This is a genomic window from Sphingomonas sp. OTU376 (assembly GCF_038440415.1).
GTDB classification, from domain to species: domain Bacteria; phylum Pseudomonadota; class Alphaproteobacteria; order Sphingomonadales; family Sphingomonadaceae; genus Sphingomonas; species Sphingomonas kyeonggiensis_A.
In genome coordinates this window covers 1-106,245 of sequence record NZ_JASATQ010000010.1, presented here as the reverse complement: position 1 = coordinate 106,245, position 106,245 = coordinate 1, and the positions used below count along the sequence as shown (strand labels likewise).

Annotated in this window: 91 protein-coding genes and 1 tRNA gene; 31 read left to right on the top strand and 61 right to left on the bottom strand. The window is 66.9% G+C overall.

The annotated features are described in order from the left end of the window. Window positions 1-178 precede the first annotated feature (178 nt). Window positions 179-571: a winged helix-turn-helix transcriptional regulator gene (locus AAHM44_RS06870; RefSeq protein WP_269574770.1), complete on the bottom strand. Its 393-nt coding sequence runs from the start codon at window positions 569-571 to the stop codon at window positions 179-181. An 82-nt stretch (window positions 572-653) separates the two neighbouring features. On the opposite strand from AAHM44_RS06870, the gene AAHM44_RS06865 reads away from it, so the two are divergent. The 5 genes from AAHM44_RS06865 (at window position 654) to AAHM44_RS06845 (ending at window position 7,667) form a co-directional block, all read left to right on the top strand. After that, window positions 654-1,496, top strand: coding sequence for an SDR family oxidoreductase (locus tag AAHM44_RS06865; protein WP_342249493.1), 843 nt, complete (start codon window positions 654-656; stop codon window positions 1,494-1,496). A 420-nt stretch (window positions 1,497-1,916) separates the two neighbouring features. Continuing rightward, entirely contained in the window at window positions 1,917-3,647 is a 1,731-nt protein-coding gene (locus AAHM44_RS06860) for a DEAD/DEAH box helicase (RefSeq protein WP_342249492.1), read from the top strand. Then, on the top strand, window positions 3,644-4,093 hold the full coding sequence (locus tag AAHM44_RS06855; RefSeq protein ID WP_342249491.1) for a YaiI/YqxD family protein: 450 nt from the start codon (window positions 3,644-3,646) through the stop codon (window positions 4,091-4,093). Before AAHM44_RS06860 ends, AAHM44_RS06855 begins: the two co-directional genes overlap by 4 nt. 47 nt (window positions 4,094-4,140) lie before the next feature. Further along, window positions 4,141-6,603, top strand: a complete 2,463-nt coding sequence (locus AAHM44_RS06850; protein ID WP_342249490.1) for an aminotransferase class I/II-fold pyridoxal phosphate-dependent enzyme — start codon at window positions 4,141-4,143, stop codon at window positions 6,601-6,603. Continuing rightward, on the top strand, window positions 6,600-7,667 hold the full coding sequence (locus tag AAHM44_RS06845) for a glycosyltransferase family 2 protein (RefSeq protein WP_342249489.1): 1,068 nt from the start codon (window positions 6,600-6,602) through the stop codon (window positions 7,665-7,667). Before AAHM44_RS06850 ends, AAHM44_RS06845 begins: the two co-directional genes overlap by 4 nt. A gap of 82 nt (window positions 7,668-7,749) precedes the next feature. Here AAHM44_RS06845 and AAHM44_RS06840 read toward each other — a convergent pair whose 3' ends face one another. Continuing rightward, window positions 7,750-8,697, bottom strand: a complete 948-nt coding sequence (locus AAHM44_RS06840) for an ROK family protein (RefSeq protein ID WP_342249488.1) — start codon at window positions 8,695-8,697, stop codon at window positions 7,750-7,752. 132 nt (window positions 8,698-8,829) lie between these two features. Between AAHM44_RS06840 and AAHM44_RS06835 the strand changes: the two genes are divergently transcribed. Both AAHM44_RS06835 and AAHM44_RS06830 read left to right on the top strand, forming a co-directional pair. Further along, window positions 8,830-10,155, top strand: coding sequence for a sugar porter family MFS transporter (locus AAHM44_RS06835; protein WP_269574764.1), 1,326 nt, complete (start codon window positions 8,830-8,832; stop codon window positions 10,153-10,155). Between the two features lie 26 nt (window positions 10,156-10,181). After that, a complete protein-coding gene (locus tag AAHM44_RS06830; protein WP_342249487.1) occupies window positions 10,182-11,405 on the top strand; it encodes an ROK family transcriptional regulator in 1,224 nt (407 codons plus the stop codon). Between the two features lie 66 nt (window positions 11,406-11,471). Here the strand turns inward: AAHM44_RS06830 and AAHM44_RS06825 are convergent, their stop codons facing one another. From AAHM44_RS06825 to AAHM44_RS06750, 16 genes are all read right to left on the bottom strand, one after another. Then, the gene (locus AAHM44_RS06825; RefSeq protein ID WP_342249486.1) at window positions 11,472-13,790 is read right to left on the bottom strand and encodes a GH92 family glycosyl hydrolase; all 2,319 of its coding nucleotides are present in this window, start codon (window positions 13,788-13,790) and stop codon (window positions 11,472-11,474) included. 17 nt (window positions 13,791-13,807) lie between these two features. Next, window positions 13,808-15,247 carry a glycoside hydrolase family 125 protein gene (locus AAHM44_RS06820; RefSeq protein WP_342249485.1) on the bottom strand — a complete coding sequence of 480 codons (1,440 nt, stop codon included), beginning with the start codon at window positions 15,245-15,247 and terminating at the stop codon, window positions 13,808-13,810. Window positions 15,248-15,269: 22 nt separating this feature from the next. Continuing rightward, on the bottom strand, window positions 15,270-17,609 hold the full coding sequence (locus tag AAHM44_RS06815; RefSeq protein WP_342249484.1) for a GH92 family glycosyl hydrolase: 2,340 nt from the start codon (window positions 17,607-17,609) through the stop codon (window positions 15,270-15,272). A gap of 44 nt (window positions 17,610-17,653) precedes the next feature. Beyond that, window positions 17,654-18,706, bottom strand: coding sequence for a glycoside hydrolase family 43 protein (locus AAHM44_RS06810; RefSeq protein WP_342249483.1), 1,053 nt, complete (start codon window positions 18,704-18,706; stop codon window positions 17,654-17,656). A 167-nt stretch (window positions 18,707-18,873) separates the two neighbouring features. After that, on the bottom strand, window positions 18,874-21,855 hold the full coding sequence (locus AAHM44_RS06805; RefSeq protein WP_269574759.1) for a TonB-dependent receptor: 2,982 nt from the start codon (window positions 21,853-21,855) through the stop codon (window positions 18,874-18,876). A 162-nt stretch (window positions 21,856-22,017) separates the two neighbouring features. Next, complete coding sequence (locus AAHM44_RS06800; protein WP_342249482.1) at window positions 22,018-24,012, bottom strand: glycoside hydrolase family 2 protein; 1,995 nt, start codon at window positions 24,010-24,012, stop codon at window positions 22,018-22,020. An 11-nt stretch (window positions 24,013-24,023) separates the two neighbouring features. Beyond that, the gene (locus tag AAHM44_RS06795; RefSeq protein ID WP_342249481.1) at window positions 24,024-26,441 is read right to left on the bottom strand and encodes a GH92 family glycosyl hydrolase; all 2,418 of its coding nucleotides are present in this window, start codon (window positions 26,439-26,441) and stop codon (window positions 24,024-24,026) included. Between the two features lie 426 nt (window positions 26,442-26,867). Further along, entirely contained in the window at window positions 26,868-28,544 is a 1,677-nt protein-coding gene (locus tag AAHM44_RS06790) for a GMC family oxidoreductase (protein WP_342249480.1), read from the bottom strand. Window positions 28,545-28,566: 22 nt separating this feature from the next. Further along, the gene (locus tag AAHM44_RS06785; RefSeq protein ID WP_342249479.1) at window positions 28,567-29,412 is read right to left on the bottom strand and encodes a TIM barrel protein; all 846 of its coding nucleotides are present in this window, start codon (window positions 29,410-29,412) and stop codon (window positions 28,567-28,569) included. Continuing rightward, window positions 29,409-29,978 (bottom strand): gluconate 2-dehydrogenase subunit 3 family protein, encoded by a 570-nt coding sequence (locus AAHM44_RS06780; RefSeq protein ID WP_342249478.1) that lies wholly within the window; start codon window positions 29,976-29,978, stop codon window positions 29,409-29,411. Before AAHM44_RS06780 ends, AAHM44_RS06785 begins: the two co-directional genes overlap by 4 nt. Further along, the gene (locus AAHM44_RS06775; RefSeq protein ID WP_269574752.1) at window positions 29,975-30,796 is read right to left on the bottom strand and encodes a 3-keto-disaccharide hydrolase; all 822 of its coding nucleotides are present in this window, start codon (window positions 30,794-30,796) and stop codon (window positions 29,975-29,977) included. Before AAHM44_RS06775 ends, AAHM44_RS06780 begins: the two co-directional genes overlap by 4 nt. Then, entirely contained in the window at window positions 30,793-31,731 is a 939-nt protein-coding gene (locus AAHM44_RS06770; protein ID WP_269574751.1) for a hydroxypyruvate isomerase family protein, read from the bottom strand. The genes AAHM44_RS06775 and AAHM44_RS06770 overlap by 4 nt, the downstream gene beginning before the upstream one ends. After that, a complete protein-coding gene (locus AAHM44_RS06765; protein ID WP_269574750.1) occupies window positions 31,728-32,120 on the bottom strand; it encodes a c-type cytochrome in 393 nt (130 codons plus the stop codon). Before AAHM44_RS06765 ends, AAHM44_RS06770 begins: the two co-directional genes overlap by 4 nt. Then, complete coding sequence (locus AAHM44_RS06760; protein ID WP_342249477.1) at window positions 32,117-33,265, bottom strand: Gfo/Idh/MocA family protein; 1,149 nt, start codon at window positions 33,263-33,265, stop codon at window positions 32,117-32,119. The genes AAHM44_RS06765 and AAHM44_RS06760 overlap by 4 nt, the downstream gene beginning before the upstream one ends. Window positions 33,266-33,299: 34 nt before the next feature. Continuing rightward, window positions 33,300-34,364, bottom strand: coding sequence for a sugar phosphate isomerase/epimerase family protein (locus AAHM44_RS06755; RefSeq protein WP_342249476.1), 1,065 nt, complete (start codon window positions 34,362-34,364; stop codon window positions 33,300-33,302). Next, window positions 34,361-35,614, bottom strand: a complete 1,254-nt coding sequence (locus AAHM44_RS06750) for an MFS transporter (protein ID WP_342249475.1) — start codon at window positions 35,612-35,614, stop codon at window positions 34,361-34,363. The genes AAHM44_RS06755 and AAHM44_RS06750 overlap by 4 nt, the downstream gene beginning before the upstream one ends. A gap of 125 nt (window positions 35,615-35,739) precedes the next feature. Here AAHM44_RS06750 and AAHM44_RS06745 point away from each other — a divergent pair, with 125 nt between their 5' ends. After that, the gene (locus AAHM44_RS06745; RefSeq protein WP_342249474.1) at window positions 35,740-36,738 is read left to right on the top strand and encodes a LacI family DNA-binding transcriptional regulator; all 999 of its coding nucleotides are present in this window, start codon (window positions 35,740-35,742) and stop codon (window positions 36,736-36,738) included. Between the two features lie 9 nt (window positions 36,739-36,747). Here the strand turns inward: AAHM44_RS06745 and AAHM44_RS06740 are convergent, their stop codons facing one another. From AAHM44_RS06740 to AAHM44_RS06715, 6 genes are all read right to left on the bottom strand, one after another. Further along, a complete protein-coding gene (locus AAHM44_RS06740) occupies window positions 36,748-37,695 on the bottom strand; it encodes a DMT family transporter (RefSeq protein ID WP_342249473.1) in 948 nt (315 codons plus the stop codon). A gap of 70 nt (window positions 37,696-37,765) precedes the next feature. Beyond that, entirely contained in the window at window positions 37,766-38,716 is a 951-nt protein-coding gene (locus tag AAHM44_RS06735) for an alpha/beta hydrolase (RefSeq protein WP_269574744.1), read from the bottom strand. Further along, complete coding sequence (locus AAHM44_RS06730) at window positions 38,716-39,837, bottom strand: hypothetical protein (RefSeq protein ID WP_342249472.1); 1,122 nt, start codon at window positions 39,835-39,837, stop codon at window positions 38,716-38,718. The genes AAHM44_RS06735 and AAHM44_RS06730 overlap by 1 nt, the downstream gene beginning before the upstream one ends. Window positions 39,838-39,889: 52 nt before the next feature. After that, complete coding sequence (locus tag AAHM44_RS06725) at window positions 39,890-41,026, bottom strand: hypothetical protein (protein ID WP_342249471.1); 1,137 nt, start codon at window positions 41,024-41,026, stop codon at window positions 39,890-39,892. Then, window positions 41,023-43,941: a glycosyl hydrolase 115 family protein gene (locus AAHM44_RS06720; protein WP_342249470.1), complete on the bottom strand. Its 2,919-nt coding sequence runs from the start codon at window positions 43,939-43,941 to the stop codon at window positions 41,023-41,025. The genes AAHM44_RS06725 and AAHM44_RS06720 overlap by 4 nt, the downstream gene beginning before the upstream one ends. 43 nt (window positions 43,942-43,984) lie before the next feature. Continuing rightward, the gene (locus AAHM44_RS06715) at window positions 43,985-45,046 is read right to left on the bottom strand and encodes a family 43 glycosylhydrolase (protein WP_269574740.1); all 1,062 of its coding nucleotides are present in this window, start codon (window positions 45,044-45,046) and stop codon (window positions 43,985-43,987) included. A gap of 136 nt (window positions 45,047-45,182) precedes the next feature. Here AAHM44_RS06715 and AAHM44_RS06710 point away from each other — a divergent pair, with 136 nt between their 5' ends. The 4 genes from AAHM44_RS06710 to AAHM44_RS06695 all read left to right on the top strand — a co-directional run bounded on the left by AAHM44_RS06710 (window position 45,183) and on the right by AAHM44_RS06695 (window position 50,903). Beyond that, entirely contained in the window at window positions 45,183-45,986 is an 804-nt protein-coding gene (locus AAHM44_RS06710; RefSeq protein ID WP_342249469.1) for a FadR/GntR family transcriptional regulator, read from the top strand. A 135-nt stretch (window positions 45,987-46,121) separates the two neighbouring features. Continuing rightward, window positions 46,122-48,872 carry a TonB-dependent receptor gene (locus AAHM44_RS06705; RefSeq protein WP_342249468.1) on the top strand — a complete coding sequence of 917 codons (2,751 nt, stop codon included), beginning with the start codon at window positions 46,122-46,124 and terminating at the stop codon, window positions 48,870-48,872. Between the two features lie 259 nt (window positions 48,873-49,131). Continuing rightward, window positions 49,132-50,259, top strand: coding sequence for an exo-alpha-sialidase (locus tag AAHM44_RS06700; protein ID WP_342249467.1), 1,128 nt, complete (start codon window positions 49,132-49,134; stop codon window positions 50,257-50,259). An 80-nt stretch (window positions 50,260-50,339) separates the two neighbouring features. Then, complete coding sequence (locus AAHM44_RS06695) at window positions 50,340-50,903, top strand: hypothetical protein (protein WP_342249466.1); 564 nt, start codon at window positions 50,340-50,342, stop codon at window positions 50,901-50,903. Window positions 50,904-50,972: 69 nt separating this feature from the next. Here AAHM44_RS06695 and AAHM44_RS06690 read toward each other — a convergent pair whose 3' ends face one another. The 5 genes from AAHM44_RS06690 to AAHM44_RS06670 all read right to left on the bottom strand — a co-directional run bounded on the left by AAHM44_RS06690 (window position 50,973) and on the right by AAHM44_RS06670 (window position 56,490). After that, window positions 50,973-52,124 carry an SGNH/GDSL hydrolase family protein gene (locus AAHM44_RS06690; RefSeq protein WP_342249465.1) on the bottom strand — a complete coding sequence of 384 codons (1,152 nt, stop codon included), beginning with the start codon at window positions 52,122-52,124 and terminating at the stop codon, window positions 50,973-50,975. 62 nt (window positions 52,125-52,186) lie between these two features. Continuing rightward, complete coding sequence (locus AAHM44_RS06685) at window positions 52,187-53,224, bottom strand: glycoside hydrolase family 43 protein (protein ID WP_260396083.1); 1,038 nt, start codon at window positions 53,222-53,224, stop codon at window positions 52,187-52,189. Between the two features lie 94 nt (window positions 53,225-53,318). Beyond that, on the bottom strand, window positions 53,319-53,948 hold the full coding sequence (locus AAHM44_RS06680) for a 2-dehydro-3-deoxy-6-phosphogalactonate aldolase (RefSeq protein ID WP_342249464.1): 630 nt from the start codon (window positions 53,946-53,948) through the stop codon (window positions 53,319-53,321). Then, window positions 53,945-54,814 carry a 2-dehydro-3-deoxygalactonokinase gene (locus AAHM44_RS06675; protein WP_269576591.1) on the bottom strand — a complete coding sequence of 290 codons (870 nt, stop codon included), beginning with the start codon at window positions 54,812-54,814 and terminating at the stop codon, window positions 53,945-53,947. Before AAHM44_RS06675 ends, AAHM44_RS06680 begins: the two co-directional genes overlap by 4 nt. Next, window positions 54,805-56,490, bottom strand: a complete 1,686-nt coding sequence (locus tag AAHM44_RS06670) for a sodium/sugar symporter (protein ID WP_342249463.1) — start codon at window positions 56,488-56,490, stop codon at window positions 54,805-54,807. The genes AAHM44_RS06675 and AAHM44_RS06670 overlap by 10 nt, the downstream gene beginning before the upstream one ends. A 155-nt stretch (window positions 56,491-56,645) precedes the next feature. Between AAHM44_RS06670 and AAHM44_RS06665 the strand changes: the two genes are divergently transcribed. After that, window positions 56,646-57,383: a FadR/GntR family transcriptional regulator gene (locus AAHM44_RS06665; protein WP_269574732.1), complete on the top strand. Its 738-nt coding sequence runs from the start codon at window positions 56,646-56,648 to the stop codon at window positions 57,381-57,383. A 3-nt stretch (window positions 57,384-57,386) separates the two neighbouring features. Here AAHM44_RS06665 and AAHM44_RS06660 read toward each other — a convergent pair whose 3' ends face one another. The 5 genes from AAHM44_RS06660 to AAHM44_RS06640 form a co-directional block, all read right to left on the bottom strand. Continuing rightward, window positions 57,387-58,313 (bottom strand): family 43 glycosylhydrolase, encoded by a 927-nt coding sequence (locus AAHM44_RS06660; protein WP_342249462.1) that lies wholly within the window; start codon window positions 58,311-58,313, stop codon window positions 57,387-57,389. Next, window positions 58,313-59,452, bottom strand: coding sequence for a cellulase family glycosylhydrolase (locus AAHM44_RS06655; RefSeq protein WP_269574730.1), 1,140 nt, complete (start codon window positions 59,450-59,452; stop codon window positions 58,313-58,315). Before AAHM44_RS06655 ends, AAHM44_RS06660 begins: the two co-directional genes overlap by 1 nt. 143 nt (window positions 59,453-59,595) lie before the next feature. Then, a complete protein-coding gene (locus AAHM44_RS06650; protein WP_269574729.1) occupies window positions 59,596-60,750 on the bottom strand; it encodes an aldose epimerase family protein in 1,155 nt (384 codons plus the stop codon). An 11-nt stretch (window positions 60,751-60,761) separates the two neighbouring features. After that, entirely contained in the window at window positions 60,762-61,616 is an 855-nt protein-coding gene (locus AAHM44_RS06645; protein WP_342249461.1) for an SMP-30/gluconolactonase/LRE family protein, read from the bottom strand. After that, window positions 61,616-63,418, bottom strand: a complete 1,803-nt coding sequence (locus AAHM44_RS06640) for an IlvD/Edd family dehydratase (RefSeq protein ID WP_342249460.1) — start codon at window positions 63,416-63,418, stop codon at window positions 61,616-61,618. The genes AAHM44_RS06645 and AAHM44_RS06640 overlap by 1 nt, the downstream gene beginning before the upstream one ends. A 120-nt stretch (window positions 63,419-63,538) precedes the next feature. On the opposite strand from AAHM44_RS06640, the gene AAHM44_RS06635 reads away from it, so the two are divergent. Next, window positions 63,539-64,459, top strand: coding sequence for a Gfo/Idh/MocA family protein (locus tag AAHM44_RS06635; RefSeq protein WP_342249459.1), 921 nt, complete (start codon window positions 63,539-63,541; stop codon window positions 64,457-64,459). Window positions 64,460-64,557: 98 nt separating this feature from the next. Here AAHM44_RS06635 and AAHM44_RS06630 read toward each other — a convergent pair whose 3' ends face one another. Both AAHM44_RS06630 and AAHM44_RS06625 read right to left on the bottom strand, forming a co-directional pair. Then, window positions 64,558-66,420, bottom strand: a complete 1,863-nt coding sequence (locus AAHM44_RS06630; RefSeq protein ID WP_342249458.1) for a family 43 glycosylhydrolase — start codon at window positions 66,418-66,420, stop codon at window positions 64,558-64,560. A 101-nt stretch (window positions 66,421-66,521) separates the two neighbouring features. Then, window positions 66,522-69,311: a TonB-dependent receptor gene (locus AAHM44_RS06625; RefSeq protein WP_342249457.1), complete on the bottom strand. Its 2,790-nt coding sequence runs from the start codon at window positions 69,309-69,311 to the stop codon at window positions 66,522-66,524. Window positions 69,312-69,709: 398 nt separating this feature from the next. Between AAHM44_RS06625 and AAHM44_RS06620 the strand changes: the two genes are divergently transcribed. Next, on the top strand, window positions 69,710-71,281 hold the full coding sequence (locus tag AAHM44_RS06620) for a sulfatase family protein (protein ID WP_342249456.1): 1,572 nt from the start codon (window positions 69,710-69,712) through the stop codon (window positions 71,279-71,281). A 61-nt stretch (window positions 71,282-71,342) separates the two neighbouring features. Beyond that, a complete protein-coding gene (locus AAHM44_RS06615; protein ID WP_342249455.1) occupies window positions 71,343-72,470 on the top strand; it encodes a hypothetical protein in 1,128 nt (375 codons plus the stop codon). 80 nt (window positions 72,471-72,550) lie between these two features. Here AAHM44_RS06615 and AAHM44_RS06610 read toward each other — a convergent pair whose 3' ends face one another. After that, window positions 72,551-74,308 (bottom strand): arylsulfatase, encoded by a 1,758-nt coding sequence (locus AAHM44_RS06610; protein WP_342249454.1) that lies wholly within the window; start codon window positions 74,306-74,308, stop codon window positions 72,551-72,553. A gap of 150 nt (window positions 74,309-74,458) precedes the next feature. Here AAHM44_RS06610 and AAHM44_RS06605 point away from each other — a divergent pair, with 150 nt between their 5' ends. Then, complete coding sequence (locus tag AAHM44_RS06605) at window positions 74,459-74,734, top strand: HU family DNA-binding protein (RefSeq protein WP_269574720.1); 276 nt, start codon at window positions 74,459-74,461, stop codon at window positions 74,732-74,734. 66 nt (window positions 74,735-74,800) lie between these two features. Here AAHM44_RS06605 and AAHM44_RS06600 read toward each other — a convergent pair whose 3' ends face one another. The 7 genes from AAHM44_RS06600 to AAHM44_RS06570 form a co-directional block, all read right to left on the bottom strand. Beyond that, window positions 74,801-75,406, bottom strand: coding sequence for an NADPH-dependent FMN reductase (locus AAHM44_RS06600; protein WP_342249453.1), 606 nt, complete (start codon window positions 75,404-75,406; stop codon window positions 74,801-74,803). Window positions 75,407-75,536: 130 nt separating this feature from the next. Beyond that, window positions 75,537-75,613, bottom strand: a tRNA-Arg gene (locus tag AAHM44_RS06595). A 43-nt stretch (window positions 75,614-75,656) separates the two neighbouring features. Then, window positions 75,657-77,144, bottom strand: coding sequence for an ABC transporter permease (locus AAHM44_RS06590; RefSeq protein WP_342249452.1), 1,488 nt, complete (start codon window positions 77,142-77,144; stop codon window positions 75,657-75,659). Continuing rightward, complete coding sequence (locus AAHM44_RS06585; RefSeq protein ID WP_342249451.1) at window positions 77,144-78,052, bottom strand: ABC transporter ATP-binding protein; 909 nt, start codon at window positions 78,050-78,052, stop codon at window positions 77,144-77,146. The genes AAHM44_RS06590 and AAHM44_RS06585 overlap by 1 nt, the downstream gene beginning before the upstream one ends. Window positions 78,053-78,233: 181 nt before the next feature. Continuing rightward, complete coding sequence (locus AAHM44_RS06580) at window positions 78,234-78,695, bottom strand: DUF1178 family protein (RefSeq protein ID WP_342249450.1); 462 nt, start codon at window positions 78,693-78,695, stop codon at window positions 78,234-78,236. 11 nt (window positions 78,696-78,706) lie between these two features. Then, window positions 78,707-78,964 carry a glutaredoxin 3 gene (gene grxC / locus AAHM44_RS06575; RefSeq protein ID WP_269574715.1) on the bottom strand — a complete coding sequence of 86 codons (258 nt, stop codon included), beginning with the start codon at window positions 78,962-78,964 and terminating at the stop codon, window positions 78,707-78,709. Window positions 78,965-78,998: 34 nt separating this feature from the next. Next, window positions 78,999-79,745: a ComF family protein gene (locus tag AAHM44_RS06570; protein WP_269576590.1), complete on the bottom strand. Its 747-nt coding sequence runs from the start codon at window positions 79,743-79,745 to the stop codon at window positions 78,999-79,001. A gap of 42 nt (window positions 79,746-79,787) precedes the next feature. Here AAHM44_RS06570 and AAHM44_RS06565 point away from each other — a divergent pair, with 42 nt between their 5' ends. The 4 genes from AAHM44_RS06565 (at window position 79,788) to AAHM44_RS06550 (ending at window position 82,436) form a co-directional block, all read left to right on the top strand. Then, window positions 79,788-80,633 carry a class I SAM-dependent methyltransferase gene (locus AAHM44_RS06565; protein WP_342249449.1) on the top strand — a complete coding sequence of 282 codons (846 nt, stop codon included), beginning with the start codon at window positions 79,788-79,790 and terminating at the stop codon, window positions 80,631-80,633. 389 nt (window positions 80,634-81,022) lie between these two features. Beyond that, window positions 81,023-81,745, top strand: a complete 723-nt coding sequence (locus tag AAHM44_RS06560; protein WP_184168350.1) for a hypothetical protein — start codon at window positions 81,023-81,025, stop codon at window positions 81,743-81,745. Continuing rightward, entirely contained in the window at window positions 81,742-82,140 is a 399-nt protein-coding gene (locus AAHM44_RS06555) for a hypothetical protein (protein ID WP_342249448.1), read from the top strand. The genes AAHM44_RS06560 and AAHM44_RS06555 overlap by 4 nt, the downstream gene beginning before the upstream one ends. A 41-nt stretch (window positions 82,141-82,181) precedes the next feature. Beyond that, a complete protein-coding gene (locus tag AAHM44_RS06550) occupies window positions 82,182-82,436 on the top strand; it encodes a hypothetical protein (RefSeq protein ID WP_342249447.1) in 255 nt (84 codons plus the stop codon). 21 nt (window positions 82,437-82,457) lie between these two features. On the opposite strand, the gene AAHM44_RS06545 is transcribed toward AAHM44_RS06550, so the two are convergent. Next, the gene (locus tag AAHM44_RS06545) at window positions 82,458-82,865 is read right to left on the bottom strand and encodes a (deoxy)nucleoside triphosphate pyrophosphohydrolase (protein WP_342249446.1); all 408 of its coding nucleotides are present in this window, start codon (window positions 82,863-82,865) and stop codon (window positions 82,458-82,460) included. Between the two features lie 61 nt (window positions 82,866-82,926). Between AAHM44_RS06545 and AAHM44_RS06540 the strand changes: the two genes are divergently transcribed. The 4 genes from AAHM44_RS06540 to AAHM44_RS06525 all read left to right on the top strand — a co-directional run bounded on the left by AAHM44_RS06540 (window position 82,927) and on the right by AAHM44_RS06525 (window position 83,898). Continuing rightward, window positions 82,927-83,115, top strand: coding sequence for a Flp family type IVb pilin (locus tag AAHM44_RS06540; protein ID WP_269574710.1), 189 nt, complete (start codon window positions 82,927-82,929; stop codon window positions 83,113-83,115). A gap of 144 nt (window positions 83,116-83,259) precedes the next feature. Continuing rightward, on the top strand, window positions 83,260-83,427 hold the full coding sequence (locus tag AAHM44_RS06535) for a Flp family type IVb pilin (protein ID WP_184167918.1): 168 nt from the start codon (window positions 83,260-83,262) through the stop codon (window positions 83,425-83,427). Window positions 83,428-83,507: 80 nt separating this feature from the next. After that, the gene (locus AAHM44_RS06530; RefSeq protein WP_184167920.1) at window positions 83,508-83,678 is read left to right on the top strand and encodes a Flp family type IVb pilin; all 171 of its coding nucleotides are present in this window, start codon (window positions 83,508-83,510) and stop codon (window positions 83,676-83,678) included. A 67-nt stretch (window positions 83,679-83,745) separates the two neighbouring features. Then, entirely contained in the window at window positions 83,746-83,898 is a 153-nt protein-coding gene (locus tag AAHM44_RS06525; protein WP_184167922.1) for a hypothetical protein, read from the top strand. A 19-nt stretch (window positions 83,899-83,917) separates the two neighbouring features. Here the strand turns inward: AAHM44_RS06525 and AAHM44_RS06520 are convergent, their stop codons facing one another. The 4 genes from AAHM44_RS06520 to AAHM44_RS06505 form a co-directional block, all read right to left on the bottom strand. Further along, a complete protein-coding gene (locus tag AAHM44_RS06520) occupies window positions 83,918-84,865 on the bottom strand; it encodes an acetyl-CoA carboxylase carboxyltransferase subunit alpha (protein WP_184167924.1) in 948 nt (315 codons plus the stop codon). A gap of 188 nt (window positions 84,866-85,053) precedes the next feature. Next, window positions 85,054-85,971: a tyrosine-type recombinase/integrase gene (locus AAHM44_RS06515; protein WP_342249445.1), complete on the bottom strand. Its 918-nt coding sequence runs from the start codon at window positions 85,969-85,971 to the stop codon at window positions 85,054-85,056. Next, entirely contained in the window at window positions 85,968-87,776 is a 1,809-nt protein-coding gene (locus AAHM44_RS06510; RefSeq protein WP_342249444.1) for a hypothetical protein, read from the bottom strand. The genes AAHM44_RS06515 and AAHM44_RS06510 overlap by 4 nt, the downstream gene beginning before the upstream one ends. Beyond that, window positions 87,757-87,894: a hypothetical protein gene (locus AAHM44_RS06505; protein ID WP_165828499.1), complete on the bottom strand. Its 138-nt coding sequence runs from the start codon at window positions 87,892-87,894 to the stop codon at window positions 87,757-87,759. The genes AAHM44_RS06510 and AAHM44_RS06505 overlap by 20 nt, the downstream gene beginning before the upstream one ends. Before the next feature lie 75 nt (window positions 87,895-87,969). On the opposite strand from AAHM44_RS06505, the gene AAHM44_RS06500 reads away from it, so the two are divergent. After that, the gene (locus tag AAHM44_RS06500; RefSeq protein ID WP_184167925.1) at window positions 87,970-88,509 is read left to right on the top strand and encodes a shikimate kinase; all 540 of its coding nucleotides are present in this window, start codon (window positions 87,970-87,972) and stop codon (window positions 88,507-88,509) included. Then, complete coding sequence (gene aroB / locus AAHM44_RS06495) at window positions 88,506-89,594, top strand: 3-dehydroquinate synthase (protein WP_342249443.1); 1,089 nt, start codon at window positions 88,506-88,508, stop codon at window positions 89,592-89,594. The genes AAHM44_RS06500 and aroB overlap by 4 nt, the downstream gene beginning before the upstream one ends. Before the next feature lie 51 nt (window positions 89,595-89,645). Here the strand turns inward: aroB and AAHM44_RS06490 are convergent, their stop codons facing one another. After that, window positions 89,646-91,580: a TonB-dependent siderophore receptor gene (locus AAHM44_RS06490; RefSeq protein WP_342249442.1), complete on the bottom strand. Its 1,935-nt coding sequence runs from the start codon at window positions 91,578-91,580 to the stop codon at window positions 89,646-89,648. A 141-nt stretch (window positions 91,581-91,721) separates the two neighbouring features. Between AAHM44_RS06490 and AAHM44_RS06485 the strand changes: the two genes are divergently transcribed. The 3 genes from AAHM44_RS06485 to AAHM44_RS06475 all read left to right on the top strand — a co-directional run bounded on the left by AAHM44_RS06485 (window position 91,722) and on the right by AAHM44_RS06475 (window position 96,648). Then, the gene (locus AAHM44_RS06485; protein WP_269574706.1) at window positions 91,722-92,567 is read left to right on the top strand and encodes a LytTR family DNA-binding domain-containing protein; all 846 of its coding nucleotides are present in this window, start codon (window positions 91,722-91,724) and stop codon (window positions 92,565-92,567) included. A gap of 96 nt (window positions 92,568-92,663) precedes the next feature. Next, window positions 92,664-94,676: a hybrid sensor histidine kinase/response regulator gene (locus AAHM44_RS06480; RefSeq protein ID WP_342249441.1), complete on the top strand. Its 2,013-nt coding sequence runs from the start codon at window positions 92,664-92,666 to the stop codon at window positions 94,674-94,676. An 88-nt stretch (window positions 94,677-94,764) separates the two neighbouring features. Further along, a complete protein-coding gene (locus AAHM44_RS06475) occupies window positions 94,765-96,648 on the top strand; it encodes a M1 family metallopeptidase (RefSeq protein ID WP_342249440.1) in 1,884 nt (627 codons plus the stop codon). A gap of 120 nt (window positions 96,649-96,768) precedes the next feature. Here AAHM44_RS06475 and AAHM44_RS06470 read toward each other — a convergent pair whose 3' ends face one another. The 9 genes from AAHM44_RS06470 to radA all read right to left on the bottom strand — a co-directional run bounded on the left by AAHM44_RS06470 (window position 96,769) and on the right by radA (window position 103,789). After that, window positions 96,769-97,407, bottom strand: coding sequence for a class I SAM-dependent methyltransferase (locus AAHM44_RS06470; protein WP_342249439.1), 639 nt, complete (start codon window positions 97,405-97,407; stop codon window positions 96,769-96,771). Further along, the gene (locus AAHM44_RS06465) at window positions 97,389-97,727 is read right to left on the bottom strand and encodes a DUF423 domain-containing protein (protein ID WP_342249438.1); all 339 of its coding nucleotides are present in this window, start codon (window positions 97,725-97,727) and stop codon (window positions 97,389-97,391) included. Before AAHM44_RS06465 ends, AAHM44_RS06470 begins: the two co-directional genes overlap by 19 nt. Then, entirely contained in the window at window positions 97,724-98,101 is a 378-nt protein-coding gene (locus tag AAHM44_RS06460; RefSeq protein ID WP_342249437.1) for a diacylglycerol kinase, read from the bottom strand. The genes AAHM44_RS06465 and AAHM44_RS06460 overlap by 4 nt, the downstream gene beginning before the upstream one ends. Next, window positions 98,098-99,879 (bottom strand): cation:proton antiporter domain-containing protein, encoded by a 1,782-nt coding sequence (locus AAHM44_RS06455; RefSeq protein WP_269574702.1) that lies wholly within the window; start codon window positions 99,877-99,879, stop codon window positions 98,098-98,100. Before AAHM44_RS06455 ends, AAHM44_RS06460 begins: the two co-directional genes overlap by 4 nt. Beyond that, window positions 99,879-100,304 (bottom strand): iron-sulfur cluster assembly scaffold protein, encoded by a 426-nt coding sequence (locus AAHM44_RS06450; RefSeq protein ID WP_342249436.1) that lies wholly within the window; start codon window positions 100,302-100,304, stop codon window positions 99,879-99,881. The genes AAHM44_RS06455 and AAHM44_RS06450 overlap by 1 nt, the downstream gene beginning before the upstream one ends. A gap of 42 nt (window positions 100,305-100,346) precedes the next feature. After that, complete coding sequence (locus AAHM44_RS06445) at window positions 100,347-100,919, bottom strand: CvpA family protein (protein ID WP_269574700.1); 573 nt, start codon at window positions 100,917-100,919, stop codon at window positions 100,347-100,349. 213 nt (window positions 100,920-101,132) lie between these two features. Beyond that, window positions 101,133-101,696, bottom strand: coding sequence for a lipocalin family protein (locus AAHM44_RS06440; RefSeq protein ID WP_269574699.1), 564 nt, complete (start codon window positions 101,694-101,696; stop codon window positions 101,133-101,135). Window positions 101,697-101,735: 39 nt separating this feature from the next. Then, a complete protein-coding gene (locus AAHM44_RS06435; RefSeq protein ID WP_269574698.1) occupies window positions 101,736-102,284 on the bottom strand; it encodes a hypothetical protein in 549 nt (182 codons plus the stop codon). A 134-nt stretch (window positions 102,285-102,418) separates the two neighbouring features. Further along, complete coding sequence (gene radA, locus AAHM44_RS06430) at window positions 102,419-103,789, bottom strand: DNA repair protein RadA (protein ID WP_269574697.1); 1,371 nt, start codon at window positions 103,787-103,789, stop codon at window positions 102,419-102,421. 121 nt (window positions 103,790-103,910) lie between these two features. Here radA and AAHM44_RS06425 point away from each other — a divergent pair, with 121 nt between their 5' ends. Further along, complete coding sequence (locus AAHM44_RS06425) at window positions 103,911-105,062, top strand: glycosyltransferase family 4 protein (protein ID WP_269574696.1); 1,152 nt, start codon at window positions 103,911-103,913, stop codon at window positions 105,060-105,062. A gap of 43 nt (window positions 105,063-105,105) precedes the next feature. On the opposite strand, the gene AAHM44_RS06420 is transcribed toward AAHM44_RS06425, so the two are convergent. Together AAHM44_RS06420 and AAHM44_RS06415 are read right to left on the bottom strand one after the other, a co-directional pair. After that, window positions 105,106-105,429: a DUF2218 domain-containing protein gene (locus AAHM44_RS06420; protein ID WP_269574695.1), complete on the bottom strand. Its 324-nt coding sequence runs from the start codon at window positions 105,427-105,429 to the stop codon at window positions 105,106-105,108. A 69-nt stretch (window positions 105,430-105,498) separates the two neighbouring features. Further along, window positions 105,499-106,089 carry a PadR family transcriptional regulator gene (locus tag AAHM44_RS06415; protein ID WP_446745961.1) on the bottom strand — a complete coding sequence of 197 codons (591 nt, stop codon included), beginning with the start codon at window positions 106,087-106,089 and terminating at the stop codon, window positions 105,499-105,501. Window positions 106,090-106,245 lie beyond the last annotated feature (156 nt).

Below are 106,245 nucleotides of genomic sequence, written 5' to 3'. Positions count from 1 at the left end.
CCCCGGGCCCCCCCCGACTTGGGGGCCTGATTTTTTTGCGGGTGGGGGCGGGTAACCGGGCGCCCTTTCTTTGATACAAGCCACGCACTGGCCCGAGCAGCTCCCCGGCGAACGCCGGGGAAGCGAGGAGCCGCAGTCCCTCTTATCCTCCCCCTCCAGGAGGGGATAATGAACACCCCTACTCCGCCGCCACCTTCGCCGCCTGCGCGTCGCAGATGTCCGGCAGCCGCACTTCGATCCAGTCGGCCAGCGCGCGGATATGCCCCGCTGCCTCGCGCCCGATCGGCGTAAGGCTGTATTCCACATGCGGCGGCACCACCGGATAGGCGATCCGCTCGACCAGCCCGTCGCCTTCCAGCCATTGCAGCGTCTGCGCCAGCATCCTCTCGCTCACCCCGTCCACCTTGCGGCGCAGCTCGCTGAAGCGGTGCGTGCCGCCTTCCAGCACGATCAGGATCAGCACGCCCCATTGGCTGGAGATATGCTTCAGCACCTCGCGCGACGGGCAGTTGCGCTCGAGCAATGCGCCACGGCGCACGCGGGTCGAGAAGGGCTCCGGGCTTTTTTCCATACTTACCTGAATGTATGTACTTACGAATAGTAAGCAAGGCCAATATCTGGATGTCCGTCACCCGCCAAGAAGGAACGGACACATGACCATCGCCATCACCGGAGCCACCGGCCAGCTCGGCCGCCTCACTGTCGAGAAGCTCAAGGCAAAACTGCCCGCCGACCAGATCGTCGCACTGGTCCGCAGCCCCGAAAAGGCCGCCGATCTCGGCGTCCCCGCCCGCGCCTTCGACTATAACCAGCCCGAGACCCTCGCCGCCGCCCTTGCCGGCATCGACACGTTGCTGCTGATCTCGTCGAGCGAGGTCGGCAAGCGCGAGGCCCAGCACGCCGCCGTGATCGAAGCCGCGAAGCAGGCCGGCGTCGGCCGCATCGTCTACACCAGCCTGCTGCGTGCCGACACGAGCAGGCTTAGCCTGGCGGGCGAGCATCTCTTCACCGAAAAGGCGATCGCTGCCTCGGGCATCCCCTACACCTTCCTGCGCAACGGCTGGTACACCGAGAATTATGCCGCCGGCGTGCAGGGCGCGGTCGCGCACGGCGCGCTGATCGGCGCCGCCGGCCAGGGCCGCATCGCCGCGGCCGCCCGCGCGGACTATGCCGATGCCGCGGTCGCCGTGCTCACCGGCACCGGCCACGAGAACACGATCTACGAGCTGGCCGGCGACACCGCCTTCACCCTGGCCGACCTCGCCGCCGAGATCTCGCGCCAGACCGGCCGCGACATCCCCTTCCACAACCTCGCCCCGGCCGAGTACGCGGCTGCCCTAACCGGCGCCGGCGTCCCCGCCCCCTTCGCCGAGATGCTCGCAGGCTGGGATGTCGAGATCGCCCAGGGCGCGCTGTTCGACGACGGCCGGGTGCTGTCGAAGCTGACCGGCCACCCCACGACCAGCCTGGCGGATGCGGTGAAGGCGCTGATCTAAACCAGATCCTCCCAATCATTCCCCTCCCTGCAAGGGAGGGGCTAGGGGTGGGTTTGAAAAGGCCGGGCTCGATGCCCGGCCTTTTCTTCTTTCCATACCGTCGCGCCGAGCTCGCTACGCTCGCCACCCACCCCCAACCCCTCCCTTGCAGGGAGGGGAGCAAGAAAACCCGACGCCACCCCCACTTTTCCCCGCGAAGGCGGGGATCCATTCCGGCTGGCCGGAGCGAGTCTCAACCAGCTCAGCGCCAACGGATCGCCGCCTTCGCGGGGATGACGAAATGATAGCGCAACCAAAAACCCCGCAATCCCGCCATTAAGTTGCGCACCCCCGTCACGCGACGACACAAAGCCACGTCGAGACAAATCAACCCTCTTTTCCCTTGCGATACGGCCTTTGCGAGCCCATGTGCGGGGTCTCATGTCATTTGCCGATCTCCCTGCGCTTCTCGCCGAAGCGCTCGCAGCGCGTGGTTATGCCGCGCCCACCGCCGTCCAGGCCGCCGTCATCGAACCGGAAGCCACCGGCCGCGACCTCATCGTCTCCGCCCAGACGGGCTCGGGCAAGACCGTGGCCTTCGGCCTCGCCATGCACCCCGAGCTGCTCGGCGAGGATGGCCGCATCATCCCGACGCGGGAGCCGCACGCGCTGATCATCGCCCCCACCCGTGAGCTGGCGCTCCAGGTGAGCCGCGAGCTGATCTGGCTCTATGGCCCCACCGGCGCGCGCATCGCCACCTGCGTCGGCGGCATGGACGCCGCCAAGGAACGCCGCCAGCTCAGCTACGGCGCGCATATCGTCGTCGGCACCCCGGGGCGTCTGCGCGACCATCTCGAGCGCGGCGCGCTCGACCTGACTGCGCTGCGTGCCGTCGTCCTCGACGAGGCCGACGAGATGCTCGACATGGGCTTCCGCGACGATCTCGAGGCGATCCTCGACGGGGCGCCGGACACCCGCCGCACCCTGCTCTTCTCGGCGACCATGCCCAAGCCGATCGTGGCGCTGGCCAAGCGCTACCAGAAGGACGCGCTGCGCATCTCGACCGTGGGCGAGGATCGCGGCCACGGCGACATCAGCTATCAGGCGGTCACCGTCAGCCCGTCGGACATCGAGCATGCGGTGATCAACCTGCTGCGCTTCCACGAAGCGGAGACGGCGATCCTGTTCTGCGCGACGCGCGACAATGTCCGCCACCTCCACGCCACGCTGGTCGAGCGCGGCTTCTCCGCCGTGGCGCTGTCGGGCGAGCACTCGCAGAACGAGCGCAACCACGCCCTGCAGGCGCTGCGCGACCAGCGCGCCCGGGTCTGCGTCGCCACCGACGTCGCCGCGCGCGGCATCGATCTGCCGACGCTGACGCTGGTGGTCCATGTCGAGCTGCCGCGCGATGCCGAGACGCTCCAGCACCGTTCGGGCCGCACCGGCCGCGCCGGCAAGAAGGGCACTGCGGTGCTCATCGTCCCCTATCAGCGCCGCCGCCGTGTCGAATCGATGCTCAAGGGCGCCCGCATCCCGGTCGAGTGGACCGAGGTGCCGAGCCCCGAGGCGATCCGCGCCCAGGATCGCGAGCGCCTGATCGCCGCGCTGCTCGCTCCCGTCGAGATCGACGAGGAGGATGCCGCCATCGCCGAGCGCCTCCTCGCCGAGCGCACGCCCGCCGAGATCGCCGCCGCGCTCGTCCGCGCGCACCGTGCCGCGATGCCGGCGCCCGAGGAGCTCAGCAGCCAGGGCGATCGCCGCGAGGAGCGCCAGGCCGGGCAGCATCGTCCGGGCTTTGACGACGTCGCCTGGTTCCGCATGGATATCGGTCGCCGCCAGAATGCCGATCCGCGCTGGGTGCTGCCGCTGATCTGCCGTCGCGGGCACATCACCAAGAACGAAGTCGGCGCGATCCGCATCGGGCCGAACGAGACCGCGTTCCAGATCCCGCGCGCGCTGGCGAGCAAGTTCATGGCCGCCGTGGCGCGCACCGCCGAGAGTGACGAGGACGTCCGCATCGAGGCGTCGGATGCGCCGCCGGCACAGGGTGCCCGTCCGCAGCGTAACGGTCCGAACCGTCCTGCCGGGGGTCCGGGTGGCCCGGGCGCGCCGCGGCATCAGCCCCGGCCCTATCGCAAGGCGCCGCCGGCCCGGGGTCCCTCGCACCGGTGAGGATCCTCGTCGATGCCGACGCCTGCCCGGTGAAGGACGAGGTCTACAAGGTCGCCTGGCGCCACGAGGTGCCGGTGGTGATCGTGAGCAATTCGTGGCTGCGCGTGCCCCAGCATCCGCTGGTCAGCCGCCAGGTGGTCAGCGACGGCTTCGACGCCGCCGATGACTGGATCGCGGAAGCCGCGGATGCGCGGTCGGTGGTCATCACCTCCGATATCCTGCTGGCGGATCGCGCTTTGAAGGCAGGCGCGAAGGTGCTTTCCCCGAACGGCAAGCCCTTCACCGCCAACTCGATCGGCGCGGCAATTGCCACCCGCGCGATCATGGCGGACCTGCGTGCGGGCGGCGATCAGGTCGGGGGTTCGAATCCCTTCTCTAGCGCGGACCGCTCGAATTTTTTGCAGGCGCTGGACCGTGAGCTGGTCGCGTTGAAGCGACTTACCTAATCTTAGGAGACGTGCAGGCATAGTTCCGCATCGGGGATGAGGGACCTATGCTGAAACTACCGCTGATCGCTCCACAGCCGCCACGGCTGAGTGAAATGGCCGAAGAGCTGCGCGCGCTTGAGGCAAGCGGCTATTTCAGCAACGGCGGCCCCATCGTCCGCGATTTCGAGCGCCGGGCCGTGGCCCAGCTCTTCGGCGGCGAGGGACTGGCCCTGGCAGTCTCGAATGCGACGCTGGGCCTGTTGCTGGCGATCCGCGAGGCCAAAGCCGGCAGATCCGGCCGTTACGCCCTGGTCCCGGCCTTCACCTTCGCCGCCACGGCGCATGCAGCAATCTGGGCGGGGCTCACCCCGATCCTGGTCGACAGCGACCCGAAGGACTGGGCCGCATCAGCAACCGCCATCGAAGCCGAGCTCGCCCGGCACGGCGAGGGAGTGGCGGTAGTCATACCCTACGACACCTTCGGCACCGGCATCGATCTGGGCTATTACGAGGCCCTGTCCGAACACCACAATGTCGGCGTGGTGGTCGATGCCGCCGCCTCGCTCGGCAGCCTCGACGCCATGGGCCGCGGCTTCGGGACCGGCAGCCGTCTCACCTGCGTCTTCTCGATGCACGCCACCAAGACCTTCGCCACGGCGGAAGGCGGGCTGATCTACAGCGCCGATCCGGACCGCATCCAGATCCTGCGCCGCATGCAGAATTTCGGCTTCGGCGCACCGCGCACCGCGACGCAGGAAGGCATCAACGCCAAGCTTCCCGAGCTGCTCGGCCTGATGGCCCGCGCCAAGCTGGGCGAGATCGATGCCGTGGCCGAGCACCGCGCAGCGCTCGACCGCGCCTATCGCGAGCAACTCGGCGACATCGTCACCTTCCAGCGCAGCCATGCCCGCAGGCAGGTCGCGCAGTTCATGCCGATGCTGCTCCCGGCGGGGACGGACCGCACCGCGGTCATGGCCAGCCTGGCCGAACAGGGTATCGGCTCCGGCCATTATTTCAGCCCGCACATCGGCCAGCAGCCCTATTTCCGCGAAGCCTGCATCACCGGACCGACTCCGGTCGCCGACGATCTCTCCGCTCGCATGCTCTCGCTCCCGGTCACCGACCGGATGAGCGGAAGCGACGTCGCCACCATCTGCGACGCATTGCATGCCGCGCTGCGCAAGCCGCGCATCGTCGTGCCGTCCGCGCCCGAGCCCATCCTCAACACCGTGCTGATCGGCGGTGGTCCAGCAGGCGTGGCCTTCCTCATTTCGGCCAGCAAGAAGGGCAAGCTTCGCGAGCTTGGCGCCGGCCTCGCCCTGGTCGAGCGCGGCGATTGCCTCGGCGCCGGCGAGCTGCCGGGCTATGCCATCACGTCGGACAGCACCGCCGAGACCTTCCTCAGTGCGGTAAAGGACAATCCCGAGCCGAGCATCGCCGCGCTGATGGACCACCCCGCCGCCCGCGAGATCGCCGCTTATATCGGCAAGCTCGGCGTGCCGCTGCACCGCACCGGCCCGTTCCTCGAAGCGATGGGCCAGCGCGTCGGCGCTGTTGTGACGGAAGCCGGCGGCCAAGTGCTGACCGGCCATGAGGTCATCGACAGCCGCCGCTGCGCCATCGGCCTGTGGCGCACCCGCATTCGCAATCGCGCCACCGGCGCCGAACGCGAACTGCTGTCCGAGAACATCGTCATCGCCACTGGCGGCTACCAGTCGGCCAGCGACATCGCCGCCGCACCCGTCGCCGACACGCCGCTCGGCGAACTGGTCAGCGAGCGGCTTATGCTGTGCGACGACATGCTGCGCACCGGCGGCATGGACCGGCTGCGCACCCGCATCGCCGGCAAGCGCGCGCCCAGGATCGCGATCATCGGCGCCTCCACCTCGGCCATCGCCTCCGCCGTCCTGCTGCTCAAGTCCGACATCCCGTTCGGCGCGGAGAGCCTGAGCCTGCTCCACCGCGAGGAGCTCCGCCCCTGGTACCCCTCGGCCGAGGCCGCCCGGGAAGACGGCTTCACCGATTTCGGTCCGGACGACATCTGTTCGCTTTCCGGCTTCGTCTATCGCCTAGCCGGCTTCCGGCTCGAGGCGCGCGAGCTGGTCCTGCGCATGCTCCGCATCGGCGGGCGCACGCCCGATCCGCGCGTCCGGCTGCAGCAGATCGCCCGTCCCGACCCGGAGACCAGCCGCATCCTCGCCGAGGCGGACGTTGTCGTCGCCGCGCTCGGCTATCGCCCGCACGCACTGCCGCTGCTCGATGCCGAGGGCCAGCGCATCGCACTCAGCGCCCACGCCCCGGGCCGCCCGCGCCTCGCCGACCAGCTTTGCCGCGTCACCGATGCCGAGGGCCAGCCGATCCCCGGCGCCTATGGCATCGGCCTCGCCGCCGGCTTCGTCCCCGAAGGGCGCCTCGGCGGCGAGAAGAGCTTCAAGGGCAAGGCCAATGGCCTGTGGCAGTGGCAGAACGATGTCGGCCAACTCATCGTCGACCAGCTGCTCGGGCAGAGCGTGAGCCTCGCCGCGTGAACGGACTGCCTGCTCCCACTGTCTCGGTCGTCATGCCCGCCTATAACGGCGCGGCCTGGATCGGCGCGACGATCGACTCCGTCCTCGCCCAGGACTTCAGCGACTGGGAGCTGGTGATCGTCGACGATTGCTCGACCGACGACACGCGCGCCCTGCTCGCCACGCTGACCGACCCGCGCATCACCGTGCTCCATGCCGAGACCAATGGTGGCCCGGTCGTCGCCCGCAATATCGGCTTCGCCGCGGCGCGCGGACGCTACATCGCGGGGCTCGACCAGGACGATCTCTGCAAGCCCGGCCGCTTCGCTACCCAGGTCGGCTATCTCGACGCCAATCCCGGTACCGTGCTGGTCGGCGCCGCCGCCGAGTTCCTCGAGAACGGCATTGTCAGCCCCTGGCCCGGCGACCGCCCGCTTACCCCGGCGATGATCGACTGGCTGCTGCTCACCCAGAACCCGCTGGTCTGGTCCACCGTCATGTTCCGCGCCGAGGCCGCGCGGCTGCTCGATCCCTTCGAGCGCCCCCAGGTCCGCTATGCCGAGGACTTCGACCTCTATCACCGGCTCGGCCGCTTCGGACAGATCGCCCGGCTGGACGAGGCCCAGCTCCTCTATCGCTGCCACCCCGGCGGCGCTTCCAAGCGCTTTGCCGAGATGATGGCGGCCAGCGCCGGCCGGGTGCTGACAGAGCGCTATCTGCCGGTGTTCGGCGACGAGGCAGCTGCGAACGCCGCGCTCGTCGTGCGCTATTTCATGCAGCGCGACCCGGCCCCCGACCTGGAGACGCTGGGCCGGCTGTCGCGCATCCTGGCGGCGCTCCACGCCGACCATGTCGCCCGCACCCCGCTCACCCCGCAGGAGCGGATCGAAGTGGACGGCGAGCATGCCCGGCTCTGGTGGCTGATCGCCCGACCCGCGCTGCGCCAGGGCGCGGTGACGATGCGCCAGGCGATGGGCGTGTTGCCGGAGAGCGTCCACCTGCCCGCCAGCGACCCGGACCGCCTGATCTCGCCGCTGATCGGCCGCGTCCGGGCGATCGGACGCGGGTTCGGCGTGGCGCTCTGAGATCGAAAGTACACGAAGTACAGGCTCAGAACGGCTATCGACGGGAGCTTGCGGGCGGCCACCGAGGACCGCCCCGGCCCACTCACCTGGCAGCGGCTGCCGTCGCAAGCGCGAGGTCGGCGACGGCGATGGCGCCAAGCGGCCCCGCCTTGTCGCCCAGCGCAGGCGCCACGATGTACGGCCCGTCGTCCGGCAGCGTCATATAGCCGTTGAGGCTGGCACGGAGCGCCGCTTCGATCCGGCCGAGCAAATGCGACTGGCCGGTCACCACGCCGCCGCCGATCGCGATGCGATGCGGCGCGGTGGAAGAGACGATCGCATGGCACATCATGGCCAGCGTGTGGGCGATCGGCGCCCAGACGGGATCATCCTCCGCCACTTCGCCGACCGATCGGCCGCCCAGGCGCAGCTTCAGCGCCGAGCCCGAGGCCAGGCCCTCCACGCAATCATCGTGGAAGCTGCAGAAGCTCGGCAGATCGTCGCCGGGCAGCCGCGGCACCCGGATATGGCCAAGCTCGCTATGCGCGAAGCCGCGCGTCGGCAGGCCGTGCACGACGAGGCCGACCCCCACGCCGGTGCCCACGGTCACATAGGCGAAGTCGTCCATCCCCCGCGCGCAGCCCCAGGCCATCTCGGCGAGCGCCGCACCGTTCACGTCGGTATCGAACCCGACGGGCACATCGAAGGGCGCCGACAGGATGCCGAGCACGTCGGTGCCCGGCCATGCCGCCTTGGTCGTCGCCAGGATCTGGCCATGGGTGGCGGATTGCGGATTGATGTCGATCGGGCCGAAAGAGGCGATCCCGAGCGCGGCAAAGCCGTGCGCCGCATCCCATTCGCGCAGGATCGCGAGGATCGCCGGCAGCGTCTCATCCGGCCGGGTGGTCGGCACGGTGCGCTGGTCGCGAATGTCGTCCGGACCGCTCGCCAGCGTGCAGACGCACTTGGTTCCGCCTAGCTCGATTCCGGCCCGAAGCGTCGACTTTCCATCGGGAATCGTCACGCCGAGAGCGTCCACGCTGCTGCGCACGGACCAGATAGCGACTGCATTCCCCTCTCCCATCAATAACTTGGCACGTATCTATACGAGTCTCTTGTCACGCGCTTCCGCTGCATTAATATTTCAAATTAGATAATTCAATGATCCGGAGAGGGGTCTGCGATGGATAAGGGAGCGAGCACGCTCAATCGATCGGCCGTGGGCGCCGCCAGCCTGGGCGGCCTGTTGTTCGGTTTCGACACGGCGGTGATCGCCGGCGTTACCGACGCCTTGCGGCACAGTTTCCATTTGAGCCCGGCCCAGCTGGGCGCGGCCGTGTCCGCCGCACTGGTCGGCACCCTGGTGGGGGCACTGGGCGCGGGACCACCGGGCGACCGCTTCGGCAGCCGCACGATGCTCTACTGGATCGCCGGCGCCTATATCCTCTCGGCGATCGGGTCGGCGGCGGCGGGCGGCCTGGCGATGCTCGTCGCCTTCCGGTTCATCGGCGGGCTCGCGATCGGCGGCTCTTCGGTGCTGGCGCCGGTCTATATCGCCGAGGTCAGCCCGGCCGAGCGGCGCGGGGCACTGGTCGGCCTGTTCCAGCTCAGCATCGTGATCGGCATCCTCGCCGCCTATGTGAGCAACTTCCTGATCGCCCGCGCGATCGACGGTGAGCTCGCCTGGCGCGTGAAGCTGGCCGTGGCGGCGGCCCCGGCCCTGCTCTTCCTGCTGCTGCTCCTGCGCATCCCGCACAGCCCGCGCTGGCTGGCGCAGCGCGGCCGCCTCACCGAGGCGGGCAACGCGATCCGCACGCTGCGGATGGGCGATCCCGAAACGCTCCTCCCCCAGTTCACCGCGGCGGCCATACCGGGCAGCGCCGCCCGGCTCAGCTGGGCGCTCCACCGCCGCCCGATCCTGCTCGCGTTCGCGCTGGCGCTGTTCAACCAGCTGTCGGGCATCAATGCGATCCTCTATTATCTGGGCGATATCTTCGCCGCCGCCGGGTTCAGCGCGGTGTCGGCGGACCTGCAGGCGGTGGCGATCGGCGTCGCCAACCTGCTCGCCACCCTGCTCGGCCTGGCGGTGATCGACCGGGTCGGCCGCAAGCTTCTCCTGCTGATCGGCGCGATCGGCACGGCGCTGGCGCTCGCCGCCGTCGCGACGATCTACACGCTGGGCCAGGGACAGATGTTCCTGCTGCCGGCACTGATCGCCTTCATCCTGTTCTTCGCGGTCTCGCAGGGCGCGGTGATCTGGGTCTATCTGTCGGAGATCTTCCCCACCGCGGTGCGCGCCCGCGGCCAGGCGATCGGCAGCGCGACCCATTGGGGAATGAACGCGCTTCTCGCTTTCGGCTTCCCGATCGTCGCGCAATATACGCAGGCCTTGCCTTTCTGGCTGTTCGCCGGTGCAATGCTGGTGCAGTTTGTCATAGTATGGCGATACTTCCCTGAAACGCGCGGCATTTCGCTCGAGCGGCTGGAAGGAACGCTCGAAGGGAAATGAGGGCACGTGATGGAGATGAGCTTGGCATGACAAGCAGTGCCCGCCGCGCCAGGCCGCGCCTTTCCGGTACCAATCTCGAACGTGCCGCCGATCACAACCAGCGCGTGACCCTGCACGCGATCCGCGTGCTCGGGCCGCTGACCCGCGTCGAGCTGGCGCGGATCACCGGGCTCACCGGCCCGGCGATCGCCAACATCACCAAGCGCCTGCTCCAGGACGGGCTGATCGAGGAAGCCGGCCAGCGCCGCGGGGGGCGCGGGCAGCCGCCGACCGCTTTGGTGGTGAAGCGCGACGCCTGCTACTCGATCGGCGTCAACATCGACCGCGATCACATCACCATCGTGCTGGTCGACTTCTCCGGCGAGACGCTGACCCGCACCACCGAGGAGGTCGATTTCGCCCTGCCCGGCCAGGTCCGCGCGCTCTATCGCCGTTCGATCAAGAACATGCTGCGCCGGGCGGATGTCGACGTGGCCAAGGTGGTCGGGCTGGGCGTGGCGATGCCTGACGATCTCGGGCTGGTCGACCTGCCGGGGCGCCCGGCCAACTATGCCGATTGGGAACAGACGGACATCGCCGCGCTGTTCGACGAGCCGTTCAATCTGCCGGTGTTCGTCGAGAACGACGCCGCCGCCGCCGCGATGGGCGAGATGCAGCTCGGCCACGGCCAGAGCAACAACAGCTTCTTCTACATCCTGCTGTCCTCGGGCCTGGGCGGCGGCCTGGTGATCGACGGCACCTATATCCGCGGCGCGGACGGGCGCAGCGGCGAGCTGGGCTTCATGCGCGCGCAGGGCGAGACCGGCGAGCAGATCCAGAGCCTGGTGTCGCTCTCCGGCCTGACCCGCAGCCTCGAGGCGGCGGGGCACAGCCTGGCCGACGCCCGCAGCCGGACGCCGGAGGCATCGGTGCAGCATTGCATCGCCGACTGGACCGAGCGCGCGGCACACCAGCTGACGGTGCCGCTCGATGCGGTGAACTGCCTGATCAACCCTGCGGTCGTGCTGCTCGGCGGCCGGCTGCCCACCGCGCAGCTCGATGCGCTGGCGGCCCGCACCGACGCGCTGATGCGTGAGCGGGCGCCGCAACTGCCGGCGGTGGCGCCGGTCGCCCGCGCCGCCTTGTCGGAAGACGCGCCCGCCGTCGGTGCCGCGATCCTGCCGTTCAGCCACTTCCTGCTGCCCAAGCCGGGCGCGCTGTGGAAGGCGCAGGGCAGCGCCGATGCGGAGATGGACGGAATCGACGCCTAGGCTGGCCGACGTCCAGATGCGGCGGTTGGTTTAGCTGCTCGCCGGAAGAGTGAGTGGCGATACGCCCTAACCGGTGCGCCCGAACGAGGGCGGGCGATCGGCCCTGGCGGTGCCGAAGCTGGACGGCTTGTCGCCCATCTCGAACACCAGCTCACCGCCCTTCGCCAGCTCGGCATGGGCGATCCAGTTCTTCGTCCAGGGCTTGCCGTTCCAGCGCACCGACTGGATGTACGGGCGGTCGGCGCCGTTCCCATTGGCGAGCACGCGTAGCGTCCTGCCTCCGCCCAGATCGACCTCGACGCGGTCGAATAGCGGCGAGCCGAACACATAGAGCGCGCTGACCGGATCGACCGGATAGAAGCCCAGCGCCGAGAAGACGAACCACGCGCTCATCTGGCCGCAATCGTCATTGCCGATCTCGCCGTCGGGATCGTTCCTGTACATCTCGAGGCACAGGCGGCGCACCATCGCCTGGGTCTTCGCCGGGGCACCGGCATAGGCGTAGAGATAGGCGACATGGTGGTTGGGCTCGTTGCCGTGCGCATACTGGCCGACCAGACCCGAGATGTCGGGCGGCGCATTCTCCGGCAGCGTCGAGGGCGCGTTGAACAGCGCGTCGAGCTTCTCGACGAACGCGGCATCGCCGCCGAAATGCGCGATCAGGCCGTGCACGTCATGCTGGTTGAGGAAGGTCGCCTGCCAGCCATTCGCCTCGGTATAGTCGCGGTGCAGCTTGGGATCATGGCCGATCTGGATCGGATCATAGGCCGCCCACCACTTCCCGTCCGAGAATTTCGGCCGGGCAAAGCGCGTCGAGGCATCGAGCACGTTGCGATAGTTGAGGCTGCGCTTGCGCAGCGCCGCGGCATCGTCCTTCGCGCCCGCGGCGTCGGCGAGCACCGCCATCGCCCAGTCGTCATAGGCATATTCCTGGGTGCGGCTGACCGACTCCCAGATCTTGTCAGCGGGGATATAGCCGAGGTCGTAATAGTAGCCACGGCCCAGCGAGCCGTCGCTATCCTTGAAGTCGCGATCGAAGGCACGCCGGCGGATGTTCGGCCAGGCGGCGGCGTAATCGGCCTTGATGCCCTTGGCATGCGCCTCGGCGAGCACGGAGACCGAGTGCCAGCCGATCATGCAGCCGGTCTCGATCCCCTGGAGCTGCCACACCGGCGGGCCATAGGGGCTCTGCTGCGTCTGGCGGATCAGGTCGCGGGTGAAGGTGGCAGCGCGATCGGGCTGCACCAAAGTGAGCAGCGGATGCAGCGCGCGATAGGTGTCCCACAGCGAATAGGTGCTGAACGAGGCCTCGCCCGCCGGCACCTTATGCACCTGCTGGTCCATCCCGACATAGCGGCCGTCGCGATCGGTGAAGAGCGTCGGCGCGAGAAAGCAGTGATAGAGCGCGCTCGCCAGGATCGTGCGCTGGTCCGCACTGCCGCCCGCCACGCGGACGCGGTCGAGCTCCTTCGCCCAGAGCCGCCGCGCCTTGCTCGCCGCGCCGTCAAAGTCCCAGCCCGGCGCCTCGCCCGCCAGCGCCGCCTTCGCGCCGGCGACATCGACCGCGGAGATGCCCGTCTTGATCTGGATCGGCTCGCCGCCCGCCTCGTCGAAGAACAGGGCGACCTTGAGCCGGTTGCCGGCGATCGACCGGGCGCCCTTGGCCGCCGGCTTGTTGTCGTCGCCGAAGAACTCGACGCGGTCGGGCTTGCGCGACAGCTGCATCGCGAAGTGGATCATCCGCCCCTTCGCCCAGCGGTGCACGCGGCGGCTGCCGGTGAGCATGCCGTTCGCGTCAAGCTGGAGCGAGGCATTGTCGAGCGTCACGCCCTTGTCCCAGACGTCGCGGATCATGTGCGCGAAGTCGACCAGGATGTGCCCGGCGCCTGAAGGGAAATGATAGCGGTGCAGGCCGGTGCGTTCGGTCACCGTCAGCTCGGCGAGCACCCCGCTCTCCAGCTTCACCCGGTAATAGCCGGGCTCGGCCGCTTCCTCCGAGAAGCGCTGGCGATAGCCGAGGTCCGGGTTCTCGAGCGTGCCGGGATCGAGCTGCAGCGGCCCGCGCGTCGGCACCACCAGCACGTCAAGCATGTCGCCGATGCCGGTGCCCGATAGATGGGTGTGCGAGAAGCCCATGATCGAGGTGTCGCTGCGGTGATAGCCCGAACAGGCATCCCAGCGGGCATTGTCGGTATCCGGGCTCAACTGCGCCATGGCGAAGGGCAGCGAGGCACCCGGGAAGGTGTGGCCATGCCCACCGGTGCCGACGAACAGATTGGGTTTGCCGGGCGCGGCGCCCTGGGCGACGGCGGCACGCGGAAGCGCGGAGCCAAGCGCGATGGTGCCGGCTCCGGCGAGCAGCTGGCGGCGATTTGCGGTGATCATGCGGTTCCTGCCCTTCCCTAGAGCTTCTGCGCGAGCAGCGCCGGCTTGCGCCGGGCGATGTCGAGGATGAGGTCGCCGAACAGGCCATTGGCCCAGGCGAACCAGCTCCGCGTGAAGTTGGCGGGATCATCCTTGTGGAAGCTCTCGTGCATGAAGCCGGTGCCGCCATGCGAGGCCTTGAGCCATTTGAGGCACTGGGCCACCGTCGCGTCATCGTCGTGGATCAGCGCGCGGGTGATCAGCGACATCGGCCAGATCATGTCCATGCCGATATGCGGCCCGCCGATCCCTTCGCCGAACTTGCCCTTGAAGAAATAGGGATTGCGTTCGCTCCAGGCGAGCGCAGCGGTACGAACGTAGAGCGGGTCGCGCTTGTCGGCGGCGCCGAGCAGCGGCAGGCCCGACAGGCTGGGGACGTTGGCGTCGTCCATGAAGATGGCATTGCCATAGCCATCGACTTCGAAGGCCCAGACCTGGCCGCCCTTCCCGTCCGGCATCTTGCCATGCGCGTCGAGTGCCGCCTGGACTTCCGCGGCGAGCGCCAGCGCGTCCTGCGCCGCCGCGGTGTCGCCGCGCGCCTCGTTGTGCACCTGGGCGAGCATCCTGAGCGCGGAGACCGCGAACAGGTTCGACGGGATCAGGAAAGGGAAGACACAGGCATCATCCGAGGGGCGGAAGCCCGAATGGATCAGCCCGACCTTGCGGGTCGGCGCGCCGAAGCCGCCGAACATCAGCGTTTCGGTCGGCGAGGGATCGACGCGCTGGAAATGGTACGGGCCGGGTCCATCCTTGCGCTGCTGCTCGCGGAAGGTCGCCACCGCCCGCGCCGCGCCCTGCGCCCAGAGCGCGTCGAACGGCGTCTTGTCGCGCGTCGCGGTCCAGTAGCTGTGGGCGAGGCGCATCGTATAGGCGAGCGAGTCGATCTCCCATTTCCGCTCGGCGACGCCCGGCTTCATGTCGGTCCTGTCGTTCACCGCCGACAGGTTCGACTTGGCGGTCGGGTCCGGGGTGAAGGCGTTGGCGTAGGAATCGATCAGGATGCAGCGCGCCTGGCGCTGGATCGCGCCCTGGAAGACACGGCGCAGATCGGCGTCCCTGGGCGTCAGATGGACATAGGTCTGGAGCTGGGCCGAGCTGTCGCGCAGCCACATCGCGTCGATGTCGCCGGTGATGACGAAGGTATCGGGCTTGCCGTCCACCGTGCCGAGCCGCACCGTGGTGTCCAGCGTGTTCGGGTAGCAATTCTCGAACAGCCAGGCGAGTTCGGGATCGGCGATCTTCGCCTTCACCGCCTTGATCTCGGCCTCCACCGCTTTGCTGACGAACCCGCGTTGAGCGACCGGCGGCCGCTTCGATACGAATCCCTCCGCCTGCCCGGCCGCCGCCAGCGCCCGCACGGACAGGGCCGCCGACATCGCCAGCGCGCCTGCCCCCATCATCACCTCACGACGCTTCATCACCCTCTCCCGTTCTTGTTGTTCAGCGCGCCGCCGGTGCGCTCATCGAGAAGGGCGCATTCGACTTGGCCGTGCCCCATTTGGTGTTCGGGTTCGGCCCCATCACGAAGCGCAGCGTGCCGCCGCCCTGCAACTCCTCGCGGGAGAACCAGGGCTTGTCGTGCGCCTTGCCATTCAGAGTGACCGACTGGATGTAGACATTCTTGTCGCCGTTGTTGGCGGACTCGATGTTGAGCAGCTTGCCGCCCGGCATGGTCAGGCGGACATTGCGGAACAGCGGGCTGCCGATCGCATATTGCCCCACCGTCGGCGTCACCGGATAGAAGCCCAGCGCCGAGAAGACGTACCAGGCCGAGGTCTGGCCATTGTCCTCGTCGCCCGGATAGCCGTCGGGCGCGGCCGAATAGAGCTTCTTCATCACGTCGCGGACATGCGCCTGCGCCTTCCACGGCTGGCCGGCCCAGTCATAGAGGTAGATCATATGCTGGATCGGCTGGTTGCCATGGGCGTACTGGCCCATGTTGACGATCTGCATCTCGCGGATCTCGTGGATCACCTGGCCATAATAGCTGTCGTCGAAGATCGGGCGGGTCGAGAAGATCGAGTCCAGTCGGTCGGTGAACTTCCGGTCGCCGCCCATCAGGTCGATCAGGCCCTGCACGTCCTGCATCACCGACCAGCTGTAATGGAGCGAATTGCCCTCGGTGAAGGCATCGCCCCATTTGTAGGGATTGAACGGCTTGGACCAGCTGCCGTCCTGGTTGCGACCGCGCATCCAGCCGCTCTCCTGGTCGAACAGCTTGCGATAGTTCTGCGCCTGCGCCGCGTATTGCTTCGCGTCCTCGGTCTTGCCCAGCGCGGCGGCGAGCCGGGAGAGCGAGAAGTCGGCGGTGGCATATTCGAGCGTGCGCGCGGCATTCTCGTTGATGCCCACGTCATAGGGGACGTAGCCGAGCTTGTTGTAATATTCGACGCCCTCGCGGCCGACCGCGCCGACGACGTTGCCGCGCTTGTCGCGGGGACGCCCTTCCGAGGTGGTCGCGTTCTTGACCATCGCCTCGTACAGCGTCTCGACGTCGAAGCCGCGCACGCCGTTGAGATAGGCATCGGCGATCAGATTGGCCGAGTTGGAGCCGATCATCACGTCGCGGTGCCCCGGGCTCGCCCATTCGGGCAGCCAGCCGGATTCCTTGTAGGTGTTGACCAGCCCCTGCATGATCTCGCTGTCGCGCTCCGGGTTCATCAGCGCGAACCAGGGGAAGACCGCGCGCCACGTGTCCCAGAAGCCATTGTCGGTGTAGAGGAAGCCGTCGTGCACCTTGCCGTCATAGGGGCTGTAGTGGACGGTCTTTCCGGCGGCATTCACCTCGTGGAACATGCGCGGGAACTGCAGCATGCGGTACATCGCCGAGTAGAAGGTGCGGCGATTGTCGAGGTTCGGATCGCTCACCTGGACCTTGGAGAGTTCCTTCTCCCATTCCGCCCGCGCCTTGGCCTGGGTCTGGTCGAAGCTGTCCTTGCCCAGCTCGCGATCGAGGTTGAGCGCGGCCTGTTCGGGGCTGATGAAGGACGAGGCGACCTTGACGTTGACCTGCTCGCCGGCACGCGTCTTGAAGCTCACCACCGCGCCGACATGATCGCCTTCGCTGGCATTGGCGCCCGAGACCTGGCCGTTGTCGTCCCAGGTGCGGGTGACTTCGAAATCCTTGTCGAACTGGGCGACGAAGTAATTGTGGAAGTTGCTCGGCACGCCGCCGTGATTGTTGCGGACATAGCCGATGATGCGGCGGTTGGCGGCGTCGATCTTCACCATCGAGCCGCCGGCATAGCCGTCGATCAGGATGTGCGCGTCATCCGTCTTGGGGAAGGTGAAGCGGAAACTGGCGGCGCGATTGGTTGGCGTGACCTCCGCGGTCACGTCATAGTCGGCGAGATAGACCTTGTAGCCATAGGCCCGCGCTTCCTCTGCCTTGTGGCTGTACCAGGAGGCACGCTCGTCTTCCTTGACCTTGAGCGGGCCGGTCTCGGCGAAGAGGCCGAACGCGGCATAGTCGTTCATCCAGGGGCTGGGCTGGTGGGTCTGCTTGATCGCGTTGATCTTGTGCGCGCTGTAGGTGTAGCCCCAGCCGTTGCCCATCTTGCCGGTGACCGGCGTCCAGAAGTTCATGCCCCAGGGCACGGCCACCGCCGGATAGGTGTTGCCATAGGACAGCTCATAGCTGCTGTCGGTGCCCATCAGCGGGTTGATCAGGTCGACCAGCGCAGGCTCCGCCGTCTGCGCCATTGCCGGCGCCATGGTCGTGCCGAGCGCACTGGTGAGCAGCATTGCCGAGATGCAGCACGCGCCGATGAACTTCCTCACAATCCCAATACTCCCCTGCTCGATTTCGTACGTGCTCGTGTCCGTTACCGCGCCTTGAACGGCCGCGGCTTCACGCCTTCATTGGTCATCACCACCGGCTTGATCGAGCCGTCCGCGGTGAATTCCATCCGGTCGATCGCCATCTCGCGATGCTCGCCCTTGTCGTCGCCCAGCGGGCGGCGGTGATAGACGATGTACCAGTCGTCGGTGCCGGGCACGTTGACCACCGAGTGATGGCCCGCGCCCCGCGCGATCTTGAAGTCCTGTTCGAGGATCTTGCCCCTGGGGGTGAACGGCCCGAGCGCGGTCGGCCCGGTGGCATAGGCGACGCTATAGTCGGGGCCGGTCCAGCCGCCTTCCGACCACATCAGGTAATAGACGCCCTTGCGCTTGATGAGGAACGAACCCTCGACATAGCCGGGCGGCGTGATTTCCCTGTAGGTGCTGCCGTCCGCGAAGGGGACGACCGAGCGGAGGTCGTCGCTCAGCTGCACCACATTGCAGTGCTTCCAGCCGCCGTAGAAGAGGTACACCTTCCCGTCGTCGTCGCGGTAGACGAACGGATCGATCGGCTGCGCGCCATTGTGGAACTTGCCGATCAGCGGCTTGCCCAGCGCATCCTTGAACGGTCCGCCCGGCTTGTCCGAAACCGCCAGGCCGATGCCGCCGACCTCCGCATCGCTCTGGATGTCGTTGGCGCTGAAGAACATGTAGTAGCGCCCCTTGTGCTCGAGCACGGAGGGCGCCCAGATCGCATAGCCCGCCCAGGCGATGTTCTCGACGTCGAGGACGTGGCTGTGCTTGGTCCAGTGGACCAGGTCGGGCGACGAGAAGGCGTTGAAGAAGGTCTGCTGCACATAGGACGGACGCACCGTCTTCTGCTTGCGCAGCTCCGTCTGGTGCGGCGTGAAGCGCCTGGTCACGTCCGGCGCGCCATAGTCGTCGGAATAGGTCGGGTAGATCCAGTATTTGCCGCCGAACACACGGATCTCGGGATCGGCGTACCAGCCCTTCACGATCGGATTCGCCGCCCAGGCGATCCCCGCGGTCATCATGGTGGCAGCGGCGGCGATGATGCCTGCCCGGATCTTGTTCATGCGACCGTCCCCTTATTCCTCCACCCCGAAGTCATGGGCCGCCGGGCCTCAGGGGACCCGGCGGCTGCATGATTGTCGTCCTCTCCCCTGCCCCGCCGGAACGGGGGTGGAGGTGGCCCGGGGGGAAAGGGCCACCTCCTGAGTCAGGGGGCTGACTCATTCGATGATCAGAACTTGTATGCCATGCCCAGATAGAAGCGACGGCCCGAATAGACGTTCGAAATGAACCGGTCCTTCGTGTCGTTGCCCAGGTGCTGGCGCTGCTCCGACTTGGTCAGGTTGATGACCGAGCCGGTGATCTGGAAGTTCTTGAAGACGTCGACCGCGGCGTTGAGGTCGACCTGCTCATAGGGATCGTCATAGACGTTCAGGCCGGACGACAGCCCGCGCACCACCTCGCCGCGGCGATTGTACGAAGCGCGCACCAGGATCGGGCCGTGCTCGTAGAAGATCGACGCATTGAGCTGGGTCTTGGCGCTGCCCACCAGGGGCGATTCACCAAGCTTCTTCCCGTTCAGCGCGACGTCCGCCATCGAGGTGTCGTTGTAGGTGAAGTTCACCTGCGCGCCGAGGCCGAAGTCCAGCGTGTGCTGGGCATAGACTTCGACACCCTGCGACACGGCGCTCGAGCCATTGGCCTGGGTCGCATATTGCTGGACCGTGACCGTCTGGCCGGCGACTTCCTGCGGCAGGTCGATCACGACCGGCACGATGAAGTCCTTCACGTCCTTGCGGAACAGGGTCGCGCCCAGCACCGAGCCACGGTGGAAATACCATTCCACGCCGAAGTCATACTGCCAGGCGTTGAACGGCTTCAGGTCGAAATTGCCGCCATCGCCGAACCAGCCCGGTCGCGCGCCGAACTGGGCACGGTCGAACACGAATGCATCCGAGTTGAAGGTCAGGCCGCGCGAGCCCGCCAGGTCGCCATAGCCCGGCCGTGCGATCACCTTCGACGCCGCCGCACGCAGCAGCAGGTTCGGCGTCACGTCCCACGAGATGTTGAAGCTCGGCAGGAAGTCCGTGTAGGTCTTGCTCTCCGAGTTCGGGCTGAACACGCGGAGCTGGCGCTGCGATTCCGGGATCACCGAGCAGTTGCCGTCCGCGCCCACGGGCTTGTTCGGGTCGAACGCGCCACCCGGTCCGTTGACGCAATACTCGTTCTCGTAGGTGATGCGGTCGGTCGAGGTGCCGTCCTGCTTGGTATTCACCACGCGCAGGCCGATATTGCCGCGAACCGTGCTCGTCTTGAAGTTCAGCTGGCCATAGCCGGCCCAGATGCGCTCGCCGATGTTGTAGACGTTCTGCGGCTCGGGAACGCGGACCGGGCCGCTATAGGTCTTGTTCAGATAGTCGATATAGTTGCGGATGTTGATCGCCGGGAAGGCGCTCGTCTGGAACCCGCCGGCGATGTTGCCGAGCGAGCTCGGGTAGAAGATCTCCGGCAGCGCCAGCGCGCCACCCGGCGTATCCTGGAAGCGCAGGGTGTTGGCGGCGTCCGAATACCATTCGAAGCGACCGGTCTCGCGGTGGATGGCGGCATCGCGCCACTTCGCGCCGACCTGGATCGAGTCGAAGAAGGGCGAGTCGAACTTCCGGGTCAGGTCGACCTGGGCATAACGCTGGGAGAGCGAGCTGTTGGTGAATCCCGAACCCGTCGAACCCAGGTCGATCTGCGCCACGCCGTTCAGCATGTTCTGGATCACGTTGGGCGAGAAGTTCATCGCGATCGACTGATCGGTGAAGTTCCAGGCGCTGAGCGAGTTGCCGTTGACCGAGCCGTTGCGCGGCTTGGCCTGGGCATAGAACTGGAACGACGGGCCACCGGTCGCCTTGGTCTTGCCGAAGACGAAGTCAACGTTCAGGTGGCCGAGTTCCCAGTTGCCGCGCACTTCATAGGTGTTGGAGACGCTCTTCTCGCGGACATAGGTGTCCTGCGGTGCCGGGGTTTCCATCGTGCACATGTTGCCGGGAACGCGGCAGCCGGTGCCTTCGGGCGGAACCTCGAAGGTCGCGCCGGTCAGGACCGTGCCGCTCTTGTCGAACGTCGCGCCGGTGAAGAAATTGCCATAGCCCCATTCGGGGATCTTGATGCTGCTGCGGGTGTAGTCACCGTTCAGCTGGAAGCGAAAATAGTTCGCCGTGATCTCGAGATTGTCGAACGGCTTCATCTGCGCCGTCGCCTGGATGCCCAGGCGCTTGCGCTTCTGCTCCATAATCGTTTCGCTGACCGACTGGGGCGCCCAATAGCCGCTGTAATGCTTGCCGTCGCGCGTGGTGGTGCCGGCGTTGTTGCCGCTGTTCCAATAGTCGATGGCGGAATCATTGGCGAAGGTCTTGCCGTTGACGTCGGTCGCCGGATCGGTGGCCTTGTCGTCGGTCCACCAGTGCCAGCTGTCGCCCGAGGCGCTGAGCGAGCGGTTCGTGCGCACCTGGTAGGTGGCGCCGACCAGGAAGCCCAGCGTCTTGTCCTCATTGTGCCAGGAGAGCAGGCCGGAGACGTTCGGCTCGACCTTCTTGGTCACGTCCGAATAGGTGCCTTCGGCGGAGACGGTGCCCGACCAGGGCTTCAGGTCGAACGGCTTGCGCGTGCGGTTGATGATGACGCCGCCAACACCGCCTTCATCGAGGCGCGCTTCAGGCGACTTGTACACTTCCACGCTGCCGATCAGCGTCGAGGGCAGCAGCAGATAGTTGAACGAGCGCGAGGGGTCCCCGCTGTCGGCCGACGCGATGAAGTTGCCGTTGAGCTCGGTCAGCGTCAGGTCGGAACTGAGGCCGCGGATGCTGACCCGGCTGCCTTCGCCGCCGTCACGATCGATGATGACGCCCGGCACGCGCTGCAGCGAGTCTGCCACGTTCTTGTCCGGGAACTTGCCGATGTCCTCGGCCGTGATCACGTCGACAAAGGCGTTGGCCTCGCGCTTCTGGTTGAGGCTCTTCTCGATCGAGCCGCGATAGCCGGTGACGATGATGTCGCCACCCTGGGCACCCGCATCCTGCTGTGCCTGCCCTGCGTCCTGTGCGGACTGGGCGGCATCCTGGGCATGGGCCACACCGCTCATCGTGATCGCGATGCTGGCCGATGCAAGCAGTTGGCATATCAGCCGGTTGCGACCGGCCAATGGCGTGCGTGCACGAAAAGTCATCCCCTATTCCCTCTCCAAGTTCGGGCCAGGCGCTGGCCCGATGTTATGCGCCCTGGGTATTCCCTTGAGGCGCTTCAAAATCAGAATACTAAAATCAATTTGTCAATTGTATCCGGTTGCGGTCGTGGCGTTATCCCGACCAGCTGTTGCGCGTTTGCGCCCTTATGAGCCGCGCTTGCGCTTCCTGGGCGGCGGCACATCCTTCGCCGCCGGCTCCGGCTTGTCCCACAGCGGCGCGGCCATCCGGGCGAACGCCTCCGCCGGAGCCTTGGCCACCGCGCGATCATAGGTGAGCAAGCCGTTGATCTCGCCCTCCACATCGGTCGTCTGGGTGTAGACCGACGCGCTCAGGCCATTCTCCTTCGCCTGCCGCACCACCTCGTCGAACTTGCGGCGATAGCGGGCGAGATAGTCGTTGGAATCGGTAGTGACCTGGTAGCTCCAACGCTTGTCGTCGCGCCACAGATGCCCCTCGATCGGCCAGCCCACCCCGCCATATTCGCCGAGCACGATGGCGCGGTCGCTATGGCGTGCCGGCGTGTGCGGCACGTCCTCATAGGTGTGGATGTCGAACACGTCGGAATCGCGGCCCGCCACGTCCAGCCAGCCGCTGTCCGAATTGACCAGCCGGCTCGGGTCCATCCCGCGCACGAACCTGGTGAGCGTGGCGGAGTCATATTGCCCCCACCCCTCGTTGTTGACGACCCACAGGACGATCGAGGGGAAGGCACGCAGGTCGCCGATCATGTGCGACAGCTCGAACTGCTGCTGCGCCATCACTTCGGACGACAATACCGCCTGGCTCTGGCTGGTGCCGGCGAGGAACTGATCCTCGCCGCCGCCCGAGGGCATGTCCTGCCAGATCAGCATGCCCATGCGATCGGCGTCGTAATAATAGCGGTCCGGCTCGACCTTGATGTGCTTGCGGACCATGTTGAAGCCCGCCTTCTTCAGAAACTCCAGGTCGTAGCGCATCGCGGTTTCGGAAGGCGGGGTCAGCAGCCCGTCCGGCCACCAGCCCTGGTCGAGCACGCCATTGTGGAAATAGGGCCTGTTGTTGAGCAGCAGCGCCGGCTGGCCATGTACCTTGCCCGGCCCGACCGAGACCTTGCGCATCGCGAAATAGGCCTTGGCGATGTCGCGCGCGGCGCCTTCCACCTGCGCGGCGGCATAGGCCTGCCTCTCGCCCACGGTGAAGCGCGAGTCATAGGCAGCGCGGTCGCGCTCCTTCCGGTCGGCATAGGGATCGCGCACCGTCACCAGCTCGGCAACCAGGTCGTAGAGGAACGGGTCCTCGGGCGACCACAGATGCGCGTCGGGGATGGCGATGCTGGCATGGCGATTGGCGCGGATGATCGTCGAGCCGATCGTCTTGCCCTGCGAGCGCACGCTCAGGCGCACCGCGTCGGTGTCGCTCGCCCAGGCCGAAAGCGCGACATCGACTTCCACCGTGCCGCGATCGATGTCCGGCGTCGCGCGCACATCGGCGATGTGCAGCGCGGGCACCGGCTCGAGCCATACGGTCTGCCATATGCCGCTGACCGGCGTGTACCAGATGCCGTCCGGGTTCAGCAGCTGCTTGCCACGCGGCTGGCTGCCGGCGCTGGTCGGGTCGGCGACCTGCACGACCAGCTCGTTCGCCCCGGGCTTCAGATACGGAGTGATGTCGAAGCCGAAGCGGCTCGACCCGCCCTTGTGCGCACCGACGACCGCGCCGTTCACCCAGACATGCGCCTCGAAATCGACCGCGCCGAAATTGAGCATCACATTCTGCCCGGCCCAGTCGGCGGGCACGGTGAAGCTGCGGCGATACCAGACCCGGTCCTCGGGCTGCACCTTGCGCGCCACGCCCGACAGGCGGGATTCGACGGCGAAGGGCACCAGGATCTTGCCGTCCATCTGGGTCGGCTGCGGCATCGGCGCCGCCGCCCCGGTGATGGCATAGTCCCACTGGCCATTGAGGTTCAGCCACTTCTCGCGCTCGAGCTGCGGGCGCGGATAGCTGCGCCAGGCATTCTCCGGCGTCACATCGCGGCCCCAGCGGGTAATCATCGCACCGCCGGTATAGGTCGCATCCGCGTGGGCAGCTGGCGCCTGCTGGGCCAGTGCCTCGGTCGCGGCACCCGACAGCAACAGGGCGAGCATCATGGTACGCATCGTCAAACTCCTCAGTGCCGGCTCAGCGAAGGCGGCGCATCGGCCGGGCTGCTGCCCCAGGCCGGGTTGGGCTTCGCGCCCATGGTCAGTTCCAGCACGGCGCCGTTCGCGATGTCGGCGTGGCGGAACCACGGCTTGGTCCAGCTTTTGCCGTTCAGCGTGGCGGACTGGATGTAGAGGTTCGTCGCCGAATTGTTCTTCGCGACGATCTCGAGCGTCTTGCCATTGCCCATCCTGAGCGTGGCGCGATCGAAGATCGGGCTGCCGAGCACATAGACGTCGCTCGCCGGATCGACCGTGTAGAAGCCCAGCGCGCTCAGCACATACCAGGACGAAGTCGCACCCTGGTCGTCCATCCCCGGATAGCCATAGCCGGCGGCGTCGCTGCCATAGAGGTCGCGCAGGATGCGGCGCGACAGCGCCTGGGTCTTCCAGGGCTGGCCGCTCCAGGCATAGAGATAGGGGGCCTGCTGGTCCGGCTGGTTGCCCTGCACATATTGGCCGATCACGCCGGTGCAGTCGCGGCAGATGCCCGTGGGGTTGTAGGGCCTGGTGAAGAATTCATCGAGCTTGGCGTTGAACGCGGCCCGGCCACCCAGCGCGGTGATCAACCCCTGCACGTCCTGCGGCACCAGCCACAGGGTCGACCAGCCCGACGCCTCCTTCATCATGTGGTTGTAATAGGGCTCGGCCGGATCGAAGGGTGTGAACCACTTGCCGTCCTCGGTCCGCCCGCGGACAAAGCCGATCGAGCGGTCGAACACGTTGCGCCAGTTGCCCGCGCGCTTGCGGAACAGCGTGGCATCCTGCGGCTTGCCCAGTCGCTCGGCCATATCGGCGAGCGCGGCGTCGTCCCAGGCATATTCGAGCGTCTTGGCAGCACCCGCCTTGCCGTCCGCATGGGGCGGACTCGGGTTGCGGTCCGGCACCACGTCCGAGATCCAGCCGCGCGCCATATATTCGTCGAGGAAGTGGCGCGGCCCCTTGGGATCCAGCGCATTCTTGCGGAGATACTCGTACGCTGCCGCATAGTCGAACGCGATGCCACGCCGCATCGCGCCGAGATAGAGGAACACCGCATTGTCGCCGTGGAACGAGGTGTTCATGAACCCGCGCTCGCGGGCCATGTCGAGCTCGGACTGCATCACGTCGCGGGTCAGTTCGGGCTCGAGCAGCTCGAGCAGCACGATCTGGTTGCGGCCGGTATCCCAGAAGGGCACCGGGCCGTAGCGGTCATAGCTGGCGACCTGAGTCTTGCCGTTCGTATCGGTGAAATGCTCGCCCTTTCGCGCCACCAGCCGCGGGCTGGCGAAGGACTGGAACAGCGTCGAATAGAACAGCATCCGCTGCTTCTCGGTGCCGCCGCTCACCCGGACGCGGTCGAGGAGCTTCGCCCATTCGGCGCGCGCGGCACCACGGATGCGGTCGAAATTCCAGTCCGGGCTTTCCTGCCGCAGCCGCCGCGTCGCCGCCTCGTAGCTCGGGCCGTACGCGATGCGGACCAGCACCCGCTCGCCGTCGCGCGTGGTGAAATCGGCATAACTGCCGGCGAACGCCCCCTCGATCTGCCGGGCATCGGGCTGCACGTCCTTGTCGCCGATGCCATAGCCGCGGGCATTGCCCGGAGCCTTGCGAAAAGTGCCGAAACGCTTGAAGGGCTTGGAGAATTCCGCGACGAAATAGCGTCCATCGCGCGCATCGTTGTCGTTGCGGTCGCCAATGATGCCGCGCACCGTACGGTCGCCGACCACTTCGACCTGGCCGCCCCGCCCCTGCAGGTTCAGGATCACATGCGCCCGCTCGGTCGCCGGGAAGGTGAACCGCATCAGCGAGGTCGCCTGCGTCGCGGTCAGCTCGACCTTCGTCTTGAAGCTATCGAGGAACACCGAATAATAGCCCGGCGCCGCGACTTCATGCGCCTTGTCGTACCAGGCCTCGGTATAGACCGGCGGCACCGTCCAGTCGCCGACGATCGGCATCAGCATCGGCGTGGCGCGCGCACCATAGGTAGGGCCGCCGCCACCGGTGAAACCGATCATCGTGGGATTGGTGTAATAGTATGGGGTCGCTACGCCCCAGGGATAGCTCAGCTCGACATTCGAATTGACCGGTGCGGCCTCGACTGCACTGTGCGGCAGGCGCGCACCGGGTGAAGTCAGGCCGGAATAGAGTGGTTCGCCTGCGGGCGGCGCGTTGCCGATGAACTCGGGATTGTCCAGCGGCGCCGTACCCACCAGCGGGTTGGCGATGTCCACGGGGGCCTGCCCCGCATCCGCACGTCCGGAATCCTGCGCCATCCCCGATGACCCGATGGCCAGCAGCGATGCCGCTCCGGCCAATGCGGCGAAACGCGTGACACGGCGATGTACGAGATTGCCGATCGCGCGGCGACGTGCGCGATCCCCGGCCCGCAGAACGGAAGGCCCCATCTATCCTCTCCAAGAGAACGGCATCTCCACCGTTCATTGCGTTCCGCCTTTGCGGCGGTAACGAGTCGGAACTTCGATTAAATAAATCATTTTGTCAAATGAACTCGCGCACTCGAGGCGCAGGCCGACGCGCCCCGGTTATCCGCCTGCGCCAATTCTCCTGATAAATCAGATCGATGCCCCGCAGTGCCTCGACGGACATTTTGCCGCTGGTTTCGGCTCCGCGAAAATCGGATCTCGACCGCTTCTTGCAGGATCGAATAGCGCGAAGCACTCGTCGCGGAAGGACACGCGCGAGATTCGGCGCGGCCGGCCTGGCCGCAAGCCAAAACGATCCGTGCCGGCACGCTCCATGGAAGCGCACCGGCACGGATCAACTAGATTGGCAGACCTCTCCCGGCCCTCAACGTGAGCCGGAAAGCAGCCTCACCCGCTCGCGAGTTGCTTGACGGCGTAATCCGCCGCCCGCGCCGTAAGCGCCATGAAGGTCAGCGAGGGGTTCACGCAAGATACGGATGCCATCTGAGCGCCGTCGGTGACGTAGAGATTCTCGGCGTCGTGCGCCTGGCTCCACTTGTTCAGGACCGAGGAACGCGGATCGGCGCCCATGCGCGCGCCACCCATCTCGTGGATGGCGTCGCCGGGGACGTGCTCGTCCTCATAGCTCTTGACGTTGGTCAGCCCCGCGGCCTTGAGCATCGCCTCGCCCTGTGTCCGCGCGTCTGCCATCATTCGCAGCTCATTCTCGCGGAAGCGCACGTCGAAGCGCATCAGCGGCACCCCGAAGCGATCGACCTTGTCGGGATGCAGCGAGACGTGATTGTCCTCATAGGGCAGGCATTCGCCGAACGCGCCCATGCCGAACTTCCACCCGCCATATTTGCGCATCCCGTGCTTCATCGACGCGCCAAAGCCCACCGGCGGCGACGGCTCGCGCCGCGCGCTGCCCTGATAGCCATAGCCGCGCTTGAAGCCGACGCCCTCGTCCCCGCCATTGTTGCGGAAGCGGGGAATATAGACCCCGCCGGGCCGCCGGCCATATTCGATGAACTCTTCCATCCCCGGGATGTCGCCATCGATCGACACCCGGAAGATGTGGTCCATCACATATTTGCCGAGCGTCCCGCTGCTGTCGAAATGACTACGCCCGCTGCCCGCTGGCCGCGAGTTGAGCAGGATCTGGTTCGATGCCATCGCCGAGGCGCAGAGGAAGACCAGCCCGGCATTGACCACTTCCGCCTGCCCGGTCTTCGCGTCGATGAACCGGACCCCGGTGACGCGCTTCTTCGCGGCGTCATATTCGAGGTTGGTCACCACCGCGTCGGCACGCAGCGTCAGCCGCCCGGTCGCCCGCGCCGCCGGCAGCGTCACCGCCTGGGTCGAGAAATAGGCGCCGAACGAGCAGCCATTGCCGCATTGGTTGCGGAACTGGCACTTGGTCCGGTTCTGATCGGGCTTGTCCTCGGTCATGTTGGACAGGCGCGTGTTGATCAGCTTGCGTCCCGGAAACTCGGTTTCCAGCCGCTGCTTGAGCCACTTCTCCGCGATGTTCATCGGCATCGGCGGCTGGAATTCGCTGTCCGGCAGATAGGGCAGGTTCTCGCGCGATCCGGACACGCCGATATATTTCTCGACATAGCTGTACCAGGGCGCGAGGTCGTCATAGCGGATCGGCCAGTCGCCATCGATCCCGTCACGCTTGTTCGCCTCGAAATCGGCCGGACTCCAGCGGAAGCTCCACCGCCCCCAGATCAGCGATTTGCCGCCGACCGCACCGGGCCGGATCCAGTAGAATTTGCTGCCTTCGTCAAAGGCATAGGGGTTCAGCCGGTCGTCATTGTAGAAGGCCCGGTTGCTCGGCTGCACATAGCCGTGCTTGGCGATGAAATAGTCGCTGTCGCGCAGGCCCGGCGGCATCATGTTGCGCGCCGGCACCTCGAACGCCGGCTTGCCGTCATAGGTATAGCCTTCCCCGTGCTCCACCATCACGCCCCGGTCGAGCATGAGGACGCGCAGTCCCTTTTCGGTAAGCTCCTTGGCAGCGAACCCGCCGCTTACGCCGGAGCCGATGACGATCGCATCGAACCTGTTGGTCGAAGCCATGTTCTTCCCTCCCGAACCCTGATCAGAAACGCAGCGCGCGCAGCGTCTGGAAGCTGGTGGTGATGTCGGGCAGATAGGGCGCCGGCGCCTGATCATTCTCGACATAGAAATGCTGGACGCCGGCGCTGCCCTTCCGCTTGAAGAGCGCGGCGAAATCGATCGTCCCCTGCCCCACTGCGGTCATGCTGCGATCGGCACGCATGTCCTTCACATGATAGGCGTAGAGCCGCTTCGACAGGCGATCGATCAGCGCGCCGGGATCCTCGCCGGCATGCGCCGCCCAGTAGAGATCGAGTTCGACCTTTACGAGCGCCGGGTCAGTCTCCTTGAGGAACCGCTCGTACAGGCTGATGCCGCCCGGCTTCGTGGTGAACTCGAAATCATGGTTGTGATAGGCGAAGCCGAGCCCGGCTTTCTTCAGGCCCCTTGCGAAGCGATTGAAGTTCGGCAGCGCCGCACTCCAGCCCTGCTCGGTGCGGTGCTCGTCGGTCATGTAGGGCAGCACCACCGTGCCGGCGCCGAGCGTCTTCGCCATCGCCATCGACTTGTCGAACTGCCCGAGCAGCGCGTCATAGCCGATGTGCAGCGACGGCGACTTTAGGCCGAGCCGGTCCATCGTCCTGCGCAGCAGCGCATGATCCATGACATCATAGCCGCCACCGCCGAACTCGACCTCGCGATAGCCGATCCGCGCGACCTGCTCGAGCGTGCCGACCGGGTCCTTCTGGAAGATCTCGCGGACCGTATAGAGCTGGAGGCCGATCGCCTTCAATTGCGCGGCGGATGCCGGTGCGATCGCGAAGTCGGCAAGCGAAAGTGCTGCGACGCCGCCCGCGCCGGCGAGCAGATTCCTGCGGCTGATCATCATGCGGAATACACCTTGTTGACCTGAGAATAGGGAAACTCGCCGTTATACTCGCCCGGCACCGGCAGATATTCGCGCTCCTGCGTGATGCCGATCTCGGACGTGTAGTAGCCGGCCAGAACGAGCTGCCGGAACGCTTCGAAGAACACGCCGCCCGAGGGCAGCTGGCCGTTCATCGCGAGGGTGAGCAGCGCGTCCTGCTGCTCCGCCGTCGCCTGCGCGCCGGACACCTTGTAATCCTGCTGGCTGCGCGCCTCGATCGCGTCGAGCCCGGCGAGGATCGGCACCCGGTCGGTCGGCCGCGCCCAGTCGGCCAGCATCTTCTCGATGAACGCCGGAACGCCTGCCGCGATCGCGCCCGGCGTATCCGTGGTCGGCAGGATGCGCTCGCTGAGCGCGGTCATCAGCGCGCGCTGCGCGGGCGTGAACACCGCCACGCTCGGCGGCCCCTCGCTGATCACCGGGATGTTCGAAGCCTTGCCCGCACCGGCGGCGCGGGCGAGCGGCGCGAAGGTCGCCGCGCCGAACATGGCGACGACCCCGGCAAGCGCGGTTCTCCGGTCGATCACTTCGCGCCTCCCGGCAGGTCCTGAGCGATCGCCGCCTCGGGCAGCGGGCGCACCCAGATGTTGCGGTACGAGACCGGCGAACCGTGATCCTGCAGCTGCAGCGGCGCCGCATCACCATGCGCCTGGTAGCTGGCGACCTTGCGCCAGATCGTCGTGCCGAGTAGCGCCTGGTGGTTCTGCACCACCACGCCGTTCAGGAGCGCAGTGACATAGGCCGGGCGCACCAGCTTGCCGTCCGCCGCGAAGCGCGGCCGCTCGAAGATGATGTCGTAGCTCTGCCACTCGCCGGCCTTGCGCGCGGCATTCACCAGCGGTGGCTTCCAGCCATAGACCGCGCCGACCGTGCCATCGGCATAGGTCGGGTTCTGATAGCCATCGAGGATCTGCACCTCGTAGCGCTGCATGAACCAGACGCCACTGTTGCCGCGATCCTGCGAATTGCCCTTGGGCGGATTGGGCGAGCGAAACTCGAGATGGAGCTGGACGTCGCCGAAGCTCTGCTTCGAGACGAGGTTGCTCTCCTTCGCACCCTCCGCGCGCGCCGGCACCGTCATCACGCCGCCCGCGACCTGCCAGGGCGCCGTCTCGGCCTGCCAGGCATCAGGTGCCAGCACGATCGCGTCGGAAGGCGCGCCGCCCGGTGCCGCCGCCGGCGTGGTCACCGTCGGCGCGGGCCGGTCGGCATCATGGACGAGCCATTTGCCGTCCGGCAGCTGCGGCGTGTCCTTGAAGCCGGGCTTCTCCTGCGCGAAGGCGAATGCGCCCGTGATCGCGATCAAGCCGGCGGCAACGCATCCCGCCATGCGCATGCGCGTCATAGTCCCTCTCCCTGTGTATCGATCTTGCGATAGGCCGCGATCAGCCGGTCCTCGCCGGCCCGGCCCTTCACCGAATTGCCATGCTCCATGCCGATCACGCCGTCATAGCGCCGCGCGCGGAGCCAACGGACGATCGAGGCATAGTTGATCTCGCCCGAGCCCGGCTCGTTGCGGCCCGGATTGTCGCCGAACTGCAGATAACCGATCTCGCTCCAGCACATCTCCAGCGCCGGGATCAGGTTCCCCGACTGGATCTGCTCGTGATAGAGGTCCGCCAGGATCTTCACCGCCGGACTGTTCACCCCGCGCGCGACGGCGAAGCCCTGCGCGATCGTCTGCATGTAGACGCCCGGATGGTTGGTCCGCGTATTCAGCGGCTCCATCACCATCGCGATCCCGTGCGGCGCGACGATGTCGCCGGCCTTGCGCATCACGTCGATGACCCGCGCGGTCTGGATGTCGAGCGGCACCTTCTGATCGAGGAAGCCGGTGACCACCGTCATGCGCGTGGCGTTGAGCCGCTTGGCGACGTCGATCGAGGTGCGGATATCGGCAAGGAACGCCTCGCGCTCGGCATCGTCACTGCCGCCGAGCAGCGGCCGCGACTGCGCCCATTTCGGCATGCTGGCGACGAAGACGCCCATCTTCATGCCGCGCTGGGCGAAGACCTTGGCCATCTTCTCCTGCTCGGCCACCGGGCGACTGCGCGCCTCATTGTCCTCCCAGGCCCTGAAGCCCTGGTCGGCGGCATAGGCGATCTGCTCGAACAGACCGCCGCGGCTGGCGAAGCTGCCCTCGTGCGGCGCATAGCCGAGCGAGAAATAGGCGGCGTTCGAGCCTTGCCCGCCCGTACTTCCGCCCATCGCCATCGCCGAGGATGCAGCACCCACGGCCCCGGCCGCGAGCACCGTCCGGCGGGTGACCGCGCCGGTCACTTGCCGCTCCCGGCCTTCAGGAAGGCGATGATCGCGGCACGCTTGGCCGGATCGGGCATGCCGATCGGCATCCGCGAGCCGGGGACCTTCTTGCCCGGCCCGGCGAGATACTCATCGAGCGTCTTCTCGTCCCAGCGCAGCTTCGAGTTCTTCATCGCCGGCGAATAGTTGAAGCCCGGCGTCGCACCCGCCGTCCGCCCGACCACGCCGTAGAGATTGGGCCCGACGCCGTTCCTGCCGCCCTTCTCCACGGTATGGCAGGCGCGGCAGGCATTGAATGCCGGCGGCGGCGCGGTGGGGGCCGCGGTCTGCGCGACAGTGGGTACGCTGACGAAGAACTGAGCCGCCCCAGCGGCACTCAACGCTCCCAGGCACACGAGAAGCTTCATTCTTTCTCTCCCGGATCAACCATTGTCCATTTCGCGTCCGACGCCGCATTGGCGACGACCGCCTCGATGAAACGCATTGTTCGAAGTCCATCGGCGACGCCGGGAAACCAGCGGTCGCCATCGCCTCGGATCGCAGCGGCAAAGGCACGATAGAGGTTGGCAAAGGCCTCGACATAACCCTCGGGATGACCCGAGGGCGTGCGCAGCAGCGCTGCCGTGCTGTCCTGCAGGCCCGGCCCGCCGGCGCGCACGATCTCCGCCGGCCGGTCGAGCCAGCGCAGGGTCAGCGTGTTCGGCTCCATCTGCGCCCATTCCAGCCCGCCCTGCTCGCCATGGATGCGCAGCTTGAGCCCATTCTCCTCGCCGGCCGCGACCTGGCTCGCCTTGAGCGTGCCGCGCGCACCGTCCGTGAAGCGCAGCAGCGCGCTGACATCGTCGTCGAGCCGGCGGCCCGGCACATGGGTAGTCAGCTCGGCGGACACGGAGTCCACCCGCAGCCCCGAGACATGCTCGGCGAGCTGGAAGGCATGCGTGCCGATATCGCCCAGGCAGCCGCCGAGCCCGGCGCGCGCCGGATCGGTGCGCCACTCCGCCTGCTTGTTGCCCTGCTCGTCGATCGGCCGGCTGAGCCAGCCCTGGAGATACTCGACCTGGACCAGCCGGATCGCGCCAAGATCGCCCCGCGCGATCCGCGCCCGCGCCTCCTCGACCAGCGGATAGCCGCTATAGGTGAAGGCGAGCGCGAAATGGCGTCCGCTGGCCTTGGCCGCCGCGCCGATCGCCTCGGCCTCCGCGACGCTCATCGCCATCGGCTTCTCGCAGAAGACGTGAAAGCCCGCCTCCAGCGCCGCGATCGCCATCGGGGCATGGAGATGGTTGGGCGTCACGACGGCAACCGCGTCGATCCGCTCGCCCTCGGGCAGCGCCCGTTCGCCCGCCAGCATCGCATCGAACGAGGCATAGACGCGCTGCGGCACCAGGCCGAGCGCGTCGCCGGTCCGCTGGTTGCGCCCCGCATCGGTGCTGAACGCACCCGCGACGAGCTGCCAGCCGCCGTCGAGCGCCGCCGCCATGCGATGGACCGCGCCGATAAAGGCACCCTCCCCGCCGCCAACCATGCCGAGCCGAAGCGCGTGTCGAACCATGGAACGCCTATTCCCTCAACCGACGAGTTCGAGTTCAGTCCCGCTGCGGAGAAAGCCCCAGCAGCGCACGGATCGCCGCCCGATCGACTCCGCTCGCGGCGAAGTCGTCAAAGGGCCGGTCGGTCACGTGGATGATATGATCGCGGATGAACGGGGCGCCTTCGCGCGCGCCGTCCTCGGATCGCTTGAGCGCGCATTCCCATTCGAGCACCGCCCAGCCGCGATAGCCATACTGCGCCAGCTTGCTGAAGATGCCGACGAAATCGACCTGGCCGTCGCCCAGCGAGCGGAAGCGGCCGGCGCGGTTCACCCAGCTCTCATAGCCGCCATAGACGCCGGTCCGCCCGGTCGGGTTGAACTCGGCGTCCTTGACGTGGAAGCACGAGATCCGGTCGTGATAGCGGTCGATGAAGTCGAGATAGTCGAGCTGCTGCAGCACATAGTGCGACGGATCGAACAGGATCCGCGCGCGCGGATGATTGTCCACCGCCTCCAGGAACCGCTCCCAGGTCGCGCCGTCATGGATGTCCTCGCCGGGATGGATCTCATAGGCGCAGTCGACGCCCGCTTCCTCGAACACGTCGAGGATCGGGGTCCAGCGCCGGGCGAGCTCGGCAAACGCTTCCTCGACCAGCCCCGCGGGCCGCTGCGGCCAGGGATAGACATAGGGCCAGGCGAGCGCGCCCGAGAAGGTCGCATGCGCATTCAGCCCGAGATTGGCGCTCGCCCTGGCAGCAAGCTTGACCTGCTCGACCGCCCAGGCCTGGCGCTCGGCCGGCTTGCCGTGCAGCTCGGCCGGCGCGAAGCCGTCGAACAGCTGGTCATAGGCCGGATGCACCGCGACGAGCTGGCCCTGCAGGTGCGTCGAAAGCTCGGTCGGCTCGACGCCGAACCTGGCGAGCCTGCCGCGCAGGTCGTCGCAATAGGCCTTGCTCTCGGCGGCGAGCTTCAGGTCGATCAGCCGCGGATCGCAGGGGATCTGGACGCCGACATAGCCGAGCCCGCCGGCCCATTCCGCGAGACCATCGAGCGTGTCGAACGGTGCGCTGTCCCCCAGAAACTGGGCGAGGAAGATCGCGGGGCCCTTCATCGCGTTCATGCCGAGGTCTCCGTCCGGCTGTCGTCGCGGAAGAAGAGCTGGAACAGCACCGCGATGACCGCGGCGGCGATCGCCGGATACCACCACATCTGGTGCCAGTCGGCGATGGTCGAAGCCTCGGGCAGCTGCGCGTAGAGCAGCCCGCCGATCTGCGAGCCGAGCAGCATGCCGACGCCGTAGGTGAACAGGGTCAGCATGCCCTGCGCCTGCGCGTTGACGCCCTTGGGCGAGGCGATGGTGCCGGTATAGATCGCACCGGCGACGAAGAAGAAGTCGTAACACACGCCGTGCAGCGCCACGCCAAGATAGATCGCCCAGAGCGAGCTGCCGCCGTCACCGATCGCGAACAGCGCATAGCGCAGCGCCCAGGCGATCATGCCGACCAGCAGCAGTGGCTTCACGCCGAAGCGGCGATACAGCCAGGGCATGGAGAACATGAACACCAGCTCGGACATCTGCCCGATCGCCATGGTGCCGCCGACATTCTCGATCCCCGCCACGCCGAGATAGGCCGAGGCATAGGCATAGTACATCGCGAGCGGGACCGAGATCAGCGTCGCCGCCAGGATGAAGATCAGATAGGAGCGCTGCCGCATCAGGCCGAACGCCTCGACGCACAGCACCTGGCGAACCAGGCTCTCGTCACGCGGCGCATCGGGCGCGACATTGGGAAGCGTCAGGCTGTACAGGCCGAGCGCGATCGATACGACCGCCGCGACGCGGAAGATCTCGGGGCTGGCCGACAGGCCGACCCAGCCGATGATCAGACCCGCGACGATCCAGCCGAGCGTGCCGAAGGCGCGGACGAAGGGGAAGCGGTCCGCGCGCTCGCCGAAGCTCTTCAGCGCGATCGTGTTCGCAAGGCCGACGGTCGGCATGTAGAGGATCATGTAGCCGAGCAGCACCCAGACGAAGGTGGTGCCATTCTCCGGCGTCACCAGCGCGGGCATCACCAGCAGGATCGCGCCGCCGACCAGATGCAGGATCACCATCAGCGCCCTGGGGCTCAGATAGCGCGTCGCCGCCATGCCGAGCAGGAAGGAACCGGCGATCGAGGCGATCGGACCTACCGAGAAGGCGTTGGCGATGAGGCTGCCGATGCCGACGGTCTGCATGACCAGGCCGAGCGTGACGTTCCACGCCCCCCAGACGAAAAACTGCATGAACATGAGCGCGCTAAGACGCCCCATGAGCAGCCCCGATACCGGGCGCTGCGATGCCGCAAGCGCGTCATTGCCCAAAGTGGCCACGAAGCCCCTCTCCCATTTTTTGCTGCAGTTTTCCTGCTTGTCGGGACTCAGGCTACGCAGGTCAAAAGCCGATGTAAAGGATTACATTACTCGACATGTCGCTGTAACGAGTTACATCAATGTCAATGCCGACCATCATCCAGGTCGCCGCGATGGCGGGCGTCTCCACGGCCACCGTGTCGCGCGTCCTGAGCCACCCGGACCGCGTCGCCGAGCCGACCCGCCTGCGCGTGCTCGAGGTGGTCGAGTCGCTCGGCTACAAGCCGAACGTCGCCGCCCGGACGCTGCGCACGCTCCGCGCCGCCAAGATCCTCGTCACCGTTCCCGACATCTCCAACCCCTTCTTCGCCAGCGTGATCCGCGGCGCGGAGGAAGCGGCGCGCGATGCCGGCTATGCGGTCGTCGTCGGCGACACGCGGCACGATCCTTCGATCGAGGATCAATATGCCGCCATGCTCTCCAGCCGCGAGGTCGACGGCCTGATCTTCCTCGGACACCGCCTGCCGGACAATCTGCGCCCGCTGATGTCGAAGCAGGGCGCCCGCGCACCCGTGGTCAATGGCTGCGAGTACAGCCCCGATATCGGCGTGCCGAGCGTGCATATCGACAATGCCGCCGCCGGCTGCGACGCGCTCGAGCATCTCATCGCGCTCGGGCATCGCGACATCGGCGTCATTACCGGTCCGCATGTCAGCCCGATCAGCCGCGATCGCCTCGCCGGCGCGATGCAGGCGGCGAAGCGCCATGGCCTTGCCGACCGGCTGCGGGTCCGTGTCGGCGACTATTCCGCCCAGTCCGCCGCCGACCATGTGCCGGACCTGATCGCACAGGGCGTGACCGGGCTGTTCTGCTTCAGCGACGAAATGGCGATGGGTGCGATCAGCGCGATCCGCCAGGCCGGCCGCATCTGCCCCGACGACATCTCGGTCGTCGGCTTCGACGATCTGCCGCTCGCCCGCTTCTTCCAGCCCGGCCTCACCACCATCGCCCAGCCGAAGGGGGATATCGGGCAGCAGGCGGTCGAGCTGCTCGTCGACATATTGCGCGGCGACGACAGTCCGGTGAGCCAGATCACCCTGCCCCACGAACTCATCATCCGATCCAGCACCAAGCGGCTCGGCTAGCGGCGCGGGCTATGGGCTTGCGGTCGCCTGCCGGCTGCGCCGCCGCCCCGCCATCGCCGGGATCAGGATCCCCGCCAGGATGATAGCCATCCCGGCAAGGTGATATCCGTGCAGCGCCTCGCCCAGCAGCGGCACCGCCAGCAGCGCGCCGAACAGCGGCTGCAGGCTGATCACCTGCCCCGCCGCGCCCGCACCAAGCTCGCCCACCGCCTTGTTGTACAGGAAATAGGCCACCACCGAGGGCAGCAACGCGACATAGGCATAGGCCCCCAGCACGCGCGGCGTGAAGTGCAGCGGGAAGCTCCGCAGTTCCGCGATCGCGAACGGCAGCATCGCCAGCACGCCGATCGCGAAGGTCAGCGCGAGGAAGCTCAGCGGATCGATCGGAGGCCGCAGGCGCAACAGGGCGGTGTAGAGCGACCAGGCGAGGACGGCGCACAGCACCAGGACATCACCGATGTTGAAGCTGAGCGACAGCAGCGCAGCGGGGTCGGCCTTGAGGATGATCGTCAGCACCCCGATCGCGGCGATCGAGACGCCGGCGATCTGCGCGGCGCGCGGCCGTGCCTTGAACAACAGCCCGTCGAAACAGAGCACCAGCGCCGGTATCGCCGCCTGGATCAGCAGTCCGTTGGTGGCGGTCGTGTAGCGCAGGCCCGAATAGAGCAGCGCGTTGAACGCGCCGATGCCGATCAGCCCGAGCAGGAGAATCTTCCCCCAGTGCTGCCGCACCACCGGCCAGTCGGCGATCACGCGCCGCCAGGCGAATGGCGCGACCACCAGCAGGGCGCCGGACCAGCGCCCGAGCGCCAGGGCAAAGGGCGGGATCTCGGCATGGACGGCACGGGCGACCATCGAATTGCCCGCCCAGAGCAGCATCACGAGCGTCAGCATCGCATACAGGGCGCGGACTCGGGCGGGGCTCGGGCGATCCGGAGCGGTACTGGACGGGCGCATGGCCCATCCTCCTATTTCCAGATCCCCGCCCAGGCCACCGCCTTCTCACGCACGCTCCGTGCCCGGCGGCTCACATCCCGTGGTTGCGGGCAAAGCGCTCGAACAATGCCGGCCAGGGATGGTCCCTGCCCGCTTCCTTGAGCGGCAGGCCGTGGCCACCCTTCTCGAAGATGTGCAGTTCGGACGGGATCCTGGCGGCTTGCAGCGCCGCGAACATCGCCAGGCTGTTGCCCGGGCTGACCACCGGATCGTCTGCGGCATGCGCGACCAGGGTCGGCGGCATGTCCGCCGGCAGGCCGTTCTCCGCCGAGAAGCGTGCGATCCGCGCCGGGCTGGCGTCGCTCCCCAGCAGCTCGCGCTTCGAGGCGGCATGCGCCACGGGGTCGGCCATGGTGATCACCGGGAAGAACAGCCCGGCGACGATGGGGCGCGCCGATTGCGCATCGGCATCGTCGACCGGGTCATAGGTCCTGAGCGCCGCGCGGCTGGCGAGCCGGGCAGTGAGATGGCCGCCCGCCGAGAAACCCATCGCCGCGACCCGGGCCGGGTCGATCCGCCACTTGCCCGCCCGCGCCCGGATCAGCCGCATCGCGCGCTGCGCGTCCTGCAGCGACACGTCCGGCCCCGCCGCCCAGCCGTCGCGCGGCAGGCGGTAGAGCAGCTCGAACACGGTGAAGCCCCGCGCGGCGAAGGCACGGGCGATCCCCGATCCCTCGCGTCCCACCGCCACCCGGGCATAGCCACCGCCGGGGACATAGAGGATCGCGCCGCCATTGGGCTGGGCCGCGGGCACGACATTGAGCATCGGCGTCGCGACATGCGGCCAGGCGATGTCGTCGGCCGGCCCATTGACCGAGCGCCGGACCGTCTCGTCGCGCACCGTGAGCCCCTCCCCGCCCGGCGGCGATCCCGGCCAGATCGGAAAGCGCTCGATCGGTGCCGCCGCCACCGCGCCAAGCGGCAATGTCGCGACCAGCGCCGATCCGGCGATCAGGGTTCGGCGAGTGAGATCCACGTCCATTACTTCTGCAGCGCCTTGAAGTCGTCGATCCACGCATAGTTGAACGCCGCGCTGCCGTCCGGATTGCGCTTGGCGGAGCGCCGGACGACGACGCTGTTCAGCTGCCAGGCAGCCGCGCCCGGGCTGAGCTTGTCCGCCGGCGCGGCGCCCTGCGTGAACGCGATGGTCGCAACCGCGAGCCGGCCGGTATCGCGGAAGACCTGCATCTGGTTCGCCACGAAATGCTTGCGGCTCTCCAGCCAGGGGCTCTGCGACAGGAACTCGTCCCACTGCGCCTTGGAGAAGGGCGTCTCCAGCGACGCCTTGACGATCTGCCAGTTCTGCGCGGTCCGCGGCGCGCCATATTTCTCGGCGAACGCCTTGGGGATCGCGCCCTGCATGTTCTCCGTCCAGGTCTTCACCAGCGAGAAGTCGGTGACGACGAACTTCTGCTCGGGGCGCATGCGCGGCAGGATGTATTTCAGATAGGCCTTCGAGTCCTCGACTTCGGCGACATGCGTCCGGATCGCCACCCCCTCGATCTCCGGGGTCGCCTTCACGAAGCTCATCCAGCGCTCGACCACCTTGCTCCGTTCGGCCGGCATCTCCAGCCGGACCAGCGCGCCCATGTAGAGGCGCGTCCGGCAGTTCGCGGCGCAGGTCTTCGCACGGTGTGCGATCACCTGCCGCGCGACCGCCTCGTAATAGGCGTTGAAGCTCTCGTCCCGGTTCTTCTCGGGAACCTCGAGGAAGGGATCGTTGCCGATCACCAGCACATCGACCTTGCCCGTCACCAGCCCCAGCACCGCATCCAGCCGCGCCACGTCCTTCAGATACGCATCGCTCCCCACCTGCGGCGGGATGGTGCCGACATAGCCGAACTTGAGCGACAGCACGGTGCTGTATCCCCGCTCCGAAGCCTCGAGGATCTTGTTGAGCACGCCATTGCTGCCGACGCCGCGGTCGAGCTGCGGCAAGGGCAGCGACATCCGCACCCATTTCGCGCCGGACTTCTCCAGGTCGCGATAGTCGAGCTCGCCGAACTGGTCGTTGTAGCTGGCGCCGAGCGCGCCCTGGGCATGCGCCGCATCGGCGGTGGCGGCGCCCAGCAGCGCGGCGCCGATCATCAGGACCTTCAACATGTTGCCTCCCCCTTTTGCGATGATGTCGATAAGCCGCGCGATCCGCGGTCGGTTATTGCAGCGCCCTGAAATCCTCGATCCAGGCATAGTTGAACGCGGCGCTGCCATCCGGATTGGGCCGGACGGTGCGCGCGGCGAAGACGCTGTTGAGCAGCCAGGGCGTGGTGGCCGGGCCGAAATTGCGGCTCATCGAGCTGCCCTGCCTGAACCCGTAATTGGCGACCGCCAGCCGGCCGGAATTGCGGAAGATCGCCATCTGGTTGCGCAGATAATGCTTCCGGCTCTCGAACCACGGGCTCTGTGCCAGGAACGCATCCCATTCCGCCTTGGGGAACGGACTCTCAAGCGCCGCCTTGATCACCTGCCAGTTCTTCGTCTCGCGTGGCAGGTGCCGGGCATCGGCGAAGCCCTGCGGGATCGCCGCCTGCATGTTCTGCTCCCACCAGCGGACGATCGAGAATTCCGTGGCGAGGAACTTCTGGTCGGGGCGCATCCGCGCGACGACATAGTCGACAAAGACCTGCGAGCCCTCGATCGCCGGCAGATGCGGATGGATGTCGACCCCGTCGATCTCCGGCGTCGCCTTGACGAACGCCATCCAGCGCTCGGTCGAGGGCGTCCGGTTGATCTCCAGGTCGAGCCGGTTGAGCGCCCCCATGTACAGCCGCGTCCTGCACGCCCTGGCGCAATGCGCCTTCCGGTACGCGATCGCCCGGTTCGCCATCGCCTCGTAATAGGCGTTGAGGTCGAGGTCGCGGTCCTCGCGACGGCTCTCGATATAGGGCTCGTTGCCGATCACCAGGATATCGACCTTGCCCATCACCAGCGGCAGCACCTGGTCGAGCCACGCCATTTCCCGCGCCATCCCGGCGCTGCCCGGCTTCGGGAAGTCCTGCCGGTTGCGCGGGAACTTCAGCGAGAGGATCGTGCCATAGCCGTGCCTGGCCACGTCGAGGATCGTCCGGACCGCGCCATGCTCTGCGGCCGGGCTCCGCTCCAACTCGGGCATGGTGAGGAACAGCCGGACCCAGTGCGCGCCGGCCTTGTCGAGGTCGCGATAGTCCACGTCCTCGAAATGCTCGTTGTAGTTCGCGCCCAGCGCACCCTGCGCCTGCGCCTGCGCCTGCGCCGCACCGGTGCTGAGCAGCACCGCGCCGAGCGCAAGCAGCCCCTTGGTCCGGCGGCTCATTTCGCAATGGTCTCCGGCGGCGCGAGATAGGCGGTGGCAAGGCCGCCCAGGTCGAGGATCAGCGAATCGAGCACCACGCCCGGATCGAGCGCATAGATGCGCAGGCGATGCTCGCCCGCCCCCAGCGCCGGCCAGCTGGTGACCGACGTGATCGCATTGCGCTCCACCCCGTCACTCCAGTCGCGCTTGGCATCGGCATCGACCAGCTGGGTCGGGCCGCCATCGATCGACACCGCGTAGCGCAGCTTGTTCTCGGCATTGAGCGCGAAGCTCGGCATCAGCGTGGCGCGCAGCTTCGCGTCGCCGGCATGCGTCACCCGGAAGCGATATTCGGCATAGGGCGCCCCGGCCGGATCCGCCGCGCTGGCCAGCGCGACGCTGCTCTGCAGCGCCTGTCCCGATCGCCCAAGCCCCGGCACCGCCTGCCAGCCGAGTCCGCCGACCGGCTGGAGCTTCGCATAACGCTGCGCCGAGAAGGCGATGATGCCATTGTCCTCGACCAGCATGCCCCTGGGCGCCGCGACATTGCGGGCCGAGACCGCGATGCTGCGGCTGGCGCCGGCGGCGGAAATTGTCACGCTGCCGCTAGCGGTCTCGCCGGCCTTGAGCTTGCGCCAGTCGATCGACACCCACAGCCGCTGGTCGCCGCCCGGCTGGTCCTCGCGCTCGATCCGGATCCACGGCGCCGAGGCCGTGGCGGACATTTCGAGCGTACCGGTGCCGGTGTTGAACGCATCGATGAAGTGGCGCGCATCGGTCGCCCGCTCGAACACCGGGAGCCGGTCGGCAGGAGCCGAGGCGGTGCGCCAGCGCTGCACGCGCAGGCTGGCATCCGCGGCATCGGCGGCCCTGGCGGGATGCTCCGCCCAGGCATCGATCGATCCCTCGACCGCAACGCCCAGCCCCGGCGTGGCGGACGGCGTCACCCGGCCGAGCGGCGGCATGTTGAACACCGCCTGCATGCGCGGCTCGTCGCTCATGAAGTGCGACCATTGGCCGCCACCCACGGCGTTGTACGCCTCGGTCGCCTGCTTGATCCGCTTATAGGCATCGACCGCGGCATCGGCGTGGAGATTGGCGCTGGCCCGGCCCTGATGCGCGTAGAGGAAGCTGCGATCGGCGTTCAGCATCTTCACGTTCATCATCGCGCTGCCGCGCACCGGATAGAGGACGAGATGGTAGAAGCCGTCGCGCTTCTCCGCCGGCAGCTTCGCGGCGATCGCCTCGGCGCGCTTGTCGAGATCGCGGAACTCGGCGGTGCGCCTGCCCGCCTCGTCGCCATACGCGACCGGCGAGAACTCGGTCGGCCGCGGCGCGGTCTCGGCGTCGTTCCAGCCCATATGCTCGGGCTTGCGGTCATAGTTGAGCCGGTAGAAATCGCCGAGCAGCGCGGCGATCGCATCGGCCTGTTCGGGCCCGAAATTCCCGGTCGCCCAGCGCTTCAGCCAGCCCTGCTGGCCCAGCTTCGCGGTGCCGTCATAGTCATAGGCCAGGTCGAGGAAATAGTTCAGGCCCTTCTCGCCCGGCTTGATGTCGCCGACATTGAGCACCCAGAGGCGGCGGGAATTGGTGGCATAGGCCTTGCCCATCTCCTCGCCGATCAGCGCGGGCGGCGTGGTGTCGAGCCACAGATAGTCGTTGGGCACCCCCCAATAGGAGATGTGGTAATAGACGCCGCCGCCGCCGGGGCGCTGCTGCTCCGCCTTGGTCGAGAGCTGGCGGATATAGCCGTAATTGTCGTCCACCCAGGCGAGGGTGACGTCGTCGGGCACCTTCATGCCCTTGCGGTAGATGTCGAGCACTTCCTTGTAGGGCACGAAGATCTGGGGGACCTTTGTGGGGTCCTGCCCCACTTCGCTGAGCAGGCCGCGCTGGTCGCTCACCACCTTCTCGAGCAGCCGGACGCCGTCGAAGCCCTTATTCATCTCCGCCGGGCTGTCGTGGATGCCGCGCATGCCGACGGTGTAGACATTCTCATACTGGTGGTTGGCCTTCACCCGGTCACGCCAGTAGTCGAGGATGTTCCTTCCGTTCTTGGCGTAGTTGAATTCGCCGCGCTGCTCGAAATTCCACTCGGCGACATTGTCGCGCAGCATCGGCTCGGCATGGCTGGCGCCCATCACGATCGCATAGCGGTCCGCCATCTCGGCATTGCCCGCGACCTGGTTGAACGCCGAACTGACCTTGTGCATCGCCGGCCACAGGAAATTGGCGCGCAACCGCAACAGCAGTTCGAATACATGCGCATAGGTCGTCGGCCCCATGTCGCCCGTCGGGTCGATCCGGGTCGCCCAGGGGCGGATCGACCAGTCCTCGTCATTGATGAACAGGCCGCGATAGCGGACCGAGGGCGAGCCCTGGACGACCGTGCCGGCATTCAGTCGCACGCTGCTGCGCCGGGCCGGGGTCACATTGGCCCACCACACCCAGGGCGAGACGCCGATCTGCTCGGACAGGCGGAAGATGCCATAGGCGGTGCCGCGCCGGTCCGCCCCGATCACGACCAGCGCGCGATCGACCCCGGGCACCGGCTTGTCGACCAGCGCGATCGTATAGGCCTCGCTCTGGCCCGCCACCTTGTCGACCGCGATGCGCTTGTCGGCGATCAGCCTGTCGATCACCGGCGAGCCGCCGATCGTCCCCGCCAGGATCGCCAGGCGCCCGCTCGGCGCCGCTTCGGAAACCTGCGGCTTCACGCCCGACACACGCTCGACATCGCCGGCAAAGGCACGCGCCGCGATCCCGACCACCGGGGCGTCGCCAGCGCTCACGAAGATCGTCGGCGCCGCGCCCTCCGCGACCAGGTCGAACGATGCGGATGCGGCGGGCGCCTGCTGCGCCAGCGCCTCGGCCGGGGCCAGGCCGGGGACCGTGGCGGCAAGGCTCAGCGCGGCCAGGATGCGGACAAGGGCCAATTCTACTCTCCTGTTCTTATAGTTGTGCGCGGCGTGGCCGGGGTTACTTCAGATACGGACCCTTGGCGTTCCAGCCGATCTCGGTGGCGGCCAGCGTCCAGCTCTTCCCGCGATCGTTGTTGCCCTGGAAGAACAGGAAGGTACGGTTGCCGAACTGGAAGATGCCGGGATGGCCCGATTCCGAAGCGTTCCAGCTGCCCTTCGGGCCGTTGGCGAGGAACGGCTTGTCGGAAAGCCGCTTCCACTTCACGCCGTCGGTGCTCACCGCGACGCCGATCTGCTGGGGCTCGTTGTTGTAGCCGCCGGCGTAGAACATGTAGAGCTTGCCGCCGCGGCGGATGACGCTCGGCGCCTCGATGCAGTTGCGCTCCCAGGCGAGCTCGGGCTCCAGGATCGACTTGTCGTTGTTGAGGTTGGTGAAGTCGCCCCTTGTGAACTTCGAGCCGATCGGCGCGCTCGCCACCCCGACCTTCTGCACTTTGAATTCGGGATCGCGCGTGGCGTAATAGAGCATCAGCCTGTTGCCCTGGACGAATGCCTCGGCATCGATCGCCCGGCCGACGCTCCACTTGGCGGTGGCGGGATCGGGATGGAAGACCGGGTTGCCGGGATCGCGCTCGAACACGATGCCGTCCGACGACCAGGCATGGTTGATCGCGTCCTTCTCGCGATTGCCATAGGTCTGGTAGAACAGGTGGACCTTCCCGCCGATCACCACGGCGCCCGGCGCCGCGATGCCGTTCGCCTCGACCTGCTGCTTCGGCAGGATCTCGCCCACCTTGGTCCAGGTCTTGAGGTCGCGGCTCTCGGCGATGCCGATCGCCAGCCCCTTGGGGAAGTCCTTCACCCCCACCGGATTCTCGCGCGGCGCGGGCACCGTATAATACATCAGGAAGCGCCCGCCGAAGCGGATGACCGAGGGGTCCTTGGCCCAGGGCGTGCCCAGCCTGCTGGTGTCCGAATAGGTCGCGACGAGCTTCGCCTCCCGAACCGCCGGATCCTGCTTCGGCGCCTGCTGTGAAAGCGCGGCAAATGGCGCCGCCAGCATCGCCGCGAACCCCGCGCCCGCCAGGAAAACATGCACTCGGCGCTTTTCGGTACCCATTCGGTCCCCTCCTTGTTTTGGTCAGGCCAATATAGTAACATTTATCTGACCAATCTACCGAAATCGTGCACCGATCGGATGTCGGGAAAAAGGGGGAGTGCTGGATGCCGCGAAATTTCACCCGGGCGACCAAGCCGTGAACGCCCGCGCGAGCTTCGCGGTCGCCCCGCCGGGCCCTGGCTTCGCGGGGCTGCCAAGGGGAGGCGCGCCCGATCGCCCGCAGCTGGGACACAGCCTCACTTTCGGGCTGCTCCACGCGATCGGCGGGGCGATCGCCGCCGGCGATTATGACGACAAGCCCTTCCCGCCCGAGGCTGAGCTGGCCAGGCATTACGGCACCAGCCTCTCGGTGACGCGCGAAGCGGTGAAGATGCTCACCGCCAAGGGCCTGCTGGCGAGTCGCCCGCGCCTGGGCACGAACGTACAGCCCCTCTCCTGCTGGAGCCTGCTCGACACCGACGTGCTGCGCTGGCTCCTCCAGCGGCGCCATGCGGCGGACGCGCTGGGCCAGTTCAACCAGCTGCGCGTGGCGATCGAGCCGGCGGCGGCGGAGTTCGCGGCGCGCTTTGCCTGGCCGCGCGGCGTGCAGCGCATCTCCGACGCGCTCGAGCACATGCTGCTCTGCGAACGGCGCGACGAGGATCCGATCGACGCCCGGATCGCCTTTCACGGCGCGGTCCTCCAGGCCGCGCGCAATCCCTTCTACGCCCAGTTCCAGGACGCCGTGGAAGCCGCGCTGCGCATCGCGAACCGGATGCGGCGCAGGGCCGGCGATCCGGCCGACGAACTGGCCGCCTATGCGGCGGTCCGCGGCGCCATCGCCAGCGGCGACTGGGAGCGGGCGCGCGCGGCGATGCACGGCATCGTCACGGGCATTTCCGCCCCCGGCGACATGATCGACCAATTCGAGTCGACGGGCCCCGCGGCGGGGAGATTCTGAATCTACGCCCGACATGAAGGACTTGCGCCAATTCAGGTCAGGCCTCCGGCTGGATATTGTCAGGCCAATTCTTATATGATAATTCGGATAGATAAGCCCCGAGTAAGAAACTCGGACGATATGGGAGGGGAAAGAATGAATCGTCGCAATAATCGGTTGCTGATCGGCGCGTCCGCGCTCGCGCTTACCGCGCTGCCGGGCATCGCCGTCGCGCAGACCGCGGAGCAGCCCGCGGCCAGCGTCCCGGAAGCCGGGCAGGATACCGAGATCGATCCCAACGAGATCATCGTGAGCGGCTTCCGCCGCAGCCTCGAGACCGCGCAGGCTATCAAGAAGGACTCGGACGACATCGTCGATTCGCTCGTGGCCGAGGACATCGGCAAGCTGCCCGATTCCACCGGCGCGGAATCGCTCGCGCGCATCACCGGCGTGCAGGTCGACCGGCTGAACGGCGAGGCCGGCGGCGTCCGCCTGCGCGGCCTGCCCGACATCACCACCACCTATAACGGCCGCGAGATCTTCACCGCCGAGGGCCGCAACGTCGCGCTGCAGGACTTCCCGGCCGCCTCGGTCTCGCGCTTCGACGTGTTCAAGACCGCGGGCGCCAACCTGGTTGAGGCGGGCATCGCCGGCGAGATCGACGTCAAGTCGAACAAGCCGTTCAACTTCAAGGGCAGCCGCATCGTCGGCGGCATCACCGGACTGCACTGGCGCCAGTCGCAGGAGTTCGGCATCGACGCCAACCTGCTGATCAGCAACCGCTGGGAGACCGGCATCGGCGAGATCGGCCTGCTGGTCGAGGGCAGCTACACCGACAACAAGTTCGTCGATTCCTATCGCGACAACAACACCCAGATCCTGCGCCACGCGGCGAACGTCGTGGTCGGCGGCGTCGCGAACTATCCCAATGTCCGTTACCCGACCCGCGTCTCCTTCCAGTATCCGAGCTCGAACCGCTTCCGCCCCTCGGCCTCGGCGGCGCTCCAGTGGCGCCCGAGCCAGAGCCTGGAATTCTACGCCGACTTCCTCTTCCAGGGCTTCCGCGCCGCCGGCGAGTCGAGCGCGCTGCACTTCGACACGGGCAGCAACGCGCCGCTCTACGACGTGACCATGTGCGAGGGCAGCACCGACCTGGTCTGCCAGATGACCATGCGCGGCGCCGGCAACGGCATCACCGGCTACCAGGTCGCCCAGTGGAACAAGACCGACACCTATCAGGGCGGCACCGGCTTCATCTGGAAGGTGCCCGGCGGCGGCCGCATCACCGGCGACGTCGCGCTCACCGATTCGCGAAACTGGAACCGCAACATGCAGTTCAACATCTTCACGAATTCGCTGGGCACCCGCGTCTTCAACTTCGACGACCAGTCGGGCGGCGGCGGCGCCTCGGCCTATGTGACCGACATCAACCTGGCCGATCCCGCCTCGTGGCGCATGCTGAACTTCGCGGAGAACGGCGCGGACAACCATGGCCGCAGCTTCCAGGGGCGGCTCGACGCCGACCTGCCGATCGACTTCGCGATCTTCGACCGGCTCCAGGCCGGCGTCCGCTACAGCAACCGCGACGCCGATTCCTACAATGACCCGGCCGAGAACCGCACGCCGACCCTGGGCGCGACCGATCCGCGCATCCAGTATGTCAACCTGCCGCTCGACTTCGAGATGTCGATGATCGGCTTCCGCGGCGATCCGACCACCCATCCCCGCACCTGGATCACGCCGACCCGGCAGAGCATCATCCACAATGCGGACTATCTCCGCATGCTGGTCGGCCAGCCGGCCGGCTATCCGAAGCTGGACTGGGTCTACAGCGCCAACGAGAAGGCCTATGCCGCCTATCTCCAGACGCACTACAAGTTCCCGATCGGATCGATGGAGCTCGACGGCCAGCTCGGCCTGCGCGTCGTCCGCACCACCAACGACATCAGCGGCACGCTCAAGATCGGTTCCGGCGCCGGCACGCCCTATGCAAAGACCAACGAGTATCTCGACTATCTGCCCAATGTCAGCGCCCGGCTGAAGCTGTCGCGCACGCTGCAGGCACGCATGTCCTTCACCAAGACGCGCACCCGCCCCGGCTTCGGCTCGCTGAACCCGACGCTGACCGTCAACGCCACCCTGGCCTGCGACAACAGCGTCACCCCGCCGGTGTGCAACTATCGCACCGCGAGCGGCGGCAACCCCGACCTGCAACCGGTCGAATCCACCAATTACGACGCCTCGCTCGAATATTATTTCTCGCGCTCGGGCTCGGCTACCGTCCAGGTGTTCCGCCGCGACATCATCGGCTTCATCAACAACGCCACCGTCTTCCTCAACGACCCCGAGCTCGGCCCGCTGCGCGTCGACCGGCCGGAGAACGGGCAGAAGGGCTATATCCAGGGCATCGAGGCGGGCTTCCGCACCTTCTTCAAGATCCCGTCGCTGCCGCAATGGATGCAGAATTTCGGCGTGCTGGCGAACTACACCTATCTCGACCACGGCTCGGAACTGTCGCCCAGCGCCGCCGCCACGCTTCCCGGCATCCAGCCGCTCAGCGGCGTGTCGTCGCACCTCGCCAACGCGCAGTTCTTCTATGACAGCAAGCCGCTGTCGCTGCGCCTCTCGTACAATTACCGTTCGAGCTTCCAGACCTATGGCGTGGTGACCGATCCGGCGGTGACCACCCAGCTCACCCTGCCCACGGTCGAGAAGGGCCGCGGCACGCTCGACTTCTCGGGCTCGCTCAACCCGACGGACAATGTCTCGCTGAACTTCTCCATCGCGAACCTGCTCGGCTCGCAGCAGCGTACCTACCGTGCGTTCAACGCGAAGGGCGACACCTACGCCGCGCAGGTCCGCTATCTCGAGACCGTCTATCGCATGGGGGTCCGCTTCCGCTTCTGAGAACCGACTCCCCGTCGGTAACTTTGGCGCCGCATGGGGCCTCCTCCATGCGGCGTCCTTTCCAGAAACCCGAACCCCGCCGGAGCCCCGCGCTTCCGGCGCAGGGGGCCCGCGCGCCCGGCACGAGAATGAGGTGACCAGACCCAGGTGATTTCAAGGACAGGCGCCAGGCCCCCGCTCCTGCCGCCCCGATGTGAACAGCGGGAAACAGGAGAGCGATATGATTAGGCGATCACAGAATCAGCACATCCATAAGCGCATGCTCGGCCGCACCACGCGGCTCCTCGCCGGCCTGGCCCTGGTCGGCATGACCACCGTCGTCGCCCAGGCCCAGACCCTGCTCGCCGCGAACTCGCGCTATCCCCGCATCCGCCTGCTCCCCAGCGGAGAGCTCGTCGCGTCGGTCCTCTCGTTCACCGGCGACGATCACATCAAGATCTTCTCGAGCACCGACAGCGGCGCCAGCTTCACCCAGGTCGGCATGATCAACGATCCGGAATTCCAGACGCTGAAGGCAAGCAGCCCCAGCCTGTTCCGCGTGCCGCAGACGATCGGCTCGCTCACTGCCGGCACGCTGATCCTCGGCGTCGTGGTCGATACCCAGAAGACCGCGACCAGCCTCGCCAAGATCAACATCTACAAGAGCACCGACAACGGCCGGAACTGGAGCTTCGTGTCGATCGCCGTCCAGTCGGCCAACAGCCAGGGCCTGTGGGAGCCCGATTTCTCGATGGCCACCGACGGTGCGATCGTGATGCACTATGCGGACGAGAGCAGCCCCTGCTGCAGCCAGAAGATCGCCCGCCGCCGCACCTATGACGGCGTCCACTGGATCGACCAGACCAACGACGTCCAGCTGTCCAACAGCAATGCCGACGCCACCTGGCCGCTGCGCCCCGGCATGCCGGTCGTGTCGAACCTGGCCGACGGCACGCGGCTGATGACCTATGAGATCTGCGGCCAGGCCGCGCCGCTCAACTGCGCGAGCTATTACCGCACCTCCACCGATGGCTGGAACTATGGCCCGGTCAACGTGATGGGCACGCGGATGAAGGACTCGCTCGACCGGTTCTTCTCGAACACCCCGGTCAACAAGGTGCTGCCCGACGGCTCGATCCTGTGGATCGGCCAGTATATGCGCGTCGCCGACGGTTCGCCCTCGGGCCTGAACGGCACCGTGATGTTCAAGAGCGCGAGCGGCAATCCGAACGGCCCCTGGACCACGCTGGCCGCACCGGTCACGCTGCCGGCGCCGGTCACCAATGGCTGCGAGGGCTTCTCGCCCGGCCTGCAATGGGTGGGCACCGGCGCGACCTTTGTCGAGCTGCAGACCCGCAACGTGAACGGCGTGTGCAACGTCTATTTCGCGAGCGGCCCGAGCAACTGAGGCTCGCAAATCGGGACCGGCCACCGCCCGCCGGCGGCCGGTCCCCTGTCGCATCCCGATCCATCGCGGGAGGAGCAATCATGCCTGGCCTGACGAACGAGACGCGCGGCCGCTGGCTAGGGGGTGCGGCACTCGCACTGCCCGCCGGGCTCGCGCTTGCCTGGATGGCGTGGCCGTCCGAACCCGCATCCAGCGACGCCGGCGTGGTGACGATCGCGGCCGGCGCCGCGCAGCCGGCGGCCGCGCCCCTTCCGGCGCCACCCGCCACGAAACGCCCGCCGCTCACCCCACAGCGCAATTCGGAGCTGGCCGACGCGAACCAGTATCTGGTCACCCGCGAGGCCCGGGATCGCGCCTGGGCGAGCCGCAGCGAGACCCGGCTTCTCGCCTTCATGCGCGGCCTCGCCCATGTCGACACCCGCTCGCTCACTGCCCGGTGCACGACCAGCCTGTGCGAAGTCTCGGGCCTGGCGGAGGAGGATTCCGGCGGGTCGATGAACCCGGCCTGGGAAACGCTGGAGCGCGACACCGCCAGCGCCAGCCTCGAGGCCGAGGGGCTGGCGCGCGACGCCACGACCTTCGGCACCGGGCGCGTGCGCGAAGCCTTTGTGGTCTATTTCCGCCGCGTGGTCTCGCCAACATGATTGCGGCCGCCGGCCCGGGGATCTCCCGGTGCCGGCGGCCGCGTGCCTCCCCTTGCGGGAACGCGAAGCCTATTTGAACAGCTTGAGCGGGATCGCCTCGCCCATCTTCGTCTCGCCCGCACCATTCGGGTGGAGATTGTCCCCGCCCTGCAGCGCCGCGGCGAGCCGCTTCGGATTGGCCGGGTCGGCGACGACCTTCTCCATGTCGACCACCGCGTCGAACGTTCCCGAGGTGCGGATCCAGTCATTGACCTCGCTCCGCAGCGCCTCGCCCGCCGGGGTCTGGTAGCCCGCGCCCTCGAACGGCAGGATCGTCATGCCGATCACCTTGATGCCATGCGCATGCGCGCGCTGGACGAGCTGGCGGAAGCCAGACTTCAGGTCGTCGGCGCTGACCACCGGGCCATTGTTGCGGCCCGATCCGCCGATGTCGTTGATCCCCTCGAGCACCACGACATGCGTCACGCCCGGCAGCGCCAGCACGTCGCGATCGAAGCGGGCGAGCGCATTGGGCCCCGCGCCGCTCGACAGGATGCGGTTGCCCGAGATCGCCTGGGTCACCACGACATGCGGCATCCCGGCCGCGGCGATCCGCCGGCCGAGCACATCGCCCCAGCGGCACGCCGGCACCGCGTCGTTCGCGCAGCCGGTATTGTCGGTGATCGAGTCGCCATAGGCGACGATCACCGGGCGCTGCTTCGCACCCAGCACATCCACCTCGGCGAGCAGCGGGCGCGGGCCCGACTGGAGGAGCGGCGTGAAGTCCTTGTCGGTGAAGTCGCCCGACGGCGAGATCGCGGTCTTCGCCCCGCCCGCGCCGTGCACCGTGTCGATATCGACCTTGTCGGGCGTGTAGAGCGACACTTCGATCAGGTCGAACGCCTTGACCGGCAGTGCCACCGGATCGCTCACCAGCGGCGCGCCGTTGCGCAGCTGGCCCTGGCCCTGCCCGTCAAAGGTGACGCGCACCGGCTTGCCGCCGGCGATCCGCACGCTCGCCGCGCCGATCCGCATCGCCGGGCCATAGTCGTTCGCCAGCCGGATGCGGACCTTGCTGCCCGCCGCGCCGACGCGCACCTGCATGCGCAGCGTGGCATTCTCCACCGAAACGCGCTGGGCGGGCTGGTTCGCCTGCCACATGCTGGCCGTCCAGGCCGGCGTCCAGCCGTCCGGTCCCGGCTGCGCCCCTGCGGGGGCCGCGATCAGGAAAGCGGCAATCAAGGCTCCACGTGACATCCAGTGCATAGGTCCCCTCCAGGCTATTGACGGTTATCGTATCCTAATCAGCGTGTTCCCGACGGCACCTTTTGCGGCGCGCCCTCGGGCACCGGCAGGCCGAAATCGGGACGGCCATCCGCCGTCCAGCCGAACTTCTGGATGTGCGGTGCACGCTTCAGCGTGCACTTCATCCCCGCCGCCGCATTGGCGTGGTAGATGATCCAATTCTCCTTGCCGTCGGGCGACTTGAAGAAGCCGTTATGGCCGGTTGCGAACACACCATTCCCCTTGTGCAGCACCGGCGTCGGCGACTTGCTCCAGGCCTTGGGATCGAGCGGGTTGGCGCCGGGCGCCGCGCGCAGCAGGCCGAGCGCGTAATCGTCGGACCAGCAGGGGCTCGCCGAATAGGTCAGGAACAGGTCGCCCTTGGGCCCCAGCAGGAACTCCGGCCCTTCCAGGATCTGGCGCCCGTCGAGCCGCTCCCAGGGCTGGTCGGGCATGGCGATCACCTGCTCCTTGCCCTTGAGCGTCCAGGGGTTCGCCATCTCGGCGATCGCCAGGCCGCTGTCCGGGCCCAGATAGGGCGAATAGACGAAGTAGCGCTTGCCGCGATATTCGAAGCTGGTGCCGTCGATCCCGGCATGGGCGGTGTTGATCCGCCCGCGGTCGATCCAGGTGCCGCTGAGCGGATCGGACGCTTTGTTCTCCAATGCGAACACGGCCCGGTGGGCGTCGTCGCCGAAGCCGCTCGCGGTGGCGGTATAGTAGAGGAACCAGCTCTTGCCGATGCGGTGCAGCTCGGGCGCCCAGATCAGATGGGCGTTCGGCCCCTCCTTGGGCGGCGTCCAGACCTGCTTCTGCTCCGCATGGGCCAGGTCCGCGATGTTCCGCGTCCGGTACAGCGTGATGCCCGTCCGCTGGGTGTGCATGTAATAATAGGTGCCGTCGACCTGGGTGATCCAGGGATCGGGACCCGAAGGGAGCAGCGGATTGGTATAGGTGCCAGCTTCCGCGGCCGGAGCCGTCTGCGCGGATACACTTCCGGAGCCGAGGCACAGGGCAGCGGCGATCACTGCCCCGCTCCAGAGGTCACGCTTCTTCAAGGCTTCTCTCCCATTTATATGAGATGACTTATCATATAATTTAGGGCGCAAAACAAGCCTCAGCGCGCAACCTTTGCCACGGTTCGCATCTGGTTCAGTCCGCGAGCGCGGCGATGAAGGCGCGGGCATTGGCGCCCACCTGCTCGGCGGTCATGCCGGGCTTGTACAGCGCCGAGCCGAGCCCGAAGCCGGGGGCTCCGGCGGCCCGCCACGGGGCCATGGTGTCGGGCGCGATGCCGCCCACCGGCAGCACCCGCGCGTCCTTGGGCAGCACCGCCCGCATCGCCTTGAGAACATTGGGGCTTGCCGCCTCGGCGGGGAACAGCTTGAGCGCCGTGGCGCCGGTCTCCAGCGCGGCAAAGGCCTCGCTCATCGTGAAGATTCCGGGCAGCGAGACCAGCCCGCGGGCGGCGCTGGCGGCGATGACCTTGAGGTTGGCGTTGGGCGAGATGATCATCGTGCCCCCGGCCGCCTCGACCGCGGCCACCTGCGCCTCGGTCAGCACCGTGCCGGCGCCGATCTGGGCACGGCCCGCGAAGCGCCTGGCCAGCCGCGCGATGCTGTCGAGCGGCTCGGGCGAGTTCATCGGCACTTCGATCAGGGTAAAGCCAGCCGAAACAAGCACTTCGCCGATCTCCTCGACCTCGTCGGGCTTCACGCCGCGCAGGATGGCGACCAGCGGGCAACGGCTGAAGGCGGCGTCGAAGGCGGCGATATGGCTCACATGATACTCCCGATTGCGATGATGCCGGCCACGAAGGCGGCGTGACTGTCGACCCGCACGGCGCGGCGCCCATGCACCTCGATCGCGGCGGCATAGAGCCCTCCCAGCACGGGGTCGGCGAGGATGTGGACCGTGTCATGCCCCACCCGCTCCAGCCTTGCCGCGACGTCGCTGCCGATCAGCAGCCCGCTGGCGAAGCTCGCCGCGTCGGTGTCCTCGCGCTCGCCCAGCAGCTTGGCCGCGCGGATGCCGAACAGCGAGGCGGCAAGGTCGCGCTTGCGCCCCTCCTCCACCCCGTCGAGGAACGCCTGGCCCAGCGTCACTTCCTCGGTAAGTTGCGAGGAAAGCAGGCCATATTTGCGCAGCATGGCGAACAGCTCGCCGGTCATCGCGGTGGTGAATCCGGCGATCCGCCCGCCTTCCATCAGCGCCCATTTGCAGTGCGTACCCGGCTGGGCGAGCAGCGCGTCGTGCGGCACCAGCCCGGCCGCGACCGCGCCCAGCAGCTGGACTTCCTCGCCCCGCATCACGTCCGCCGGCCCCGTCACCGAGACGCCGGGGACGATCGCCGTACGGGCGTCGATCCGCAGCAGGTTTGCCGCCAGATCCTCGACCCCGGCCGGCGCCGGCACATAGGGCGCCGCCTGCCAGCCGATGTTCGACCCGACCATGCCGGCCATCAGCATCGGCAGGTCACCGAACCGCTCCCGGATGCCCGCAGCCTCGGCCGCGAAGTCGCTGACCGAGGTGACGCCGCGGTCGTCGCGCTCGGTGCGCACGACCTGGCCGCCCTCGACCAGGAAGACGCGCCGGTTGGTCGTCCCCCAGTCGATGGCGAGGAAGGTGCCGGAGAAGCTCACCACCAGACCGAGTACAGCGCGATGAGGATCAGGATCACGCCGATGCCGGCGATGTTGAACACGTTCGGCGTCTTGAAGCTGACGCCCTCCATGGTCACGCGATTGGCATCGCCGCTACCCTTGAACACCAGGCTGACGACCACTGCCAGCCCCAGGCTGACGAAGAAGACCACCATCATCCGGTTCATGAACGGCATGCCCGTCAGCCCCAGGACATCCTGGAAAGCCGCGACACTGGTACCCACCACGTTCACCGGGATTTGCATGCCAAGGAAGTCATGCGGCGCGGCCCAGTTGACCCACATGAACCAGGACATGAACACCGACATGATCGCCGCGGTAATCGCGCCATTCTCGGTCGCCGGCTTCCAGAACAGGCCGAGCAGGAAGATCACGGTGATGCCCGGGGTAAAGAAGCCCGAGAATTCCTGGATGAACTGGAAGGCCTGGTCCGACTGGCCGATTAGCGGCCGGGCGGCGAGGATCGCGATCACCACCGCGACGGCGGCAACGATGCGGCCGACCAGGACGAGGTGCTTTTCCTGCCCGGTCTGGCCCTCGCCATTCTCGCCGCGCGTGTTGATCCCCCGCGCCTTGGCGTAAAGATCCAGCGTGAAGATGGTGCCGATCGAATTGATCTTGGAGGCGGTCGACGCGATGATCGCCGCGACCAGCGCCGCGAAGACCAGGCCGAGCAGGCCCGGCGGCAGCAGCTTGAGCATCGTCGGATAGGCCTCGTCACCCACCGCGAGGTTCGGCGCCAGCATCACCGCGGCGATGCCCGGCAGCACGATGATCACCGGCATCAGCAGCTTGAGGTACGCGGCGAGCGTGATGCCCTTCTGTGCCTCACCCAGGTTCTTCGCGGCCAGTGCGCGCTGGATGATGTACTGGTTGAAGCCCCAATAGCTCAGGTTCGCGATCCACATGCCGCCGACGAGCACGGCGATGCCGGGCAGATCCTTGTAATAGGGGTTGTCGGGCGAGAGGATCATGTCGAACTTCTCGGGATGCGCGTTCATCAGCGTGCTGAAGCCGGCGACAATGCCCTGCCCGCCACCGATCTGGTCGAGCGTCAGGTACGAGACGATCAGGCCGCCCATCACCAGCAGCGTCACCTGGACGATGTCGGTCAGCGCCACCGCCTTGAGGCCGCCATAGAGCTGGTAGAGCAGCGCGAACAGGCCCAGCGCGATCAGCGCCGCGTTCTGGTCGATCCCCGCCACCTTGTGCACCGCGATCGAGCCCAGCCAGATGATCGAGGTCAGGTTCACGAACACATAGAGCGCGAGCCAGAACACCGCCATCAGCACCGGCAGCACCTTGCCGTAACGCTGCTCGAGGAACTGCGGCATCGTGTAGATCTGGTTCTTGAGGAAGATCGGCAGGAAATACTTGCCGACGATCAGCAGCGTGAGCGCCGCCATCCACTCATAGGAAGCGATCGCCAGGCCGATCTTGTAGCCCGAGCCCGCCATGCCGACGATCTGCTCGGCCGAGATGTTCGCCGCGATCAGCGACGCGCCGATCGCCCACCAGGGCAGCGATTTGGAGGCGAGGAAATAGTCGGACGTGTCCTTGGCGTGGCCCGCCTTTTCACGGCTGACCCACTGCGCCAGGCCGAATATGCCGATGGCGTATATGATGACCACGATCAGGTCGATCTGCGACAGGCTCGTCACGCTATCCCTCCCTTAGGTACCGCGCGCTCAAACGGGGCGGTCGAATGGTTCATTTATCTTATTAATTGGGCTTGTCTAGCCACGCGTTTGGGATACAGCTAGAAATCAGAGGGCAAGCGACGACCGTCGCCTCGACAGAAAAGGAATACCCGCGCGTGGCAACGTCTCTATCCAAGTCGTCAGACGAACTCCGTCCGCAGCTTGGCCGCAACCTCACCTATGGCCTGCTCGACCGGCTGGGCCGCGCGATTGTTACCGGCCATTATGAGAACAAGCCCTTCCCGACCGAGGCCGAGCTGACCACCCAGCACGGTGTCAGCCGTTCGGTGACGCGCGAAGCGGTCAAGATGCTCACGGCCAAGGGCCTGCTGAGCGCCCGTCCGCGCCAGGGCACGGTGGTCGAGCCGACCTCGTCCTGGAACCTGTTCGACACCGACGTGCTGCGCTGGCTGCTCGAGCGGCAATTCTCGGTCGAGCTGCTCAAGCAGTTCAACCAGCTGCGCGTCGCGATCGAGCCCGAAGCCGCCGCGCTCGCCGCGCGTTTCGCCAGCAATGCCGATATCGAAGCGATCGGCGAAGGCCTTGCCCGCATGGAAGCCGCCGAGAAGGGCATGGACGACACGCTGGAGGCCGACATCGCCTTCCACGTCTCGATCCTGCGCGCCTCGGGCAACCCCTTCTACGTCCAGTTCCGCGACGTGGTGGGCACGGCGCTGCGCACCTCGATCCGCTTCACCAACCGCGTGAAGGGGCGCACCGCCAATGTCGCGGATCACGGCCGCGTGCTCGAGGCGATCCAGGCACGCGACCCCAATTCCGCGCGCACCGCGATGCGGGCGCTGATCTCCGACGTGCTCGAGCTGATCGACGCCCACGAGAACACGCCGGCCTGATCCTCAGTCCATCCGGATCGGCAGGATCGATCCGTCCTTGCCGAACGTCACCGACGTGATCGCCACCCGGCGCGAGCCGGTATAGGGGCCGTCATGCGGCTGCCCTTCCCAGCGGTGATAGGCGATGTACCAGCGCCCGTCTTTGGGATCGCGCAGGAAGGCGTGGTGGCCCGGGCCCTTGTACCTGGCGTCGCTCGCCAGGATCGCCCCGCGATATTTCCACGGCCCCACCGGCGACCTCGCCGTGGCGTAATGGACCGAATAGGTCGTGTCGCGGAAATTGCCCGAGGAATAGGACAGGTAATAGGTGCCCTTGCGCTCGAACATGAACGCGCCTTCGGTGAAGTGCGCGGGCGTCTGCACCTTCACCTCATGGTCGATGCCGACCATGTCGGGCCTGAGCTGCCAGACGCGCAAGGTCGCCCCGGCGCTGCCGCCGGCATAGAGGTAGCTCCGGCCCGTCCGCGGATCGGTGAACACCGCCGGATCGATCGCCTCGAAGCCGTGCCCGCCATCGTTCACCAGCGGCTTGCCGCTGTCCTTGCAGGGACCCGCCGGACCTTCGCACACCGCCACGCCGATGCGGCTCGGCGTCGGGTTCTGCGGGCCGATCGAGTAGTAGAGATAATAGCGGCCGTTCGCGCGGACCATGTCCGGCGCCCACAGGCGATGCTCGGGCGCCTTGTCGTCGTTGATCCACGGGATCATCGAATGGTCGAGAAGGACCGGGCCCTTTTCCCACTTCTGCATGTCGAGCGAATGCCAGGCGACCAGCGTCTTCCCGCCAAAGGTCGGGTAGAGCCAATATTGCCCCTCCGCGACTTCGAAGTCCGGATCGGCGCCGTCGAAGAAGGACGGCGCGTCCTGGGCATGCGCGGGCAGCGCGGCGAGGACGAGCCCCGCCAGCGCCCCGGCAATCCCCCGCCGCATCACTTGGCGATCGGCGTGGCCGGAACCACGCCCTTCGGTGCCGTCGCCATGCGCTTGATCAGGTCGACCTCGGCCTGGCGATAGGGCCTGCCGTCGAGATAGAGGATGTCGTGGAACCAGATGGTCGGCTCCTCATAGGTATAGGGCTTCTTCCAGCTGTCCCAGGGCAGCCGCGTCTGCATCTTCCCGTCGACGAAACCCCAATTGTACATCGCGATGTTGAGCCGCTTGGCGATCGGCAGCGAGCCTTCGAAGGTCGAGCCGTTGCCGCGCGCCATATATTCGGTGCACCAGACCGGGCGGCCATAGCTGAGCATCTGCCTCGCCCGCTCCTCGAACTTCTCCGGCCAGCTATAGTCGTGGAAGCTCAGCACGTCGGATTCGGCGATCTGGATCTTCTCGACCGCATCGAGCTTGCTCTGGTCGTCCCAGTGGTTGCCGATCCACACGCCCGAGGTGAGCGGCTGGATCGGATCGGCCGAGCGCGCCGCCGCGAACATCCGCGGCAGCAAGGTCGCGACATATTTCTTCTTGTCGACCGTCGGCTTGTAGTTGCCGCCGCCGCCATTGTTCGGCTCGTTCCAGATGTCCCAGCCGATCACCCGCTCGTCCCTGGCGAAGGTCGTCACCAGGTCCTTCACATAGGCTTCGAGCTTGCCGTACTGCGACACGTCCTTCAGCCGCGCCTCGCCCGGCGACTGGACCGAGCCCGAATTGTGCACGCCGGGGATCGGCGGATGCTGCGGCCCGGCGACCGGGTTCGGATCCCAGCAGCTGTCGAAGAAGATCCACAGGGTCTTGATCTTGTGCTTCGCCGCGATCGTCATGAACTCGTCCATCCGGCGCTTCAGCCCGGCGGCATCGGTTTCCCACAGCAGGTGGTGCAGGTTCACCCGCATCACGTTCATCCCCATCGCCTCGGCCCAGCCGAGCTCCAGGTCGATGCGCTTGGGATCCCAGGTCTCGGCCTGGAACATCTCGAGCTGGTTGATCGCAGTCGCCGGCGTGTAGTTGGCGCCGACCTGCCAGGGCTGCCTGGCGTGCCAGGCATTCGCCTGCGCCGCGGTCCACTGATCGCGGGCAAGCGCCGGCGTCGCCGCCAGCATCGTGCTGGCGACCAGGAAAAGGATAGGCTTCATTGCAGCTCCCCTTGGTTCTGTAGTTTCTTCCGGATTACTTCGTCATCCCCGCGCAGGCGGGGATCCATTGCCGCTGAAGGCAGTGAGACTCACATTGGCGAGCCCGAATGGATCCCCGCCTACGCGGGGATGACGATGAAAATTCAGCGCTTCGCCGCCTGCCCCGTGGTCAGGCGATAGGTCATCACGTTGTGATAGGTCTGGCCCGGCTCCAGCCGGGCACTGGTGAAGCCCTTCTGGTTGGGCGAGTCCGGGAAGAGCTGCGGCTCCATCACGAAGCCGTCACCCTCGCGGTACACCTTCTTGGCCTTGCCGTGCGAAGTGCCGTCCAGGAAGTTGCCCGAATAGAATTGCAGGCCCGGCTGGTTCGACCACAGCTCGAAGCCGCGGCCCGATGCCGGATCCTGGACCCTGGCCATCAGATGCTGGTCCTTGGTCACTTCGCGGCCGATCACCCAGTTATGGTCGTAGCCGCGCGCCCAGATGATCTGCTGGTCGCTGGCGTCGCGCACCCGGTCGCCGATCGCGCGCGGAGTGCGGAAGTCGAACACCGTGCCGGCCACCGAGCGGAACTCGCCGGTCGGGATCGCGCCGTCGTCCGTCGGCAGATAGGTCTGCGCCGGGATCGTCACGACATGCCCCATCGCGCCGTTCGACGAGCCTTCGCCCGACAGGTTCCAGCAGCCATGGTTGGTCAGGTTGACGATCGTCGTCTTATCGGTGGTCGCCCGATAGTCGATCGTCAGCTGGTTCTGCTCGTCGAGCGAATAGGTCGCGTCGACGGTCAGCGTGCCGGGATAGCCCATGTCGCCGTCCGGGCTGACATAGCGCAGCGTGACCGAGGCGGTCGGGCCGTCCTTCACCGAAGTGATGGTCCACAACACCTTGTCGAAGCCGGTGGTGCCGCCGTGCAGCGCGTTCTTCCCGTTGTTGATCGGGGTCTGGTAGGTCTGGCCGTCGAGCGTGAACTTGCCCGCCGCCAGGCGGTTGCCGAAGCGGCCGACGATCGGGCCGAAATATTGCGGCTTGGCCAGATACTGTTCGAGATTGTCATAGCCGAGCGCGATATCGGCCTTCTTGCCGTTGCGATCGGGCATGATGAGCGACTGGATCGTCGCGCCCCAGCCGATGATGTTCGCCGAAACGCCCTTGCCGTTGGTCAGCGTCACCGATTCAACCGTGCGCCCGTCGGGCAGCTTGCCGAAGGTGCCGCGCTTGGCGGTCGCCGCCTCGGCATTCGAAACCAACGCACAGGCAAAGGCAGCGCCCAGCAGCAACGCGCTCTTGTTCAGCGTCATCCCTCTTCTCCTCAACCGCGATAGAGTTGGGTCGCCAGGCCGCGGCAGCCGGGATCGACCTCGAACAATGCGCCGCCATGGGGCTCGTCCACCCCATCGCCCGCTGATGTAACGAACATGCGGTCGAGCGCCTCGCCCGCAAAGGTGCAACTGGTGATCTGGCTCGCCGGCAGCGCGATGCTGCGCATCCGCTCGCCTTCGGGCGAGAAGCGCGTGACGCAGCCTGCGCCCCAGCAGCCGACCCACAAACAGCCCTCGGCATCGAAGGTCATGCCGTCGGGATTGCCCCATTCGGGCTGGAACGCGATGAACGGCGTACGCGGCCCCAGCGACCCGTCGTCGTTGATGTCGAAGCGGAAGATCGTCGCCAGCGCGGTGTCGGTGTGCAGCAGGAAGCTGCCATCGGTGGCGATCGCCGGGCCGTTGGCGATCGTATAGGGCCCGTCAACGCGCGTCACTGTGCCGTCGGTATCGAGCCGGTAGAAGCTTCCGGTCGGATCGCTGCAGTTGATCGACATGGTGCCGGCCCAGATGCGGCCCTGCGCATCGGCCTTGGCATCGTTGATCCGGTTCTCGACCCGGTCCGGCTCGGGATTGACGAGCAGGCGTGTGGCGCCGGTTTCGGGATTGAAGCGAAGCACGCGGCGCCCCAGCCCGATGACGAACCCGCCCCGCTCGCGCTCGATTGCCCAACCGAGATAGTCGTCGAACACCCAGGCACTGATCGTACCGGTTCCAAGCGACAGCCGGTTGAGCCGGCGAGAAAGGATGTCCGTCCAGTAGAGCGCGTTCTCGCGCGCCGACCAGAGCGGCCCCTCGCCCAGCACATCGCGGCGGTCACGCTCGACGATGCGGACCAGGCTCATCAGTGGCTGTCCCGCGGCACGCCGTATTTCTGGGCGATGCGCTGATACTTCACCGCATTCTCGAACACCGCGCCGCCATCGAACTGGCCGACCAGGCTGCGATGGATTTCCTGCCAAGGGGTCTGCGCTTCGGGCACATAATCGATGCCGAGCGCAGCGCGGCGCGCGGCGAGTTCGGCCTCGTCCACCAGCATGTCGGCAGTGCGGTTCTTCAGGTCGATACGGATACGGTCGCCGGTCTTCACCAGTGCCAGGCCACCGCCGACGGCCGCTTCCGGCGCGGCGTTGAGGATCGAAGGCGAGCCGCTGGTGCCCGACTGGCGGCCATCGCCCAGGCAGGGCAGCGCATGCACCCCGGCGCGGATCAGCGCGACCGGCGGGCGCATGTTCACCACTTCGGCGCCGCCCGGATAGCCGACCGGCCCTGCCCCGCGCATGATCAGGATCGAATGGTCATCGGCTCCCAGCGCCGGATCGTCGATCCGCCTGTGGTAGTCCTCGGGCCCGTCGAACACGATCGCCGTGCCTTCGAACGCATCGGGATTTTCGGGATCGGAAAGATAGCGGTTGCGGAACTCCTCGGAGAGCACCGAGAGTTTCATCACCGCATTGTCGAACAGATTGCCCGAAAGCACGGTCAGGCCCGCGGCCTGCTTCAGCGGCGCATCGAGCGGGAAGATCACATCGGCATCTTCCACCGTCGCGGCCCCGACATTCTCCCCGATCGTCTTGCCGTTGACGGTCAGCGCGCTGCCGTCGATCAGCCCGGCGCGGAGCAGCTGCCCCATCACCGCGGGCACGCCACCGGCGCGGTAGAAGTCCTCGCCCAGATACTTGCCCGCCGGCTGCAGGTTCACCAGCAGCGGGATATCGGCGCCATGCTCTTCCCAATCGGCCAGGCTCAGCTCGACGCCGATATGGCGGGCGATCGCGTTGAGGTGGATCGGCGCGTTGGTCGAGCCGCCGATCGCCGAGTTCACCCGGATCGCGTTGAGGAAGGCCTGGCGGGTCAGCACATCCGAAGGCTTGCGATCGGCATGCACCATTTCGACGATCTGCACGCCGGTATGATAGGCGCATTCGGCGCGGTCGCGGTATGGCGCCGGGATCGCCGCCGAGCCGGGCAGCGACATGCCCAGCGCCTCGGTCAGCGAGTTCATCGTCGTCGCGGTGCCCATGGTGTTGCACCAGCCGGTCGACGGCGCCGAGCTGGCGACCAGCTCGATGAAGCCCTTGTAATCGATCTCTCCGGCCGCGAGCATCTCGCGCGCCTTCCACACGATCGTGCCCGAGCCGGTGCGCTCGCCCTTGAACCAGCCGTTGAGCATCGGGCCGACCGACAGCGCGATTGCCGGGATGTTCACCGTGGCGGCGGCCATCAGGCAGGCCGGGGTGGTCTTGTCGCAGCCGATCGTCATGACGACGCCGTCCATCGGATAGCCGAAGATCGCCTCGACCAGGCTGAGATACTGGAGATTGCGGTCGAGCCCCGCAGTCGGGCGCTTGCCGGTTTCCTGGATCGGGTGGGTCGGGAATTCGAGTGCGATGCCGCCGGCGTCGCGGATGCCCTCGCGCACGCGCTTGGCGAGCTCGAGATGGTGGCGGTTGCACGGGGTCAGGTCGCTGCCGGTCTGGGCGATGCCGATGATCGGCCGGCCCGATTGCAGCTCCTCCAGGCTGATGCCGAAGTTCAGGTAACGCTCGACATAGAGCGCGGTCATGTCGGGGTTGGAGGGATCGTCGAACCAGGCGCGCGACCGCAGATTCGGGCGCTCACCCTCGACTTTACCACCGCCGGACATACAAAACCCTCTTCCTGAAAACCGCAGCCGTTCACTGGCGCGTTCGCACGCAACGGCGCACTTGATAGAGCGGATCACGGCGGATAGGAAGCATATATATCGTATAAAAGGGAGTTAGGGGTGGATCGCTTTAGGCTCGGCCTGGTTGGCATTGGGAAAATCGCGCGGGATCAGCATCTTCCGGCCGTCGCCAGGAACGACCGCTTTATACTGGCGGCAATCGCCAGCCGTCATGGCCAGGTCGATGGCGTGCCGAATTATCCCGATACCGCGGCGATGATCGCGGGGACCGAACTCGATGCGGTCTCCTTCTGCACCCCGCCCGAGGGGCGCTACGAGCTGGCGCGGATCGCGATCGAGGCCGGCAAGCATGTGATGCTCGAGAAGCCGCCGGCAGCAACGCTTTCGGAGATCGAGGCGCTGGCCGATTTCGCCCGCTCGCGGAACGTGACGCTGTTCACCAGCTGGCATTCGCGTGAAGCCGCCGGCGTCGGCCCCGCCCGCAACTGGCTGTCGCGCCGCGAGATCAAGGCCGTGCGTATCCACTGGCGCGAGGATATCCGCCGCTGGCACCCGGGCCAGGAATGGATCCTTGCCGCCGGCGGCTTCGGCGTGTTCGATCCGGGCATCAACGCCCTGTCGATTGCCACGGCGATCCTCCCCGCCCCGCTGTTCGTCGAGGCTGCGACGATGGACGTGCCCGCCGGCCGCGCCGGGCCGCTCGCCGCCGAGCTGCAGCTGCGCTGCGGCGGTGCTAAGGGCTATGCCTCGTTCGACTTCCTCCAGACCGGTCCGCAGACCTGGGATATCGAAGTCGATACCGATGCCGGCACGCTCCGCCTGTCGCTGGGCGGCAGCGTGCTCCAGCTGCCGGGCGAGGCCGAGTGCACCGAGCCGGACCAGGAATATCCGCGCCTCTACGCCCGTTTTGCCGAGCTGCTCGCGACCGGCGGCAGCGATGTCGACCTCCGCCCGATGCGCCTCGTGGCGGACGCCTTCCTGCTGGCCGAGCGTCGCGAGACCGAGGCGTTCGCGTTCTAGGCCCTTATCGTCATCCCGGCGAAAGCCGGGATCTCCTGCGGCGCTTTCCCCGCACCGCGCCTCCGCTTGCAATGTAGGAATCCCCACCTCAGAAAAGATCAGCGCTCGATCGGGGGCACGCGGATGCTGTCCTCGCCGATCAGGATCGGCACCAGTCCGAAATGGCGGCGCCAGGGCGCGGTCGTGTCGTTGCCGAACATGGTGTACCAGAAATGGCCCCCGGCATCGCGGAAGGCGGTGCCGTGGCCGCCATGCGGTACGGCGAGGCGGCGCTTGGTGTACGGGCCGAACAGCGACTTGGAGGTGCCGTACATCATGTCATAGGTGCCGTCGGTGCGCAGCGGTCCGTTCCATTCGGCGCCGGTCAGGAAATAGGTATCGCCGACTTTTATGAGCCCGTTGCCCTCGTAACCGACATTTTCCCCGTCGGTATCGACCAGCCGCCTCACCGGCCCTTCGAATCCCTCCCGTGTCGCGCCGAGCTTGCCGATTTTGCCACCACCCCAAAGCAGGTAGAAGCCACTCTCGTCCTCGAACGGAAAGGCATCGATACCCTCGACGAAGTAGCTCGAGCGGGTGTTGACGTAAGGACCGATGGCCTTGCCGCTGGTCGATTTGAACAGCCAGGACTTGCCCCCTACCCCGCGCTCCATCACCGAGAAGGCGAGGTAATAGGTCTTGTCCCGGGCCGACCAGTGGATCTCCGGCGCCCAGAGCTCGGCAACGTTCTTGAACTTGTAGCCCAGCCCCTTCCAGTCGAAGATCATCTTGGAAGGAGACCAACTCTTCAGGTCGGTGGAGCGATACAGGGTAACCCCACCTTCGGGATACTGGAAGCCGAAGCCCTTCTGGGTCCCGACCAGATAATAGGCCCCATCCCCACCCATCATCACGGAAGGGTCCCGCATCATCTCGGTTGTCACCAACGGCCGCCGATCCGCCACGGCACTATTCTCGGTCAGCACCGAAGCAGCCTGACGGATGCGGCCATCCTCGGCGCGCTCCAGGGGAACAAGGCCGACCTGCTCGCAGAACATCGCGAAATCATCCTCGCAGCGCGGATTGTAGCTGGCGACGAGCCTGCCGTCCCTGGTGCGCACGACATTGCCCTGCCCCGCATGCGGTACGGCGAGCATGCGCTTGCTGAACGGGCCATAGGGCGACGGACCGGTCGCCATGTAGAGATCGTCGGTGGCGGTGCGCATCCGGCCCGTCACTTCGCTGGCGGTGATCACATATTGGTCACCGTCCTTGAACATCGAGGCGCCGGCCTTGCCGACCCGCAACCTTACCGGCCAGTCCTTGCCCGCCGGCGGATCGACCTTGAACAGCGCGGGATCGGGCTTGAGGAAGCGCGGCGCGTCGGCGAGCTTCGAGACGTCGGCGGCCACCTTGGCGATCATGCCGCCGTTCCACAGCAGATAGCTGGTGCCATCGGTGTCGATGAAGGACGACACGTCGGCCACGTCACTCACCAGGCACGGGCTCTCGGTGAACCCACCCTTGAGATTGGCGAGAGAACCGCGGGCGATATGCGCGCAGCCATTGTCGTCGGCGAAGGCAAGCTGGACCAGGTCACCACGGATCTGGATGTCCGGCGCGACATAGCGATGCCCGGCACCGTGGACGACCCCGAGCGCGGTCCAGTTCTTGCCATCATCGGCCGAGGACCAGAGCTGGATACCATCGCGGCGACCGTCGCGGATCACCGTGCCGGTGACGAACCAGCGCCCGTCCGCGGCCTGGGCCACCGAGGCATCGGTGATCGCATGCGCGGCGAAGAAGGACTTCACCGGCATCGCGTCCGCCGCCGGCATCACCGTGGCGTTCCGGTCCTGCGAGGGGTGGTCAATGAAGATGTCGTCCGCCGGTGGACGGTTGGCCGGTACCGCCTGCTGGGCAAGCACCTGTACCGGGATCAGCGAAGTCGCGGCGAGCGCCGCGGCCAGGAAATGCTTCACGATGTCATCCTCGTGTCCGTCAAAACAAAGGGCGGCGGCGCTCGGGAAAATCCTTCCGTCGCGACGCCGCCCATTAGGTCAGGCTTACGGCGCCCCGGCGATCAGAACCGGAAGCGGATGCCCGCACGATAGACGCTCTCCAGGAAGCGCGTCTGCCATGCATAGGCCTGGCCCGCCGCATTGAACGTGCGGTAGTTGCGGTAGGCGCCGCCGGCCAGGTTGTTGACGTTGAAGCTCAAGGTGATGTTGTCGGTCGGCTGGAGCGTCGCGGCAAAGTCCATCGTGCCGCGGGCATCGACCGTGATCGGCAGCGTCGGGCCCAGCGGCGCCGGGTTGCCCAGCGCCGGATCGGCGACCTGGCCATAGCTGTCGATGAAGTCGCTGCGCCAATTATACGACAGACGGAGCGAGAGGACCTTGTTCTCGTACCAGGCCGAGGTGTTGATGGTGTGCTTCGACGTACCGGCGATGCGCTGCAGGCCCGGCAGCGTCGCCGCAAGGCTCGGCGCCAGCACCGACTTCGCGTCGAGATAGGTGTAATTCACCATCCCGCCGAAGTTGCTCATCCAGTCCGGCAGCCACGGCGCGCGCAGGAAGCTGCGGACGCCCGCCTCGATGCCCTTGATCCGGCCCGCACCGCCATTTTGCGGCTGACTCATGCGCAGGCGGCCGAACTCGGCATCCGCCACGTCGGTGGTGAACGTGTTGATGAAGCCGTTCACGTCCTTGTAGAACCCGCCGATAGTAAGCGCGCCGCTGCGGCTGAAGTAATATTCGACCGACGCGTCATAGTTCTTCGAGGTGGTCGGCTTCAGGTCGGGATTGCCCGAGCTGGCCGAGCGGATGCAGTCAGCCCCGTTCGGATCGGCGCAGGTGTTGCCGGTCGGCAGCGCACCGATCGTGATCGTCGGGTTGAGCTGGCCAAAGCCGGGGCGCGTCCGCGTCTCGGTGTACGCGATGCGCATCTGCAGCTTCGGGTCGAGCTTGATCCGCATGCTGACGTTCGGAAGGAAGTCGCTGTTGCTCGACGAAGTCGAGATCGGCGTAACCGTGGTCACCGCCGTGGCACCGGTACCGGTGGTCGAGCGGCGCAGTCCGTTGATCGCGACATCCGCCTGGGTGGCGCGCACGCCGATCAGGCCGTCGAACGGCACGCCCGCAATCTCGAACGCATACCGCGCCTGGACATAGCCGGTGTAGAGCTTCTCGTTGCTCGTATAGACCGGCGAACCCCAGGTCGGATCCCCCTTGGCCAGCGTGGTGGTCACGCCGTTGACGGTGAGCGTAGTCATCGAACGCAGCGTATCGAGATTGGCGATCAGGCTCTCCCGCGTCGGCGAGAGCCAGGTGCGGATCGACGCCGCGCTGTCGTTGCGGAAGCCGCCCGCCGCCGGCTGGATGTTCAGCATCGACGCCAGCACCGAATAGGTCTGGCCCGCGGGCGCCGCATAGGTCGACTGGGCATAGCTGTACGAATCCGCGTCGCGGTTCGAGAAGCGCAGGCCCGCCTGCAGGTTGGTCAGGATGAAGTTGTCGAGCTTGTAGTCGAGGTCCAGGCGCCCCTGCCAGCTCTGGCCATGGCCGCGGTTGCCGCTCTGAGTCAGGCCGGTCCAGCGATAATTGCCGAGATTGTAGAGGTCGTAGTTGATCAGGTTGACGGTGCCGCCGCCCACGCCCTCGGACGTGTCGAACTCGAAGTGGCGCGCCGGCGACGAGGTCAGCGTGTAGTTGAACGCGACGTTGCGGTTGATGAACGTCGACTCGGTATAAGCAACGTCACCGGTCAGCTTGAGCCGGCCATTTTTCCAGATGAAGCCGCCGCCGGCCTGATAGGTGTCGGTCGACTGGTCGTTGATCTGCTGCGCGCCGGTCGGCGCCGCACCGGTGCCCACCGCTGCGTCGAAGCTCGCGGCCTGGTTGGTGCCCGGGATCAACGTGATGTTGGTCAGCGTGGCGAGATCCCCCGACACGACCTGGAGGTTGTGGCCGTCGCCGCGTCCGCGATAGCCCTGGTACAGGCCGTCGAGATAGATTTCGAGCGTGCTGCTCGGCCGCCACTGGAACGCCGCATCGACATTCGGGCGCCAGCGCGTCGCCGAGGCATAGTCGGTGTTGACGAAGTTCGGGTAGCGCAGCTGCGGATAGCCGGTGATGTTCGTGCGGTTGCGGATGTCCTGCGCGACCGCGCGCGAGGAATCGATGTATTTGGTGTCGGCGTAGGACCCCTCGATCAGGAAGCCCATCTCGCCAATGCCGGTCTTCCAGCGCGTGCTGGCCAGCCCATTGGCCTCGATGCCCAGGCGCTGCGACTGATACCAGTGCACGCCACCGAGATAACCGGTGACGCGGGTACCCTTGAAATCGAACGGCTTGCGCGACTTCACGTCGACCAGGCCGGCCAGCCCCGCCTCGAGCAGATCGGCGCTGGCCGACTTGTAGACGTCGATGCGGGCAATGCTGTTCGAGGGGAAGTCCTGCAGCTGGACGAAGCGGCCTTCCGCGGTGAACACTTCGCGACCGTTATAGGTGGTGGCGAGATCCGGCAGGCCGCGGATGCGCACGCCCTGCGCCACGCCGGCATCGCGGGTCACGGTGACGCCGGGAATGCGCGCCAGCGATTCCGAGGCCGTGACGTCAGGCAGCTTGCCGATATCCTCGGCGACGACCGAATCGATGATCTGGTCGGAGTCCTGCTTCACCGACTGGGCGGACTCGAGGCTGCGGCGGATACCGCTGACGACGATCTGGTTCGTGGCCGGATCTTCCTGCTCTTGCACGCCGATCTCGGCGGTGTCCGGCGTGCTGTCCTGCGCCATCGCGGTGACCGGCATCGCCGACAGGGCCACGGCGGAGCTGGTTGCGAACAGGAAATAACGATTTAGATTAATCACTTATGCCTCCCCATTATCATTCTTTTTCAAACTTATCTATCTGAATTATCATACCAGAATCTATATGACAAGCCGACCCATTTCGGACTGAAACTTCCGCATGATCTCAGCAGGTTGCATTGGCTGGCCGCGTCGCCCTGGCTAAGACGACTCCCCAAGGCTATCGGGTTCGTACGCCGAAAGACACGCAAACACCGGCCCGCGCGATTGACGCGCGCCCTTGGCTCGGTGCCCGCGAGCACGAGTTCGCGCTTCGCTTACGCCAGCGTGGAGAGACCAATCTGCCGGCCCCGCTCCGCTCGCCCAAGCAAGCTTTCCTTCCGATGCGACAATTTGCTTGTGATCTGATAAATCCTATCCATAGATAGGCGACAGAACGGATATTGGGAGGATAGAAGATGAAGGCAGCAATGACGCGTCGCGGCATGTTGCTGGCCGGTGCTGCGGCACTGGCCATGCCGGGGGCCGCCCTCGCAGGCCCGAGCCGGCCGAACATCATCATCCTCTATGCCGACGACCTCGGCTATGGCGACCTGAGCTGCTACGGATCGAAGACGATCCACACACCGAACATCGATAGGCTGGCTGCGGGGGGCACGCGCTTTCTCAACGGCCATTCGCCCTCCGCCACCTGCACGCCGTCGCGCTACGCGCTGCTGACCGGTGACTATGCGTGGCGCGCCTCGGGCGTGCAGATCCTGCCGGGCGACGCGCCGGCGCTGATCCGGCCGGGCAAGTTCACCTTGCCGACGATGTTGCGGAACGCCGGCTACACCACCGGGCTGGTCGGCAAGTGGCACCTCGGCCTGGGCGACGGCAAGGTCGACTGGAACGGCGCCATCGCCCCCAGCCCGCTCGACATCGGCTTCGACTATGGCTTCTACATGCCGGCAACGCTTGATCGGGTGCCGACCGTGCTGATCGAGAACCGGCACGTGGTGAACCTCGACCCCGCCGACCCGATCGAAGTGAATTATCACGACAAGATCGGCGACGAGCCCACCGGCTTCGACCATCCCGAGATGCTCAAGTTCGGCGCCGATCCCGAGCATTCGAACACCATCGTCAACGGCATCAGCCGCATCGGCTACATGACCGGCGGCAAGAAGGCGCGCTGGAAGGACGAGGAGCTGAGCGACGTGCTGCTCGGCAAGGCCGTGGAGTTCATGCGCGCGCGGAAGGACAAGCCCTTCTTCCTCTATTACGCCGTCAACGAACCGCATGTGCCGCGCGCGCCGCATCCGCGCTTCGTCGGCAAGTCGGGCATGGGCCCGCGCGGGGACTCGATCCTCCAGCTCGACTGGACCGTGGGCGAGCTGATGCGCCAGCTCGAGACGCTCGGCATCGCCGACAACACGCTGGTGGTGTTCAGCAGCGACAATGGCCCGATCCTGTTCGACGGCTATCAGGACAAGGCCGTCGAACTGGCAGGCAAGCACCGGCCGGCCGGCCCGTTCACCAGCGGCAAGTACAGCATCTACGAAGGCGGCACGCGCGTACCGATGATCTGCTGGTGGCCGGGACATGTCCGCGCCGGCAAGGTCTCGGCCGCAATCGTCGATCATGTCGACCTGCTCGCCTCGCTGGCCAGGCTCGTCGGCGGCGCCTTCCCCCGGGATGCCGCGGTGGACAGCTTCGACATGCTAGCTCCCCTGCTCGGCCAGACCGATCGCGGGCGCGATCATGTGGTCGAGGACACCAAGCTGATGGTCACCACCGGTACCAAGGTGGCGGGCAGCGGCGCGCGCATCTTCGCGATCCGCGCCGGCGGCTGGAAGCTGATCCGCGCCAGCGTGGAACCACACGAGTTCCACGGCAACCCGATCGGCACCCTGCCCGTCCACCAGCTCTACAACGTCGCCAACGACCCCGCCGAAAAGGTCAATCTCGCCGGGAAGGAGCCGCAGCGCACCGCGCGCATGGCCGCCTGGCTCGACAAGATCGAACGCGACGGCCGCAGCCGCCCCTGAGCGGACGACAATTACCAGCCAACTGCCCCATGCGAGGGCGAAGACAGGGAAGAGGGAAATCATGCGTAAGCTTCTGGCAATCGGCGCCGCGGCGCTGCTCGGCCTGCCCGGCGCGGCACTGGCCCAAGGCGCGCTCGGCGCGAACTACAATGAGCATTTCGAGGACGTCGATTATCGCGACCTCCAGAAGAGCGACACGCAGTGGGTCCGCATCTTCCTGCCGATGTTCCAGCTCGATCGCGGGCCCGCCGCCGATCACGGCGCGGTCAAGACGATCCTCGACGTCTCCAGTCACGGCTACAAGACCGTGCTGACGCTCAAATTCCCCTATAACCGCGTCGCCTTCCCCAAGGCCGACAGCGAGACCTTCAAGAAGGACCTTGCCCGACTGGAGGCGGTGCTGCCGCTGGTGATGGGCAAGGTCGACATCCTGGTGATCGGCAACGAGCCCTTCATCGAGAGCCGCCAGCAGGACTGGAACCCCAATTTCAACGCCTATTACGAGGCGCTGGCGAAGGCCGCGATCCAGTATCGGACGGAACATTGCGGCGGCAGCGCCTGCAAGACCCATCTCTACATGGGCGCGCTCAACCAGACCCAGAACCCGGTGTGGCGCAACAAGACCACCGATCGCTGGCTCGAGTTCATCAAGCAGACGCCCGAGCTCGAAGGGCTCGACATCCATCCGCACATCACGATGATCGAGGAGTCCAAGGCGTTCCTCGACTATATCCTGCCGCGGATGCGCTCCGACCAGAAGTTCCTGGTGCTGGAATTCTCGCTGGTCTGGTGGTGGAAGCAGCACCTCAAGGACCCCGTCCCCGCGGCTTTCGCCGCAAAATATGGCGCCCCCGCAAACGCCCAGACCTGGCAGGTCATCAAGGCCGCGCTGGAGACGCCCTTCTCCAAGCCGCAATGGGACGAGTTCCTGTCGCAGAGTCCCTGGTTCGAAAGCCGGAAGCATTATCTCCGGAACCAGATGAAGCTCTTCCGGGACACCGGTCGTCTCGCGGTCGCCACCTATGGCTTCAAGCAAGGCAGCTCGATGGTGAACAATTTCGGGCCGGATTCGACACCCTGGCTGCTCAACAGTGTGTTTGCCGGCCGCACCGTGAAGCCCAATGCGGACGGCAGCTCGGCGTTCAACTATGCCTGGATCGACGACTACAAGGCGCTCCAGAAGAAGTAGCCGCCGACACGAAGGGCGCCGGGACGGATGTCCGGGCGCCCTGGATCTTCGCCATGCGCGGCGGGCGATAACTGCCCGGACTAGTCCGAAAAATTGTCCACCTTATCTGGGGCACCGCCACCGGCACTACCCTCTGCACGCAGCTTCAGATCCACCGACATCGCCCAGTCGCGCCACGCTTTCGCAAGGCGACCGACGATCTCGGGATGCCGGGCGGCCAAATCCTTGGTCTCGGTACGGTCGCTGGCGAGATCGTACAGCGCCCATTGGCGATAGCTTTGATCCGCGCCATGCGGCGCCGGCGAGACGATCTTCCACTGTCCGTCGATCACCGCGCGCGCGCCGTAATGCTCGAAGAAGAAAGGTCTCGGCTTCGGCAGCGCCTTCCCGCTCAGCGCGCCGGCGAAGGACTTGCCGTCCATCGGCGCGCCCTTTTGCGACGGTGCGATGCCCGCCAGTTCGAGCAGGGTCGGCGTGACGTCGACGATATGGGTGCCCTGCGCAACCACCCTGCTCTCGCGCCGCTTCATCCCGGCAGGCCAGCTGATGAAGAAGGGCGTATGGATGCCGCCCTGATAGCTTTCGGCTTTCCACCAGTGGAACGGCGTGTTGGCGGCGCTCGCCCAATGCGCGCCGATTCCGGTCTGGTTGAGCTCGGTGCCGATGCCGCCGGGATATTCGCCATAGCCGACCTTGCGGCCGTCGCGCGTTTCGCTGGGGCGGTCATAGCCCGGACGCACCATGATCTCGGGCGAGGCGCCATTGTCCACCAGGAACATGATGACGGTATTCTCATAGGCGCCGCTGTCCTTGAGCGCCTGGACCACCCGGCCGATGCCCTGGTCCATGACGTCGATCATCGCGGCATGGGTCGCCATCTTGCGGACCTGCTCGGCGCGATGCTCGGGCGTGAGCGCCTCCCACGCGGTCTTTGCGTTCTCGGCATAGTCGTTGTCTAGCGGCGGCAAGGGATCGATCCTGGGATCGACCAGACCCAGCTTCACCTGGCGCGCATAGCGGCGCCTGCGCATCGCATCCCAGCCATCCTCGAAGCGCGGCAGGTATTTCTGGATGACATGCTCGGGCGCCATCAGCGGCCAGTGCGCGGCGGTATAGGCCAGGTACATCATGAAGGGCTTGTCGCCCTTGCCGAGCTTGGTCACCTGCTCGACCGCGTGATCGCTGATCGCATCGGTCAGGTAGAAGTCCTTGGGCACCTCGCGAACCGGTGTGTAGTTCTCGACCAGCGAAAACGGGTCGTAATAATCGCAGACGCCCCAGATGATGCCCCAGTGATAGTCGAATCCCCGCGATACCGGATAGGTGCGCCTGTCCCCGAAATCGCGGTCGAAATGGCCCTGGTGGTTGAGCCATTTGAGATGCTCGGCGGGCAGGGGGAGCGGCTCGGCGGCGGTCAGATGCCATTTGCCGATCATGGTCGTCGCATAGCCCCCGGCGCGCAGTTGCTCCGCCACCGTCGGCGTGTCTAGCGACAGGCTCGTGCCGTTACCCGTCATGTTCACGCGGTGCGGATAGCGCCCGGTGAGCAGGCTCGCCCGCGACGGGCAGCAGCGCGACATGTTGTAGAAATTGTCGAACCGCACCGCTCTGCCGGCCAGCGCGTCGAGGTGCGGGGTGTCGGTGTCACCGCCATAGGCGCCAAGGTCCGAATAGCCGATATCGTCGCCCATGATGACGATCATGTTGGGCCGGGTATCGCGGCGCTTCGACCAGGCGAGCCCCTTGCCCGCGCCAAACGCCGCGGCCGCCATCGCGCCGAGCGACAAGCCGCCCTTCAACGCCTGGCGGCGGTTCATCCCTTTCGCTTCGTCAGCCACCGGCCACTCTCCCCCAAGACACCTAATCTTATTAAATCACTTATATAATATAATTTAACCCGGTCAACGCGCCCACAGCCGGGACATTGACCACGCGGCACCCTCTGCTAAGCGCGCCGCCCTTCTTTCCAAGAGACGAGGAATGTTGAAATGAACCACTCCGACCTGATCGACGCGGTTGCGACCGCAACCGGCCTTACCAAGGCCGAGGCAAAGCAGGCCGTCGACGCGACCGTCAGCGCGATCATCGAAGCGGCCGCCAAGGGCGAAGAGATCTCGCTGAACGGCCTGGGCAAGTTCAAGGTCAAGGACAGCCCCGCACGCGAGGGCCGCAACCCCGCGACCGGCGCGACCATCCAGATCGCCGCGTCGAAGAAGCTGGGCTTCTCGGCCGCCAAGGCGGTGAAGGACAAGCTCAACGGCTAAAATCGACAGGGCCGCCGGCAGCCCCCCTGCCGGCGGCCCCGCACTCACGGTCGAGCGGCCCCGGCCTCAGTTGTTGCCGCCATGCGCGGCGTCCTCCGCGATCAGCTGCCGGCCACGCAGGATCAGGTCAACCCAATCGGCAAACGCGTCCGACAGGCTCGTCACGAGATCCTTGAGCGGCCCGTCCTTCAGCCGGCCGTCTGCATCGAAGCTGTCCGGCTTCACCTGGCCGAGATAGGCCTCGGGCTGTTGCATCATCGGCATGTTGAGGAACACGCAATATTGGCGCAGATGATGGTTCGCGCCGAACCCGCCGATCGCTCCGGGCGACACGGTGATCACCGCCGCCGGCTTCTTGTCCCAGACGCTCTTGCCATAGGGCCGCGAGCCCACATCGATAGCGTTCTTGAGCAGCCCCGGCACGCCCCGATTATATTCGGGTGTCACGAACAGAATCCCGTCCACGCGCCCCGCGCGTTCGCGGAACGCAGTCACCGCCGCTGACGGGTTCGCCTCGTCGTCCTCATTGTAGAGCGGCAGGTCGCCAATCTCGATGAACTCGCATTCAAGCGCGTCGGCGGAGAATGCCGCGATCGACCGGGCCACCTTCCGGTTGATGCTGTCCTTGCGCAAGCTTCCGACGATGATCCCAATTCTGTGCCTGCTCGCCATGCTGCGGTCCTTCCCACCAAAGGCCAGCAGGTTGCTGGGCAGACGCCCCGCCGACAATCGATGCGTGAACGCCAACGATCGGGATTCGGTCCGCAGAATCGCGAAACCCGCGGAAGTCCGCGGGTTTCGGTGGTGCCCCCGGCGAGATTCGAACTCACGACCTGCGGTTTAGGAAACCGTCGCTCTATCCTGCTGAGCTACGGAGGCACGGGCGCGGTTGGTATCGGGGCCGCGCCCGAGGGTCAACCGGCTAGGCCTCCCGCCGCATCAGGCCGATGATCTCCCCGACACTGCGTCGCCCGCCGCTGAGTAGGCTGGCGCGGAACACGCGGCCGAGCAACCAGATCTCCAGCGCGATGAACAGCGCCAGGGTGACGCCCGACCCGATCATCTCCCAGAAAGGGATGCCGCTGCCCAGCCGCGCCATCACAGTGAACGGAGTATAGAGCGGCACCCAGGTGAGCACCTGAACGCCGATCCCACCCGCACCGTTCACCACCGCCTGCACCAGCAGGGTGAAGGGCATCATGATCAGCAGGATCACCGGCGTCAGATAGCCTTGGGCATCGCGCATCGAATCACTCATCGCGCCGATCACCAGGAACAGCATCGACACCATGAGATAGCCGGCAACGAAGAAATAGAGGATCGCCGCGACGCTGCCGACCGTGGAGACCGGTTCCAGCGCCGGACGGATGATGTCCGCGATCGCGCCATGCGTGGCATAGGCGGCGAAGATGCCGCAGGCCGCCCAAGTGAGGATCATCGACAGACCGATCGCCACAGTCCCGACCAGCTTGCCGTACATCAGCTCGTTGGGCGAAACGCAGGCGAGCACGGTCTCGAGAAGCTTGTTGCCGCGCTCCTCCACCGTGCCCTGCAGCATCCAGCTGCCCGACAGCATCAGCGACATCATCAGGATATAGGCGCAGGCGAGCGGCAGGATCGAACGCACCAGAACGCGCTCGCGGCCGCTGCCCTCGGGCGGGGTGGTCACCTGAATCGCCGGAGTGATCGCACCCACGGTCGCGGCGGCGGCCGGCGCGACGCCATTGGCCTGGAGATAGCGGGTGCGCAGGTCCTGGGTCAGCACCGTCTGCAACGTCCCCACGAAGGAAGCGCGCGGACGGCCGTTGGCCCAGAGCCGCACGGCCGGCGAGGCACCGAATTCGCGCGGGATCAGCACGACATAATCGATCGGCTTGGCGCTGGACTTGTCGTCCGGATGGAGGAGCGGCTGGAGCGTCTTGTCGATCTGGCCCGGCGCGGCAGTGGCGATATTGGCCGGGGTCTCGACGATCCGGTAATTGGCCTCGGGTGCCTTGAAGCCCGTGGCGTCTTCCTTCGACACCATGGCGATCTGCTTGCGCGCGCCATCCACGCCGCCCTCGGCGAGGAAGCGGGCGACATCGGCGTCACTGTACCAGCGACCCTGCTGCGCCCAGAGCGCGTTGGGGTTCGCCTTTTGCAGCTCATGCCGGCGGACATAGCGGGCAAGCGCATCGAGAGACGCCCGCTGCTCGTCGAGCATCAGCCGATGGCGGATCGCCGCCGAGGGCGCGCCGCCGGCCTGGTCGACCAGCATCACCGTCTCGGTGTCGGACTTGTCGATGAAGCGCGATGCGAGCGGCCCCAGCGCAAAGGCGAGCGGCAGGATCAACAGCGTGATCCAGAAGCTCTTGGTCATCGCAATCTGGCGATATTCGCGACCGGCGACGAGGAGGATGTGCTGGAGCATTAGCGTGCCTCCCCGCCGACGATGTGAAGGAAGACCTCGTGCAGGCTCGCCCGGCGCTGCTCGAAGCGGCGCAGCGCGAAGCCGTGCACGGTGCAATGCTCGAGCAGGTCACCCGGATCACCGCCCGGCGCGAGCCGTACCGACCAGTCGCGCCATGCGCCCGCCTCGCCCAGCACCTGCGCATCGATCACGCCCGGCAGCCCCTCGGGCGACAGCTTCGCGGAAAGACGCAGCTCGACAGGAAGCGTGGCACGCGCCTCGTCCTGCGTGCCCTCGAAAAGCTTCCTGCCGCGCGCGAGCAGCAGCAGCCGATCGCAGAGCCGCTCGGCATGCTGCATGACATGAGTGGAGAAGACCACCGCCGCCCCGCCCTTCGCCGCGCGGACGATCTCGTCCTCTAGCAGGCCCTGGTTGACCGGATCGAGGCCCGAGAAGGGCTCGTCGAGGATCAGCAATTGCGGGCGGTTGACCACCGCGGTCGCCAGCTGGACCTTCTGCGCCATGCCCTTGGAGAGCTTGTCGACCGTGGTCTTGGCGAAATCCTGCAGGCCGAAGCGCTCGAGCAGCGCCTTGCCCTCGCCCCGCGCATCCGAGGGCGTCATTCCCTTCAGCCGGCCGAAATAGACGATCGTGTCGAGCGCGGTCATCGAGCGATAAAGGCCGCGCTCCTCGGGCAGGAAGCCCAGCATCGCGCTGTTCGCGCGGCCCGGCGCGCGGCCGAGCACCGAGATGTTCCCCGCGTCGGGGCGCAGGATGTCCAGCACCATGCGCAGCGAGGTCGTCTTGCCCGCGCCATTGCCGCCGAGAAAGCCGAACACCTCCCCGGGCGCCACTGCAAAACTCAGATTGTCGACTGCCGTGAAGTCGCCGAAGCGCTTGATCACGCCCTCCAGGCGCAAAGCATCCATTGCAAGATTCCCCCGATTCCGGGGGAGCTTAGCCAGTGTACCACTGGGCTACAACGGTGAAGGCGGAAAGAGACCGAAGTCCCTCCCCCGTCATCCCCGCGCAGGCGGGAATCCAGAGTCATGAAGGACGTCGCTCTGCCACCCTGGATCCCCGCCTGCGCGGGGATGACGATGCAGCGGATCAGTTGCACGCCTCGGGCGGCACCACCGGCAGTGGCAGCGGCGCGACAGGCACGCCCTCCTCGATCAGCGCCTGCGCCTCGGCAAGGCTGGTCTGGCCGTGGATCGGCGCATGCGGGGCCTCCCCCAGATGCATGGCGCGCGCCTTGTCGGCGAAGGCCGAGCCGACCCATTTCGAGCCCTCCAGCACCTTGGCCTGCATATCGGCGAGCACCGCCATCGCTGCCTTCACTGCCTCGGCCGGAATCCCCGCTTCGCCCGCAGGCACAGGCAGCGACGGCACCGCGACCTGGTTGCCCTTGGCGCCGACATTGGGCGCCATGACGGCCTTCCCAACCTCCGCGCTGCCGCACATCGGGCAGGCGACAAGCCCGGCGGCGCGCTGCTCCTCCCAGGCGCCGCTCGATCCGAACCACGCCTCGAAGACATGGCCGACTTCGCATTTGAGGTCGAAGACGATCATCGCCCGAAGGCTCAGGCGGCGAGCAGCGGATCGAGCCCGCCGCGCGCATCAAGCGCCGCGAGATCATCGGACCCGCCGATATGCTTGCCGTCGATGAACACCTGGGGGACGGTCATCCGGCCGTTCGAGCGTTCGATCATCTCGTTGCGGCGCGGGCCGCCCATCGAGATGTCGATCTCCTCATATTCGGCCTGCTTGCTGTCGAGCAGGGCCTTGGCCCGGGTGCAATAAGGGCAGAACGCCTTGGTGAAGATTTCGATCTTAGCCATTTCACGTCACACCTGTGATCGCGCCCGGCGCTTGTCAATCCGGGCCTTCTCCTGCCTCCAGAACGCGGGCCCAGCACAAAAGGATCACGCGCGCCGCGCCGCCGCGCTTGAGCACTCGTGCACAGGCGTCAGCGGTGGCGCCGCTGGTATGCACGTCGTCGATCAGCACCACCGTCCTGCCCACCAGCCTTTCCCGCGCGCCCGGTGCCAATGAAAAGGCACCCGCGACCGCCCTGGCCCGCGCCCTCGCCCCTAGCCCGCGCAGCACCGGCGTCGCCTTCACCCGACGCAGCAGGTCGGGCGCAAGCGGCACGCCGTGCGCGCGCGAGAGCGACGCGGCGATCAGCCCGGCCTGGTTGTAGCCGCGCGACCAGAGGCGCCAGCGGTGCAGTGGCACCGGCACCAGCAGCGCCGCCTCCTCGGGCATCAGCCGGGCCATCGCCCGCGCCATGGTCGCGGCGCAGGCGAGCCGCCCCGAATATTTGAGCTTGAGCGCGATGGCCCGCGCCACCTCGCCATAGGCGACCGCGGCGCGCACCCCGTCATGCGGCGGCGGATCGGCGAGGCACGGGCCGCACAGCGCGCCCTCCCCCCGATCATGCTCGAACGGCAGGTGACAGGCCGCGCACCAGGGCGGCCCGAGGAAGCGCAGGCTCCCCCAGCAGGCGGCGCAGAAGCGGTGATCCGCCGGGGTGATCGCGCCGCAGCCCGGGCAGCGCGGCGGCAGCGCGAGATCGGCTATCCGGGCGAGTGGACGCAGGAGGATCGCGGGGCCGGCCACACCCGTCTTGTCCCCGGCGACGCACCGGCGCACAAGCGCGCCATGCCCCAGAATGGACCGACTGATTCCGCCGAGATCTTCGACCGCGCCCTGCGCCGCAAGCGCCGTGACCGCGCCGCCCGCCGCTACGAAGGCTTTATCCGCGAGCATATGCTGGAGGGCATCGGCGAGCGCCTGGCCGGGGTGACCCGCGAATTCCACGACGTGCTCGACATGGGCAGCTTTGCCGGCGGCTTCGAGCTGCCCGGTGCCCACATCACCCGGATCGACGCCGGCGCCGCCTTCGCCGTCCAGGCCGGCGGCGTCCAGGCCGATGAGGACCGCACCCCGTTCCCCGAGAACAGCTTCGACCTGGTGGTGAGCATCGGCGTGCTCGACCAGATCAACGACGTGCCGGGCGCGCTCTCGATCGCGCGCCGCGCGCTGCGCCCCGACGGGCTGTTCCTCGGCGCCTTCCTCGGCGCGGGCACGCTGGCGACGCTGCGATCGGTGTTCCTCCATGCCGAGAGCGAGCGCCCGGTCGCGCGCTTCCACCCCCAGATCGACGTGCGCGCCGCCGGCGACCTGCTCACCCGCGCCGGCTTCGCGCTGCCGGTGGCCGACGTCGAGACGCTGACCGTGCGCTATTCGAGCATCTTCTCGCTGCTCGGCGACCTGCGCGGCATGGCGGCGACCAACCTGCTGCCGGGCACCCCGCCCCTTACCCGCGGCACCCTGGCCCGCGCCGCAGCGACATTCGCCGACCGCGCCGACCCGGACGGCAAGACCCCCGAGCGCTTCGAGATCGTCTACCTGACCGGCTGGGCCCCGGACGAATCCCAGCCCAAGCCGGCCCGGCGCGGCAGCGCGGTGGCGTCGCTGGCGGAGGCGTTGAAGGGGAAGAATTGAGGCTGCGTTTCAGCAGAACCGCTTCGGCCGGATTGGTCCGGTTCGGAGGGAGTTACGCTTGTATTGTTGGAATATGTTCTTGAAATGTTCTCACCGCAATTGGGAAAGGCGGTGGCATGGGCATTTCAGGAAAGAGGCAGCCGACAGCGTTCTCGACATGGATGCGGACGGGACGATGGTCTCAGCCTGAGGCAGCGCGCGACGTCGAGGTAAAGTTCAATCCGTGGCATGATCCACGGAATGGGCGGTTCACGTTCGGGCCGGGTGGGCCGCGGTCAACGGCGCTGGATGGAACACAGCCAAGCTGGACCGTAAACGCCAACCAACCGGGCGGCGGCTCCCGAGGCGGCGGCGGACGCGGAAGCAATATCCGCGCATTCCACGATCCCATGACGCTTGAGCAGACATTCCCCGGACTGCGAAATTCACCCCTTGGAACACCGGTAGCCGTTGCCGACAACATCCTGGGGTTCAGATCTGCGGCACGCCAAATGACCACTGAAATGGCGGATCGCTGGGTAAAAACCTATCTACAGCAGATAAAATCCATCGATCCCACGTATCAATACGCCTCCCTGGGACCACCGTCCACTTTCGAGGGGCAGATGAGGCAATTGAATGATTTGAGATTCCGACGCGCTGAAGCCCATATGCGCGTAAAGGGCGACCTGCGTCCTCTACAGGTTGAGACATTGCGCTTCCTTCAAGATGCGACGAATCGAGCATACGAAAACGGCCTAAAGCTGCAACGCGCTGGCCGCCTGGAACCTCGCCTGTCGCCCAACGAAGCGCTCGGCAATTACATCGATCGAGCTGTTCGAAGTGAGTTGCGAGAGCGCTATGGCGCACTAGGCATCGCTTCATCCGGCAATGGGCTTGTCCGGGTTAACAGACGGGAGAATAACACCTCCGAGCGCACCTATCGTATTCCTGACGCGAGAGTTGGAAGTGTAGCTTTTGACGTGACATTGACCAACAAAACCATCTTAACCGCGCAAATAAGAGGATTCTTCAACACGGATTTTCGTCCGGAGATGGTCGTCATCATCCGACCAACCCAGCTCGGGGGTATATATACCTACGCCATACGCCGACCGGAGAACGTAAAATGAACGATCCAACCCCACCCTACATCCCTCCTCGCCCCTATATTCCTGCTTCGTTGAGCGAGATCTATGACCTTCTCGGATCGATGGTGCTAGATGCCCCCACCTTCATCGATCAGTCGGGTTCCTTCCCGGATCGAAACGTAGAAAGCCGCTTCCATCAATTGGCTGGAGGCTTTGAGCTCGTAAAAGCCAAGCTCGGCGAAACGCGTTACGCATCACTCGTCGAACTTGCAGCGCAAGCAAAGGCGTTGTTCGCCGACGATCCCGAAGACACCAACGGAAAAACGGATCAGGGACGTGCCCTGCTGTTCGAAATCGAGGACATAATCCAGGCAACCCGGGCCGAGCGGACCAAAGAGCGGCTACCGGACGAAGAAGGAAACGTGACCGGAGATTGAACAGACGACCCCAACCGCAAGATGAGGATGCCCAAGTCATGATGATACATCAGATCGCGCGAGCCTTGGCCAATCTCAACATCGCGCTGGAATTTTCCGGAGAGTCCATAGACGAGGACGATGTCATCCAAATCTTGGAGCGACTTGGATACGATCTACAAAATCTTGACACCGAATCCCGAAAAATATTGAGCGATTCTTTCCGTCACATTGCGCCTGAATATGAGGGCGAGCTCCGCGATTTCGTGGCGACCCTGCCCGACACGATAGGCCTCGAAGACGAAGATCTAGACTAGTCCCAGTCAGCACAATTCGGCTCAAACCATTCCCACCAGCGCCGCCACCAGCGGCACGTCCGCCGGCGGCATCGGCATCCCGCGCATCTCCGCCGGGGTCACCCAGCGCAGCTCGGTGGCGTGATGCGCCACCGGCTCGCCTTGCCAGGTCCTCGCAGTGTAGAGCAGCAGCAGCAGGTGCCGGCCGGCCAGGGGTTCGCTGGCGAAGGCGATCGGGCTCAGGTCTTTCACGCTAAGGGTTAGTCCCAGCTCCTCGTGCAACTCGCGGGCGAGCGCCGATTCGGGGCTTTCGCCGGGCTCGATCTTGCCGCCGGGGAACTCCCACAGCCCCGCCATCGGCTTGCCCGGCGGGCGCTGCTGGAGCAGCACGCGGCCGCAATCGTCGATCAGTGCCGCCGCCACGACGAGCAACATGTCAGAAGCATCCATCAGCTTTTCGTTAAGCCTCTTTGGCTAGTTTGGGGCCACCTTTGGAGAAGAAGTGCCCCCGATGCGAGCCCTTGTACGCGCGATCCGCCTGGTGATTGATGACCGCCGTGCCGCGACCGCCGTGGAATATGGCTTCATCCTCGCGCTCATCGTCCTCGCGATGATGGCCAGCCTGACGAGCGTGGCCAACCAGACCAAGAACATGTGGGGCAACGTCACCAACAAGGTCCAGACGGCCACCCAGTCCTGAACCGCCCACGGCAAACTGGTTACGCCTTCGTAACGCTCGACCTTAGGCGTTTCTTTACTTCCGGATTGTAGCTTGATCGTGCCGAACCGGAGCCTTCCGGGGAGGCCGGGTGAATGAAGCTATTTTGAACTCTGGAGACCGGTTATGATGAAGATCCGCAACTTCCTGAAGAATTCCAAGGGCGCGACCGCCATTGAGTACGGCCTGATCGCCGCTCTGATCGCCGTCGCCGCGATTGCCGCCATGCAGGGCCTGGGCAACTCGCTGAAGTCGACCTTCACCAACGTTTCGTCGAACATGAAGGCTTCGTAAGCCTCGATCCGACAAACGGAACGAAATCGGGCGGCGGGACTTACAGTTCAGCCGCCCTTTTCATTGCTTTAGAGGGGTTTATGATTAACAGTTTGATGACTTTCCTGCGCGAGACGCGCGCCGCCACCGCGATCGAATATGGCCTTATCGCCGCGCTGATCGCGGTCGCCGCCATCGCCGCGATGCAGGGACTCGGCAATTCGCTCAAGAAGACGTTCACCAACGTCTCCTCGAACATGAAGGCCTCGTAGTTTTCCTGAACCCGGACGAACCGCGCGCTTCACCCGGTGTACATGCCGACTCTCCTATAAGGAGAGGATGAAGCAGATTATCCCCCACAAGGCCGTACGGCCGATGGAGCTGGCGCTGGTCGCGTTCCTCGCGATCTGCGCCATTCTTGCGGTCGTTCAGGGCCTGGGCATGCTCGGCGCGAGCATGGCCGCCTCGGAGCACAGCGCGCCGGTTCGCTAGCCGACGCGCTTCGCCTTTCTCAGATCCGCCCCATCGCCAGGAACTTGGCGCGGCGGGCCTGGCGCAGGCTCTCGGGCGACATGCCGTCGAGCTTGGCCAGCGATTCCTCGATCGCATCGCCCAGTGCGTGGATCGCGGCACCCTGATCCCGGTGCGCGCCGCCCAGCGGCTCGCTGACGATCCGGTCGATCACCTTCAGTTCCTTGAGATGCTGTGCGGTGACCTTCATCGCCTCCGCCGCGTCGGCCGCCTTGTCGGCGGTGCGCCACAGGATCGAGGCGCAGCCCTCGGGCGAGATCACGGAATAGACCGCGTGCTCCATCATCAGCACGGTATTGCCCGCGGCGAGCGCGATCGCGCCGCCCGAGCCACCCTCGCCCAGGATCGAGGCGACCAGCGGCACGCCCAGGTTGAGGCACGCCTCGGTCGAGCGCGCAATCGCCTCGGCCTGGCCGCGCTCCTCGGCTTGCACGCCCGGGAACGCGCCCGAGGTGTCGACCAGGGTGATCACCGGCAGGTTGAACTTGTTGGCCAGCGCCATCAGGCGGATCGCCTTGCGATAGCCCTCCGGTTTGCCCATGCCGAAATTATGCTTGAGCCGGCTGGCGGTGTCGTCGCCCTTCTCATGGCCGATCACCATCACCCGGCGTCCGCGGAACCGGCCCAGGCCGCCCTGGATCGCATTGTCGTCGGCAAAGGCGCGGTCGCCGCCCAGCGGCATGAACTCTTCGATCAGCCCGGCGACATAATGCTTGAAGTGCGGCCGCTCCGGATGGCGGGCAACCTGCGTCTTCTGCCAGGGCGTGAGCTTGGCATAGGTGTCCTTCAGGAGCTTTTCGGCCTTGGCCTGAAGCGGGCCGATCTCCGCGTCGATATCGACGGCGCCGCCCTGGGCGGTCTGGCGCAACTCGTCGATGCGGGTCTGAAGCTCGGCGATCGGCTTCTCGAAGTCGAGGAAAGTGGTCATCGAGCGGGGGCTAACCTTGGCGTGAAGCTACGTCAACGCGCAGCTGTGTCCCGGAGGTGCGCAGGACCTTCATGAAAGCTGCTCCCCGGCGAAGCCCGGGGCCCAGTTGCAACGCCTTCCGAGAGGTTCCCGCCCCTGACCAAATGCGCCGAGACTGGCCCCCGGCCTCCGCCGGGGAAGGGCTGTTTCTACGCCTTGCGCTGCTCCGGCTTCCCCAACGCTTCCCCCAGCGGATGCCGCTGGTTGACCAGCTCGACCAACCGACGACTGTCGACATGGGTGTAGATCTCGGTCGTCGCGATATCGGCATGGCCGAGCATCGCCTGCAAGGCGCGCAGATCGGCGCCGCCCTCCAGTAGATGCGTCGCAAAGGCATGCCGCAGCACGTGCGGGCTCACCCGGTCGGGCGGGATTCCCGCCTCCCCCGCCAGCGCGCGCACGAGCTGGTAGAGCCGCACCCGAGACAGGTGCCCCTTGCCCGAAGGGAAGAGGAACGGCCGGTCCGAGGTCACGTGTTCGCGCCACGCCGCCACCGCGGCGCGGGCGCGATCCGAGATCGGCACCAGCCGCTCGCGGCCGCCCTTGCCCTTGAGGATCAAATAGGGCCGGTCGGGCGACACGGCGTTGCGAGGAAGGGAGACCAACTCGGTGGCGCGCAGGCCGGAGCCGTAGAGCAGCTCGATCAACGCCTGGAGCCGCAGGTCGTTGGGATCAGGCGGTACGCGGGCGATGCGATCGGCGATCGTCGCGAACATCCTGTCCACATCCTCGACGCTCAGCACCTTGGGCAGCGCGCGGGCAGTGCCGGGGCGCGGCAAGGCGGCGGAGGGATCGTCGCCCCGCAGCCCCTCATCGGCGAGGAAGGCGTAGAAACGGCGCAGCGCCGCCGATTTGCGGGCAACGGTGGCGCGGGACAGCGCCTGCCACTCGTCACCGAGCTTCTCCAGCTCCGGCCGCCCCGCGCCGCCCAGCCCGCCGCCGAGGAACTCGGAGGCAAGGCGCAGGTCGGTCTGGTAGGCGGCGATGGTATTGGCGGCGGCGCCCGCCTCCGCCCGCATCATCTCGAGGAAGCGCTCGATCAGCGCGCGGTCGTCCGAGAAGGTCAAACCGACCGCGTGACCGCCTCCACGGCGATCATCCGCGCATAGCTGGTCATTCCCGCCGCGCGCATCGCGGCGACGATGTGGAACAGCGCCTCGGGCGTGACATTGTCCCAGACGCGCGACTGCATGCCGACCGCCGCGAGCAGCGCGACCATGCCCGAATCGCCGCGCCGGCCGGCCGCGTCGATCGCGCGGGTCCAGTCGTTCTGCGCGCCGATCGCCACGTTGAGCGCCTGGGCGCCGCGCTGGGCATCGCTGGTCTCGAACCGGCCGAGCCCGGCAAGCCCGGCAAAGGCGAGCTGGGCGCGGCGCTGGCCCGCAGCATCCTTGAACGCATCGAAATCGCCATAGGCAACCGGCCCTTGCGCGCCGGGATCGCCGAGCGCGAGGAGGCCCCAGGCGATGCTGCCGCGCGGCACAACCGTGCGCCATTCCATCGCCTTGGTCTCGTAGCCGGCCGAAAGCATCGAGGCGATCAGCTTCTCGGGCTCCTCCACCTTGGCATCCGCCGGGATCCACGACGCCGCGCGCGCGGTGAGGATCAGCCGCGCATATTGGGTGCGCGGCGTGCTCGCCTCGGCCCAGAGCGTGCGGATCGCCTTGACCCGCTCTGCGACATTGCCGTCGGTATAGGCGGTGCGCAGGTCGCGCGCGACTGCTCCCTCGGTGCTGTTCGCATCGTCGCCCTCGGCGATCTCGCTGTACAGATCGACCAGCCCGGCATTGGAGAAGACGCCGGCGGTAGCGGCCAACTCGGCCGCGGCGGCGCGGGCGCGCGGGCTCAGCTGCGGTGCGAGCGCCTGCCAGTAACGCACCTGCGGGCCGGCGGTGTTGTAGAGCGAAAGCGGCACTTCCTCGCCGGTCGCGGTGGCAAGGCCCCAGCGCCAGGCATTGAGCCGGGTGATCCCGCCCCATTCGAGCGTGACCGCGCGGCGGCCCTGCGCGCCGGTGCCCAGAACCTTTTCCGCGAGGAGGTTGTCGATGTCGCTGGCCGGCGTGCCGCCGCGCGCCTGATCGAGCAGCTGCCCCGCCTCGTTCGGCTTTCCGGCAAGCCCGGCGCACATCGCCTTGGCGAGCGCCCAGCCGCGCTGGTGGATATATTGGTTGCCGCGATCGGCGATGCCGCACAGCCCGCCCGGATCGGCAGTGGCGAGCGAGACCTGCATCGCCACCTGCAGCATGCGGGTGGTGTAATTGTCGGTGTCGACGTCGTTGATCACCGCGCGGGCGGCATTGGCCTCGCCCATGCGCAGCAGCAGCCAGGCGCGCTCGGCGGCGAAATCGGCGCCGTTGATGTGCCTGGGCGTGTTGAGTGGCGACATCAGCGCGCGGCGCAACGCGATCGATGCCCAGCGCGAGGCGACCGGGGCGCTCAACCGCTGCATCAGCACGGCAAGCGTGCGGCCATCGGTGGCGCCGAACGCCTTGGCCGGAAACGGCGTGTTGCCGGCGGCGAGCGCGCCGGTACGGTTCAGCGAGTGCTTGGCGTAATCGGGCAATTCGTAGCGCGAGAGATCGACCGGGCCGGTCGGCACCTCCGCGACATCGGTGGTGTTCGACAGCGCGGCGCTGTCGTTACCCAGCGTCGGCACGCTGGAAATCGGCGCAGCGGAGGGCGCGGTCGAAGCAGGAGCACTCGCGGTCGGCGCAGGCGCCGGGCGCGGCGCGGGAGCCGGTGCCGGATCGTCGAATCCCGGCGGCAGCAGCGATTCGGGCTTGTCCTGCTGCCCCAGCGCGGGCACCGCCGCGCCAGCCAGCAACAGCGCCCCAAGCGCGAGTTGGCGGCCCTTAATTCGCGAGATTTTCAAGCGGGACCACCTTCTCCATGCGCACCGGCTCCTTCTTCGTCTCGCGGCCGGCGAGGAAGAAGAGGCCGCCAACCAGGACGACGAGAATGACGATCAACGCAACAATCAAGCGGGACATGAAGGGGTCCGGTACAATGAGACTTTCGCGGGCCTTTTGCCCGACGACCGCCCTCGCTGTATAGCCCTTCCGAACATGTTACAAACACAGGCAGTGAATACCGGGTGGACGGGCAAGGCGATCGTGCTGATCGGCCTGATGGGTGCGGGCAAGACCACGGTCGGCCGGCGCCTGGCGCAGCGCATGCGCCTGCCCTTTGTCGACGCCGACCATGAGATCGAAGCGGCGGCGGGGATGACCGTTGCCGATATCTTCGAGCGTTTCGGCGAGGCGCATTTCCGCGACGGGGAACGGCGGGTGATCGCCCGGCTGGTCGATGGCGCGCCCAAGATCATCGCGACCGGCGGCGGCGCCTTCATGAACGAGCATACCCGCGCGCTGATCCTCGATCAGGCGATCGCGGTATGGCTCGATGCCGAACCGGCGGTGCTGGCCGACCGGGTGCGCCGCCGCGACACCCGCCCGCTGCTGCGCGGCCGCGATCCCGAAGTGGTGCTCACCGAGCTCGCCGCGCTGCGCAATCCCTATTACGCGCTTGCGCCGATCCGGGTGCCCAGCATAGCAGCGCCGCACGACACCACCGTCGACGCGATCCTGAAGGCCCTGAATCCGTGACAATCGTTCCCGTCGCGCTTGGCGACCGCAGCTATGACGTCCGCATCGAGGCGGGGCTCCTCGCCCGCGCCGGCGAAGCACTCGCGCCCTTCTACAAGGGCCGGCGCTGGGTGATCGTCACCGACGAGAATGTCCGCCCGCACCTCGCTACGCTGCAGGCAAGCCTGGGTCCGAGCGAAGCAATTATCCTGCCCCCCGGCGAAGGCACCAAGAGCTGGGGCCAGCTCGAAGCGCTGCTCGACCGGTTGCTCGAGCTCGGCATCGAGCGCAGCGACCATGTGATCGCGCTCGGCGGCGGCGTGATCGGCGACCTGGTCGGCTTCGCGACTTCGGTGCTCAAGCGCGGCTGCAACTTCGTCCAGATCCCCACCACTTTGCTCGCCCAGGTCGACAGCTCGGTCGGCGGCAAGACCGCGATCAACACGCGTGCCGGCAAGAACCTGGTCGGTGCCTTCCACCAGCCGAGCGTGGTACTGATCGATCCGCAGGTGCTCGACACGCTGCCCGCCCGCGATCTCCGCGCCGGCTATGCAGAAGTCGTGAAATACGGGCTGATCGACGATTTCGCCTTTTTCGAATGGTGCGAGGCCAATGCCACCGCGCTGATGGCCGGTGATCCGGCCGCACGCGAATATGCCATCGCCCATTCGGTCGGCGCCAAGGCCCGCATCGTCGCGGCCGACGAGCGCGAGACCACCGGCACCCGCGCGCTGCTCAACCTCGGCCACACCTTTGGCCACGCGCTCGAGGCCGAGACCGGCTTCTCCGACAAGCTGCTCCACGGCGAGGGCGTCGCCGCCGGCATGGCGCTGGCCTTCGGCTTCTCGGCCGCGCAGGGCATCTGCCCCGGCCAGGACGCCGAGAGAGTTGCCGCGCACCTGGCCGCGGTGGGCCTGCCGGGTGGGCTGAAGGCGGCGGGGATCACCGCCTCCGGTGCGCGGCTCGTGGAGCACATGCTCCACGACAAGAAGATGAGCGCGGGCACTCTGCCCTTCCTGCTCGCCCGGGGCATCGGCCAGACGTACCTCGACAAGAATGTGGATCTCGCCGAGGTCGCGGCATTCCTCGACGCGCAGCCGAGGTAAGCCCCAACTCCAGCTTCCATGGCTTTCGCCGGGCAGCAGTAGGCCCCAGCGCTAAATCTCCCCCGTAAGCGTCAACGTCAGCGTCCGCGGGACGATCGGCGTGATCAGCCCCGAGTTGGTCGGGTTCCAGGCGAACTTGTCGGCGAGGTTGGTCACCCGCGCCCGCAGTGTCACCGGATGACCTCCCAGCTCGAACGCCTGGCGCAGGCCCAGGTTGAAGGTCGCATAGCCCGGCAGCTCCACCCGATTCTCACGATCGGCATAGCGCGCGCCGCGCACATTCACCCCGCCATCCACCGTCAGCCCTTCCATGCCCGGCACCCGCCAGGTCAGGTTAGCGAGCGCGGTCACCTCGGGTCGCCCGATCGGCCGGGTGCCGATCACGCCCCGATCGACTAGTTCGCCCTCGATCCTCGCATCGAGATAGGTCGCCCCCAGTACGGCGCTTAGCCGCGCGGTGAGCGGCCCGGCCAGTGACAGCTCGACGCCGCGGTGTCGCACCTTCCCGACAAAGTCGAACGCGCCCGCCGCATCGATGCCGGGGGTCGGCTTGGACAGGTCGAACAACCCGGCGATCAGCGTCGGGCCGCCCGTGAAGCCATATTTCACTCCCAGCTCGGCTTGGCGCGAGATGGCGGCGGGCAGCACCGCACCGCGATTGCTGGCATTGGCCGGCGCGACGCCCGCTTCCTCCAGCCCGCGCGCGTAGCTGGCGAAGCCGGTTAGCCGATCGCTGATCGCCACCGACAGCGATCCGCCATAGAGCCAGGGCCGCGTCACCTGTTCGGTAACCCGGCCGTCGACGGCGCGCACGCGCTTGGCATAGTCGACCCTTTGCGCATCGAGCCGCAATTCGGCGAACGACCCGATCGACAGCCGATAGCCAAGCCCGCCGGTCCATTGCCCGACATCGTCCCGCATCCGCGCCGCGCCGCGCGAAACCGCCGGTGCGGCAACCGCGGGAATATCGTTCACATCGGCATAGGTGCCGAGCGTGTAGGCCACACCGGGATCGCTCTCCACCAGCGAATCCCGGCGGCGAGCCATGGCGATGATCCGGTGCGTGAGATTGCCCGTCCGGAACTGCTTGGCCGCGGTCACCTCGCCGGAAATCGACCGGCGATTCTCGGCGCCGAACACCAGCCCGCTCTGGGTCGCCTCGCGGTCATTGCCGGTGAAACGCAGCAGATTGAACACGCTGCGGGTGTAGGGAAGCGCGTTGCGAAACAGCGAGGCCCCGAAGGTCCAGCCTTCGCCGGCATCCACATCGGCAAAGGCACCGAGCAAGTCGGACTCGTTATAACCGCGCATCCAGCTTTGCGTGCGGTTGGTCCAGCGCTTCACCTGGTCCGGCGCACCGGCCGGATTGGCGAAGAAGGTATCGCCCTCGCGCGGGAACCAGTTGTGGCTCCACAGGCCGGTGATCTGCACGCCCGGCGCCGGCGACCAGCGCGGTACAAGCCCCGCTGCCGTGAAGTCCCCGGCGGTGCCGTCGGTATATTGCTGGCCTAGACTGAGCTGCAGGCCGCCCGCCACCGACAGCTCGCCTTCCGCCGTCCCCGCCGCTCCGCGCAGCATTGCCACCGGCCCCGAACCGCCCCACCACCCGGCCTCGAGCGAGGCCCGGGCGCCCGCGCCGCCCGCCGGCAGCGTATATTGCACCACGCCCGAAGGGGCGGCGAAATCGGTGCGCAGGCCATTGGCGCCGACCCGGATCGCGGTGCCGCCGTTCAACGGCTGGAGCATGCCGGCGACGCGAACATAATAATGGTCCTCGATCCGGTAGTTCCCCGCCGCCTGCAGGTCGAAGCCGCGCACCTCGCCTTCCGAATAGAGCCCGACTTCCTCGATCCCCACGCGCCTGCCGAACGCATCGTCGGCGGCGCGCACAACATCGCCATTGGCCGGCGACTGCGGCGCCCGCGCGGTCTGGGCATGGGCTGTCGGTATGGCGAGTACCGACAGGCAGAACAACGAATGACGCATGACTTACCCTCTTCCCTGACACCCCCTGTCGGCGCCGATCTGCCGCCGATCGAAGGAGCGGGAGAGCGTGCTGGGACGAATGCATTGCCGGTGTGACGAACGGCAGTTCGCGCGCGCGCGTTCGCGGGTTATCCTGCGTGTATGGAGAGGGCGGCCGGCGAGTCGATCTGGGACATTCGGGTCCCGCTCAGTGTAGCGGCGGCGCTGGCGCTGTTCGCCTTCCTGCTGGGCTTCGGCATGGGCGGACTGGAAACGGGTGCCGATCGCTTCTCCACCGAGCATCCCGATGAGGCGCGGCTGGCGCGAATCCTTGTCTGGGGTGCGATGCTCAGCATCGCCTGGGCCTGCCGCAAGCCGGTGCAGGAGCTGCTCCAATCGCCCCGCCATTCGCCGTTGCTGCTCGGCGCACTGGCCTTTGTCCCGGTCACCCTGGCCGAGCTTGCCGCCTCGCGCTTCGCCTTCGCCATCTCGCCCTATCAGCTGTGCGGCCCCGGCGGCCCGGCCCTGCCCGCGCCGCTGGTCACGTGCCTGCCGCGCTCGGCGATCCTCGGCTCGACCGCGCTGCTCACGCTGATGGCCTGGGGTCGCCACCTCGCCAATCGCCGCATGCTCGACAATGAGGACGAGCAGCCGATCGAACCGATCCTGCTAGCGCCACCCAGCGCGGAGGACTGGCTCGACCTGCCCGAGGCGCCGTTCCTGCGCGTGCGTGCCTGCGATGTCGCCCAGATCCGTTCGGCCGGCAATTACAGCGAGATCATCGCGCATGGGCGCGTCCATCTCGTTCGCGCGCCGCTCTCCGAACTCGCCGAGCGCTTCGCGGCGCTCGGCTTTGTCCGCGTACATCGCCAGGTCGTCGTCAACCGTGGCCATGTCTCGCAAGTCTATCGCGAGGCCGGTGGCCGTCCGGCGGTGCAGCTGCGCTGCGGCGAGATCGTGCCGCTTGGCCGCAGCTACCGCACCGCGCTTTCCACGCTCTGCCACTGATCCCCAGCTTTCCCGGGACCTGATCGCCCTCTGCCGCGTTGAGTTGGCAAGCGGGCAGATTTCGCCTGCGCAACGAGACCAACCCTCGGGACGCGGATGGCCACGGCGATCTTCCAGACGAACAGTTTCGAAAAGCTCGGGGAGCTGGGCCGACTGACTGCCGCCATCGGCACCGAATCGCCGCTCGGCCCGGTCTCCACCTGGTCGAACGCGCTTACTTCCGCCGTACGCATGATGCTGCCCGCCCGTGCCGAGATCGTCATGTTCTGGGGTCCGGATTTCTGCGCGCTGTACAATGATGCCTATGCCCCGACGATCGGCGACAAGCACCCCCATGCGCTGGGCCAGTCGGCGCGGATCTGGTGGGGCGAGCTGTGGGACGATCTCGGCCCCCTGCTCCAGGGCGTTCGCGATACCGGCGAGACTTTCTGGGCGAAGGACCGCCCCTTCTACATCGAGCGCGACCAGGGGCGCGGCGAGACCGTCTATTTCGACGTCAGCTATTCCCCGGTGTTCGACGATGACGGATCGGTCGGCGGCGTGCTCTGCATCGTCAGCGAGACGACCGGCCGGGTACTTTCCGAGCGCGAGGCGCTGGCCGACCGCGCACGGCTCTGGACGCTCGCCCGTGACCCGTTCCTGATCGCGGACAGCCAGGGCATCTGGCGCAACGCCAGCCCGGCCTGGACCGAGATACTGGGCTGGAGCGAGGCGGAACTGACCGGCCGCACCTCCGAATGGATCGAGCACCCCGACGATCTGGAGCGCACCCGCGCCGAGCTTGCCAAACTCCAGCAGGGCGAGCCGACCTGGCGCTTCGAGAACCGCCTGCGCGGCAAGGACGGCGAGTATCGCTGGTTCAGCTGGACGAGCGCGCCCGAAGGCAACCTGCTCTACTGCGTCGCGCGCGACATCACCGCCGAACGCGAAGCGGCAGAAGCGCTCGAGACCGCGGAGGCGGCGTTGCGCCAGGCCCAGAAGATGGAGACGGTCGGGCAGCTAACGGGCGGCGTGGCGCATGATTTCAACAACCTGCTCCAGGTCGTCACGGGCAATCTCGATATCCTCCAGCGCAACCTGTCGCCCGAGCAGCCCCGCCTCGCGCGCGCGGCCGACGCGGCGATGCAGGGCGCGCAGCGCGCGGCCATGCTGACCCAGCGCCTGCTCGCCTTCTCCCGCCGCCAGCCGCTCGCGCCCGAGCGCGTCGATCCCAACCGGCTGATCTCCGGCATGTCCGACATGCTCCATCGCAGTCTGGGCGAGACGATCGAGGTGGCGTTCGCGCCCGATGTCCGGGCCTGGCCGGTCGAGATCGACGCCAACCAGCTCGAGAACGCGCTGCTCAACCTGGCGATCAACGCGCGCGACGCGATGCCCGAGGGCGGCAAGCTCACCATCGAGACCGCCAATACCCATCTCGACGCCCATTATGCCGCCCGCGACAGCGAAGTGGCGCCCGGCCAATATGTCGTGATCTGCGTGTCCGACACCGGCACCGGCATGGATGCGGACACGCTCGCCCACGCCTTCGAGCCCTTCTTCACCACCAAGGAAGTCGGCCGCGGCACCGGGCTGGGCCTGTCGATGGTCTATGGCTTCATCCGCCAGTCCGGCGGCCATGTCCGCATCTATTCGGAGCCAGGCCACGGCACCACGGTGAAGATCTATCTGCCCCGCTATTACGGCCAGGCCCATGCGCCCGAAGCCCCCGCCGCAGAGATCGCGCCCCAGGGCAAGGTCCATGAGACGATCCTCGTGTGCGAGGACAATGACGATGTCCGCGCCTACACGGTCGAGGTGCTGCGCGAGCTGGGGTACCGGGTAATCGAAGCCGGTGACGGCCCTGCCACGCTTGCCGCGCTCGATGCGGAGCAGGGCCCGATCGACCTGCTCTTCACCGATGTCGTCCTGCCGCGCGGGATGACCGGCGCGATGCTGGCCGCCGAAGCGCAGGAAAAGCGCCCCGCGCTCAAGGTCCTCTTCACCACCGGCTATGCCCGCAACACGATCGTCCATCACGGCCGGCTCGATCCGGGCGTGCAGCTCCTCCCCAAGCCCTTCACCTATACCGACCTCGCCGCCAAGGTGCGGGAGATGCTCGATCAGTGACCTTGGCGAAGGTCGCCTTCGTCTATGGCCGGGCCGGCATCGTCTCCACTCAGTTGCCGTTCAGCCGCGATCCGCTTAGCACGCGGCCATGCGCATCCTTGCTCCCGTTGCCGCCGCGATGCTGATCGCCGCCCCCGCCGCCGCCCAGACCGGCAAGCCCGCCCCGATCCTGACCACGCCCGAGGCGAAGGACGTATGGACCCACGCCCAGCCCGAAGTGGCGCGCGTCACCCATGTCGACCTCAACCTCGACGTCGACTTCGCCAGCAAGACATTGTCGGGCGTCGCGACGCTCAACGTGCTGGCGGCCAAGGGCGCGAAGGAGATCGTGCTCGACGTCGACGACCTGATGATCGAGAGCGTCACCTGCCCCAAGGGCAAGGTTCTGCCCTTCACCATCGGCCCGCGCGAAACCGAGACGGGCCTCGGCTCGGCGCTCACCGTACAGCTCGAGGGCAACAAGCAGATCCTGATCCGCTACAGGACCAAGCCCGGCGCCAGCGCGCTCGGCTGGCTCCCGCCCGAGCTGACCGCAGGCAAGAAGGTGCCGTACCTGTTCAGCCAGGGCCAGCCGATCAACAATCGCAGCTGGATTCCCACCCAGGACAGCCCCGGCATCCGCCAGACTTGGTCCGCCACGCTCACCGTGCCCGACGGCTTCGTCGCGGTGATGAGCGGCGATCGGCTCGACGGCGCCACCGGCACGCTGGTCCCGCACCAGAAGCGCCAGTTCCGCTTCAAGATGGACCGGCCGGTGCCACCCTATCTGATCGCCTTCGCCGTGGGCGACCTCGCCTTCAAGGCGACGGGTCCGCGCTCCGGTGTCTGGGCCGAGCCGAGTCAGCTTGATGCCGCCGCGCACGAAGTCGCCGATGTCGAGAAGATGATCGATGCCGCCCAGGCACTCTACGGCCCCTATCGCTGGGGTCGCTACGACATGCTCGTGCTGCCGCCGAGCTTCCCGTACGGCGGCATGGAGAACCCCACCCTAACCTTCCTGACGCCGACGATCATCACCGGCGATCGCTCGAACACCGACGTCGTCGCGCATGAGCTGGCGCATAGCTGGTCGGGCAATCTCGTCACCAACGCGACCTGGTCGGACTCCTGGCTCAACGAGGGCTTCACGACCTATTTCGAGAACCGGATCATGGAGGCGGTCTACGGCAAGGAGCGCGCCGCCATGTACTCGGACCTCGACTGGGACGGGCTGGTGCGCGACATCAAGAACGCCGGCGGCCAGGATGCACCGACCACCCGCCTGCACGGCGAGCCCGGCGCGACCTTCGGCCAGCTCGATTATTTCAAGGGCTCGACCTTCCTGCGCACGATCGAGGCGGCGGTGGGCCGGGCGAAGTGGGACGCCTATCTGCGCTCCTATTTCGATCGTCACGCCTTCCAGCCACAGACCACCGCCGGCTTCCTGGCGGACCTGCGCGCCAACCTGATCAAGGGCGACAAGGCGCTTGAGGCGAAGCTCGAGCTCGATCGCTGGGCCTATCAGGCCGGCCTGCCCGACAATGCCGTGCACGTCACGTCGGCGACGCTGGCGGCGGTCGACGCCAAGCTCGCCGCGTTCAACGCCGGCGGCCCGGCGAGTGCGGTCCAGCCGACCGGCTGGGCGACCCAGCAATGGCTGCGCTTCCTCAACGGCCTGCCCCGCCAGCAGACGCCCGCGCGCCTCAAGGAACTGGACGAGACGCTCGGCCTGTCGGCATCGAACAACGCCTATGTCCGCTCGGCCTGGGCCGAACTGGCGATCGCCAACCGCTACGAACCGGCGCTGCCCAGCATCGAGGCATTCGTGAAGCGCGTCGGCCGCGGCCTGCTGATCTACCCGATCTACAAGGACCTGATGGCGCAGGGCGACTGGGGCAAGCCGATCGCGCTGCGCTTCTACGAGGGCGCGAAGGCCGGGTATCACCCGAACGCAGCCGCCGGCGTGGCGAAGATCGTGGGGGCGAACGACTGACGCCAGCGGCCTACCCAAACCAAACCGTCACCCTGAACTTGTTTCAGGGTCCAACGCGCCTCAGGCAATATCGCCGATGGAGAGTTGGATGCTGAAACAAGTTCAGCATGACGGTTTGGCTCAATCGAACGCAAAAACCTCGCTGGCCCGCATAACCCCGCTATCCGTCTCGGCGAACGCATACTCCGCCAGCACCCGCAACCGTTCCACCGGCAACGGTGCCCGCCGCGGATCGCCGACCAGCACCTCGACTCCCGCCGCCCGGCACCGCGCCAGGAACGGCATGACCCGAGCGGCGGGCGCGGGATCGTAGAACACATCCCCTGCCAGGATCAGGTCAACATCGGGCACCGGCCCATCGGTAAGGTCGCCCAGCGCCACCTCGACCACCACGCCGTTCGCAGCCGCATTCACCTGCGTCGCCGCCACGGCATAGGAGTCCACATCCGCCGCCAGAACGCCTGCCGCCCCGGCCTTTGCCGCCGCGATCGCCACCAGCCCCGATCCGCAGCCCAGATCGAGCACCCGCCGCCCGGCCACGGTCTCCGGCCGGTTCAGCACGAACCGCGCCAGCGCCAGCCCGCCGAGCCAGTAATAGGCCCAATAGGGCGATCCGAACGCGTCGTCCCGCGCAGCCAGCCGCCCCAGCCCGCTGGCCGGGACCGCCTTGTGCAGCATGATCTCGGGGATGCCGGGCACGGGCAGCAGCGGCAGCCGCTCCCGGATGAAATCGGCGACGCTCAGGCCGCCCGCTTCCACGCGCCTAGCGCCAGGCACAGCCAGCCGGCGATCAGCGCCACCCCGCCGATCGGCGTGATCGCCCCGAACCAGCGCGGGGCGCCGAAGGCCATGGCGTAGAGCGTCGCGGCGAACAACGCGCCGCCGCTCACGAACAGCCAGGGCGAGATCCGCTCGCCCATCCGCACCGCGACCAGCGCCACGACGGCGTGGATCAGCTGGTAATGCGCACCGGTCTTGAGCCATTCCGCCGCCTGCCCGCTCGCGCCATGCGCGGCGAACGCGCCTGCCGCCACCGCAACCGCGCCCGAAAGCGCCGCCAGCACCGCCACGATCCTCAAAGCCCCATCTCCCTCAGAAATCCGGGTCCACTCGCCACCACCATCGCTATCCCCACCGCCAGCGCCGCAAAGCTCATCACCAGCACCGCGCCGGCGAGCATGTCCTTAGCCACCTTGATCGACGGATGGATGCCGGGATGGAGCAGGTCGATCACTGCTTCCATCGCCGAATTGACCAGCTCGAGCGCCAGCACGATCGCGCAGCATATGGCGACCAGCCCCCACCAGACCGGTGCCGGCCGCAGCACCAGCAGCGCGACAACCGACGCCGCCGCGAGCCGCGCCTGGCTGCGGAAGCTCGCTTCGCGCGCCCAGCCGGTGCGAATGCCCGCAAGCGCAAAGCCCATCCGCTCGCGGAAGGGCCGCCCCTTCACCCCGAGCTCTCCAGGTCCACTTCGATCGCCGCCGCCCGGCTGGCATGGGTAATCATCCCGTCGATCCCGGCACGCAGGTCGCCGGTCTCGCGCTGCACGTCGAGCCGGGCATTGTCGCGCTTGCGATACTCCGCCTCGGTCTTGTCGATCTCACGCTGATCGACGCCGACCGCCTGCATCGCCTGGCGCGCCATCATCACCGCGCTCTCCAGCACTTCGCGCACCACGCCGCCCACCGGCGCCCCCTTCATCTTGATGACGCTGCGCCGGTCATAGGCACGGACGAACACCGTCGCCTTGGGGAAGGCATAGTGCACCGCTTCCAGGAACTCGGTGTCGATCTTGTCGCCGTCGTTGCAGAACATCACCAGCTCGGCCTCGGCCGCGCCCGCCTGGCGCAGCATGTCGATACGCAGGCCGTCGCCATAATAGACCTTCATGCCAAAGTCGTTGGCGGTCTGGATCATCTCGACATCGGTATCGATGATGGTGACGGGGATGTCCTGCGACAGCAACATCTGCGCCACCGTCTGCCCGAACCGGCCATAGCCGACCACCACCGCGTTCGATCCCTCGTGCCGCGGCAGGTCGAGCCCCGCCGCGCTCGGCGCCGGCTCGGTGCGCAGCCGCTTGGTCGCCATCATCAGGAATGGCGTGGTCGCCATCGACAGGGTGACGATCGCGCCGAAGATGCTCGCCGCCTGCCCCTCGATCAGCATCGCCGACTGCGCCTGGGCGAACAGCACGAAGCCGAATTCGCCGCCCTGGCTGAGCAGCACGCCCAAGGCAAAGGCCTGGCGCCGCGGCATGCCGAACAGCATCCCCAGCCCCATGATGATCGCGGCCTTGGCGGCGATCAGTGCCAGCGCCATGCCGATCACGAAGAAGGGCCGCTCGGCGATCGCGTGCAGGTTGAGCGTCATGCCCACGGCAAGGAAGAACAGGCCGAGCAGGATCGATCGGAACGGCTCGACATCGGCCTCCAGCTCGTGCCGATAGGGCGAGTCCGCCAGCATCACGCCGGCGATGAACGCGCCCAGCGCCGGCGACAGTCCCAGCCGCTGCATGATCGCGGCCACCGCGATCACCGTGAACAGCCCGGCGAAGATGAACATCTCGCGCTCGCCGAGATTGCCGATCAGCCGGAACAGCGGACGCAGCAGATAGCGGCCGGCCAGGACGAGCCCGACGATCGCCGCCACCGTGAACAGGCCGAGCATCCAGCCCGGCGCGCCATGCTGGTCCGCCGGATTGCGCGAGAGCGCGGCGATGATCGTGATCAGCGGCACGATCGACAGGTCCTGGAACAGCAGGATCGCAAAGGCGCGCTCGCCCAGCGGCGTGCGCAGTCGCCCCGCCGATTGCAGCAGCGGCAGCACCTGCGCGGTCGAGGACAGCGCCAGCGGCAGGCCGAGCGCCAATGCGGCGCCGATCGAGCTGCCGGTCGCGAACCACACCATGGCGGCTACAATCAATCCGCAGATCGTCACCTGAAGCAGGCCGAGCCCGAAAATGTCGCGCCGCATCCGCCACAGCCGCCCCGGGCTCAGCTCCAGACCGACCAGGAACAGCAGGAACGCGATACCGAGCTCCGCGATGCCCAGCTTGCCCTCGGCATCGCCGACCAGCCCCAGCACCTGCGGGCCGACGATCGCGCCGGCAACGAGATAGCCCAAAGTCGCACCCAGCCCGAGCCGGCGGAACACCAGCACGAACAGCAGCGCAAAGCCGAGCAGCGGAACATATTCGCCCAGCAGCGAAGTCTCGGCGTGATCCATCAGCCCTGCGCCTTCCGCGTGGCTTCGGCTACCGCCTCGAAGGCGAGCCGGATCGCGGCATGGCGGCCGCGATGCTCGAGCGCGGGCGTGAACAGGTCGAGCCCGGGCCAGTCGGGCGGGGTCGCCCGTTCGCCGGCCAGCCAGGCGGTGAGGTCGTCACGGGCCGCATCCAGCTCGTCCAGCGATCGGCCCACCGCATGCGCCTCCATCAGCGCCGCCGATGCCTGGCCGAGCGCGCAGGCACGCACCACCATGCCGAGCGCGGCCACCCGGCCCGCCTCGTCGAGGTTCACGTCAACGGTGATGCGGCTCCCGCAAACCGGGGATCGCTTCTCGGAAGAGGCCATCGCCCCTTCCAGCCGCGTCTCGAACGGCACGGAAGCCGCCAGGCGCAGGATTTCGGTGTTGTAGAGCGGCGCGTTCATTCCGCTCCCGACTTAGGGGACCGGGCCGCGATGCGCGACCCCCTATCGGGTAGAATTTGTCTCGGCGCGATTGGCGATGCTGCCATTGCCTTCGTCGTCGCCGAACACCGGCTCGCCCTTGCGGCGGCGGTCGACGAAATCGGCGATGCTCGCGCTGGTCGCGTTGAGCAGCGGATAGGTGGTCGACTTGGTGATCCATTGCGGTCGGTTGGCCGGGCCGCCGCTCACCGTGTCGAACAGCAGCACGATCAGCAGGAAACCGATGCTCACCAGGATAAGCCCCTTCAAGGCGCCGAAGCCGAGGCCGAGCGCGCGGTCGATCGGGCCAAGGAAGCTTTCCCGCGTCCGCGATCCGATCGCCCGGGCGAGCAGCCGCCCGCCGAAATAGGTCACGCCGGTCAGGAGCACGAAGGCGAGCACCGCGCCACCCTGGTCGGTCCCCACCACGCCCGCCAGCGCGGCGGCGAGCGGCGTGTGGAACAGCTTGAGCGCCAGCACGATCAGCAGCCAGGCGACCAGCGCCAGCACCTCGGTGACGAACCCGCGCAGGAAACCCAGCACGGCGGCACCGCCGATGGCGAGCAGCACGATGATGTCGAGCCCGGTCAAAGTCATTGGAACACGTCCCTCCCGGGCGCTCCTATGCCTCAAGCAGTGGGGGAGCGGAAGGCGCTAAGGTTGGCGCCAGCGATTGAACCACGACCGTCATCCCCGCGAAGGCGGGGATCCATTGACGCTAGTGACAATGAGACTCACTACAGCCAGCCAGAATAGATGCCCGCCTCCGCGGGGATGACGATGAAGAAATGAGGCAACCTGCCGGTGCCCTCACCCCTGCCGCGTGATCCTGAGCGCCCAGCGGTCATAGCCCAGCGCCTCGACCCGCTTCATCACCGTCTGCGCCAGCGCCGCCGAGGGCACTGCGTCACGGCACAGCACCCACAAATACCGCCCGCTCGGCTCCCCGACGATCGACCAGGTGTAGTCGTCGTCATGATCGAGCACCCAGTAGTCGCCGGTGTAGAGCGGCCCGAAGAACGAGACCTTGAGCTTCGCCCCGGTCTCCTCGTCCGCGACGATCGCCTTGCCTTCCGAAACGCTGCGGTCGCCGTCCGGCCAGTTGTGCGTGCCGCTGTTGGTCACGCTGACCTTGCCGTCGTCGAGCAGCGCATATTCCGCCGTCACCGCGTCGAGCCCCTTCTCGAAGCGGTTCTCGTGCCGGGCGAGCTCGTACCATTTGCCGAGATAGCGTGTCAGATCGACCGGCTTGGCCGGCTCCGGCACCTTCTTGTTGATCACCGGCGGGCGCGTGGCGCGCGAATAGAGGAAGATGCCGCCGATCGCCGCAACCGCGACGCCCGAGGCAATGGAAATGGCAGTGCTTCGCTTCATCTCTTCACTCTGCTGCCTAAGGGACGGAAAGCAAAGCCCTCAATGCCAGGGCGTGCAGCTTCGTTCCGGGCTGGACAGCGGCAGGAACCGCACCCGGCGCTTGCCGTAATAGCTCAGGTCCATCGACACGCGCACCGGCGCACCTGGATGGGTATAGATATCCTGGTCGCCCCAGCGCCCATTGCCGGTCTCGCAATGCCGCCAGCCCTGCCGCTGCAACGCCTCGACCAGCTTGTACACGGCTTCCTGATGCCCGTTCTTCCACAGGGTGAGATAGGCGAAGCCGCCCTGCCCCTTGCTCCCGATCAGGTCGACCGCCGCTTCATAGGGGCCCTCGCCGAACAGCATCACCGGTTCGCGCCGGCAGCGCAGGCGGAACGCATCGATGCGCACGCAGCGGGTGAAGCCCGCCCTTCGCGCACCTTCCGCGTTTCCGCTCACCGGCAGCCCGGCAAAGGCGAGTGGGGGCGGCGGCGTCCGCGCGGGCTCCCGGCCGGCCACCAGGATGCCCGCCATCAGCGCCAATGCGCACAAGGTCGGCACCAGCATCCCCGGCCGCGTCCAATCGGCCGCCAATTCCCGCAGCATCGGTTGCTCCGACCGCCTCTCCTTCGATATGTTATTCCATGACAATGGAAGCAATTACAAGCCCATGGCGGTGAATGGAGATCATTGCCCCTTCGCCGGGAAGCAACCAGGGCAACCATGTATCCCGCCTGCTCCTATCGCCCCAGCAGATGATCCACGAACTGCGCGAGCGACTTGAACCCCGCGAGCGACAGCCCGCCCTTGTCGTTCACCTGCGCCATGGGCGCCATCGCCCGCTCGAAGCCCAGCTTCGAAGCTTCCCGGCAGCGCAGCGCGCCATGCGCCACCGGACGCACTTCGCCCGATAGCGCGATCTCGCCGAACACCACGGCATCCGCCGGGATCGGCCGCTCGCTGAGCGCCGAGACCAGGGCCGCCGCCACCGCTAGGTCCGCCGCGGGATCCTGCACCCGGTAGCCGCCGGCAATGTTGAGATAGACTTCGCAGGTCGAGAAGCTCAGCCCGCAGCGCGCTTCCAGCACCGCAAGGATCATCGACAGCCGCGCCGAATCCCAGCCGACCACCGCGCGCCGCGGCGTCGCGCCGCTCGCCAGCCGCACGGTCAGCGCCTGCACTTCGATCAACACCGGCCGGGTGCCCTCCAGCGCCGGGAACACCACCGTGCCGGTCACGCTCTCGTCACGCTGCGTAAGGAACAGCGCGGAAGGATTGGTCACTTCCTCCAGCCCCTCGGACTGCATCGCGAACACGCCGATCTCGTCGGTGCCGCCGAAGCGGTTCTTGACGGCGCGGAGGATGCGATACTGGTGGCTGCGCTCGCCCTCGAACGCCAGCACGGTATCGACCATATGCTCGAGAACGCGCGGCCCGGCGATGCTGCCGTCCTTGGTGACATGGCCGACCAGCACTACCGCCGTTCCCCGCTCCTTGGCGAAGCGGATCAGCTCGCCGGACGAGGCACGCACCTGGCTCACCGTGCCCGGCGCACCTTCGATCAGGTCCGAATGCATGGTCTGGATGGAGTCGATGATGAGCAGTGCGGGCGGCTCGCTCTCGCCCATCGTCGTCAGGATGTCGCGCACCGATGTCGCCGCGGCGAGCATCACCGGCGCCTTGCCCAGACCCAGCCGCCGCGCGCGCAGCCGCACCTGGTCCGCCGCTTCCTCGCCCGAGACATAGGCGACCTTGAGACCCCGCGAGGCGATGCTGGCTGCCGCCTGCAGAAGGAGCGTCGACTTGCCGATGCCGGGATCGCCGCCGATCAGCGTCGCCGAGCCCTCGACGAAGCCACCACCCAGCGCGCGATCGAACTCGGCAATCCCGGTCGAGGTCCGCTCGGGCAGCGCGATATCGGTGTTGAGCCCGGTGAGCATGATCGCCCGCCCACCGGACTGAAGGTTATGCTTCGCCTGGAACGGCGTCACGTTCGCGCCGGAATCCTCGACGAGCTGGTTCCACTCCCCGCAATCGGCACACTGCCCCGCCCATTGCGAGGAGACCGAGCCGCAGGCCTGGCAGACATAACGCTTCTTGAGTTTCGCCATGGCGCATGCGTAGAACAATCAGGGAACAACTGTAAACCCCGCGCATCCGCGCCCGAGCCGCGACAATTCGCCACACCGCCGCAATCTTGCTCCCCGAGCGCGCGGATTGTATGCGCCCGCCATGAAGCCCACCGAGCTCCGCGTCGCATTGTTCAGCGGCAACTATAATTATGTCCGCGACGGCGCGAACCAGGCGTTGAACCTGCTCGTCGGCTATCTGCTCGACAAGGGCGTCAAGGTCCGCGTCTATTCGCCGACCACCGAGACCCCGGCGTTCCCGCCCACCGGCGACCTGGTCAGCGTGCCTTCGCTCCCCGTTCCGGGCGGTCGCGACGAATACAGGTTCGCCAAGGGCATCAAGGAAGTGCTGCCCGATCTGGAGGCCTTCGCGCCCAATATCGTCCACATCTCGGCGCCCGAGATCCTGTGCCACCGCGCAGTGACCTGGGCGCGCGAGAACAACGTCGCCGCCGTCGCCTCGGTCCATACCCGCTTCGAGACCTATCCGGGCTATTACAGGATCGGCTTCGTCACCCCGCTGCTGGTCCGGATGCTGACGCGGCTCTACAACCGGGTCGACATGCTGCTCCCGCCCGGGCGCGGCATGGTCGAGCTGCTGCAGAGCTGGGGCGTCACCAAGCCGATGCGCATCTGGTCACGCGGCGTGAACCATGACCGGTTCAATCCCGGCCGCCGCAGCCTCGAATGGCGCCGCGGCCTCGGCATCCAGGACGACGAAGTCGCCGTCGCGTTCCTCGGCCGGCTGGTGCTCGAAAAGGGCCTCGACATCTTCGCGGAGGTGGTCGCCGAACTGCAGCGCCGCGGCGTGAAGCACCGGGTGCTGGTGATCGGCAAGGGCCCGGCGCAGGACTGGTTCGCCGAGCGCGTGCCCGATGCGGTGTTCGCCGGCTTCCAGGCGGGCGACGATCTCGGCCGCGCGGTCGCCTCGATGGACGTGTTCTTCAACCCCTCGCTCACCGAGAGCTTCGGCAACGTCACGCTGGAGGCGATGGCCGCCGGCGTGCCGGTAGTCGCCGCGCACGCGGTAGGCCCCGTGGGCATGGTCGAGGAGAATGTCAGCGGCGTGCTGGTCCAGCCCGGCGCGGGCGCGGTGGGCCGCTATGCCGATGCGATCCAGCATTATTGCGAGGACCACGAAGCGCGCCTGGCCGCGGGCAAGGCCGGCCACGAAATCGCCAGCGCCTATGTCTGGGACGCGATCAACCAGAAGGTTCTGGACGCGTATCTTGAGACGATCGAGCGGCGGGGATAACTCCCCAATCCCTCTCCCGCCTGCGGGAGAGGGAAAGAAGCATTCACTTCCAGCTATACTTCAGCCCATCCTCGCGAAACGCGAAGCGATCGAGGTGCCGCTCCACCGCGCCCTTCAGCCCGTCGAGCTGCTCGGGCGAGCTTGCGTCGATGCGGATGTCGAGCCCGGTCTCGGCGACGTTGAAGGTCACCACCGCGTCGCCCGGATGGTTGGCGCCGCGCGCGTCCTTCGGGAAGATCACCGTGCCGTTCTCCGGCGTGAACTCGACCTGGAGATTGTGCTGCCAGTGCTTGCACAGCTGCTGCAGGTAGCGGCTGGCATGCTCGGTCGGGGTCAGCGTCTCGGCCGAGAAGGTGGTGAGGGTCATGTGTCCGTTCTCCATGGGCGGCGGCACGATCCCGAGCCGCCGCCGCAATAGTTCGAGCCGAGGCATGGCTCAGAGCCGTTCGATCTTCCGCGCCGCCTCGTCGAGGATCTCGGCGACGTTGTGCAGCATGTCGGGATCGACGCTTTCGCCCGCAAGGCGCTCCTGCAGCACGGTGCGCAGATTGCCCATCGCCCGGCGGATCGGCCCGCCATCGGCGCGCGCCCGCATGCCGGCGAGCTGGGTGAGCCGCTCGAACAGCGCCTCCACTTCCTCCGCCCGCTCGGCGAGATGCGCGGTGCCCGCATCGGTGATCGCGAACTGCTTCTTGGCGCCTTCGCTCTTGCTCTCTTCGATCAGGCCCATGTCGTCGAGCATGGTCAGGGTCGGATAGACCACGCCCGGGCTCGGGGCATAGGCGCCGCCGGTGCGCTCCTCGATCTCCCGGATCAGGTCATAGCCGTGGCGCGGCTGCTCCTCGATCAGCTTGAGCAGGATGAGGCGAAGCTCGGTGCCGTCGAACATGCGGCGGCGTCCGCCGCGCTCGCCATGCCCGAACCCGCCGCGCCCGCCAAAGCCGAACGCCATGGCGAAGTCCGCCCCGCCAAAGCCGCCGCGGCGGCCGAAATGCATGCCGCGATGGCCGCAATGATGATGTCGCATAATAACTCCTGTACGACTCTTGATGCGCACAAGATATATCTTAAACGGATTTTGACAAGGGCGGTGCTTGGAGAATTTCACCCTTTTTCCTCCCCTCCCTGCAAGGGAGGGGTTGGGGGTGGGTTGGGGCCCCCGGGGTGCGGGGGGGCCCCGCGG

What these genes read in the sequence shown, in the direction of transcription:
- AAHM44_RS06870 (WP_269574770.1), bottom strand. Translation starts at nt 571, where the DNA reads ATGGAAAAAAGCCCGGAGCCCTTCTCGACCCGCGTGCGCCGTGGCGCA.
- AAHM44_RS06865 (WP_342249493.1), top strand. Translation starts at nt 654, where the DNA reads ATGACCATCGCCATCACCGGAGCCACCGGCCAGCTCGGCCGCCTCACT.
- AAHM44_RS06860 (WP_342249492.1), top strand. Translation starts at nt 1,917, where the DNA reads ATGTCATTTGCCGATCTCCCTGCGCTTCTCGCCGAAGCGCTCGCAGCG.
- AAHM44_RS06850 (WP_342249490.1), top strand. Translation starts at nt 4,141, where the DNA reads ATGCTGAAACTACCGCTGATCGCTCCACAGCCGCCACGGCTGAGTGAA.
- AAHM44_RS06835 (WP_269574764.1), top strand. Translation starts at nt 8,830, where the DNA reads ATGGATAAGGGAGCGAGCACGCTCAATCGATCGGCCGTGGGCGCCGCC.
- AAHM44_RS06830 (WP_342249487.1), top strand. Translation starts at nt 10,182, where the DNA reads ATGACAAGCAGTGCCCGCCGCGCCAGGCCGCGCCTTTCCGGTACCAAT.
- AAHM44_RS06825 (WP_342249486.1), bottom strand. Translation starts at nt 13,790, where the DNA reads ATGATCACCGCAAATCGCCGCCAGCTGCTCGCCGGAGCCGGCACCATC.
- AAHM44_RS06820 (WP_342249485.1), bottom strand. Translation starts at nt 15,247, where the DNA reads ATGAAGCGTCGTGAGGTGATGATGGGGGCAGGCGCGCTGGCGATGTCG.
- AAHM44_RS06810 (WP_342249483.1), bottom strand. Translation starts at nt 18,706, where the DNA reads ATGAACAAGATCCGGGCAGGCATCATCGCCGCCGCTGCCACCATGATG.
- AAHM44_RS06805 (WP_269574759.1), bottom strand. Translation starts at nt 21,855, where the DNA reads ATGACTTTTCGTGCACGCACGCCATTGGCCGGTCGCAACCGGCTGATA.
- AAHM44_RS06800 (WP_342249482.1), bottom strand. Translation starts at nt 24,012, where the DNA reads ATGCGTACCATGATGCTCGCCCTGTTGCTGTCGGGTGCCGCGACCGAG.
- AAHM44_RS06795 (WP_342249481.1), bottom strand. Translation starts at nt 26,441, where the DNA reads ATGGGGCCTTCCGTTCTGCGGGCCGGGGATCGCGCACGTCGCCGCGCG.
- AAHM44_RS06790 (WP_342249480.1), bottom strand. Translation starts at nt 28,544, where the DNA reads ATGGCTTCGACCAACAGGTTCGATGCGATCGTCATCGGCTCCGGCGTA.
- AAHM44_RS06785 (WP_342249479.1), bottom strand. Translation starts at nt 29,412, where the DNA reads ATGATGATCAGCCGCAGGAATCTGCTCGCCGGCGCGGGCGGCGTCGCA.
- AAHM44_RS06775 (WP_269574752.1), bottom strand. Translation starts at nt 30,796, where the DNA reads ATGACGCGCATGCGCATGGCGGGATGCGTTGCCGCCGGCTTGATCGCG.
- AAHM44_RS06765 (WP_269574750.1), bottom strand. Translation starts at nt 32,120, where the DNA reads ATGAAGCTTCTCGTGTGCCTGGGAGCGTTGAGTGCCGCTGGGGCGGCT.
- AAHM44_RS06760 (WP_342249477.1), bottom strand. Translation starts at nt 33,265, where the DNA reads ATGGTTCGACACGCGCTTCGGCTCGGCATGGTTGGCGGCGGGGAGGGT.
- AAHM44_RS06755 (WP_342249476.1), bottom strand. Translation starts at nt 34,364, where the DNA reads ATGAACGCGATGAAGGGCCCCGCGATCTTCCTCGCCCAGTTTCTGGGG.
- AAHM44_RS06745 (WP_342249474.1), top strand. Translation starts at nt 35,740, where the DNA reads ATGCCGACCATCATCCAGGTCGCCGCGATGGCGGGCGTCTCCACGGCC.
- AAHM44_RS06740 (WP_342249473.1), bottom strand. Translation starts at nt 37,695, where the DNA reads ATGCGCCCGTCCAGTACCGCTCCGGATCGCCCGAGCCCCGCCCGAGTC.
- AAHM44_RS06735 (WP_269574744.1), bottom strand. Translation starts at nt 38,716, where the DNA reads ATGGACGTGGATCTCACTCGCCGAACCCTGATCGCCGGATCGGCGCTG.
- AAHM44_RS06730 (WP_342249472.1), bottom strand. Translation starts at nt 39,837, where the DNA reads ATGTTGAAGGTCCTGATGATCGGCGCCGCGCTGCTGGGCGCCGCCACC.
- AAHM44_RS06725 (WP_342249471.1), bottom strand. Translation starts at nt 41,026, where the DNA reads ATGAGCCGCCGGACCAAGGGGCTGCTTGCGCTCGGCGCGGTGCTGCTC.
- AAHM44_RS06715 (WP_269574740.1), bottom strand. Translation starts at nt 45,046, where the DNA reads ATGGGTACCGAAAAGCGCCGAGTGCATGTTTTCCTGGCGGGCGCGGGG.
- AAHM44_RS06705 (WP_342249468.1), top strand. Translation starts at nt 46,122, where the DNA reads ATGAATCGTCGCAATAATCGGTTGCTGATCGGCGCGTCCGCGCTCGCG.
- AAHM44_RS06700 (WP_342249467.1), top strand. Translation starts at nt 49,132, where the DNA reads ATGCTCGGCCGCACCACGCGGCTCCTCGCCGGCCTGGCCCTGGTCGGC.
- AAHM44_RS06695 (WP_342249466.1), top strand. Translation starts at nt 50,340, where the DNA reads ATGCCTGGCCTGACGAACGAGACGCGCGGCCGCTGGCTAGGGGGTGCG.
- AAHM44_RS06660 (WP_342249462.1), bottom strand. Translation starts at nt 58,313, where the DNA reads ATGCGGCGGGGGATTGCCGGGGCGCTGGCGGGGCTCGTCCTCGCCGCG.
- AAHM44_RS06655 (WP_269574730.1), bottom strand. Translation starts at nt 59,452, where the DNA reads ATGAAGCCTATCCTTTTCCTGGTCGCCAGCACGATGCTGGCGGCGACG.
- AAHM44_RS06650 (WP_269574729.1), bottom strand. Translation starts at nt 60,750, where the DNA reads ATGACGCTGAACAAGAGCGCGTTGCTGCTGGGCGCTGCCTTTGCCTGT.
- AAHM44_RS06645 (WP_342249461.1), bottom strand. Translation starts at nt 61,616, where the DNA reads ATGAGCCTGGTCCGCATCGTCGAGCGTGACCGCCGCGATGTGCTGGGC.
- AAHM44_RS06640 (WP_342249460.1), bottom strand. Translation starts at nt 63,418, where the DNA reads ATGTCCGGCGGTGGTAAAGTCGAGGGTGAGCGCCCGAATCTGCGGTCG.
- AAHM44_RS06620 (WP_342249456.1), top strand. Translation starts at nt 69,710, where the DNA reads ATGAAGGCAGCAATGACGCGTCGCGGCATGTTGCTGGCCGGTGCTGCG.
- AAHM44_RS06615 (WP_342249455.1), top strand. Translation starts at nt 71,343, where the DNA reads ATGCGTAAGCTTCTGGCAATCGGCGCCGCGGCGCTGCTCGGCCTGCCC.
- AAHM44_RS06605 (WP_269574720.1), top strand. Translation starts at nt 74,459, where the DNA reads ATGAACCACTCCGACCTGATCGACGCGGTTGCGACCGCAACCGGCCTT.
- AAHM44_RS06600 (WP_342249453.1), bottom strand. Translation starts at nt 75,406, where the DNA reads ATGGCGAGCAGGCACAGAATTGGGATCATCGTCGGAAGCTTGCGCAAG.
- AAHM44_RS06590 (WP_342249452.1), bottom strand. Translation starts at nt 77,144, where the DNA reads ATGCTCCAGCACATCCTCCTCGTCGCCGGTCGCGAATATCGCCAGATT.
- AAHM44_RS06585 (WP_342249451.1), bottom strand. Translation starts at nt 78,052, where the DNA reads ATGGATGCTTTGCGCCTGGAGGGCGTGATCAAGCGCTTCGGCGACTTC.
- AAHM44_RS06580 (WP_342249450.1), bottom strand. Translation starts at nt 78,695, where the DNA reads ATGATCGTCTTCGACCTCAAATGCGAAGTCGGCCATGTCTTCGAGGCG.
- grxC (WP_269574715.1), bottom strand. Translation starts at nt 78,964, where the DNA reads ATGGCTAAGATCGAAATCTTCACCAAGGCGTTCTGCCCTTATTGCACC.
- AAHM44_RS06565 (WP_342249449.1), top strand. Translation starts at nt 79,788, where the DNA reads ATGCCCCAGAATGGACCGACTGATTCCGCCGAGATCTTCGACCGCGCC.
- AAHM44_RS06560 (WP_184168350.1), top strand. Translation starts at nt 81,023, where the DNA reads ATGACGCTTGAGCAGACATTCCCCGGACTGCGAAATTCACCCCTTGGA.
- AAHM44_RS06555 (WP_342249448.1), top strand. Translation starts at nt 81,742, where the DNA reads ATGAACGATCCAACCCCACCCTACATCCCTCCTCGCCCCTATATTCCT.
- AAHM44_RS06550 (WP_342249447.1), top strand. Translation starts at nt 82,182, where the DNA reads ATGATACATCAGATCGCGCGAGCCTTGGCCAATCTCAACATCGCGCTG.
- AAHM44_RS06545 (WP_342249446.1), bottom strand. Translation starts at nt 82,865, where the DNA reads ATGGATGCTTCTGACATGTTGCTCGTCGTGGCGGCGGCACTGATCGAC.
- AAHM44_RS06540 (WP_269574710.1), top strand. Translation starts at nt 82,927, where the DNA reads ATGCGAGCCCTTGTACGCGCGATCCGCCTGGTGATTGATGACCGCCGT.
- AAHM44_RS06535 (WP_184167918.1), top strand. Translation starts at nt 83,260, where the DNA reads ATGATGAAGATCCGCAACTTCCTGAAGAATTCCAAGGGCGCGACCGCC.
- AAHM44_RS06530 (WP_184167920.1), top strand. Translation starts at nt 83,508, where the DNA reads ATGATTAACAGTTTGATGACTTTCCTGCGCGAGACGCGCGCCGCCACC.
- AAHM44_RS06525 (WP_184167922.1), top strand. Translation starts at nt 83,746, where the DNA reads ATGAAGCAGATTATCCCCCACAAGGCCGTACGGCCGATGGAGCTGGCG.
- AAHM44_RS06520 (WP_184167924.1), bottom strand. Translation starts at nt 84,865, where the DNA reads ATGACCACTTTCCTCGACTTCGAGAAGCCGATCGCCGAGCTTCAGACC.
- AAHM44_RS06505 (WP_165828499.1), bottom strand. Translation starts at nt 87,894, where the DNA reads ATGTCCCGCTTGATTGTTGCGTTGATCGTCATTCTCGTCGTCCTGGTT.
- AAHM44_RS06500 (WP_184167925.1), top strand. Translation starts at nt 87,970, where the DNA reads ATGTTACAAACACAGGCAGTGAATACCGGGTGGACGGGCAAGGCGATC.
- AAHM44_RS06490 (WP_342249442.1), bottom strand. Translation starts at nt 91,580, where the DNA reads ATGCGTCATTCGTTGTTCTGCCTGTCGGTACTCGCCATACCGACAGCC.
- AAHM44_RS06485 (WP_269574706.1), top strand. Translation starts at nt 91,722, where the DNA reads ATGGAGAGGGCGGCCGGCGAGTCGATCTGGGACATTCGGGTCCCGCTC.
- AAHM44_RS06480 (WP_342249441.1), top strand. Translation starts at nt 92,664, where the DNA reads ATGGCCACGGCGATCTTCCAGACGAACAGTTTCGAAAAGCTCGGGGAG.
- AAHM44_RS06475 (WP_342249440.1), top strand. Translation starts at nt 94,765, where the DNA reads ATGCGCATCCTTGCTCCCGTTGCCGCCGCGATGCTGATCGCCGCCCCC.
- AAHM44_RS06455 (WP_269574702.1), bottom strand. Translation starts at nt 99,879, where the DNA reads ATGGATCACGCCGAGACTTCGCTGCTGGGCGAATATGTTCCGCTGCTC.
- AAHM44_RS06450 (WP_342249436.1), bottom strand. Translation starts at nt 100,304, where the DNA reads ATGAACGCGCCGCTCTACAACACCGAAATCCTGCGCCTGGCGGCTTCC.
- AAHM44_RS06445 (WP_269574700.1), bottom strand. Translation starts at nt 100,919, where the DNA reads ATGACTTTGACCGGGCTCGACATCATCGTGCTGCTCGCCATCGGCGGT.
- AAHM44_RS06440 (WP_269574699.1), bottom strand. Translation starts at nt 101,696, where the DNA reads ATGAAGCGAAGCACTGCCATTTCCATTGCCTCGGGCGTCGCGGTTGCG.
- AAHM44_RS06435 (WP_269574698.1), bottom strand. Translation starts at nt 102,284, where the DNA reads ATGCTGCGGGAATTGGCGGCCGATTGGACGCGGCCGGGGATGCTGGTG.
- radA (WP_269574697.1), bottom strand. Translation starts at nt 103,789, where the DNA reads ATGGCGAAACTCAAGAAGCGTTATGTCTGCCAGGCCTGCGGCTCGGTC.
- AAHM44_RS06425 (WP_269574696.1), top strand. Translation starts at nt 103,911, where the DNA reads ATGAAGCCCACCGAGCTCCGCGTCGCATTGTTCAGCGGCAACTATAAT.
- AAHM44_RS06420 (WP_269574695.1), bottom strand. Translation starts at nt 105,429, where the DNA reads ATGACCCTCACCACCTTCTCGGCCGAGACGCTGACCCCGACCGAGCAT.
- AAHM44_RS06415 (WP_446745961.1), bottom strand. Translation starts at nt 106,089, where the DNA reads ATGCGACATCATCATTGCGGCCATCGCGGCATGCATTTCGGCCGCCGC.